This is a genomic window from Puia sp. P3 (assembly GCF_050632245.1).
GTDB lineage: Bacteria > Bacteroidota > Bacteroidia > Chitinophagales > Chitinophagaceae > Puia.
On sequence record NZ_CP192583.1, the window covers coordinates 1,952,503 to 2,066,186 of the forward strand.

The 113,684-nt window shown below is 55.0% G+C and carries 114 protein-coding genes and 13 pseudogenes (1 of these 127 running past the window's edge); 85 read left to right on the forward strand and 42 right to left on the reverse strand.

Annotated features, from left to right (window positions below; genetic code table 11):
- The first annotated feature begins 12 nt into the window (after window positions 1-12).
- Together ACQ86N_RS11830 and ACQ86N_RS11835 are read left to right on the forward strand one after the other, a co-directional pair.
- On the forward strand, window positions 13-168 hold the full coding sequence (locus tag ACQ86N_RS11830; protein ID WP_431215327.1) for a hypothetical protein: 156 nt from the start codon (window positions 13-15) through the stop codon (window positions 166-168).
- Window positions 169-175: 7 nt separating this feature from the next.
- Complete coding sequence (locus ACQ86N_RS11835; protein ID WP_431215328.1) at window positions 176-3,088, forward strand: redoxin domain-containing protein; 2,913 nt, start codon at window positions 176-178, stop codon at window positions 3,086-3,088.
- Here the strand turns inward: ACQ86N_RS11835 and ACQ86N_RS11840 are convergent.
- From ACQ86N_RS11840 to ACQ86N_RS11850, 3 genes and pseudogenes are all read right to left on the reverse strand, one after another.
- On the reverse strand, window positions 3,085-3,375 hold the full coding sequence (locus ACQ86N_RS11840) for a response regulator (protein ID WP_431217371.1): 291 nt from the start codon (window positions 3,373-3,375) through the stop codon (window positions 3,085-3,087). The two genes, ACQ86N_RS11835 and ACQ86N_RS11840, sit on opposite strands and share 4 nt — an antisense overlap.
- On the reverse strand, window positions 3,369-4,010 hold the full coding sequence (locus ACQ86N_RS11845) for a response regulator (RefSeq protein WP_431217372.1): 642 nt from the start codon (window positions 4,008-4,010) through the stop codon (window positions 3,369-3,371). The genes ACQ86N_RS11840 and ACQ86N_RS11845 overlap by 7 nt, the downstream gene beginning before the upstream one ends.
- A gap of 31 nt (window positions 4,011-4,041) precedes the next feature.
- A pseudogene (locus ACQ86N_RS11850) lies at window positions 4,042-5,340 on the reverse strand (histidine kinase dimerization/phospho-acceptor domain-containing protein); the annotation flags it as partial.
- Window positions 5,341-5,669: 329 nt separating this feature from the next.
- Here ACQ86N_RS11850 and ACQ86N_RS11855 point away from each other — a divergent pair.
- The 9 genes from ACQ86N_RS11855 to ACQ86N_RS11895 all read left to right on the forward strand — a co-directional run bounded on the left by ACQ86N_RS11855 (window position 5,670) and on the right by ACQ86N_RS11895 (window position 13,892).
- Window positions 5,670-6,155, forward strand: a complete 486-nt coding sequence (locus tag ACQ86N_RS11855; protein WP_431215329.1) for a TetR/AcrR family transcriptional regulator — start codon at window positions 5,670-5,672, stop codon at window positions 6,153-6,155.
- Between the two features lie 286 nt (window positions 6,156-6,441).
- Window positions 6,442-8,562 carry an efflux RND transporter permease subunit gene (locus tag ACQ86N_RS11860; protein WP_431217373.1) on the forward strand — a complete coding sequence of 707 codons (2,121 nt, stop codon included), beginning with the start codon at window positions 6,442-6,444 and terminating at the stop codon, window positions 8,560-8,562.
- Between the two features lie 10 nt (window positions 8,563-8,572).
- Window positions 8,573-9,535 (forward strand): efflux RND transporter permease subunit, encoded by a 963-nt coding sequence (locus ACQ86N_RS11865; RefSeq protein ID WP_431215330.1) that lies wholly within the window; start codon window positions 8,573-8,575, stop codon window positions 9,533-9,535.
- A 59-nt stretch (window positions 9,536-9,594) separates the two neighbouring features.
- Window positions 9,595-10,392, forward strand: coding sequence for an alpha/beta hydrolase (locus tag ACQ86N_RS11870; protein WP_431215331.1), 798 nt, complete (start codon window positions 9,595-9,597; stop codon window positions 10,390-10,392).
- On the forward strand, window positions 10,392-11,300 hold the full coding sequence (locus tag ACQ86N_RS11875) for an SMP-30/gluconolactonase/LRE family protein (protein WP_431215332.1): 909 nt from the start codon (window positions 10,392-10,394) through the stop codon (window positions 11,298-11,300). The genes ACQ86N_RS11870 and ACQ86N_RS11875 overlap by 1 nt, the downstream gene beginning before the upstream one ends.
- A gap of 398 nt (window positions 11,301-11,698) precedes the next feature.
- Window positions 11,699-12,112 carry a hypothetical protein gene (locus ACQ86N_RS11880; RefSeq protein WP_431215333.1) on the forward strand — a complete coding sequence of 138 codons (414 nt, stop codon included), beginning with the start codon at window positions 11,699-11,701 and terminating at the stop codon, window positions 12,110-12,112.
- Between the two features lie 9 nt (window positions 12,113-12,121).
- The gene (locus ACQ86N_RS11885) at window positions 12,122-13,195 is read left to right on the forward strand and encodes a sensor histidine kinase (RefSeq protein WP_431215334.1); all 1,074 of its coding nucleotides are present in this window, start codon (window positions 12,122-12,124) and stop codon (window positions 13,193-13,195) included.
- Window positions 13,192-13,392 (forward strand): LytR/AlgR family response regulator transcription factor, encoded by a 201-nt coding sequence (locus ACQ86N_RS11890; protein ID WP_431215335.1) that lies wholly within the window; start codon window positions 13,192-13,194, stop codon window positions 13,390-13,392. The genes ACQ86N_RS11885 and ACQ86N_RS11890 overlap by 4 nt, the downstream gene beginning before the upstream one ends.
- A complete protein-coding gene (locus tag ACQ86N_RS11895) occupies window positions 13,389-13,892 on the forward strand; it encodes a LytR/AlgR family response regulator transcription factor (RefSeq protein WP_431215336.1) in 504 nt (167 codons plus the stop codon). Before ACQ86N_RS11890 ends, ACQ86N_RS11895 begins: the two co-directional genes overlap by 4 nt.
- Here ACQ86N_RS11895 and ACQ86N_RS11900 read toward each other — a convergent pair.
- Genes ACQ86N_RS11900 through ACQ86N_RS11915 form a run of 4 tightly spaced genes read right to left on the reverse strand, consistent with a single transcriptional unit; the run spans window position 13,889 to window position 18,101 of the window.
- Complete coding sequence (locus tag ACQ86N_RS11900) at window positions 13,889-15,844, reverse strand: bifunctional YncE family protein/alkaline phosphatase family protein (RefSeq protein ID WP_431217374.1); 1,956 nt, start codon at window positions 15,842-15,844, stop codon at window positions 13,889-13,891. The two genes, ACQ86N_RS11895 and ACQ86N_RS11900, sit on opposite strands and share 4 nt — an antisense overlap.
- Window positions 15,790-16,074: a hypothetical protein gene (locus ACQ86N_RS11905; RefSeq protein WP_431215337.1), complete on the reverse strand. Its 285-nt coding sequence runs from the start codon at window positions 16,072-16,074 to the stop codon at window positions 15,790-15,792. The genes ACQ86N_RS11900 and ACQ86N_RS11905 overlap by 55 nt, the downstream gene beginning before the upstream one ends.
- Window positions 16,071-17,579 (reverse strand): vanadium-dependent haloperoxidase, encoded by a 1,509-nt coding sequence (locus ACQ86N_RS11910; RefSeq protein WP_431215338.1) that lies wholly within the window; start codon window positions 17,577-17,579, stop codon window positions 16,071-16,073. Before ACQ86N_RS11910 ends, ACQ86N_RS11905 begins: the two co-directional genes overlap by 4 nt.
- Before the next feature lie 51 nt (window positions 17,580-17,630).
- Entirely contained in the window at window positions 17,631-18,101 is a 471-nt protein-coding gene (locus tag ACQ86N_RS11915; protein ID WP_431215339.1) for a hypothetical protein, read from the reverse strand.
- Between the two features lie 136 nt (window positions 18,102-18,237).
- On the opposite strand from ACQ86N_RS11915, the pseudogene ACQ86N_RS11920 reads away from it, so the two are divergent.
- The 5 genes and pseudogenes from ACQ86N_RS11920 (at window position 18,238) to ACQ86N_RS11940 (ending at window position 24,369) form a co-directional block, all read left to right on the forward strand.
- Window positions 18,238-19,427 (forward strand): annotated as a pseudogene (locus ACQ86N_RS11920) (acetate/propionate family kinase).
- A 37-nt stretch (window positions 19,428-19,464) separates the two neighbouring features.
- Window positions 19,465-21,212, forward strand: a pseudogene (locus ACQ86N_RS11925) (phosphoketolase family protein); the annotation flags it as partial.
- A gap of 70 nt (window positions 21,213-21,282) precedes the next feature.
- Window positions 21,283-21,780, forward strand: coding sequence for a hypothetical protein (locus tag ACQ86N_RS11930; RefSeq protein WP_431215340.1), 498 nt, complete (start codon window positions 21,283-21,285; stop codon window positions 21,778-21,780).
- 68 nt (window positions 21,781-21,848) lie between these two features.
- Window positions 21,849-23,612: a hypothetical protein gene (locus tag ACQ86N_RS11935; RefSeq protein ID WP_431215341.1), complete on the forward strand. Its 1,764-nt coding sequence runs from the start codon at window positions 21,849-21,851 to the stop codon at window positions 23,610-23,612.
- The gene (locus ACQ86N_RS11940; RefSeq protein ID WP_431215342.1) at window positions 23,605-24,369 is read left to right on the forward strand and encodes a bacterial transcriptional activator domain-containing protein; all 765 of its coding nucleotides are present in this window, start codon (window positions 23,605-23,607) and stop codon (window positions 24,367-24,369) included. The genes ACQ86N_RS11935 and ACQ86N_RS11940 overlap by 8 nt, the downstream gene beginning before the upstream one ends.
- A 59-nt stretch (window positions 24,370-24,428) precedes the next feature.
- Here the strand turns inward: ACQ86N_RS11940 and ACQ86N_RS11945 are convergent, their stop codons facing one another.
- The 4 genes from ACQ86N_RS11945 to ACQ86N_RS11960 form a co-directional block, all read right to left on the reverse strand.
- Window positions 24,429-24,575 carry a hypothetical protein gene (locus tag ACQ86N_RS11945; protein WP_431215343.1) on the reverse strand — a complete coding sequence of 49 codons (147 nt, stop codon included), beginning with the start codon at window positions 24,573-24,575 and terminating at the stop codon, window positions 24,429-24,431.
- 5 nt (window positions 24,576-24,580) lie between these two features.
- Window positions 24,581-26,920, reverse strand: a complete 2,340-nt coding sequence (locus ACQ86N_RS11950) for an IPT/TIG domain-containing protein (RefSeq protein WP_431215344.1) — start codon at window positions 26,918-26,920, stop codon at window positions 24,581-24,583.
- A complete protein-coding gene (locus ACQ86N_RS11955) occupies window positions 26,884-27,510 on the reverse strand; it encodes an IPT/TIG domain-containing protein (RefSeq protein WP_431215345.1) in 627 nt (208 codons plus the stop codon). The genes ACQ86N_RS11950 and ACQ86N_RS11955 overlap by 37 nt, the downstream gene beginning before the upstream one ends.
- A 180-nt stretch (window positions 27,511-27,690) precedes the next feature.
- Window positions 27,691-28,404, reverse strand: coding sequence for a hypothetical protein (locus tag ACQ86N_RS11960; protein WP_431215346.1), 714 nt, complete (start codon window positions 28,402-28,404; stop codon window positions 27,691-27,693).
- Window positions 28,405-28,862: 458 nt separating this feature from the next.
- Between ACQ86N_RS11960 and ACQ86N_RS11965 the strand changes: the two genes are divergently transcribed.
- The 11 genes and pseudogenes from ACQ86N_RS11965 to ACQ86N_RS12015 all read left to right on the forward strand — a co-directional run.
- On the forward strand, window positions 28,863-29,960 hold the full coding sequence (locus ACQ86N_RS11965; RefSeq protein WP_431215347.1) for a glycosyl hydrolase family 8: 1,098 nt from the start codon (window positions 28,863-28,865) through the stop codon (window positions 29,958-29,960).
- On the forward strand, window positions 29,873-30,853 hold the full coding sequence (locus tag ACQ86N_RS11970; RefSeq protein WP_431215348.1) for a polysaccharide deacetylase family protein: 981 nt from the start codon (window positions 29,873-29,875) through the stop codon (window positions 30,851-30,853). Before ACQ86N_RS11965 ends, ACQ86N_RS11970 begins: the two co-directional genes overlap by 88 nt.
- A 100-nt stretch (window positions 30,854-30,953) precedes the next feature.
- On the forward strand, window positions 30,954-31,307 hold the full coding sequence (locus ACQ86N_RS11975) for an ABC transporter permease (RefSeq protein ID WP_431215349.1): 354 nt from the start codon (window positions 30,954-30,956) through the stop codon (window positions 31,305-31,307).
- Window positions 31,198-32,988 carry an ABC transporter permease gene (locus ACQ86N_RS11980; protein ID WP_431215350.1) on the forward strand — a complete coding sequence of 597 codons (1,791 nt, stop codon included), beginning with the start codon at window positions 31,198-31,200 and terminating at the stop codon, window positions 32,986-32,988. The genes ACQ86N_RS11975 and ACQ86N_RS11980 overlap by 110 nt, the downstream gene beginning before the upstream one ends.
- Complete coding sequence (locus ACQ86N_RS11985; RefSeq protein ID WP_431215351.1) at window positions 32,967-33,215, forward strand: ABC transporter permease; 249 nt, start codon at window positions 32,967-32,969, stop codon at window positions 33,213-33,215. The genes ACQ86N_RS11980 and ACQ86N_RS11985 overlap by 22 nt, the downstream gene beginning before the upstream one ends.
- 246 nt (window positions 33,216-33,461) lie before the next feature.
- Window positions 33,462-34,271: a VWA domain-containing protein gene (locus ACQ86N_RS11990; protein ID WP_431215352.1), complete on the forward strand. Its 810-nt coding sequence runs from the start codon at window positions 33,462-33,464 to the stop codon at window positions 34,269-34,271.
- A complete protein-coding gene (locus ACQ86N_RS11995) occupies window positions 34,247-34,495 on the forward strand; it encodes a hypothetical protein (RefSeq protein WP_431215353.1) in 249 nt (82 codons plus the stop codon). Before ACQ86N_RS11990 ends, ACQ86N_RS11995 begins: the two co-directional genes overlap by 25 nt.
- 17 nt (window positions 34,496-34,512) lie before the next feature.
- Window positions 34,513-35,082 (forward strand): YfbK domain-containing protein, encoded by a 570-nt coding sequence (locus ACQ86N_RS12000; protein WP_431215354.1) that lies wholly within the window; start codon window positions 34,513-34,515, stop codon window positions 35,080-35,082.
- Window positions 35,083-35,102: 20 nt separating this feature from the next.
- Window positions 35,103-35,270, forward strand: a pseudogene (locus tag ACQ86N_RS12005) (isocitrate lyase/phosphoenolpyruvate mutase family protein); the annotation flags it as partial.
- Between the two features lie 11 nt (window positions 35,271-35,281).
- Entirely contained in the window at window positions 35,282-35,935 is a 654-nt protein-coding gene (locus ACQ86N_RS12010; protein ID WP_431217375.1) for an isocitrate lyase/PEP mutase family protein, read from the forward strand.
- Window positions 35,936-36,017: 82 nt separating this feature from the next.
- Window positions 36,018-38,306 (forward strand): annotated as a pseudogene (locus ACQ86N_RS12015) (ligand-binding sensor domain-containing protein); the annotation flags it as partial.
- Window positions 38,307-39,010: 704 nt separating this feature from the next.
- On the opposite strand, the gene ACQ86N_RS12020 reads toward ACQ86N_RS12015, so the two are convergent.
- The 14 genes and pseudogenes from ACQ86N_RS12020 to ACQ86N_RS12085 form a co-directional block, all read right to left on the reverse strand.
- Complete coding sequence (locus ACQ86N_RS12020) at window positions 39,011-39,745, reverse strand: LytR/AlgR family response regulator transcription factor (protein ID WP_431215355.1); 735 nt, start codon at window positions 39,743-39,745, stop codon at window positions 39,011-39,013.
- Between the two features lie 95 nt (window positions 39,746-39,840).
- The gene (locus ACQ86N_RS12025; protein WP_431215356.1) at window positions 39,841-40,260 is read right to left on the reverse strand and encodes a hypothetical protein; all 420 of its coding nucleotides are present in this window, start codon (window positions 40,258-40,260) and stop codon (window positions 39,841-39,843) included.
- Between the two features lie 19 nt (window positions 40,261-40,279).
- A complete protein-coding gene (locus ACQ86N_RS12030) occupies window positions 40,280-40,414 on the reverse strand; it encodes a histidine kinase (RefSeq protein ID WP_431215357.1) in 135 nt (44 codons plus the stop codon).
- Window positions 40,411-41,775 (reverse strand): sensor histidine kinase, encoded by a 1,365-nt coding sequence (locus tag ACQ86N_RS12035; RefSeq protein WP_431215358.1) that lies wholly within the window; start codon window positions 41,773-41,775, stop codon window positions 40,411-40,413. Before ACQ86N_RS12035 ends, ACQ86N_RS12030 begins: the two co-directional genes overlap by 4 nt.
- Window positions 41,772-41,900, reverse strand: a complete 129-nt coding sequence (locus ACQ86N_RS12040; RefSeq protein ID WP_431215359.1) for a hypothetical protein — start codon at window positions 41,898-41,900, stop codon at window positions 41,772-41,774. The genes ACQ86N_RS12035 and ACQ86N_RS12040 overlap by 4 nt, the downstream gene beginning before the upstream one ends.
- A gap of 72 nt (window positions 41,901-41,972) precedes the next feature.
- Complete coding sequence (locus ACQ86N_RS12045; protein ID WP_431215360.1) at window positions 41,973-42,569, reverse strand: diheme cytochrome c-553; 597 nt, start codon at window positions 42,567-42,569, stop codon at window positions 41,973-41,975.
- Window positions 42,562-42,810, reverse strand: coding sequence for a hypothetical protein (locus ACQ86N_RS12050; protein WP_431215361.1), 249 nt, complete (start codon window positions 42,808-42,810; stop codon window positions 42,562-42,564). The genes ACQ86N_RS12045 and ACQ86N_RS12050 overlap by 8 nt, the downstream gene beginning before the upstream one ends.
- Window positions 42,811-42,834: 24 nt before the next feature.
- A pseudogene (locus tag ACQ86N_RS12055) lies at window positions 42,835-43,035 on the reverse strand (NmrA/HSCARG family protein); the annotation flags it as partial.
- Window positions 43,036-43,054: 19 nt separating this feature from the next.
- Window positions 43,055-43,501: pseudogene (locus ACQ86N_RS12060) on the reverse strand (NmrA family NAD(P)-binding protein); the annotation flags it as partial.
- 21 nt (window positions 43,502-43,522) lie between these two features.
- The gene (locus ACQ86N_RS12065) at window positions 43,523-44,053 is read right to left on the reverse strand and encodes a hypothetical protein (protein ID WP_431215362.1); all 531 of its coding nucleotides are present in this window, start codon (window positions 44,051-44,053) and stop codon (window positions 43,523-43,525) included.
- Between the two features lie 104 nt (window positions 44,054-44,157).
- Window positions 44,158-44,343, reverse strand: coding sequence for a hypothetical protein (locus ACQ86N_RS12070; RefSeq protein WP_431215363.1), 186 nt, complete (start codon window positions 44,341-44,343; stop codon window positions 44,158-44,160).
- A gap of 12 nt (window positions 44,344-44,355) precedes the next feature.
- Window positions 44,356-44,739: an OmpA family protein gene (locus ACQ86N_RS12075; RefSeq protein WP_431217376.1), complete on the reverse strand. Its 384-nt coding sequence runs from the start codon at window positions 44,737-44,739 to the stop codon at window positions 44,356-44,358.
- Window positions 44,703-45,614 (reverse strand): hypothetical protein, encoded by a 912-nt coding sequence (locus ACQ86N_RS12080; protein ID WP_431215364.1) that lies wholly within the window; start codon window positions 45,612-45,614, stop codon window positions 44,703-44,705. Before ACQ86N_RS12080 ends, ACQ86N_RS12075 begins: the two co-directional genes overlap by 37 nt.
- 81 nt (window positions 45,615-45,695) lie before the next feature.
- A complete protein-coding gene (locus ACQ86N_RS12085; protein WP_431217377.1) occupies window positions 45,696-46,142 on the reverse strand; it encodes a c-type cytochrome in 447 nt (148 codons plus the stop codon).
- A 655-nt stretch (window positions 46,143-46,797) separates the two neighbouring features.
- On the opposite strand from ACQ86N_RS12085, the gene ACQ86N_RS12090 reads away from it, so the two are divergent.
- From ACQ86N_RS12090 to ACQ86N_RS12145, 12 genes and pseudogenes are all read left to right on the forward strand, one after another.
- A complete protein-coding gene (locus tag ACQ86N_RS12090) occupies window positions 46,798-47,493 on the forward strand; it encodes a hypothetical protein (protein WP_431215365.1) in 696 nt (231 codons plus the stop codon).
- Between the two features lie 340 nt (window positions 47,494-47,833).
- Window positions 47,834-47,989, forward strand: coding sequence for a hypothetical protein (locus tag ACQ86N_RS12095; RefSeq protein WP_431215366.1), 156 nt, complete (start codon window positions 47,834-47,836; stop codon window positions 47,987-47,989).
- A gap of 7 nt (window positions 47,990-47,996) precedes the next feature.
- Window positions 47,997-48,224 (forward strand): annotated as a pseudogene (locus tag ACQ86N_RS12100) (hypothetical protein); the annotation flags it as partial.
- 151 nt (window positions 48,225-48,375) lie between these two features.
- Window positions 48,376-48,984 carry a M24 family metallopeptidase gene (locus tag ACQ86N_RS12105; RefSeq protein WP_431215367.1) on the forward strand — a complete coding sequence of 203 codons (609 nt, stop codon included), beginning with the start codon at window positions 48,376-48,378 and terminating at the stop codon, window positions 48,982-48,984.
- A 272-nt stretch (window positions 48,985-49,256) separates the two neighbouring features.
- The gene (locus ACQ86N_RS12110; protein ID WP_431215368.1) at window positions 49,257-49,487 is read left to right on the forward strand and encodes an SWIB/MDM2 domain-containing protein; all 231 of its coding nucleotides are present in this window, start codon (window positions 49,257-49,259) and stop codon (window positions 49,485-49,487) included.
- A gap of 133 nt (window positions 49,488-49,620) precedes the next feature.
- On the forward strand, window positions 49,621-50,184 hold the full coding sequence (locus ACQ86N_RS12115) for an RNA polymerase sigma-70 factor (protein WP_431215369.1): 564 nt from the start codon (window positions 49,621-49,623) through the stop codon (window positions 50,182-50,184).
- 73 nt (window positions 50,185-50,257) lie between these two features.
- Complete coding sequence (locus ACQ86N_RS12120; protein WP_431215370.1) at window positions 50,258-50,860, forward strand: FecR domain-containing protein; 603 nt, start codon at window positions 50,258-50,260, stop codon at window positions 50,858-50,860.
- Entirely contained in the window at window positions 50,812-51,234 is a 423-nt protein-coding gene (locus ACQ86N_RS12125) for a FecR family protein (protein ID WP_431215371.1), read from the forward strand. Before ACQ86N_RS12120 ends, ACQ86N_RS12125 begins: the two co-directional genes overlap by 49 nt.
- Window positions 51,231-51,827 (forward strand): carboxypeptidase regulatory-like domain-containing protein, encoded by a 597-nt coding sequence (locus ACQ86N_RS12130; protein ID WP_431215372.1) that lies wholly within the window; start codon window positions 51,231-51,233, stop codon window positions 51,825-51,827. Before ACQ86N_RS12125 ends, ACQ86N_RS12130 begins: the two co-directional genes overlap by 4 nt.
- Window positions 51,733-53,940 carry a SusC/RagA family TonB-linked outer membrane protein gene (locus ACQ86N_RS12135; RefSeq protein ID WP_431215373.1) on the forward strand — a complete coding sequence of 736 codons (2,208 nt, stop codon included), beginning with the start codon at window positions 51,733-51,735 and terminating at the stop codon, window positions 53,938-53,940. Before ACQ86N_RS12130 ends, ACQ86N_RS12135 begins: the two co-directional genes overlap by 95 nt.
- On the forward strand, window positions 53,912-54,457 hold the full coding sequence (locus tag ACQ86N_RS12140) for a hypothetical protein (protein WP_431215374.1): 546 nt from the start codon (window positions 53,912-53,914) through the stop codon (window positions 54,455-54,457). Before ACQ86N_RS12135 ends, ACQ86N_RS12140 begins: the two co-directional genes overlap by 29 nt.
- Window positions 54,458-54,637: 180 nt before the next feature.
- Window positions 54,638-56,041, forward strand: coding sequence for a RagB/SusD family nutrient uptake outer membrane protein (locus ACQ86N_RS12145; RefSeq protein ID WP_431215375.1), 1,404 nt, complete (start codon window positions 54,638-54,640; stop codon window positions 56,039-56,041).
- Between the two features lie 124 nt (window positions 56,042-56,165).
- Here the strand turns inward: ACQ86N_RS12145 and ACQ86N_RS12150 are convergent, their stop codons facing one another.
- On the reverse strand, window positions 56,166-57,425 hold the full coding sequence (locus tag ACQ86N_RS12150) for a Gfo/Idh/MocA family protein (RefSeq protein ID WP_431215376.1): 1,260 nt from the start codon (window positions 57,423-57,425) through the stop codon (window positions 56,166-56,168).
- A 69-nt stretch (window positions 57,426-57,494) separates the two neighbouring features.
- Between ACQ86N_RS12150 and ACQ86N_RS12155 the strand changes: the two genes are divergently transcribed.
- Entirely contained in the window at window positions 57,495-57,761 is a 267-nt protein-coding gene (locus ACQ86N_RS12155) for a hypothetical protein (protein WP_431215377.1), read from the forward strand.
- The gene (locus ACQ86N_RS12160; protein ID WP_431215378.1) at window positions 57,716-58,186 is read left to right on the forward strand and encodes a hypothetical protein; all 471 of its coding nucleotides are present in this window, start codon (window positions 57,716-57,718) and stop codon (window positions 58,184-58,186) included. The genes ACQ86N_RS12155 and ACQ86N_RS12160 overlap by 46 nt, the downstream gene beginning before the upstream one ends.
- Before the next feature lie 4 nt (window positions 58,187-58,190).
- Here the strand turns inward: ACQ86N_RS12160 and ACQ86N_RS12165 are convergent, their stop codons facing one another.
- Both ACQ86N_RS12165 and ACQ86N_RS12170 read right to left on the reverse strand, forming a co-directional pair.
- Window positions 58,191-59,714: a gluconokinase gene (locus ACQ86N_RS12165; protein WP_431215379.1), complete on the reverse strand. Its 1,524-nt coding sequence runs from the start codon at window positions 59,712-59,714 to the stop codon at window positions 58,191-58,193.
- Complete coding sequence (locus ACQ86N_RS12170) at window positions 59,711-60,589, reverse strand: helix-turn-helix domain-containing protein (RefSeq protein WP_431215380.1); 879 nt, start codon at window positions 60,587-60,589, stop codon at window positions 59,711-59,713. Before ACQ86N_RS12170 ends, ACQ86N_RS12165 begins: the two co-directional genes overlap by 4 nt.
- 145 nt (window positions 60,590-60,734) lie before the next feature.
- Here ACQ86N_RS12170 and ACQ86N_RS12175 point away from each other — a divergent pair, with 145 nt between their 5' ends.
- The 9 genes and pseudogenes from ACQ86N_RS12175 to ACQ86N_RS12215 all read left to right on the forward strand — a co-directional run bounded on the left by ACQ86N_RS12175 (window position 60,735) and on the right by ACQ86N_RS12215 (window position 70,483).
- The gene (locus ACQ86N_RS12175) at window positions 60,735-62,249 is read left to right on the forward strand and encodes a TonB-dependent receptor plug domain-containing protein (RefSeq protein ID WP_431215381.1); all 1,515 of its coding nucleotides are present in this window, start codon (window positions 60,735-60,737) and stop codon (window positions 62,247-62,249) included.
- Window positions 62,161-63,855 carry a TonB-dependent receptor domain-containing protein gene (locus ACQ86N_RS12180; RefSeq protein ID WP_431215382.1) on the forward strand — a complete coding sequence of 565 codons (1,695 nt, stop codon included), beginning with the start codon at window positions 62,161-62,163 and terminating at the stop codon, window positions 63,853-63,855. Before ACQ86N_RS12175 ends, ACQ86N_RS12180 begins: the two co-directional genes overlap by 89 nt.
- Before the next feature lie 201 nt (window positions 63,856-64,056).
- Window positions 64,057-65,390: pseudogene (locus tag ACQ86N_RS12185) on the forward strand (SusD/RagB family nutrient-binding outer membrane lipoprotein).
- 87 nt (window positions 65,391-65,477) lie between these two features.
- Window positions 65,478-66,919 (forward strand): annotated as a pseudogene (locus ACQ86N_RS12190) (gluconokinase).
- A gap of 18 nt (window positions 66,920-66,937) precedes the next feature.
- Window positions 66,938-67,870, forward strand: a complete 933-nt coding sequence (locus ACQ86N_RS12195; protein WP_431215383.1) for an RraA family protein — start codon at window positions 66,938-66,940, stop codon at window positions 67,868-67,870.
- Between the two features lie 488 nt (window positions 67,871-68,358).
- Entirely contained in the window at window positions 68,359-69,096 is a 738-nt protein-coding gene (locus ACQ86N_RS12200; protein ID WP_431215384.1) for a mandelate racemase/muconate lactonizing enzyme family protein, read from the forward strand.
- A complete protein-coding gene (locus ACQ86N_RS12205; protein WP_431215385.1) occupies window positions 69,089-69,361 on the forward strand; it encodes an enolase C-terminal domain-like protein in 273 nt (90 codons plus the stop codon). Before ACQ86N_RS12200 ends, ACQ86N_RS12205 begins: the two co-directional genes overlap by 8 nt.
- The gene (locus ACQ86N_RS12210) at window positions 69,352-70,086 is read left to right on the forward strand and encodes a bile acid:sodium symporter family protein (protein ID WP_431215386.1); all 735 of its coding nucleotides are present in this window, start codon (window positions 69,352-69,354) and stop codon (window positions 70,084-70,086) included. Before ACQ86N_RS12205 ends, ACQ86N_RS12210 begins: the two co-directional genes overlap by 10 nt.
- A complete protein-coding gene (locus ACQ86N_RS12215) occupies window positions 70,013-70,483 on the forward strand; it encodes a bile acid:sodium symporter family protein (RefSeq protein ID WP_431217378.1) in 471 nt (156 codons plus the stop codon). Before ACQ86N_RS12210 ends, ACQ86N_RS12215 begins: the two co-directional genes overlap by 74 nt.
- An 11-nt stretch (window positions 70,484-70,494) precedes the next feature.
- On the opposite strand, the gene ACQ86N_RS12220 is transcribed toward ACQ86N_RS12215, so the two are convergent.
- Together ACQ86N_RS12220 and ACQ86N_RS12225 are read right to left on the reverse strand one after the other, a co-directional pair.
- Window positions 70,495-71,217: a hypothetical protein gene (locus ACQ86N_RS12220; RefSeq protein WP_431215387.1), complete on the reverse strand. Its 723-nt coding sequence runs from the start codon at window positions 71,215-71,217 to the stop codon at window positions 70,495-70,497.
- 90 nt (window positions 71,218-71,307) lie between these two features.
- Window positions 71,308-71,943 (reverse strand): HAD family hydrolase, encoded by a 636-nt coding sequence (locus ACQ86N_RS12225; protein ID WP_431215388.1) that lies wholly within the window; start codon window positions 71,941-71,943, stop codon window positions 71,308-71,310.
- 171 nt (window positions 71,944-72,114) lie between these two features.
- Here ACQ86N_RS12225 and ACQ86N_RS12230 point away from each other — a divergent pair, with 171 nt between their 5' ends.
- Window positions 72,115-72,396: a hypothetical protein gene (locus ACQ86N_RS12230; protein ID WP_431215389.1), complete on the forward strand. Its 282-nt coding sequence runs from the start codon at window positions 72,115-72,117 to the stop codon at window positions 72,394-72,396.
- Between the two features lie 214 nt (window positions 72,397-72,610).
- On the opposite strand, the gene ACQ86N_RS12235 is transcribed toward ACQ86N_RS12230, so the two are convergent.
- The 4 genes and pseudogenes from ACQ86N_RS12235 to ACQ86N_RS12250 form a co-directional block, all read right to left on the reverse strand.
- Window positions 72,611-73,108 carry a murein L,D-transpeptidase catalytic domain family protein gene (locus ACQ86N_RS12235; RefSeq protein ID WP_431215390.1) on the reverse strand — a complete coding sequence of 166 codons (498 nt, stop codon included), beginning with the start codon at window positions 73,106-73,108 and terminating at the stop codon, window positions 72,611-72,613.
- Between the two features lie 420 nt (window positions 73,109-73,528).
- Window positions 73,529-73,993 carry a helix-turn-helix domain-containing protein gene (locus tag ACQ86N_RS12240; protein WP_431215391.1) on the reverse strand — a complete coding sequence of 155 codons (465 nt, stop codon included), beginning with the start codon at window positions 73,991-73,993 and terminating at the stop codon, window positions 73,529-73,531.
- A gap of 45 nt (window positions 73,994-74,038) precedes the next feature.
- A pseudogene (locus tag ACQ86N_RS12245) lies at window positions 74,039-74,194 on the reverse strand (AraC family ligand binding domain-containing protein); the annotation flags it as partial.
- On the reverse strand, window positions 74,148-74,444 hold the full coding sequence (locus tag ACQ86N_RS12250; protein ID WP_431215392.1) for a hypothetical protein: 297 nt from the start codon (window positions 74,442-74,444) through the stop codon (window positions 74,148-74,150). The gene ACQ86N_RS12250 and the pseudogene ACQ86N_RS12245, both read right to left, overlap by 47 nt.
- A gap of 144 nt (window positions 74,445-74,588) precedes the next feature.
- Between ACQ86N_RS12250 and ACQ86N_RS12255 the strand changes: the two are divergent.
- The 19 genes and pseudogenes from ACQ86N_RS12255 to ACQ86N_RS12345 all read left to right on the forward strand — a co-directional run.
- Window positions 74,589-74,933: pseudogene (locus ACQ86N_RS12255) on the forward strand (carboxypeptidase-like regulatory domain-containing protein); the annotation flags it as partial.
- A gap of 109 nt (window positions 74,934-75,042) precedes the next feature.
- A complete protein-coding gene (locus tag ACQ86N_RS12260) occupies window positions 75,043-76,545 on the forward strand; it encodes a TonB-dependent receptor plug domain-containing protein (protein ID WP_431215393.1) in 1,503 nt (500 codons plus the stop codon).
- A gap of 315 nt (window positions 76,546-76,860) precedes the next feature.
- Window positions 76,861-77,733 carry a hypothetical protein gene (locus tag ACQ86N_RS12265; RefSeq protein ID WP_431215394.1) on the forward strand — a complete coding sequence of 291 codons (873 nt, stop codon included), beginning with the start codon at window positions 76,861-76,863 and terminating at the stop codon, window positions 77,731-77,733.
- Window positions 77,734-77,759: 26 nt separating this feature from the next.
- Complete coding sequence (locus tag ACQ86N_RS12270; RefSeq protein ID WP_431215395.1) at window positions 77,760-79,340, forward strand: RagB/SusD family nutrient uptake outer membrane protein; 1,581 nt, start codon at window positions 77,760-77,762, stop codon at window positions 79,338-79,340.
- 1 nt (window position 79,341) lies between these two features.
- On the forward strand, window positions 79,342-79,776 hold the full coding sequence (locus ACQ86N_RS12275; protein WP_431215396.1) for a glycoside hydrolase: 435 nt from the start codon (window positions 79,342-79,344) through the stop codon (window positions 79,774-79,776).
- Entirely contained in the window at window positions 79,686-80,999 is a 1,314-nt protein-coding gene (locus ACQ86N_RS12280; RefSeq protein WP_431215397.1) for a glycoside hydrolase, read from the forward strand. Before ACQ86N_RS12275 ends, ACQ86N_RS12280 begins: the two co-directional genes overlap by 91 nt.
- Window positions 80,999-81,727 (forward strand): SGNH/GDSL hydrolase family protein, encoded by a 729-nt coding sequence (locus ACQ86N_RS12285; protein WP_431215398.1) that lies wholly within the window; start codon window positions 80,999-81,001, stop codon window positions 81,725-81,727. The genes ACQ86N_RS12280 and ACQ86N_RS12285 overlap by 1 nt, the downstream gene beginning before the upstream one ends.
- A gap of 11 nt (window positions 81,728-81,738) precedes the next feature.
- On the forward strand, window positions 81,739-83,052 hold the full coding sequence (locus ACQ86N_RS12290; protein ID WP_431215399.1) for a DUF5107 domain-containing protein: 1,314 nt from the start codon (window positions 81,739-81,741) through the stop codon (window positions 83,050-83,052).
- Window positions 83,053-83,256: 204 nt separating this feature from the next.
- Entirely contained in the window at window positions 83,257-85,047 is a 1,791-nt protein-coding gene (locus ACQ86N_RS12295) for a tetratricopeptide repeat protein (RefSeq protein WP_431215400.1), read from the forward strand.
- Window positions 85,048-85,059: 12 nt separating this feature from the next.
- A complete protein-coding gene (locus ACQ86N_RS12300) occupies window positions 85,060-85,329 on the forward strand; it encodes a hypothetical protein (RefSeq protein ID WP_431215401.1) in 270 nt (89 codons plus the stop codon).
- A 43-nt stretch (window positions 85,330-85,372) separates the two neighbouring features.
- A complete protein-coding gene (locus ACQ86N_RS12305; protein WP_431215402.1) occupies window positions 85,373-87,073 on the forward strand; it encodes a glycoside hydrolase family 2 TIM barrel-domain containing protein in 1,701 nt (566 codons plus the stop codon).
- Entirely contained in the window at window positions 87,054-90,674 is a 3,621-nt protein-coding gene (locus tag ACQ86N_RS12310; protein ID WP_431215403.1) for a polysaccharide lyase family 8 super-sandwich domain-containing protein, read from the forward strand. Before ACQ86N_RS12305 ends, ACQ86N_RS12310 begins: the two co-directional genes overlap by 20 nt.
- A complete protein-coding gene (locus ACQ86N_RS12315) occupies window positions 90,604-90,840 on the forward strand; it encodes a polysaccharide lyase beta-sandwich domain-containing protein (RefSeq protein WP_431215404.1) in 237 nt (78 codons plus the stop codon). Before ACQ86N_RS12310 ends, ACQ86N_RS12315 begins: the two co-directional genes overlap by 71 nt.
- Before the next feature lie 3 nt (window positions 90,841-90,843).
- A complete protein-coding gene (locus ACQ86N_RS12320) occupies window positions 90,844-91,266 on the forward strand; it encodes a hypothetical protein (RefSeq protein WP_431215405.1) in 423 nt (140 codons plus the stop codon).
- Window positions 91,267-91,358: 92 nt separating this feature from the next.
- Window positions 91,359-92,186 carry a hypothetical protein gene (locus tag ACQ86N_RS12325; RefSeq protein WP_431215406.1) on the forward strand — a complete coding sequence of 276 codons (828 nt, stop codon included), beginning with the start codon at window positions 91,359-91,361 and terminating at the stop codon, window positions 92,184-92,186.
- A 530-nt stretch (window positions 92,187-92,716) separates the two neighbouring features.
- A complete protein-coding gene (locus ACQ86N_RS12330; protein ID WP_431215407.1) occupies window positions 92,717-93,673 on the forward strand; it encodes a D-2-hydroxyacid dehydrogenase in 957 nt (318 codons plus the stop codon).
- Window positions 93,674-93,730: 57 nt separating this feature from the next.
- Window positions 93,731-93,925, forward strand: a complete 195-nt coding sequence (locus tag ACQ86N_RS12335) for a hypothetical protein (RefSeq protein ID WP_431215408.1) — start codon at window positions 93,731-93,733, stop codon at window positions 93,923-93,925.
- Between the two features lie 102 nt (window positions 93,926-94,027).
- Window positions 94,028-94,849 (forward strand): tetratricopeptide repeat protein, encoded by an 822-nt coding sequence (locus tag ACQ86N_RS12340; protein ID WP_431215409.1) that lies wholly within the window; start codon window positions 94,028-94,030, stop codon window positions 94,847-94,849.
- Between the two features lie 94 nt (window positions 94,850-94,943).
- Entirely contained in the window at window positions 94,944-95,537 is a 594-nt protein-coding gene (locus ACQ86N_RS12345; protein WP_431215410.1) for an OmpA family protein, read from the forward strand.
- On the opposite strand, the gene ACQ86N_RS12350 is transcribed toward ACQ86N_RS12345, so the two are convergent.
- Window positions 95,534-96,613, reverse strand: coding sequence for a hypothetical protein (locus tag ACQ86N_RS12350; RefSeq protein WP_431215411.1), 1,080 nt, complete (start codon window positions 96,611-96,613; stop codon window positions 95,534-95,536). The two genes, ACQ86N_RS12345 and ACQ86N_RS12350, sit on opposite strands and share 4 nt — an antisense overlap.
- A gap of 205 nt (window positions 96,614-96,818) precedes the next feature.
- Here ACQ86N_RS12350 and ACQ86N_RS12355 point away from each other — a divergent pair, with 205 nt between their 5' ends.
- Window positions 96,819-97,802 carry an NAD-dependent epimerase/dehydratase family protein gene (locus ACQ86N_RS12355; RefSeq protein WP_431215412.1) on the forward strand — a complete coding sequence of 328 codons (984 nt, stop codon included), beginning with the start codon at window positions 96,819-96,821 and terminating at the stop codon, window positions 97,800-97,802.
- A 33-nt stretch (window positions 97,803-97,835) separates the two neighbouring features.
- Here the strand turns inward: ACQ86N_RS12355 and ACQ86N_RS12360 are convergent, their stop codons facing one another.
- Together ACQ86N_RS12360 and ACQ86N_RS12365 are read right to left on the reverse strand one after the other, a co-directional pair.
- Window positions 97,836-98,300 (reverse strand): hypothetical protein, encoded by a 465-nt coding sequence (locus ACQ86N_RS12360; RefSeq protein WP_431215413.1) that lies wholly within the window; start codon window positions 98,298-98,300, stop codon window positions 97,836-97,838.
- 3 nt (window positions 98,301-98,303) lie between these two features.
- The gene (locus ACQ86N_RS12365; protein ID WP_431215414.1) at window positions 98,304-99,020 is read right to left on the reverse strand and encodes a 3-keto-disaccharide hydrolase; all 717 of its coding nucleotides are present in this window, start codon (window positions 99,018-99,020) and stop codon (window positions 98,304-98,306) included.
- A gap of 401 nt (window positions 99,021-99,421) precedes the next feature.
- On the opposite strand from ACQ86N_RS12365, the gene ACQ86N_RS12370 reads away from it, so the two are divergent.
- The 5 genes from ACQ86N_RS12370 to ACQ86N_RS12390 all read left to right on the forward strand — a co-directional run bounded on the left by ACQ86N_RS12370 (window position 99,422) and on the right by ACQ86N_RS12390 (window position 101,698).
- Window positions 99,422-99,673: a hypothetical protein gene (locus ACQ86N_RS12370; RefSeq protein ID WP_431215415.1), complete on the forward strand. Its 252-nt coding sequence runs from the start codon at window positions 99,422-99,424 to the stop codon at window positions 99,671-99,673.
- Window positions 99,661-100,029, forward strand: a complete 369-nt coding sequence (locus ACQ86N_RS12375) for an RNA polymerase sigma factor (RefSeq protein WP_431215416.1) — start codon at window positions 99,661-99,663, stop codon at window positions 100,027-100,029. The genes ACQ86N_RS12370 and ACQ86N_RS12375 overlap by 13 nt, the downstream gene beginning before the upstream one ends.
- A 70-nt stretch (window positions 100,030-100,099) precedes the next feature.
- Entirely contained in the window at window positions 100,100-100,237 is a 138-nt protein-coding gene (locus ACQ86N_RS12380) for a hypothetical protein (protein ID WP_431215417.1), read from the forward strand.
- Window positions 100,238-100,301: 64 nt separating this feature from the next.
- Complete coding sequence (locus tag ACQ86N_RS12385; RefSeq protein WP_431215418.1) at window positions 100,302-100,766, forward strand: tetratricopeptide repeat protein; 465 nt, start codon at window positions 100,302-100,304, stop codon at window positions 100,764-100,766.
- A 59-nt stretch (window positions 100,767-100,825) separates the two neighbouring features.
- Window positions 100,826-101,698 carry a DUF4382 domain-containing protein gene (locus ACQ86N_RS12390; protein ID WP_431215419.1) on the forward strand — a complete coding sequence of 291 codons (873 nt, stop codon included), beginning with the start codon at window positions 100,826-100,828 and terminating at the stop codon, window positions 101,696-101,698.
- A gap of 6 nt (window positions 101,699-101,704) precedes the next feature.
- Here the strand turns inward: ACQ86N_RS12390 and ACQ86N_RS12395 are convergent, their stop codons facing one another.
- Genes ACQ86N_RS12395 through ACQ86N_RS12405 form a run of 3 tightly spaced genes read right to left on the reverse strand, consistent with a single transcriptional unit; the run spans window position 101,705 to window position 105,037 of the window.
- Complete coding sequence (locus ACQ86N_RS12395) at window positions 101,705-104,230, reverse strand: CHAT domain-containing protein (RefSeq protein ID WP_431215420.1); 2,526 nt, start codon at window positions 104,228-104,230, stop codon at window positions 101,705-101,707.
- Between the two features lie 43 nt (window positions 104,231-104,273).
- Window positions 104,274-104,486, reverse strand: coding sequence for a hypothetical protein (locus tag ACQ86N_RS12400; RefSeq protein WP_431215421.1), 213 nt, complete (start codon window positions 104,484-104,486; stop codon window positions 104,274-104,276).
- 20 nt (window positions 104,487-104,506) lie between these two features.
- Entirely contained in the window at window positions 104,507-105,037 is a 531-nt protein-coding gene (locus tag ACQ86N_RS12405) for a hypothetical protein (RefSeq protein WP_431215422.1), read from the reverse strand.
- Window positions 105,038-105,630: 593 nt separating this feature from the next.
- On the opposite strand from ACQ86N_RS12405, the gene ACQ86N_RS12410 reads away from it, so the two are divergent.
- The 6 genes from ACQ86N_RS12410 to ACQ86N_RS12435 all read left to right on the forward strand — a co-directional run bounded on the left by ACQ86N_RS12410 (window position 105,631) and on the right by ACQ86N_RS12435 (window position 109,750).
- On the forward strand, window positions 105,631-106,107 hold the full coding sequence (locus ACQ86N_RS12410; protein ID WP_431215423.1) for a ligand-binding sensor domain-containing protein: 477 nt from the start codon (window positions 105,631-105,633) through the stop codon (window positions 106,105-106,107).
- Window positions 106,088-106,528: a ligand-binding sensor domain-containing protein gene (locus ACQ86N_RS12415; protein WP_431215424.1), complete on the forward strand. Its 441-nt coding sequence runs from the start codon at window positions 106,088-106,090 to the stop codon at window positions 106,526-106,528. Before ACQ86N_RS12410 ends, ACQ86N_RS12415 begins: the two co-directional genes overlap by 20 nt.
- Window positions 106,529-106,562: 34 nt before the next feature.
- Entirely contained in the window at window positions 106,563-106,889 is a 327-nt protein-coding gene (locus ACQ86N_RS12420; RefSeq protein ID WP_431217379.1) for a two-component regulator propeller domain-containing protein, read from the forward strand.
- A 189-nt stretch (window positions 106,890-107,078) separates the two neighbouring features.
- Window positions 107,079-107,765, forward strand: coding sequence for a ligand-binding sensor domain-containing protein (locus tag ACQ86N_RS12425; protein ID WP_431215425.1), 687 nt, complete (start codon window positions 107,079-107,081; stop codon window positions 107,763-107,765).
- Between the two features lies 1 nt (window position 107,766).
- Window positions 107,767-109,509 carry an ATP-binding protein gene (locus tag ACQ86N_RS12430; RefSeq protein ID WP_431215426.1) on the forward strand — a complete coding sequence of 581 codons (1,743 nt, stop codon included), beginning with the start codon at window positions 107,767-107,769 and terminating at the stop codon, window positions 109,507-109,509.
- On the forward strand, window positions 109,415-109,750 hold the full coding sequence (locus ACQ86N_RS12435; RefSeq protein WP_431217380.1) for a response regulator: 336 nt from the start codon (window positions 109,415-109,417) through the stop codon (window positions 109,748-109,750). Before ACQ86N_RS12430 ends, ACQ86N_RS12435 begins: the two co-directional genes overlap by 95 nt.
- 108 nt (window positions 109,751-109,858) lie before the next feature.
- Here the strand turns inward: ACQ86N_RS12435 and ACQ86N_RS12440 are convergent.
- Both ACQ86N_RS12440 and ACQ86N_RS12445 read right to left on the reverse strand, forming a co-directional pair.
- Window positions 109,859-110,092 (reverse strand): annotated as a pseudogene (locus ACQ86N_RS12440) (DUF4142 domain-containing protein); the annotation flags it as partial.
- 14 nt (window positions 110,093-110,106) lie between these two features.
- Complete coding sequence (locus ACQ86N_RS12445; protein ID WP_431215427.1) at window positions 110,107-110,364, reverse strand: hypothetical protein; 258 nt, start codon at window positions 110,362-110,364, stop codon at window positions 110,107-110,109.
- 137 nt (window positions 110,365-110,501) lie between these two features.
- On the opposite strand from ACQ86N_RS12445, the gene ACQ86N_RS12450 reads away from it, so the two are divergent.
- The 3 genes from ACQ86N_RS12450 to ACQ86N_RS12460 all read left to right on the forward strand — a co-directional run.
- On the forward strand, window positions 110,502-110,906 hold the full coding sequence (locus ACQ86N_RS12450; protein ID WP_431215428.1) for a hypothetical protein: 405 nt from the start codon (window positions 110,502-110,504) through the stop codon (window positions 110,904-110,906).
- Window positions 110,907-111,140: 234 nt separating this feature from the next.
- Window positions 111,141-113,402, forward strand: coding sequence for a T9SS type A sorting domain-containing protein (locus tag ACQ86N_RS12455; RefSeq protein ID WP_431215429.1), 2,262 nt, complete (start codon window positions 111,141-111,143; stop codon window positions 113,400-113,402).
- Between the two features lie 119 nt (window positions 113,403-113,521).
- Window positions 113,522-113,684: the beginning of a hypothetical protein gene (locus ACQ86N_RS12460; protein WP_431215430.1), read on the forward strand. 905 nt of this gene lie beyond the right edge of the window; only the first 163 of its 1,068 coding nucleotides appear in the window; it begins with the start codon at window positions 113,522-113,524; its stop codon lies off the right edge, out of view.

The following is a 113,684-nucleotide window of genomic DNA, read 5'->3' on the forward strand; positions in this document are numbered from 1 at the left end:
AAACCGATCACCATGCTGAAGGCCTCTGCAGACGGAAACACGCTGACCGCCGGTGTGGATGGTTCGGTCCTTTTCCTGGACGTAAGTACGGGGAAATATGGAGACGTAATCCGCCGTATCGACAATATTCCCGGATCACCGATGGACGTATATGTTCGCGAAAATTAAATTATTTATGACGAAACAACTATTCCTGTTAGTGTCCTGTATGCTGTTGCTGGCGAAGATGCCGGCAATGGCTCAGGCTAAACCGCTGTCCCACTCCTTTACCCTCAATGGCCGGATCGGGCATTTCGGTGCGCCGGCCATTGTTTACTTCGATCATATGGAAGGGGATATTCCGCATTCCGACTCGGCCGTTCTGGTGGACGGAAAATTTTCCTTTACCGGAAAGGTCGATGGGCCCGGGGCGGTGAGGATGGCCTTTGCCCCGAAGGGGGACGGGAAAGAGAAGGCGATCTACGCCGGGGATGCGATCTATTTTTATATCGGAGCCGAGAAGATCGGGCTCAGTTCAAAGGATTCGCTGGCTACGGCGGTTATTTCGGGTTCTGCAGTGAACGATGCGTACAATGCTTTCAATCGCTACATCGGCGGCAGTATCATGGCACTGACGAAGCAGGCTAATTATGATTTCAATAAAGGAACGGAGGAGCAGAAGAAAGACACGGCCTGGTTTCATGCCGTGGACCGGCAGTTCCATCAGCGGGTACAGGCGCGGTCGGATAGGGAGCTGGAATTTGCACAGACTCATCCGCACGACTATTTCAGCGTGATCGCGCTGGGCGAGCTGACGCGGGATGGGGCGAGCGCCGCGCGTGTGAAGCCCGTACTGGCGACTCTGGACGAGGAGTTGCGGCAGACGCTCGTGGGGAAGAAGCTGGAGGAGAAGATCGGCGCGCTGACGGCCGTGGTGCCGGGAGCGATGGCTCCGGATTTTGTCCAGGCGGACACTTCGGGGAGGCCGCTGCGGCTGTCCTCTCTCAGAGGTAAATATGTGCTGGTCGATTTCTGGGCCAGCTGGTGCAGTCCCTGCCGGGCGGAAAACCCGAACCTCAAGCGCCAGTATGAGATATATAAGGGCAAGAATTTTGAGGTCATCTCCGTGTCGCTGGACGACAACAAGAAGAAGTGGGAGGACGCGATCGTCAAGGACGGGCTGCCCTGGCTGCAGGTCTCCGATCTGAAGGGATGGAACAACGAGGCGGGTAAGCTTTATGGCGTCTCCGGCGTGCCGGCGACCTTTCTGGTGGACCCACAGGGAAAAATAGTGGCGACAGATATAAGAGGGGAGGTCTTAAACAAGAAACTGGCGGAGATATTCGGCGGCGTGTCTTCGTCGGTGATCCCTATGAAGGTATTGTATGTGGGATATAGTCCGACCGAACCTATGCCGGAGAAGCTGGTTTATTATATGACCACAGATTCCCTTTATCCGAAAATATACAAGACCCGGATGGACGACTGGATGCGGTTTCTCGGGAAGAATTTTATGGCGGTGACGGGAGTCGACGTCAGGAATTATAACGTCGGAATGTCCGATAGGGCAGACGTGACAATTATCGATGCCGGACCTGTCAAGCTGCCGGCCAATTTTGACCGCCCGGTTATCCTCATGCACGCGATGGCGCCGAATGTCGGACTTCCTATCGGGCTCAAGTTCGACTGGTATTGCCAGTGCCTGGAGTCGGACGCGCTGCATATCAGAACTTCACACCCCATATTTCATGAGCCCAACGAAGTCAAACTGTCCCTTGTCGAGCGGCCAACGCCGGGGTCTTTCTTCAATGGCTGGCAGGGGCAGCACATGCCTGCCACAATGCCTATGTGGAGGGTGAACACCCCGGGGAATACTATCGGAGAAGAGCCATACCTGATCGGAATGGTCTCGCACGGAGAGGGTTTTGAGGACTCTCCCGATGCGGAAGCGATCTCTGGTGGCGTCTGTCTCAAGAACGCGGAAGCTGTGGCGCTGGGACGCCAGGGCAACTATTTTATGTGGGGATTCTCCGGATCGCCGGATTACATGACCGAAGAAGCACGCAGGGTGTTTGTCAATACGGTTTGCTATATAAAAAAGTTCGACCACCAGCGGCCGTTGATGAAGAAGGTGCAGATCGAAACGCGGCAGGGCATCGACGAAAAGATCTACCGGATCGACGAGGCGGTGTATCAGAAGGCGATCGCTTCACGCAGGGAAGGTAACGCGAGGCTGAAAAAGATGCAGGATTCTTTGCGCGCCCGGAAGGCGGCAGGGCAGGATATCGGCCGTAACAACGAGATGTTTTTGAAGATGCCGATGACCGATGCTGTAGAGAGTTTTGAAGACTATGTCAAGGGGTTTGCGGGGACTGAACTGTATGCGAAGTTCGGGACCAATACAGCGAAATACCATAAGTACTACAGGGATAATTATGAATACTATTATCCTTTGGATGGCTATTCGCTGCAGCTGGATCCCGATGCGCAGCGCCTGGGTATCTCCAACAGGAAGGTGGAAATTCTGGAGAAATGCATCGGCCTACTGGAGAAGGGGAAAGACACGGCAATGGCCATGCGGGTGCTGCGGAGGTATACGATGGAGGGATTTGCGACGGCTTCGGAGTGGAGGAACTGGCTGACGCAGAATAAGGACAAGCTGTTCTATACCGAGTCGGGCGGTTTTAAGTTCATGGTGAATACGGCTGCCGGTCCGGTGCCTGTAGCCGCATCGCAGGCGACACCTGCTGATCCTGTGTCGGTATCGGCGCGACTGGAGAACGGCCGGCTGGTATTGGACGCGGATATTCTGAAGGGCTGGCATATCTACGCCTATGTCTCAAAAGACAACCCGTTCATTCAGACGGAAATGCTGCTCGACCTGCCGGAGGGAGCGGAATCCGATAAACAATGGCAGAATTCTGCGGGCCTGCCTTTGGAAGGCACAGAAGGCGTCTTTGTCTATGAAGGGAAGACGCGGTTTTCCGTAGCAGTTGATTGCTCAAAGGTAAAGCCTGGGGCTGTGCTGCGGTGTGGTATCTACTATCAGGTATGCGACAACACCAAATGTTTTCCGCCAAGGAAGAAAATGGTTGATATAAAGATCTAGGACCTCCGGCGATGCAGGGCCCATTTCCGGAGCTTGGCCAGGAGTTCTTCCAGCTTGACAGGCTTTCCGATATAGTCGTTCATCCCTGCGCGCAGACATTCTTCTTCATCTCCCTGCATGGTGTTGGCGGTAAGGGCGACGATGACGGGTTGTTCCGGAAGCTTGAGACGGCGGATATGGCGCGTGGCTTCGAGGCCGTCCATTTCCGGCATCTGGAGGTCCATCAGGACGATATCGTATGCTGTGCGGATCACCGCTTCCACGGTCTGTCTGCCGTCGGCTACGATCGCGGGGCATAGCCCAGACGGTTGAGGATATGGAGGATGACCTGCTGGTTGATCTCGTTGTCTTCGGCGATCAGGATATTCAGGGGGAAGGTCGCGGCCATTTCTTCGCTTAATAGTTGTTGAGCTACGCCGCCTTCCTGACCGGCGAGTCGTCTGTTCTGCAGGCCGGAGAGAATATGTTTGTACATCGCCTGTTGCTTGATGGGCTTGGTCATGACGGCGCTGAACAGGTCCGTATGATTCTTTTTGTATTCGTCGCCTACGGAGCTCAGCAGGATGATGGGCAGCTGCGGGTGACGGTCGCGGATAGACCGGGAGAGACGGATCCCGTCCATAAAAGGCATTTGCATGTCCGTGACGACAAGGTCGTAGCGGCTGTCTTCGGCGAGAAGGTTCAGGGCTTCGACGCCTGAAGCTGCGAGCACCGGTGTCAGGCGCCACGATTCCAGCTGTGTTTTCAGAATGGTCCGGTTGGTAAGGTTGTCGTCGACGATCAATATTCTCTTCCCTGCGTGTTCGGTCAGACCGGTTGTACTTAGCTGCGGGTGTTTGTCGGCGCCTGGAACCGTGCGGATACTGAACGTAAACGTGCTGCCGGCGCCGGGCTGGCTTGCGACGCTGATCGTTCCTCCCATCAACTTCACCAAGCTGTTCGGATATTGCGAGACCCAGACCGGTGCCGCCGTATTTGCGGGTGGTGGAAGAGTCTACCTGAGAAAAGGCCTTGAAGAGCCGTTCCAGTTTTTCAGACGGTATGCCGATCCCCGTATCGCGTACTTCGAAGCTCAGGGTCAGCCAGCCGGCCGGAGATGTTTCCACCAGCCGGACGCCGATGAAGATCTCGCCCTGCTGCGTAAATTTCATGGCATTGCCTACCAGGTTGGTCAGGACCTGCCGCAGGCGGTGGTCGTCTCCCCTGATATACTGTGGCACATCCTGCTGTACCTGATAGAGGAGCTCGATATTGTTCTTGGCGGCGCGGGGGCCGAAGATGTCGAGTATATTTTCGATCGTGCTCTGCAGGTTGAAGTCTTCCTCTTCCAGCTCCATGCTATCCGACTCGATCTTCGAGAAATCCAGAATATCGTTGATGACATTCAGGAGGGTCTCGCCGCAGGTGGTGATCGTCTCGGCGTAAGATCGCTGCTGTTCGTTCAGTGTTGTTTCGGCCAGAAGGGAGGACATTCCGATAACCCCGTTCATCGGTGTTCTGATCTCGTGACTCATCGTGGCCAGAAAAATACTTTTGGCGCGGTTGGCTTTTTCTGCTTCCTGTCTGGCGGATTCCGCCCTGAGATAGGCGGCTTCGAGTTCGTCCTCGCTGCGTTTGCGTTCGAGGAGGATAATGGTCTCGCGCTGGAGGGCGGCCATGCGCACGCCCTGGGCGATCTGTACGGCGCCGGACTTAGTCAGTTGATAGGCCCATAGACCGCAGACAAAAACGACGGCGCCTGCCAGGACAATGTGAATGATCATCGTATTCAGACTCAGGTAGTCGAACTGGGTAAAAAAGATAGGATAGCCACTTATCTGAAGCTGGTTAAAGACGGTATGGTGTACCACGACAAGGATCAGCAGTGGGATCTGCAGTTTCCATTTCTGGTAAGTGATGAGGATGGTGCTGCCGATAAAGGCGAAAAAATGCATTTCAAAAAGACCGTGCATCTGATAGATGTACTGGGCCATGAATATTGCCAGCACGGCGCTGAGCACGTATTGATAGAGGTCTGAACTGGGCAGCAGATATTTTGCCGAATAATAGGCGAGAAGGGAAAGGCTGCCTATTTCAAGAGCTATGTTCCAGGTATTGTAATAAGGCGCCAGCATGAACCCGATGACGAAAAGTCCTCCCAGGAAATAATTCATAAGCCGGTCACTCCGGTCCTTGACCTCGGCCAGGTACTGTTCTGTCTGTGTCTGCAGCTCGCTGGGGATATTGGTTATGAGGTTGGGTGCTTGTCTCATTTGTTAGGAATGGCGCCACAGCCCACGGAAACGCGTGTGGAAAAACTTTTTTCAATTGGTCATACCGGAAAATAGCGACGATGCTGGCGAAAAGGAAGGCCAGCCAGGCTACTACAAGTCCTTTTCTCATACGTTAATGGATAATGTCACAGGATTAAGGTTTTGCTCATAGAGGATAAAGGTCAATCTCAATAACGTATAAAGACATGATTTATTTAAGTGGATATACTTATTTTTTGAGGGGTCGGGCTGCCGTGTTCAGGCTCAGAATTTTATAATTGAGTAGATAGACTTGTCTATTCTCGTTAAAATACTATATTTGTATACGTATGAGGGAGTCGGGTGTAAAAGAACGGATTCTTGACACGGCCTCGAGGTTATTCTACGACCAGGGGTATCATGTAACCGGGATCAATCAGATCATCGAAGAGGCGGATATTGCCCGGGCTTCTCTTTATAATCATTTTCCTTCCAAGACGGATCTTCTGCTGGCTTATCTGGACAACACCCATGCTTCGTGGTTCGAAGAGCTGGATGCTTTTTTACGACCTGTTACCGGCCCCCGCGAAAGGCTGCTGGCGCTATTCGATTTCCGGATACAGCGTCAGCGGAGACTAAAGTACAAGGGCTGTCACTTCAACAAGATCGCGGTCGAGGCCAGTGACGACCAGGACGTGCTGAGCAGGGTGAGGAGGCACAAACAGCGATTCAGAGATCTTATCTATCAACTGGTTTCCCAGCTAACAGAGCGCCGCAGCATCCTGGACAATGAGCAGCTCGCCGATACACTCTTTCTGTTGCTCGAAGGGGGATAGCTGTGGGGATGATGTACAGGAGTTCGGATGCGGCAGAGAAGTCCAGACAAATTGCGGAAACTATCCTATAAATACGCGAGGCTGCCATATATTTTTTCCTTTTTACAGATAGACTTGTCTATCTGTTTTTGTAAACCCAAGCACAGCGTATGAAATTGATCTTATTTGCTTTACGTAAGCCAATTACTATTTTGGTGTTGGTGGCAGCCCTTTTCTTTTTTGGTGTCGGCGCCCTTCGCAGCATCCGGGTGGATATTTTCCCCGGCTGGATCTTCCGGTCCTCTATATCGCGCATCCTTTTGGAGGGTACACGCCTGTACAAATGGAGACGCTTTTCGCCAAGCAATATATTAATGTTTTACTTTATGTAAATGGTATTAAGAGCATAGAAACCAAAAATATCCAGGGGTTGACCCTGATGAAATTGAATTTCTATCCCGGTACCAATATGGCACAGGCTGCGGCGGAGGTCAGCGCGGTCAGCAACAGGGCGCAGGTGCTTTTCCCGCCGGGGTCCAATCCCCCGTTCATTCTCCGTTTTGACGCTTCGACCCTTCCGGTCGGGGAGTTGGTTTTGAGCAGTGAAAAGCGGAGCAACAACGAGTTGTTGGACCTGGCGAATTTATATGTCCGCTCGTCCTTCACTTCCATTCCAGGTTTGCTGTCCGCCCCGCCATTTGGAGGGAATATTCGTACGGTGGTCATCAAGGCCGACCCTGAGCTGCTGCGAATACACAATATTACGCCCGACCAGCTGGTGCAGGCGGTGGACCTTAACAACCAGATGGCGCCTTCCGGTAATGTCCGAATCGGCGACAAGAACTATATTACACCCGTCAATACGACCATCAGGGATGTTAAGGATTTTGGGAATATCCCCATCTTTAAGGGCAACGGGGTCGCCAATCTCTATATCCGGGATGTAGCGACGGTCGAGGATGGCGCTGACGTGACGGTTGGATATGGGCTGGTGAATGGCAAGAGAAGTGTATACCTGAGTATCGCAAAGAATTCAGACGCCTCCACCTGGGAAGTGGTGCAAAAGCTGAAGGCTGCGATCCCCAAAATGCAGGCCCAACTGCCGGAGGACGTGCACCTGACCTATGTGTTCGACCAGTCCGTCTATGTGATCAATTCCGTCAAAAGCCTTATCTCCGAGGGGACTATCGGGGCAATACTCACGGGGTTGATGGTATTGCTTTTTCTTGGCGACCTGCGGGGCGCGCTCATCGTGATCATGACCATCCCGACTTCTATAATTTCAGGGGTATTGTTTCTGAGTCTTTTTGGTCAGACCATTAATATCATGACCCTTAGCGGCCTTGCGCTGGCGATCGGAATATTGGTAGATGAAAGTACCGTGACGATCGAGAATATCCACCAGCATCTGGACATGGGCAAGCCCAAGCGGCTGGCGATATGGGACGCGTGTAAGGAGATCGCTTTCCCCAAGCTGCTGATCCTGTTCTGCATCCTAGCCGTTTTTGCCCCTGCCTTTACGATGGGCGGCATTCCCGGCTCGCTGTTCCTGCCGCTGTCTCTGGCCATCGGCTTCAGTATGGTCGTTTCTTATTTTCTGGCGCAGACCTTTGTACCGGTGATGGCCAACTGGATCATGAAGGTGCATAGGCCGTTTGTCCATGCTGCGGTTGCACCCGACGGGGAGAAAGAGAGGCTGCTGCATGAGCCGCACGGGAAGGGCGGTAAGCCGTCGAAATTCGACAGGATACGAATTAGGTTCCTGCGGTTCATAGACCGTATCATGCCCTATAGGAAGTTTATCGTGGGGGGATATCTGTTGTTTACGACTTCCGCGGCTGTTCTTCTGCTGTCTCGTATCGGCAAGGACGTGCTGCCCAAGGTCAACGGCAGCCAGTTTCAGGTGAGGTTGCGCGCACCCGAAGGGACGCGTATCGAAAGGACGGAAGAGCGGACGCTCAGCGCTATCAGCATCATCAAAGATATTGTCGGCCCGCAGAACGTGGACATTACCTCTGCTTATGTCGGACAGCATCCATCGCTGTTCTCCACTAACCCCATCTATCTTTGGATGGCTGGTCCGCAGGAAGCTGTCCTGCAGGTGGCTTTGAACGAACACTATAAGACTAACTTAGATGCGCTGAAGGAAAAGATCAGAGACCGGGTGAGTGCAGAGACACCGGATGTCCGGCTTTCCTTCGAGCCCATCGAGCTGACGGACAAGATACTCAGCCAGGGGTCGCCGACGCCGGTGGAAGTCCGGTTCTCCGGAAGGAATAAGAAGAACAACGAAGTCTATGCGCAGCGGCTGATCGCCGAACTCCAAAAGATACCCTACTTGAGGGATGTCCAGTTGGGACAGTCGACGCGGTATCCCGCTATTGCTATCAATGTCGACCGGGTGAGGGCGGCGCAGGCTCGGTATTGATATCAATGACGTGTCGCGTTCGCTGACGGCCTCTACCTCTTCTTCGCGGTATACAGATAAGAATATCTGGATCGACGAGAAGATCGGCAACAGCTATAACGTACAGGTGGAGGTGCCGGAGAACAAGATGAAGAGCACGGGTGATATCAGCGAAATACCCCTGCTGCGGAATGCTTCGAGGCCCGTGCTGGGCGACGTGGCTACCATAAAAGAGGACACCACTTATGGAGAGAGCGATAATTTAGGCGCCCTTCCCGTCCTTTCTGTCACTGCCAACCTTAACAATAAAGACCTTGGGACGGCTGTTTCCGACGTATCTGCGGCTATTAAAGCGCTTGGGCCTTTGCCGCGGGGCCTTTCGGTCGAACCCATCGGTCTCAGTCAGACACTGACCGATACGCTCGGCAGTCTGCAGAATGGGCTGCTGGTGGCGATCGTCGTCATTTTTCTTATGCTAGCCGCCAATTTCCAATCCTTTAAAGTTTCCGCTATCGTGCTTGCAACCGTCCCCGCTGTGATATTGGGTTCCCTGCTACTGCTGCTGGCTACGGGCTCTACGCTGAACCTGCAGAGCTATATGGGCATCATCATGTCGGTAGGTGTGTCGATATCCAATGCCGTGCTGCTGATCACCAACGCCGAGCAGTTGCGCAAGCACAACGGGGACGCGCTGCTTTCTGCGCGGGAAGCGGCTGCCCTGCGTCTACGTCCCATTCTGATGACCGCGCTGGCAATGGTGGTCGGGATGATCCCTATGGCCAGCGGGCTTGGTGAAGCAGGCGACCAGACTTCGCCCCTGGGCCGGGCGGTCATCGGCGGGCTGGTGGCCTCGACTTTTGCGGCTCTGTTCATCCTGCCGCTGGGGTTTGGCTGGGGGATGAAGACGACTTCCACAGAGTCCGTCAGTCTCGAGCCCGAGGACGAGGCCAGCCAGGAATATCTTGCTGCCGCGGGACTGCCACACTGGAAATAGACGGCTTGCTCAGTTAAGACTGAGTTAAGCTTCGTCCGGGGAATTTGGTATATTCCGGTATGAAAAGATTGCTTACTATCGCGGGGCTCCTGTTGTATGCAGGAGCCTTTGCGCAAACGGGTGTGCCGAAAGGCGAAGTTCTTCACTTCAGCCTCGGCCATTCTTCCATTTTTCCAGGCACCCAGCGGGAATATTGGATCTATATCCCCGCTGAATACAAGCCGGACAAGCCGGCGTGCGTATATGTCAACCAGGACGGGATTCAGTGGAACGCACCGACAGTTTTCGATACGCTGATCTATCGTGGGGAGATGCCGGTGGTCATCGGCGTTTTTGTCCAGCCGGGGAAGGTGGTGGCAGGGGATACGAGTGTGGCTATGGATCGCTATAACCGCAGCTATGAATATGACGGGCTGGGGGATGGCTATGTGAGATTCGTGCTCGATGAGTTGCTGCCCGATGTGGAGAAGCACCAGGCATCGGATGGGAGGCCAGTGCGGCTTTCGCATAACGGAAACGACAGGGCGATCGGCGGCTCGAGCAGCGGGGCCATCTGTGCCTTTACGGCGGCGTGGGAAAGACCGGACGCATTTACAAGGGTGTTTAGCGCGATCGGCACCTATGTCGGGCTCAGGGGTGGCGAACGGTATCCGACCCTTATCCGAAAGTACGAGCCGAAGCCTATCCGGATATTTTTACAGGATGGGTCGAATGACCTGAATATATACGGCGGGGACTGGTGGATGGCCAATCAGACGATGGAGCGGGCGCTTGTTTTTTCGGGCTATGACGTTCGGCATGTGTGGGGCGAAGGCGCGCATAGCGGCGCGCACGGGACAGCGCTTTTCCCGATGTGATGCGCTGGCTCTGGAAAGACTGGCCTCAGCCGGTGGCAAAGGGCTGGAGCTCGAATCAGGTGCTTGGGGAGATCCTGATCCCGGGACAGGACTGGGAATTGGTGGGTGAAGGGTACGGGTTTACCGAAGGGACGGCCGCAGATGCCGCGGGCAATGTATACTATCAGGATATACCGGCATCGAAGACTTACAGGGTAGCAGCGGATGGGAAGGCTGTGCTGGTGAATGCGGATGCGAAGAAGGCTAGTGGGACTTGTTTTGGGGTGGATGGGGATAGATATGAGGTGGCTGGAGAGGTGAAGCAGGTGATCCGGTATGGTGGTGGCTCCGGCCGGCCGGTCACCTCTGATATTTCAGGCAATGACCTGCTGGTAATGCGCAATGGGAATGTGTATGTGACCTCGCCGGATGGATCGGAGCGGCCGTCGCGGTTGTATTTGATACGTGCGGGGTCGGGTGAAAAGGTGGCGGTCGACTCCGGGCTTCATTTTATCAACGGACTTTGTCTTTCGCCGGATCAGACGCTTTTATATGTTGCCGAGTCGGCTTCTCACTGGATATGGGTCTATTCCATCCGGCCGGATGGAACATTGTATAACAAGCAACGATATGGCTGGCTGCACGTGCCGGACAATCAGGAGAACGCCTGGCCGGACGGTCTGAAGTGCGACCGGGAAGGCAGGGTTTATGTAGCCACCCGACTCGGGATACAGGTGATGGATCAGCTGGGGAGGGTCAATGCGATATTGCCATTGCCTTCGGGACAGGCGTCCAATCTATGCTTTGGAGGAGCAAATTTTGACGTTATGTATGTTTCGTGCGGGACTAAGGTTTATCGCCGCCGGCTGCACGTGAGGGGTGTGAATCCTTTTGAGGCACCGGTGAAGCCGCCGAAGCCGCATCTTTAGGGCCGGGTGTCCGGTCGGTTGAATTTATGGCCCGGGTGTTGCGCCCGGCGGATTCGTTCATATGGTATCGGTGACGTAGGCTTTTTCGGGGGTTCATCGGCGTGAGCCGAGTATATATAGTATTCGGTGGTGATCTGCGCGATGGTTCACGGGAGGACGTCTGTGCGGTGGATAAGAAGTGGAGGCAGCGGCCGTACGTCAAGGAATCCGAACAGGTGGTCAAGGCCCGCGTTTTCGCGTCGGGATATTCGGTCCCTTTGTGGTATCCAATCACCAAAAAATTATGTTATGAAACAGCTACTTCAAAATTTTTTTCTTATGGCGCTGACGAGTCTGTTCGTGCTGGCGCAGCCTGTGTTTGCAGGTATGGGTGGTAACGGGGGAATAGTGGGAATGGCGTGAGCGGCAACGGTGGTCCCAATGGCAGCGGCGTTCGCGGGACGGACAGCTACCGGATCTACCTGAACGGCAAACTGCTCCTGCAGCAGTATGTGGGGCATCCCCTTCAACTGGAGAGTCTGGCCCTCAGCCCTGCCAACAGCAATGACAACCTGGTCGTGTATTACAATCACTGCGGGGCCACGGGCAGGAGCAGGAGTATCGCGGTAAAAGACGAGAACGGGCATGTGCTGAAAGAATGGAAGTTCAGGGACGCCGCCGTAAAGAATGATATGAATATTCCGGCCGAAGACGATGGGATGACCATTCCGGTGATAGAGATACTTGAGCTGCAGGCGAAACATTCCGGGATGACCCTGAATTATTCCGCGCGGCAGTTGCCGGCGGGAAGGATGCTGACGAAGATCGGGTAAGGCCGGGAAATGCCGGGTAAGACCGGAAAAGATCGGGTAAGATTTGGTAAATTTATAGTTGATGATTTCGGCTCCGAAAAATACCATACTTCGCTGGAAGTTGCACCATGTTTTGTTCTGGGTGGCTTTGGCAGGGGTATGGTATTTTTTCGCTATGAGGACTATTCCAGCAAACAGCTTGCGCTGAAGGTGACCCTGCTGAAAGTAGCCGATCTGGCCTTTATGGTATATGTCACCAACTATCTGCTGATCCCACGGTTGTTGTACCGAAAGAGATACTTCGTTTTCGGTGTATCTTTTCTACTGTTCATCTTCGCCGGCAGCTGGCTGAAGATATGGCTCGAGGGCCGGCTGGTCCATCATCCCGAGTTGTTCGATATCCTCCGGCGGTTCAGGGTCCTCTTTTACGACAACACGATCCCGCATATCCTGCTGGTGAGCACCGGCGCCGCCTTCCGGCTGATACTGGACTATGCCGCCGCCCAGCGCCGAATGGCGGAGATGGTCAGGGAGAATGCGGCGGCCGAACTCAATTTCCTCAAATCGCAGATCAATCCGCATTTTGTATTCAATTCGCTGAACTCTGTCTATTTTCTTATCGACAAACAGAACACGGCCGCGAGGGACAGTCTGGAGAAATTCTCCGATATGCTACGCTATCAGCTGTATGAATGCAGCGCCCAGGAGGTAAGCATCGAGAAGGAGGTCGGCTATCTGAAAGACTATATCTCCCTTCAGCGGCTCAGAAGAGGTGACGATTGCGTCATCGACCTGCAGCTGTCCCCCGAACTGAAAGGCTTCCGGATAGCCCCGCTGCTGCTAATCCCTTTTGTGGAGAATGCGTTCAAACACCTGTCGCACTATAGGAATGGAAAGAACACGGTAAGGGTTCGTCTTGAAAAAGAAAATGGTTCTCTGCAGTTCCACGTCAACAATACAAGAGAGGAGAAGACAGAACGGGAAGGGGGCATCGGGCTGCGCAATGTGCAGCGGAGGCTGGAACTGCTGTATCCGGGCAGGCATTCGCTGGTCATCGGGAAATTGCCGGACCAGTTCGATATATTTCTTAAATTGGAGATATGATCCTGAACTGTATCATCATTGACGACGAGCCTCTGGCCAGGAAGGGTGTCAGGGAATACATCGGGGATATCGATTTTCTGTACCTGCTGGGTGAATATGATACGCCGCTGAAGCTGATCGATCAGGGTGACTTGTCTGCGGTTCAGCTGATCTTTCTGGATATTCAGATGCCCAAACTAACGGGGCTCGATTTTTGAAGAGCCTTCGCAATCCGCCGCAGGTCATCCTTACTACCGCCTATCCGCAGTACGCGCTGGATGGTTTTGAGCTGGACGTGCTGGATTATCTGGTGAAGCCGATATCTTTCCAGCGTTTTTTGAAGGCGGCGGAAAAGGCCCGGGCCTGGTATGCCGCGCGCCAGCCCGAAGGCGTGGACCATATCTTTGTCAAAACGGGTTCGGTTCTCAAAAAGATCGTCTATGACGATATCCTTTTTGCCGAAGCGCTGGAGAACTATGTTGCCATTCATACGAAGGACAGGAAGCATATCGCCTATCTTACGTTCAGGAGCTTCGAAGACAATCTGCCTGCCGGCCGGTTCCTGAAGGTGCATAAATCCTATATCATCCAGGTCAGCAAGGTGGACGGGATCCAGGGCAATGATATCCTGATTGGTGAGAATGTCATCCCCGTCAGCCGGACGCACCGGGAGGAGATCATGCGGCGGATCCTGCAGGGCAGGTTCCTGAAACGCTAGTCGTCTTCATCTATTTTCGTCACCTTTACAAAGGCTCCTCTTTTCGGCGCGGGCATGGCGCTGTTCTCTCCTTTTACAGATTTCCAGACGATATCGCCGAGCTGCAGGTCCGGGGCCGCGTCGGGTTTCGAGAAATTGAATTTTTCGGATAGTCTTGCCGACGCATTATTGGCGCTGTTCCTGGCGTTCAGGTCGGTCTCCGGCGTGAGGGCGGAATAAGGGCGGAGGTCGGGTGTCGCCTGAAAGCAGCCCCACATCGGCGTCGCGGCGGCGTCATACTGGCTCATCGGCGGCAGGCCAAGGATGAGCTCCATGGTGCGCAGCATGGAAGAGGTGGAATAAGGAGTATGGTTGACCGAATGCATTTTAATGTGGGGGCTGGCGATATAGGCCACGGAGCGATGCATGTCGACGTGGTCTGCGCATCCGCCAGTGGTCGTCCTCGAGGACGAAGATGGCGCTTTGCGACCAGATCGGGCTGTGCGAGATATGTTCGACAAGCCGGCCGAGGGCGAGATCGTTGTCCGCCACCGGGCGGTCGGGGTATAGGCTCCCCTGCTGCGGCCGCTGGTGTGGTCGTTTGGCAGATAGATGATGCTCAGCTGGCGGACGGCGTCGATCGCGACAAGGGAATCAAAATCGTGCTCGAAGATCTTTTCCCTGTAAATATCCTGTATGGCCAGGTTCCATCCGGGATAGTTGTGACAGAAGTTGCCGGAGTCCTTGAGCAGAGGGACGGTGGGGAAGCCGTTGTCCATGAACTCGCCGTAGTTGCGGAACGATACTCCTGCGCGATGGCAGTAGTCCCATAGAAAGCCTTTGGTAGGATTGGCTATCGGCCGGCTGCCGTCAAAATCATAGTTGCCGCCGCGTCCGGCGTAGTTATAGGGCCAGTTCTTCTCCGTAAAATCCGTGGCATACGCCGCCATCGACCAGTTGTGTCCGTCGGCGCTGACCTCGCCGTCCACGTAAAAATTATCAAAAAGGACGAACTGGTCGGATATCGCGTGCGCGTTGGGAGTGATCTTTTTGCCGAAGATGCAGAGGCTGGTATCGCCGTTGCCCTGCGGCATATCGCCCAGTATATAGTCATAGCTCTTGTTCTCCTTGAGCACATAGAACACGTATTTAATTGGCACGGGGGCCGCCGCGGGGGCCTCTCTTTCTTTGGAATACGGCGTATTCAGGTACACCTGTCTGGCGTATCTGTTCAATAAGGATTCGTCCGGCTCGTTGATAAGAGACAGCGTTCCGGTGAACATATTGCTGTAGGATTTCGTGCGTGGTTCGGGATCACTTTTCTTGTAGCCTGTCCTTTCGGGATCGGCGGGAATCCTATTGGACGTGGAGGTCAGTCCTTTTCCGTTCGCCACCAAAATTTTCTGTCCCAGGGTCTTTACCGAAGTTGGGTACCATCCGGTCGGGATGAATCCTTTTGATCTGCTGTTGCCGGGAGTGGAAACATCAAAGACGGCAAGGCAGTTGTTGTCGGCGTTGGCTACATACAGCGTTTTGTCGTCTCCCGACAGCGCCACCGAATTGGTCGTGGAGCCCGTGGGTGCGTCAGGGAACAGCGCCGCGTTCAGCGTCTCGGCCTGCCGCCTGTCGCCCGTACCGATGACCGTCACAGAATTTGAATTGGCATTGGCGACGTACAGCCATTTGCCGTCTTTGCTGAGGGCGAGGTCGTTCGGATGGTCTTCCGTAGCGACGGAGTCTGTGAGCAGGCCTTTTTTAGTATCATAGATCCAGAGTTTTTTCCTCCCCAGGCAGAGATATACAGCTCTTTTCTTCCTGGGTTGAGGATACAGCTGTAGGCTTCGGCGGACAATTGCTGACGCGCCAGGACCTTCCTCGGTCTTCGTGTCGCAGACGTAGAGTGAGTTGTTCTCTTTGGTTACGACATAGAGACGGCTTTTCTTCTCGTCGAGGGCCAGTCCGGCCGGGCTGATCTTTTCTTTAGGCCGGGGGCGCCGAGCCGGATCGTGTCTTTGGCGACGAGCCGCTGGTCCTTCATCTGCATATGGACGATGATATCGTCATTGCCGCCGGAGACGTAGAGACCGGAGTTGCCGAATGCCAGTCCCAGCCAGGCCCTGCCGAGAGGAAGGGTTTGTATCAACCGGCCCGTCCTAAGGCTGATGAGGTCGATACCCTCCCGCCCGTTGCCATTGTCTGTCACGGCGACAAATCTGTTGTCGGGCGAAAATGGCCATATTCAGGGGCAGGTCGCTGCTGAGCGGGATGGAGGTACCGGCGGGTGTCAGTGTCCAGCCGTTGGGCAGCCGCGCCTGCTGCGCGGCTGCTGTACCTGTAAAAAGAAAGAACAGGAAGGCGGGGATCAGGAGAAATGCGTTCAATTTTTTTCAGTTTCAGGCGGTCGGCCACCAGTTCGCCGATCTGCGAGCCCATCTTGTGGCTGACTACCGTGGAATATTCGTAGTGTATACCGCCGTAGTAACGGGAGCGTTCCGTTTCCGAAGCCGCGGCGCGGAAGGAGGTAAAGCTGCGGCTTTTGATGCCGAACTCCAGCTCGGTCGTGTCGGTATAGGAGAAATTGTCACCGAAGTCTTTGGTCAGGGCCTCGGCGGCAGAGGCGGAAATGGTACAGTGACCGCAGGTATATTCCGGGAACGGAGGGGTCTGCAGATGGGGGCGCCAGTTGGGGTCGAAATATTTGTTGATGGCGGTTTCGGGGCGCAGGGTATTATAAGTGAATTTTATATTCCAGCACTCGATGAACGCGTCGAAGAGGGCGATGGACGTCCTGGCATAGGCGGCGACGGTGGTGGCGAAATCAGATCCGGACTTTTGTGCCGCGATTCCCACAATGCCCATCCAGTGGCCGGCCGGTGAGAATTTTTTCGTACCGAACATCAGGTGGCCGCTGACGTTGAGCTTGAAAGGGTTGTCATCCCAGAAATCGGCGATCCACGTCTCTTCCGGGGTAAGGCTGTCGCCCTTGTTCTGGATCTTTTTTACTTCCTGATAGTAGGGAGCGTTCTTGTCCGTTACGTTGAACGGATAAGGCGGGTGGGGGATAAATTCCCTGACGCTGTCCACGACGACAAAACGGATCTCGCGCCAGTGGGGTTCCATGGCGGGAGAGTAGGCGGGCGGTGTGGGCACCCAGCGGCCGGGAGAGTCGTTGACCATGTATTCAGTGGCCCCTCTGGTCTGCGAGTAGTTGTCGGTTTTGCTCCAGGCCATGACGGCGGCGCCGATCGAATCTGCATAGGAGGCGGAGGCGGCCAGCATATCTGAAGGCATGCCGTGGTCTTTTGCCAGCTGTTTGAGGCTGTCCACGAATTTGCGCATGCTTCCTTCGGGGAAGGTGACGGCTTCACCCAGTTTGCAAAAGGCCAGGACGGAAGCGAGCTCGTAGTTGATCTTTGCACCGGCGGGAGGTTTTGGCATGGACTTCAGGCCGTGCAACTGTCCCGAAAGGGAGTTGAACTTGTCGGGGTATCCGCCTGCGATCACTTCATAGCCGGCGATAGCGGCATAGAGATAGTTGCGGGAGGCGACGATGGGGCCGAAGTTATTTCCCATGACGACAGTATTCAATTCGTGAACGGTGTTGCAGTAGAGGTTGGGGTCCTTAAATACCTGCTCATAGTCATTTTTGAAATGACAGGATGTAAACAGTGCAGTCGTCGCCAGTGCGACGAGTAGAGAATTCTTCATGTATGATTTATTGTCTGAAAATTATTCAATGATCGAAGGAAAGCAAGTGTATTATAGCCTCTCTTCGGGACGGGGAGGCAGTTTGCGGATATGCGAGTATCCCGGCGAAAGGGTAGGGCCGGAAAGGAGGGCCACCGGGCTTGTATGACCGATGGGCAGGCCGGCGACCGTCAGGCCCTGCGGGGCCGGGTAGCAAACCTTCAGACTGTTCGAAGCCATTTTTCCGGGAGAGCCCGGAGATTTGGAATGGCCTGTATTTTGCAGGTCATTCACGAGGCTGAAAAAATTATTTTTTGCGTTCTGGAACCGGTTGGCTTCCCTGTCGGGCAGGCATAAGAATTCTACCGAATCGTTGTACAACCTTTTTCCAATATATCTGTAGTGAAGGTTGCCGATGTCGACCTTGCCTCCTTCCAGATCAAAAGCCGTCGATGCGTTGCCATAGGGCAGGTGACTTGCGGATATTTTGACCAGGATCAGCTGCGAGCGGTCGTATCTGCCGTCCGCGAGCCTACTCTCCAAACGGGTTTCTTCGCGGCTTTCGAACCAGGAGATGAAAAGCCAGTAACCTACCCAATTGAAAAACAAAAAAGATAATAATAATATGGTGGCAATCTTTCTAAACAATATTACAAGGTAGCTAACTTTAGCTAAAGTTATGCATCCGGAAAATAAAAATATTCTGGCTGTCAACGGCGGTTCGTCGAGCATCAAGTTCGCTTTGTATGCTACGGAGCCGGGGACGATGCCTTCCCGGCTATTGTCGGGTAAGATCGACAGGATCGGACTGGCCGATGCGAAACTAACGTACACGGATACCCGAAACAATAAAAAAGACGAACTCCAGGCGAAGGCTTCTTCTCCCGGCGAAGCGGCCGGCTTTTTGCTGGATTGGCTGGAGCAGCAGGGGGCTGGGGCGCCCGCCGCTGTTGGTCACCGGGTGGTCCACGGCCTGCGGCACCGTCGGGCATCCGTTATCGACGAGGCGCTGTTGAACGAGCTGCGCGGGATCGTAGCCTATGACCCTGATCATCTTCCCGGCGAGATCCGGCTGATCGAATTATTCCGGAAGGAACTGCCGGATATTGTCCAGATAGCCTGTTTCGATACCGCCTTTCATGCCGCCCTGCCGCGGCAGGCGCGTCTGCTGCCACTGCCGCGACGATATGATAAAAAGGGCCTGCAGAAGTATGGCTTTCACGGCCTGTCCTATGCCTATGTGCTGGAGGAACTGGTGCGGGTAGATCCGGCCGGGGCCCGCGGCGGCGTCATACTTGCGCATCTGGGCAGCGGCGCCAGTCTCGCGGCGGTAAAAGACGGCCTCAGCGTCGACACCACGATGGGATTTACGCCAACGGGAGGTATCGTCATGGGGACTAGAACCGGCGACCTGGACCCTGGGGTGGTATGGTATCTTTTGGAGAAGGAGGGGATGGACGCAAAAGGATTCAGCCAGCTGGTGAATCACGAGTCCGGGCTGCTGGGTGTCTCGGGTATCAGTTCGGATATGCAGGACCTGCTGGCGCGGGAGAGCAAAGACGAAGGCGCGGCGGAGGCGGTGAATCTTTTTGTTATCAGGTGAAGAAGGCCATCGGGGCCTTCTCTGCCGTACTTGGAGGGCTGGACGCCCTTGTATTTACCGGCGGCATCGGAGAGCGCTCGTCCATCATACGCTCGCGCATATGTGCGGGTCTGGGTTATCTGGGCGTCCATCTGGACCAGAAGGCCAACGAACAAAATGCCCTGGCCATATCCGCCGCGGGGAGTCCCGCGGCAGTATACGCTATCCCTACCGATGAAGAATGGATGATCGCCCGTACCGTGGACCAGCTATTAAAAGAACGGTAATCTTATGATAAATAATAGCAACGGGCTGCTGCAAAAGATGCATGCCTACTGGCGCGCCGCCAACTATCTGTCCGCAGGACAGATGTACCTGAAGGCCAATCCCCTTCTGAAGGAGCGACTGGCTCCCGAACATATCAAGCACCTCCTGCTGGGGCACTGGGGCACGTCGCCCGGACAGAACTTCGTCTATGTACATCTGAACAGGATCATCAGGGAATACGACCTGAATATGATCTATGTTTCCGGTCCCGGACATGGCGGTCCTGCGCTGGTGGCCAACACTTATCTGGAGGGGACCTACAGCGAGATCTATCACGATATCAGCCGCGACGAGGAAGGGATGTGCAAACTGTTCAAACAGTTCTCCTTCCCGGGCGGGATACCGAGCCACGTCTCTCCGGAATGTCCGGGTTCGATACATGAGGGCGGAGAGCTCGGCTACTCGCTGAGTCATTCATTCGGCGCTGCCTTCGACAACCCTTCGCTGATAGTGGCCTGCGTCGTCGGCGACGGGGAGGCAGAGACGGGGCCTCTCGCCACGGCCTGGCATTCCAATAAATTCCTCAATCCGGTGACCGACGGGACCGTGCTACCGATTCTTCATCTCAATGGCTTTAAGATCGCCAATCCGACGATTCTTGCCCGGATCAGCCGCGGCGAGCTCGAGCAGCTGTTCAACGGCTATGGATGGGACGTGCATTTTGTAGAAGGAGATGACCCTGAGAAGATGCACGCCCTGATGGCTGCGACTCTCGACGAGATCGTGGAAAAGATCAGGGCCATCCGTTCGTCGGCGAAAGAGAAGGCGGAGCGTCCGCGCTGGCCGATGCTGGTGCTGAGGACGCCCAAGGGATGGACGGGGCCAAAGGTCGTCAACGGGTTTCCCATCGAAGGCAGCTGGCGTGCGCACCGGTGCCGATACCGGACCCCGCCGGCAACAAGGACCAGCTGCGGCTGCTGGAAGAATGGCTGAGGAGCTATAAGCCGGAAGAGCTTTTCGACGAAAAAGGAGCGTTGCTGCCCGAGCTGGCAGAGCTGGCTCCGGCAGGCGAAAGGCGGATGGGCGCCAATCCAAACGCGAACGGCGGGCTGCTGCTGAAAGACCTGAAGATGCCCGAGTTCAGGGATTTTGCCCTGAAGATACCCGGTCCCGGCAAGGTAAAGGCGTCGGATACGACGGTATTGGGTGAGTTTCTTGCCGCCGTCGTCCGTCTCAACCAGGAACAGCGGAACTTCCGTCTTTTTGGTCCGGACGAGACGCTGTCCAACAAGCTGGACGCCGTTTTCAAAGAGACCAACCGCCAGTGGGAAGCGGAAATAACGCCGCAGGACCAGTATCTGGCCGGCGACGGACGGGTCATTGAAGTGCTCAGCGAGCACCAGTGCGAGGGCTTTCTGGAAGGCTACCTGCTGACGGGCCGGCACGGTCTGTTCAACAGCTATGAGGCCTTTATTCACATCGTCGACTCGATGTTCAACCAGCATGCCAAATGGCTAAAGGTGACCCTGCATATCCCCTGGCGCCGTAAGATCGCTTCGCTGAACTATCTGCTGGCTTCGCATGTCTGGCGCCAGGACCATAACGGCTTCACGCATCAGGATCCGGGCTTCATCGACCACGTCGTCAATAAGAAGGCCGAGGTAGTAAGAGTCTATCTTCCTCCCGACGCCAACTGTCTGCTTTCGACGATGGATCACTGTCTCCGGAGCCGGCACTACGTAAATGTCGTCGTGGCGGGCAAGCATCCTGCTCCGCAGTGGCTCGGTATGGAAGAAGCGGTCCTGCACTGTACGAAGGGAGTGGGCATCTGGACCTGGGCCAGCAATGACCGAGGACAGCAGTCCGGACGTGGTGATGGCTGCGGCGGGGGACGTGCCTTCGCTGGAGATACTCGCGGCGATCTCTATTCTCCGGAAGAAGCTGCCGGATTTAAAGATCCGGATGGTCAATGTGGTCGATCTGATGAAACTGCAGCCACAGACGGAGCACCCGCATGGGTTAAGCGACAGGGATTTCGATATGCTGTTCACCAAAGACAGGCCCATTATCTTCGCCTATCACGGGTATCCCTGGCTGATCCACAGGCTGACGTACCGGCGGACGAATCACGGTAACCTGCACGTCAGGGGGTACAAGGAAGAAGGGACGATCACGACGCCTTTCGACATGACCGTGCTCAACGATATGGACAGATTCCATCTCGTGATGGACGTAATCGACCGGCTGCCGGAGCTGGGTGAAAAATGCGCCTACATCAAGCAGGAAATGCAGGATCTGCTGATCCGGCACCGGGAGTATATCAACAGGGAGGGGATGGATATGCCGGAAGTGCTCAACTGGAAGTGGGAGTAGCGGGGTTTCAGCGGATGGGGTGGCCGAATAGGGAAAAAAGTGTATTTTTAGCCCTTTCCAGTGTGAACATGAAAATAGCTGTCTGCTTCGTCATATTAGTAGCGTTCTTTACTTATGCAGGACATTCACAATCTTATGGATTACAATTCGCCAGCCATGAGGTCGTACAGGAGAAGAGGACAGGCCTGAACCTAAGCCCCGTGGAACCTTTGTGTTTGACGGAAGACGGCGAGCTGTCTTTTGATCTTCAGTTTGCCCCGCGTATGGAGACCTATTTTGGATATGTCTTCCGGATCATCACCACCGACCATCAGAATATCGACCTGGTCTATAATCAAAAGCTGGGAAATTTCAATTTTATCATCGGAGAGACGGTAGCCGGTACGTTCAGGATCGACTCTCCCCGCCTGTATACGCAGTGGAGCCAGGTAGCGCTGCATTTTGCTACAAAAGACAAGTCACTCGGGTTCTATGTCAACCAGCGTCTGGTCGGGAAAAGCAAGGCGCCTTTCAAGGGCGATCCATGTTTTCGGCTGGTGTTCGGAACGAGCGGCGTGGACGAGTTTCAGACAGCGGATATCCCCCCCATGAGTATCCGAAATATCCGGGTGGCGGAGAACCGCCGGCTTCGGTACTATTGGCCGTTGTCGGAGGCTTCGGGAGAAGAATCCCGTGACAGCGTCGGGAACAGGCCTGCGCGTGTGACCAATGCGATCTGGATCCGCAGCCGCCATCAGGACTGGGCGCTGGTGAATGCCTGTCAGATCAACGGCATACCCGCCATCGCCTTCGACCCGGGCAAAGAACTGCTCTACCTGGTGACTCCCGACTCGCTGTATAGCTTCTCGCTTTCGCGGTCGACCCTTTCGGGCGTGCGACTGGCCGACCCCGATGATCCGACCCGTCTGCCGGCGGGACATCAGGCCATTTTCGACCCTGCCCATGACCGGCTGTACGATGCGTATATCGACCAAAAAACAGTCAGGACCTGGCTGGGCAACAACAACCGCTGGGACGGTCATTTCCTGCCGGGCCCGCTTACCGAGTTCTGGCATGCCAATAAATTTCTTTCCCCGAAGGACTCGGCCGTCTATATGATCGGCGGATACGGGCAGCTTCACTATAAGAATCTGGTACAGCGCTATGATATCCCGCAGAAAAAATGGGAGGTCGTGACGCCCAGGGGCGACCACCTGCCCCCGCACTATCTGGGAGCGCTGGGCACCAACAGCACAGGCGACACGGCGTGGTTGCTCGGCGGCTACGGCAGCAATACGGGCGACCAGATGGTCAATCCCAAATACTATTACGATCTGTATGCTTACAGCATCGGGGACCAGCGGATCAGGACGGTCTATCACCTGAAGGAGCCGGAGAAACAATTCTGTTTCGCCAATAGCACTGGTCATCGACGACAAGTCGAGAGAATATTACGGGCTGATCTTCCCCAACGACCGGTTCAATTCCACCCTGCAGCTGATCCGGGGTTCGCTGAGTTCGCCGGAATACGAGCTGCTGGGAGATACCATCCCTTACTCTTTCTACGACGTGCGGTCTTTTGCAGACCTGTATTATTCGCCCAACGGGAAGAAACTGGTCGCCGTGACCTTTTATACCACCAAGGAGAACAAGACGGACGTCAGGATCTATTCGATCGCCTTTCCGCCGTATGCGGTCTCACCGGTAGTGGTAGCCGCCGGTCCTTCGACTCCCTGGTGGGGGTATGCGCTGGCGATTGCCGGCCTGGGCGGACTGACCTGGGTGATGTTTGGAAGAAAGAAAAAGAAAGTCGCCCCGGTCACGCCCGCTGCGCCTGTGCCAGTCGTGAATGAAACTGTTCTGCAGCAAGCGCCTCCCGCGGCGCCGGTCGAACCGGTCGCCAATATTTATTTCTTCGGGCCTTTCGAGGTGGTGGATAAGTCGGGCAACGACCTGACTAAGCTGTTTACGCCGCTGCTGAAAGAACTATTCCTGCTGATAGCCCTTTACTCCATCCGTTCGGGCAAGGGGATCTCCTCGGAGAAGCTGTATGCGACACTCTGGAGGGACAAGTCCAGCAAGGACGCGCAGAATAATCGCAGCGTCAATATGGTCAAGCTGAAGGCTATTCTCGACAGGCTGGGTACCTGCGGCATTATAAAAGAGGGCGACAAGTGGGTGTTCCAGTACAAGCCGGAGGAAATCTGCATCGACCTTGCGCGTTTCTATACGTTTTTGAATGCGCCGCATGCACCGGACAAGGCGCATATCCGGCAGCTGCTGCAGATCGTCCACCGGGGAAGCCTTTTGCCGGACACCTCCTATGACTGGCTGGACGATATTCAGTCGGAGATATCGGGGAAGGTGCTGGACGCGCTGTCCGCGGCACTGACGCCGTCGGCTGCCGATCCGGAGCTGCAGCTCGAGGTGGCGGGCGGTATATTCCTGTTCGACCCTATCAACGAAGAGGCCTTGCGGGTGAAGTGCAGAAGCCTGAGTACGCTGGGGCGGCATTCGATGGCGAAGGCCGCATTTGAAAAATTTGCCCGGGAATACCATCAGATGTATGGAGAGGAATTCCAGCAAAGCTTTCAGGAGATCATAGCTTAATACTATCGCGCGACAAAACCATAGTGAAAAGACCCGGCAATAAGCCGGGTCTTTTGTTTTTACAGTACAAGGATTGTCTGGTATGATGTCTTTGTTCCGTTGGTCCATCGCAGCTGATAGGTTCCTCTGGGGTATCCCGGTATATTGATCCTTACCTGGGACTGGCCTGGGGGCACGACGTCTTTCTTCATGACCCGACCGTTCATGTCTGTCAGTAAGAATGTCGACGTGCTGTTGGCGTCGGGCAGGTCGACCAGGAAAAGCCATATTTTACGGGGTTGGGATAAATGACCAGCAGCGGCGAAGAGTTGGCCAGCTGCAGTGATATCGTGGGTCCATAACTGTAGTGTGCCGTCGTGTCCTGCATCTTGAGGCGGTAGTAATTGATGCCGTCCCTTGGCGACTGGTCCGTGAATGTATAGCTGTGGCCGGTGCCGGTCTTGTTGGTGACGGGGATGGTGCCGACGACGGTGAACTGGCTGCCGTCGACGCTTCTCTCTATGGCATAGAAGGAAATGCCGCCATCGTTGCGGGTCTGCCAGTTGATGTGCGGCAGGTTACCCGATAGCGCGCCGCTGAACTGCACCAGTTGGAAGGCACCACCGCCCGGGCTGGTCCGGGTGGTATCGTAGACATAGATGAATCCCGCGAGCGAATCCGCGCCGACCGGACCTGCGACTTTTACCAGACCGGTAGCGCCGGTGCCTACAATAGCTACGATCGTATTGTCCGACTGGCTGTTGATAATGGCAGGGCTGCCGCCAAAGCTGACGCTGACGACGTCTTTCAGGTATAGACCCGTTATGGTGACGGTCCCGCCGGTGGCTGCGCTCTGGGGCGTGAACGAAGTGATGCGGGGCGGATTTTGCGGCGGCGGCGCAGTCATGAACGTGAAGCCCGGATAAGAGGCATTGCCGTTGGTTCCGGTGACTGCGACGCTGCCGGTGGCTCCCGCGGCGACGAAGGCGTGTATGGAATTATCCGAATAGATCTGGAATGACTGTGCGGGTGTTCCGCCGAACGTCACGGCTGTCACATTCGACAGATTGGTTCCCGTGATGACGATCTCCGCGCCCTGCATCGCACTCATCGGAGAGAACGAAGAGATGGTCGGAGGTCCGGCGCTGGCGCTGGTAAATATGAATCCGGCGGCCGTGGCCGTATCCGCAAGGGACATCACTTTTACGGACCCTGTCGAGCCAGTGCCGACAATAGCCGATATGGTCGTATCGGAAATGATATTGATGGATGTTGCAGGGGTGCCGCCAAAGCTGACTGCGTTGACCTGGTTGGATATAAATCCGGTGCCCTTTATCAGGATGGCGGTGCCGGTGTTGGCACTGGTCGGAGAGAAACTGGTGATCGTCGGCGGATTCAGCTGAAACTTAAAGCCCGGCATTGTGGCAAAGGCGTTGGCTGTCGTCACTTTTACGAGGCCCGAGGAGCCCGCGCCCACTGTCGCGATAATGGATGTGGGCGACGCTACGGTATACTGCGCGGGCGCGCCGCCGAAAGAGACGCCCGTGATGTTGGTGAAGTCGATCCCGGTGATCGTCACCACCGTGCCGGAAGTACCGGTGGCAGGCGAAAACGAAGTGATGGCCAGGTCGGTCGACTTTTTATTGATCAGGATGGATATCGAGGAAACCCCGTTGTTGACGACCGGCAGATCGGGCAAACCGTCTCCGTCCATATCCGCCGGCGCTACCCAGTATGCCTGTGAATTGGCCAGGTAGCCGGCAGCCGGCGCAAATGATGCATGCCCGCTGGTGCTGGTATTGCGATAAATGGATACCGAATCGCTGATCGGACTGCCAGCGCCCTGCGTGACGAGGCTCAGGTCGGGAAGGCCGTCACCGTCGAGGTCGCTTAGCGCGATCTGGGCGGGATACATGGGCGTCGGAGTAGTTTTGGATTCCGTACTGAATGAAATATTTCCGGGTGTACTGGTGTTCCTGAATATTCCCAGCGTAAATGCAAAGAAGTTGGAGGCTACCAGATCGGTCTTGCCGTCCCCATCCAGATCCCCGGCAGCCAGCCCGATAGGGTTCGCCGGGTCCCCCCATTCATCCGGATCGCCGGTGATCATGGGCTGTGGGGTAGTTATGGGATTTAGGGTAATGGTAGCACTTCCGCGGGTGGAGGCGTTCTGAAATATGTCGATCTGGTCGTTGTTCTCGTCTGTATAGGCCAGTTCGGGCATGCCGTCTCCGTCGAGGTCGGCCGCAGCGAGCGCTCCCGGGTAACTGCCGGATACGAGGGTCAGCGACTGGATTGCTCCGAAAGAAAAACCACCGGGCGTGCTGTTGTTGGCAAGGACGTTGATATTGCTGTTGCCGATGTGGTCGAGGGTGGCTATATCGGTTCTGCCATCCCCGTTGAAGTCGGCAAGGGTTATATACACAATATTGGCGGAGGCGGGAATAGGTACCGGAGTCGCGTTGAATGAGATGTTTCCCGGCGTGCTCGTATTCTCATAGACATAGACAAAGGCGTCGGTCGACAGGGTCACCATCAACTCCGGCTTGCCGTCACCGTCGAGGTCTCCCACCGCCAGCGCCTGCGGAGCGGCCGCTGAGGGGCAGGATAGAATGTTGCGGGTGTGCTCAGCTTCGGATAGCCAATGGTGCTGGTATTATTAAAGACGAGCAATCCCTGAGTATTGATAACGGCCAGGTCGATCTTACCGTCGCCGTCGAGGTCTTTTGCGCAGACCATGGTTGGGCTGGTTCCTCCCATGGATACGGGTGTTCCCGTACTAAAGGCCTGCGGAGTGAACTGACCGGGGTCGGAGAAGATGACGTCAAAGGGGAGTGCCGAGGCGGCAGTCAGACCGCCGGTCGTCACGGTTATCGGCTCGTATGTCGTGCCTGTCGGAACGGCGACCGTCAGCGTCGTCGTGCTGGCCGAACTGATGCTTGCTTTTACCGCACCGAAATAGACGGTATTGTCTGCGGGCGTGGCGCTGAAATTACTACCGGTGATGGTAACCGTAGTACCGATTGGACCTGACAGCGGTGCGAAGGAATTTATTATAGGCTGCGCCTGCAGCAGGAAGGGGAGTAATACCGAAGTCAGAAAGAAGACGACACGTCTTCCTCTACCAAATAATGGTTTTCTGCCAGGGTTTAGTTTCGGCATGGGGTATTGAATTTGGTAACAATATAATAGAAAGACCTGGTAATCAAAAATGTATTTGAATAAATAATATATGTATACGTTTATTTGTCCTTTTGCGACGTATTACGTATAAAATTAAAACAGGGTTATTGCTTTTGGCAATAACCCTGATCTAAGGAACCGCCACAAGCGGTTCGTCTATTATTGTTTTGGCGCCGGAGTAATGTTTTCGTTGGCGTAGGGCCAGGTGATGGGTTTGTTGACGTTGGGGATGCTGATGCCCTTGTTGCTGCCGCGTTTGGCGGCGTCAGGACCAAAGAAATACAGGGGGCGTCCCTTGTAGGTCAGCTGGGTACGGCCTACGACGGTGACATTGGCAAAATCGGTCTTGTTCAGCGTAGAGGGCACGCTGCCGATGGAAGACAGGGTGTCGACCGGCCAGGAAGGGTTGTTGCTGTAGTCGGCTTTCGTGAATTTATTGATGTTGAACGAATCGTTCTTGAAATTGTACAGCGTGTGTCCGTGGTCGTCAGTGATGTAGCGCGTGAGACCCGTTCCCGGATTATACAGCGAATCGTAGAGATTGCCGTCATTGCCTTTCAGTTGTCCATTGGCGATCATTACGGTGTAGTCGGGTTTTGCGACGTACCAGACCTTGCCGACCGGATCGCCTTTCACGTCGCCGGCCTTGCTGTCCTGAGCAAAGTAGTACAGTGGCCAGCCTTTATAAGTAGTCTGTTTGCTGCCGTCGTTGCGGGTGATCGTGGCGAAGTCGCTGCTTTTGAGTCCGTCCGACAGTGTGGGATTGTTGACGTAAAAGATGGGCCAGGCCGTTGCACAGCCGCCATAGCAGGTAGAGGTATCGCCTGCGTCATCCGAGAAGAAGTAGAGCGACCGGCCGTTGCTGTCGGTCATGATCTTGCCGAAGCTCGGCGTTGTCCGCTAGCTGTACCTGTATTTTAGGCACGGGGGGAGGAGCGGGAGGGTTGTCATTGCTTTTTTTGGAGCAGGATGCGGCGCTGAAGAGAATGCCAATGGCAAGGCCTGCCATTGCGAAATGGTGGTTGTTAAGTTTCATGGTTGTTTAAATAAAAAATGAAAACTGGTCCCCTGGAATGTACAGGTTACTAAAAAATTGGTTGTTCGAAATAGTTTCTGGGTATGGAAAACGCCCGAGGGAATGCAGGGGTTGCCTGAAGATAAAAATAGCAGGCACCTGGTTTTTGCAGACAATAATCGTCCGTTGGCAGCGATAAATATATACAGCTGCAAAAGATCAGGACGGCACATCCCGAATATATTCACACGCTCGGGCTACCGGGGTGGTTCACGAAAAATGTAATCGGTTGCAATTTTTTGACTTATATTGGGGTATGAAATGCTTGTTTGCCCTTTTCCTTTCTGTCATTACCCTCTGTTCGGAAGGTCAGTCCCTCTCCGACGGACGCGGCGCCTACGCCACGGGCGTCTACCGCAATCTTTTCCGCGAGAATGGTCATAGCGAGGCGGCGCTTTCCGTAAAAATCGATTCGGCCTTTCAGCAGCTGTTTCACGGAGACAGCAGCCAGGCCGTCTATTTCCCGGCGGGCAGCAATGCCAATGGTCCGCTGGCGTATGTCAGCGACGTCCCCCACTATGATATCCGCAGCGAGGGTATGTCCTACGGGATGATGATCGCCGTCCAGCCGGACAGAAAGGCGGAGTTCGATGCAATATGGAACTATGCGATGAGCTATATGTATATCAGCGATGAGGCGCATCCTTCGGCCGGGTATTTTTCCTGGTCCCTGAAAAGGGATGGTACTCCCAACGAGGAGACGCCGGCGCCGGACGGAGAGGAATATTTTGTCATGTCGCTCTATTTTGCCGCGGGCCGCTGGGGCAATGGCTCGGGCATCTACAATTACCAGGCCTGGGCCGATAAAATTCTGTCGGCGATGCGGCATCATCCACTGAAGTCCGGTCCGACAAAATTCGGAATGCGCACCATCGCCACGATGGTCAATGAGGATGCCAGGATCATCCGTTTTGTACCGGGCGTGGATCGCGGGGGCTTCTCCGATCCGTCCTATCACCTGCCGGCTTTTTATGAGTTGTGGGCGCGCTGGGGCCCGAAGGAGGACCGCGCTTTCTGGGCGGCGGCAGCGGATACCAGCCGGGCGTATTTCAGAAAAGCCAGCAATCCCCGGACCGGGCTGGCGCCGGACTACGCCAATTTTGACGGAACTCCCTTCGTCTCGCCGCGCAACCACCGGTCGGCCAATTTTTCATTCGATTCCTGGCGAACGGCGAGCAACTGGTCGGTGGACTACAACTGGTGGGGTAAGGACGAGGGCGAACGGGTGCTGAGCGATCGTATCGAGTCCTTTTTGCCTCGCAGGGTATGGATACTTACGGCTGCCAGTATACGCTGGACGGACAAAAACTGGACAACAGGCACGCCAGCGGGCTTGTCGCCACGAATGCGGTGACGGGTCTTTCAGCCACGCGGCCGGGCAGCAGGGCGTTCGTCGAGGCGTTGTGGAATTCGCCAGTCCCGCAGCAGTGGGTAGAAAGATATTATGACGGTCTGTTGCATATCATGAGCCTTCTTCACTGCGGCGGCCGGTACAGGATCTATCCTCCCAAAGAGACAGGGACATGGGATCACAAACGCTGCGCGGTCGTCCTGACCTATGACGATGCCATCGACAATCACCTCGATAAGGTGATGCCCGAACTGGATAGCGCCGGGCTGACCGCCACCTTTTATCTGATCGGTTCTTCACCCGCGGTAAGCCGACGCATCGGGGATTGGCGGAAGGTGGCGGCAAAAGGGAACGAACTGGGGAATCACTCCCTGTTCCATCCCTGCGATGGGAGTCTGCCGGGCCGCAACTGGATAACATCGGAAAACGACCTGTCGAAGTATACGGTCAGGCGCGCCGTCAACGAGATAAGGGCCAACAACGAGCTGCTTTCGGCTATCGACGGCAGGTCGGCACGGACCTTTGCCTTTCCCTGCGGCGACCTGCGCATCAGGGATACGCTGTTCTACGATTCGCTGAAGAACGATTTTGTCGCCGCCCGCGGAACGAACTCCGGCCTGGAAACGGTTGACCGCACCGATCTTTCGAATATCCGCTGTTATGGCATCAACGGCCAGAACGCCGACTATATGATCGGGCTGGTGAAACAGGCCATGGAGTCCCGCAGTCTGATCGTCTTTCTTTTTCATGGCGTGGGCGGAGGGCACAATATCAACGTGGCACTCGAAGACCACCGGCGGCTGATCGGTTATCTCAAAGAGCATGAAAAGGAGATCTGGGTGGCGCCTATGGTGGATGTCGCCGAATATATCCGCGGACAACGGGTGTATCGATAGCGAACAGTTGTTCGCGTCGCATTTTGCGTAATTTTTTGGTTCTCAGAAATTTGGGAAAAGGGCATCTTCTTCGCGGTGAAATGGTCTTAATTCATTTCCATTGTTAAAGAACTATATCAGGATCGCCTGGCGGAATATCCTGCGGCATAAAGTGTATGCCGGCATCAACGTTTTCGGTCTTGCCCTGGGCATGACCTGCTGCCTTTTTATCTTTCTCTGGGTGCAGGATGAAAGGAGTGTGGACAGCAATTACCCGAAGGAAAAGAATCTGTATACCGTCTACATGACCTCTGCCGCCGATGGCCACGTGGAGGGCGGGTATAACACGCCGATCTCGTTCAATCGTGAAAAAAACACGGGAATTCGCGCTGGAGGAGACGGCGGGGTCGGTGCCGGATGTGCGAAATACCGTTTATTATGCGACGGGCTACGAGCTTCCCTGGGGACATCCTGAGACGCTACAGGTCGGCGACAAGGTCATCAAGTTCGACGGGGCCCGGGCCAGCGGAGGATTTTTAGCCTCTTCGGCTTCCCTTTGCTGGAGGGGAGGCCTTCTACGGCTCCTGGCGGGCATTTACAGTGTAGCGATCTCCCGAAAGACGGCGGAGTCGCTATTTGGAAGCGCCCATGCGGCCATGGGCAGGACCGTGCGGTATGAGAACAAAATGGATCTGGCCGTGTCGGCCGTTTTCGAAGACCTTCCGGAGCGCTGCTCTTTCCACTGCGATTTCCTGCTGTCCTGGGAGGCGCAGAAGAGTCGTCATCTGGAATGGGCGAGCAATGGTTTTCGTACCTATATGGAACTGACGCCCGGCGCGGACCCGCGGAAGACGGAAACAGCGATCAATGCCTGGCTGGCCACGCGGCTGGCCCCTGCTGACAGAGCCGCGCTGCATGCGGGGCTGCAGCGTATGGAAGACCAGTACCTTTACAACGTTTTTGTAAATGGCCGCCCGGAGGCGGGGCGTATCGAATACGTCCGCATCTTCAGCAGCGTTGCCCTTTTTATTCTCCTGATCGCCTGCGTCAATTTTATGAACCTTGCCACGGCGAGGTCGGTCCGGAGGGCGAAAGAGATAGGCCTGCGGAAGGTGGTAGGTTCGACGAGGGGGCATCTCATCGGTCAGTTCATCGGCGAGTCGCTCGTCTTCTCCTTTTTAGCGATGTTGTTGTCGCTGCTTTTGCTGGCAGTACTGTTACCCGCCTTTAACGGATTCACGGACAAGCATATCCGCTACCCGCTGACGCAGCCCGGATTCTGGGTTACGCTGCCCGCGGTCATGCTGGTAACGGGACTGGTGGCGGGCAGCTATCCGGCGCTGTACCTATCTTCTCTCCGGCCGGTAAAGGTATTGAAGGGAGTGGTCAGGTATACGCAAAGCTCGATCCTTTTCCGGAAGGGACTAACCGTTTTTCAATTCGTGCTTTCGCTGTTCCTGTTGATCGCCACGATCGTCATCACCAGGCAAACGAATTATGTAGAGACGACCAATCTGGGATACAACCGGGAAAATATCATATATGTGCGCATCGAAGGCGAGCTGTCAAACCCAAAAGGATATGCGCTATTCAAGCAGGAGCTGCTGGCTTCGCCGGGTATTGCGGTGGTCGACCGCAGCAGCGAGGAGCCGCATTCCATGAATTTCCTGGTGACGGACGACCAGATCGTATGGCAGGGGAAGGGCAAAAATTCGAAAGTCGGGGTCAATCCTTCTTCCGTCGGATTCGATTTTGTCCGGCTGCTCGGTCTGAAGATCGCGGAAGGGCGCAATTTTTCGCCGCAAAATCCGACGGATTCCTCGGATGCATTTCTTATCAATGAGACGGGCGCCAGGGAAATGGGGATGAAGAACCCCATCGGGAAATGGGTCCAGGCCTGGAAGAAGAAGGGACATATCATCGGCGTGATAAAGGATTTTCATTCCAATTCGCTTCGTGACCCCATCGTCCCGATATTGCTGGATATAAAAGAGTACGAATATTTTGGCGTGGTTATGATCAAAACCCTGCCGGGGCAGACGCGGCAGGCGCTTGCCGGTATCGAAAAGGTCTACAGGGAGATCAATCCGAAATTTGCGTTCGCCTATCAGTTCGTGGACGAGGAGTACCAAAAATGTATGAGACCGAGTTGCTGATGACCCGGTTGTCACTGTTGTTCGCGTCCCTGGCCATCCTGATTTCCTGTTTGGGTCTGTTGGGTCTGGTGATGTTTGCCGCGGAACAGCGGACAAAAGAGATCGGTATCCGCAAGGTGCTGGGCGCCTCGCTGGGGCAGATCGTCACACTTTTTTCATCGGACTTCTTGTGGTTGATCGCTATTGCCTTTCTGATAGCGGGTCCCACTGGCACTGGTATACGATGAATATCTGGCTGAGCGATTTTGCCTACCGGATCGATCTCTCGTGGTGGATATTTGTCCTGGCAGGGCTGCTGGTCACGGGCGTGGCGCTCGCAACCATCGGATATCAGGCGGTCAGGGCGGGCACTGGCCAATCCGGTGAAGAGCCTGCGGGCGGAGTAAGCTGCTGGCTGGCACTGCATTTGCATATTGTGGATTTGCAAATGTGTCGTATCTTAATAAGGATATTGCCGGTCAAAAATAACTTTATTGAAGCTACATCTACTTTTATTCGCCTCTATATTCACTTGCTCCGTCCCAGCGTATTCCCAGTACTTCTTTACAGGAGAGGTGAGGGACGTACATGGCGACAGGCTGCAGAACGTCGCAGTCCTCGTCCGGTCCACCGGCTCACTCTATAAGACAGGTCTCGAGGGTAATTTTGAGATCAGCTCGCGGAACAGTGAGGACTCCCTGCTTTTTGCAATGCCGGGGTATGAGCCCTACCGTATGGCCATCCGGTCGGCGGATTTTGTGCAGATCACCCTTAAGATGCGGGTCCCTGCGCCGGCAAAAAGGGGCAGGCTTTTATCGGCGACCTCCGGTGCAAAGGTCTCTTTCCCCGCGGATATCGACGGGATGTCCTATCCCATGATCCGCCGTTTCCTGGACATGGGGATGCCGGTCCCGGTGGAAGCGGTCAAGGTCGAAGAACTGCTCAACTATTTCAATCTGTATTATGAAGAGCCGGCCGACGGAGCCTTATTTCATTGTGCGTCCAGGCTGATGTCCTGTCCCTGGAATTTATCGCATCGGCTGTTGTATGTAAATACCTGTGCGCGTATCAGTGACCGTCAGGGAACGCCGCCGGCCAACCTGGTCTATCTGATCGATGCGTCCGGGTCGATGGATATGCCGCGCAAACTTCCCCTGATAAGGTCGGGTTTTCCTCTGCTGATAAAGAATCTCCGGGACAACGACAACGTGTCCGTCGTCGTTTTCGGCGGCAGGGTAGAGTCGCGGTGCAAGGCGTACCCGGTTCGAAAAAGGGACAATTGCTCTCGGTCATCGAAGGGTTGAGGCCGGATGGTCCCTCCCCGGGTATCGAAGGTCTCAAACTCGCCTATCAGGTGGCGAAGCAGCAGATGGTGCCCGGCGGTAATAACAAGGTCATTCTGATCACAGACGGAGATATCAGCAATGGAGGCTCCGGCCGCCAGGAGTTGGGGAGACCTGATCGACGAACAGGCGCAGGCCGGTATACGCCTGTCCTGTATGGGGGTAGGAATGGACAGCATCCGTAATTCCGAACTACCACTGGATGGCCAAGACGGGGCATGGCAATTTCGCGGCCGTGGAGGAGACGGAGGATGCGGAAAGGGTACTGCTGAACGAGCTCGGGCCGAATGTCTGTACCGTCGCGGACAGTGTCTGTATCACCGCCGGATTTGACACCAGCCTGGTGAAGGAATACAGGCTGATCGGATTCGACAGGAGCGCGTCCATGGACAGCGCCCGCGGATTGGAAGGCGGGAAGGTCGCTTCCGGTCATTCGGTGGTGGCGCTTTTCGAACTGGTTCCGAAAAAAGATTCGGCCGATATAGAGAACATCGCCGATATCACCATCGGCTATTGCCTTCCAGGCAAAAAGGGCGCGTTAAAAATTGGATTCAATTGTCCCAACCAGTTGATTAACTTTGACAGGGCTTCGGTTGAACAACGGAAGGCCGCCTGTATTGCGCTGTTTGGCATGAAGCTGAAAGATCCCGGCTATGCGTCGGGGATATCCTGGGCCGATATCGAAAAAATGGCCGAGGAAAAATTTCTCGGCGAACAACGTGCTGGACAGGAATTACCTCGGCCTGGTGACACAGGCCCGAAGAGTTTATGAACACAACAAATAGAGCTGCTATGCCAATTTCTCGCGCCGACAAGGCTGCTGCCTTTAAATCTCTCCACGAGCGTCCGGGCATTTTTGTTATCCCCAATCCGTGGGATGCCGGCTCTGCCAAAATGCTGGCGAGCCTTGGCTTTGAAGCGCTGGCTACGACCAGCGGAGGGCTGGCCTTCTCGCTCGGAAAGCCGGACAGCTGGCGAAGGTCACCAGGGACGAGACCCTGGCGAATGTGGCATCGATCGTCGAAGCGACGGCTCTTCCGGTGTCCGCAGACCTTGAGAACGGTTTTTCCGACTCTCCGGAGACTGCGGCGGAGACTGTATTGCTGGCAGCAAAGACCGGTCTTTGCGGCGGGTCGATCGAAGACGCGACGGGCCATCCGGAAGACCCGATCTATCCCTTCGACCTGGCCGTAAGGCGTGTCCGGGCCGCGGTGAAGGCTGCACGCAGCCTTCCGATACCTTTTATGCTCACGGCACGCGCGGAAAATTTCCTCAAGGGCCGGCCGGATATGGATGATACGATCCGCCGTCTGGTGGCCTTTGCCGAAGCAGGCGCCGACGTGCTTTTTGCTCCGGGTATTCGGACCGCCGAAGAGATCTCCGCGGTCGTAAAGGCGGTAGCCCCCAGGCCGGTGAACGTCATCATGGGCCTTGCGGGAAGCCAGCTAACGCTGAAGGACCTCGGGGCGCTCGGTGTCAGGAGGGTGAGTCTCGGGTCTTCGCTGGCGCGTGCCGCCTATGGGGCATTCCTGCATGCGGCGGAAGAGGTGCAGCAAAAGGGGACCTTTACGTTTGCGGATGACGCGGTGCCTTACAGCACCTTCAATTCGATACTGGGCAAATAGTGCATGAACTGTCAAAAAAAGGGTATGAACTGGCCGGGTTCCCGCCCATTCCGGCTTATCTTGTCCGACAAATCCGTCGTAATTGCGCATTCTCCTATACAGCCTGCTTTTCCTCTGCCTTAGTGCCGGCCGGCTTGCCGCCCAGCACCAGTATCTTTTTACCCGGCTGGGCATCCCGGATGGGCTGGCATCGAATTCGGTGATGTCTTTGCAGCAGGATAAAAAAGGCTATATCTGGATAGGAACGAGCAATGGGCTACAGCGCTATGACGGATACCGTATGCTGCTGTTTCAGCACCGGCTGAACGATTCGCGCTCGCTTCCCAATAACGTCGTGCAGCAGCTGCTGCTGGATAAGAACAACCGGCTTTGGATCCGCTCGGCTTTTAACAGAGTGGGCTATATGGATCTTTCGGACCTGAAGTATCACGAAGTTCCTACGATCATCTCCGAAGACGACCGGAATAAGGGCAAGGGGCGTCTTTTTACCGACAATTCGGGGCATATCATGCTGTTCCTGTTCAACCGGGCCGTCCTGACCTATGACGAAAAGATCAAAGCCTTTCATCCGGGAGGAAGGCCCTTCCCGATGCCGCCGGGCTGGATGGCCATCGCCTTTTTTCAGGACAGCACCGGCAATTGCTGGATGGGGTCCGATTCTGGGCTTGTCAAATACAACCCTGTCGCACAAACCCTGTCATACAGAGGGCACAACCCCGACAACGACGTTGTCATCTCTCATTTTGGCAAGTATACGAATATTGGTTTTCCGTATCTGGACCGAACCGGCCGATTCTGGGTGATGTACTGGCCGTTCGGCGGCTGGGGAGCCAACTATTTCAGTGTGGACGTCAGAACGGGAAAGGAACATAACTGGAACCCATCCATCGGGCACGAATTGCAGGGACGGTATAATGAAATGAACCAGATCTCGGAGTCCAGTGATGGAACGGTGGTGCTGGCCGGGGTCAATATGCTGCTGGTTCTGCGGCCGGGCAGCGAGGCGTTCGAACTGGTGCGTCCGAATGCCAGCGGCGAATTCAGCCTGTACTATGACGTAGTGCAGCAGTGGATCGAAGACAGGGAGCAAAATATATGGCTGGCCACGGACAGAGGACTTTACTGGTTCAACCCCGGCCTCCAGCATTGTCACGCCGTAGCCAACCGAATGCCGGGGAGGGACAGCGTTTATACTTCCGAGGTGACCGGGACCAGGCAGTTACTCAATGGCGATATCGTCGTCAGTACCTGGGGAGATGGTCTGTTCGCCTATGACAGCCTGTTCAGACCGGTGAAACGGTGGTACATCGAAAACCTGTTTCCGCACAACGAGCGGCAGAACCAGGCCTGGTGTGTCATCCAACGGCCCAACGGAGACATCTGGAGCGGGCACCAGCACGGCTGGCTTTTTGTCTCGCACTGGGCAACGCATAAGACGGAAGAACTGGTTTTGCCGATCTTCAAACACAGTACGATCCGCCAGATGATTCAGGACAAGGCCGGCAATATCTGGATGGGGACGCATCGCGGCGACCTTATCCGCTGGGACGCGCGGACGGCCGGCTATCAGTTGATGAGTTCGCTGAATGGCGCGGTGCAGCGTCTGTATCTCGACCATTGCGGGGACATCTGGGCCTGTACGGAAACGGAGGGCGTATACCATATACGGCCGGCGGACGGCGCCATCCTCCACCACTATACGACCACCGATGAGGAGGGCAGCAGGCTCAGCGGCGTCGGAGCCGCTGATATCGTCCAGTATTCCGACAGCCTGTATATCATTGCCACGCACAACCTCGATATCCTGAACGTCCGTACCGGACGGATCCACAGCGACACGAGTATTCATGGGGCGCTGTTCAGCGGCGCGACCAACGTGCTTCTCGACAGGAAGGGCTATGTCTGGATAACGAACTCCGAGGGGCTTCACAAGCTGAATTTTCCCAAGCAATCGGCAACGACCTTTTATGAGATGGACGGCGTCGGCAGCAACGGGTTCAATATGGGTTCCTCGGCAGAGCTGAAGGACGGCCGGGTCGCGATCGGCACGACGCACGACGTGCTCGTGTTCCAGCCGTCGCAGTTCAGAAATTCAGAGTCGGCGCCGAACGACGTGGAGATCACCAGCATCTCCGTGCACAACCAGCCCCTGTCTGTCGACTCCATCGAAAAGCTGCAGCAGCTGGAGCTGCCATTTGGCGAGAATTCATTGCGGATCTCGCTGTCGACGCTTGCCTACCAGGACATCGGCGAGATCATGTACAGGCTGGAAGGCCTCGATAAGGACTGGCTCGAGAACCGGTCGGGTGAAGCTGTATACAACTATCTTCCGCCCGGCCGCTATGTCTTTAAAGCGCACGGCACCAATGCTGAGAAACTCTTTAGTCCGCATATGCGCGAGCTGTCGGTATACGTTCAGGGGCCTTTCTGGCGTAGCTGGTGGTTCTTCTGTCTGGTGCTGCTGGCGGGTGCGGCCCTGCTGTATATACTTGACCGGCAGCGGATGCAGCGAAAGGCCGCGCTGGAGAATATGCGGAGCGATATCTCCAACAACCTGCACGAAGAGGTCAACCAGGCGCTGCAGAATATCAACGTGCTCAGCGAGATCGCAAGGATCAAGGCGGAGAAGGACCCGGAGCAGGCCATCAACTATATCAACGAGATCCATCACAAAAGCCATAATATGATCATTGCGATGGACGATATGCTGTGGGCAATCGATCCGGTCAACGATAATATGGCGAAGGCGATCGACCGGATGCGGGAATTCGCGGAGGCGCTGAACCACCGGCACGGCGTTCGGATCAGGCTGCATGCTGCGGCCGGGGTAGAGCATCTGCACCCGGATATGAATATACGGCACGAGCTGCTGCTGATCTACAAGCTGGTGCTTCGTGTAGTGGTGGAAGAGGCCAATGGACAGGACACGCTGGTTCAGCTGGATCAGGATCACGGCATGCTGAACCTGAGCATTTATTCTAAGGGGATACGCATCGACCATCGCAGCGGCCGTTCGGTGCGACTGATGGAAGAGGCGCGTAGCCGGGCCGCGGCCATCCGCGGCGCCCTCGACCTTCATACCGATGAAAAGGGGACGACCGTTCTCTTTATTTGCCCATCCAGCTTTTTGAAATCGGTCACTTTTTCCCGGCTGACCAGCGCCTCTTTTTCCAGTGCGGGGCGAAGACTCAGGATGAGGCGATTGCCGAAGTATTCCTCGATCCTCTCGATACAGCCGGGACTAACGTAAAAGGCCCGGCTGATGCGGAAGAACATCCGCGGATCGATCATTTCTTCCAGCTCGTCCATCGTATAGTCGACGACGAACTTCCGGCTGTCGGCAGTCCGGAAGAAGTTGAGCCTGCCGTCGCTGAAGAAATAGGCGATCTCGCCGATCCCGATGCTGACCAGCTTCTGCCCGTGCTTGACGAGAAAGCGCTGCCGGTATTCCTTTGGTTCCAGCTGCCGCCGCAGCTCTTTCAGCAGGACGTCGAGGCGGGCTTCTCCTTCGGGTGTTTCTTTTGTCGCATAGCGGAGATTCATCTGGCGGTACTTGTCGAGAGCGAGCTGCAGCTCTTCTTTCTGCACAGGCTTGAGCAGGTAGTCGATGCTGTTGACCTTAAAGGCTTTCAGCGCGTATTCGTCGTAGGAGGTCGTGAAAATGACGGGGCTGGTGACGTCGATCAGCTTGAAGATCTCGAAGCTCTGCCCGTCGGCCAGTTCGATGTCCATCAGGATCAGGTCGGGCGCGGGGTTCTGCTGGAGCCATTCCACCGTGCTTTTTATGCTGTCGGTGACGCCGGCGACCACGGCCTCGTCCTGTATCGATAGCAGGGTCTTTTGTATCTTCTTTACGGCCAGCTTCCTCGTCTTCTACTATCAGAATGTTCATAGCGTTTAGAGTTTTAATTGTTATTCCAGATAAGCGGCAGTACCACCATAAAATTCTGTTCCCCTTCCACGATTTGAAAACCCTCTTCCTTCAGCAGCCGGTATTTTGCCTCGATGTTGCGGAGCCCTATGCGGGTGGACGTAACAGCCAGCGTCTTGCGCTGCAGGTTGTTATTGACGACCAGCCGGTTGCCGGCCGTCGTGAATATATCCATGATCAGGGGTTGCTGTCGCGAGACGATATTGTGCTTGACGGCATTCTCCACCAGCAGCTGGAGGCTCAGGGAGGGCAACTGATAGGGAAAATAGCGCCGGTCGATGTCCATGTTCAGCTGGAGGCCTTCCCCGTATCTTGTCCTGAGCAGCTGAAAATAGGACTGGATGAACCGGATCTCTTTTTCTACCGTGCTGACACCGCTGTCGTTGTTTCGCAACAGGTAGCGGTAGACCTTGCTAAGTTCGTCCGAGGAACCGTTCGGCCTCCGTGCTGTCTTCCTCGATCAGGGACGAGAGCGTATTGAAACAATTGAAGAGGAAGTGCGGGTTGATCTGCCCCTTCAGGTTCTCGAACTCGTGCTCCATACTCATTTTTCCAGAAGGGTCTTTTCCTGCAGGCTCTCCCGGTACTTTTCCAGCAGAAACAACACTTCCCACAGGGTGTCGAAGAGCAGGTTGATCGCAAGTCCGATGAGGTAGCCCCATTTCAGGTCGCGGACGTGCATCTGATAGCCGAGAATATGCCAGCGGTCATAGATCCAGAAGATCAACAGGACGGATGGCGTCATGATAAGGGGATTGGTCAGGGCCTTATACAGGATGCGCTTGCGGGTCTCCTTCAGCGTCGGAAACTGCCGGCGGATCGCGTGGTCGTACTGTATATGCGCATACCAGGATACGATGCCGATGCCGTAGATCAGAGGCCAGCTGAACGTCCATACACGCCAGTCCGTGAGGAACCGCCCCGGATAGAGGATGGCGTTATAGGCGAGCACGATGAAAGGCATCGATAGCCAGAAGCCCAGGATCTGTACTTTCAGAGGTCGTGAGAATTTCATGATGACGGCTCGCTTTTTTCGATGAGGGGTATGCGGACGGACCGGCTTGCCGGCGTCTCGTGGATGACTATTCCCTGACTGCCCAGCAGCCTGTATTTGCCGACCAGGTCGTCCAGCCCTTCCTCCTCGGTCGGGGCCGTCGCCCGTGACGGGCTTTGGCTGAACGGTATTGGTGACCATCAGCGAGCCGTCCTGGAGCGTCCGGATATCGATGCCCAGCGGTTCGGACTTGCTGAATGCATTCCTGTAGATGATATTCTCGAGGACGACCAGCAGGCTCATCGGCGCAATCTTTTTGGTCTCGTCGGCCGAGTCTATACGGATGTCAAAATCGAGGGCGGGGCCAAACCTCGTCTTGACCAGATAGAGATAGGCGTCGATGAACTTCATCTCTTCGCCGAGGTCGACCAGCTGCTCTTCCGCGCCTTTCAGAAGATAGCGATATACCCGGGTCAGCTCGTCGAGGAATTTCTCCGCCTCCTGTTCATTCTCCTGGATCAGGCTGGACAGGGTATTGAAACAGTTGAACAGGAAGTGCGGATGCAACTGGCGTCGCAGGCTCATCAGCCGGCTTTTCTGGTAGGCGCTCTGCAGGCGGTCGGTCTCCATCATCGCGGCCTTCCATTTCTCCCAGCCCAGGCCGGCCTCGTTGACAAAGGTCAGGATAGCGCTGGCAAGGCAGGCGAAGCCCGTCACCCACCACTGCATGCTGCGCTGGACGGAGCAGTCGCCCATGGGCACCGCCTCGTACAGCAGGTAGACGCCCTGAACGGTCAGCAGGTTCATGACGCTGAACAGGGGCAGCATGATGCCGGCCCGCCTGTACAGCTCGTGATCGCCGGGAAAACGTTTCTTCACCAGCATGGCGGCCATTCCGAATATCGAATAGATCACCGCGAAATAGAGCGCCGAGATACCCAGGCGGGAGAAAAACTGCCGATGGATGACAAGGTACAGTAGCCGAAGAGCAGGAGGTTGATCAGGACAGTATAGGGCAGCATAAACCAGACGAAGATCATCGGCTCAATTCTGCTATACCGTCGTATCTGCATAGGTTAGTTAGGGTGGTCAAATTACTATAAAAAATTCATTTATTTCACTGCGGGCGGCATTCCTCCCGGGGGAATGGGCTGCGGCACTGTATTGTTCACCGGCTTTGTCGTCTTCAGGAAGGCGTAGATGCAGCGCAGGTCCTCGTAGCTGAGCTTGCGAAAGTTCTCCCATGGCATGGGTGGCAGCAGGGGCCGGCCCTGTTCCAGCCCCTTCCATTTGCCTTCGCGGATGCAACGGATGAACTGGGCTTCCGTCCAGTTGCCGATGCCGGTGGGGTCCGAGCTGATATTGGCTGCGAAGGATATACCCCGGGGACCTACCGAGGACGTAAGGTCGCCCCCAAAAAGGATCCAGTTCTTCGCGGTGGTTGCGTCGAAGCCCGGCAACGGCCTGCCGGCGGGGTAGCCGGAGAACCGGCGCGAACTGTCGACCTCGGGGCCGTGCGGTCCCATTTTCTTTGGAGAATGACAGTCGTCGCAGCCGATGGCGTTGACGAGGTACCGCCCGCGTTTGACGAGCTGGATAGGGTCGGCGATGGGAGGGGTGAATCCTTCGGAACTGACCTCGTTGCAGGCAATGCAGATGACGAAGGTTATAATAGTGAGGGTTCCAGTGGTCGAGTACTTCTTACGCATATTCGGTATCGTTTAAAAGTTGGAGAAATCGGCGTTTGTTCTTTACGAGCCAGGATTCGAAACTCTGCATTCCAGGGTTCATGCAGTAGCTTTCCATGAGATGCTGGCTGCGTCTGGGGATATAGAGCCGCTGTACCTCGAACATATTGGCCAGCTCTTCGGCGCCGGGAAAACCAAAACCGGAGTATACGTCGCGCTGGATATGGTTATAGCGGACGGTCAGCCCCAGTACCCGGCTCATGATCGCTGCGTATTCTTTACAGCTGCGGTCCTCGCCTACGACTCCGACGGTACGGTGCAGATAGATCTCCGGACAGGCAAATACCTGGGCTACGATCGGGCCGATGTCTTCGACGCTGGCCATAGCCAGGCGCGTGTCCCCTTGGGGAAAGCCGAAATAGTAACAGCCGTCCTCTCTTTTCTGCGGCGGAAAAAAGGAAAAGAAGTTCTCGTAGTAGAAGGCGATATGTACGAAAGCTGGCGGGCAGGGCCAGCGAGCGGGTGTAGTTCTCCAGCGCGGCCTTTATATCGCAGTGCGGGACGGGTAATTGCCCGCTGCTCAGCTCGAGGTAGGGCGGCAGGCTGCTGTAGACGAAATGGGAGATGCCGGAGTCTTTGACGGCGTCTATAAGATTCCTGCCCTGCTGGAATTCCCTTTCATAGTGTTCCCAGAAATTGGTGAGGCCGAAGACGCCATGGCAGCCCTTCATGGCGGCGACCAGGCTGGTTTTGTCGCTCAGGTCGCCTTCCGCGAGCTCTGCTCCGGCGTTCCGGAGTTCTGCGGCCTTGTCTGATTTTGCGTCGCGGGTAAGGCAACGTACGGTATAGCGTTTGGTGTTGAGCAGGGCGCGGGCTACGCTGCCCCCCTGTGCGCCCGTGGCGCCGGTTACGAGGATGGTGGGGTGTCCTCCGGGGAAATGGTGTTGGTACATGGTCTTTAGAGTTTGAGGTTGTTATTGTAGTTCCTTGATCCAGTTGTCGGTAAAAGGTTTTGCGATTTCATAGACGTCCTTTCCTGCGCGATAGATCATCTTCCAGTCGTTGCTCTTGTATTGGAATTCGGACTTGTCGAAAATTTGTTTGCCGTTCTTTTCGTGGGTGGTGGCTGAGAAGTCGACAGTGGCGGCGAGGGTGAGATATTTTTGGATGCGCCGTTTGACGAATGTACGGCTGTCTTCCGGATATTCTTCCTGCCATTGCGCGGTATATTTTTTATAGTCCTCCAGTTCTTTTTTCCGCCGGTCCAGCTGGCTCTGGTAGAGCATCTCTATCGTCTGGCTGTTAGGGCTTTGGTAGTCCGACAGGTTCTTTTTGTGCATCTCCAGTATCGGCTGCATGACCTTTTTCATGTCGGCGTTACCGGTGTTGATGGCGTTCTCCGTACTGGCGAGTAACTTCTTCGTCTCGGCGATCTTGTCCTGGCGGATCTGTTCTTTTGGTCTTGTGTAGTCGACGGGCTCGGAGGGTTTGGAATCCTTGCGCATCCTGTCATAGGCGGACTTGAAGACCGGGCCGGAAAGATACTGTTTTGTATAGGCCAGCAGGTCGGCGGTAGCTTTCCCGCGATTGGCGATGTTCTTTGCGGTTTTCAGGCCTTCATAGTGGAAATAGCCGTCGAGAAAACTTTTTTGATCTTGTCGGCGCCGTCCTGCTGGGTGATGCCCGGCTGCTGCCAGATGCCTTCCGCGAGGCGGGGAGCGACGACGAAGGAGAAAAGATTGCAGCTCAGCAAGACCAGGACTGCGGCTGCGCTAAGGCGAATGGTCTGTTTCATTGTTTTGTCAGATTAGAGTTTGATAAATTCGACGCGTCTGTTCTGGGCGCGGCCTTCTTTTGTCTTGTTGTCGGCGACGGGTTCGGTCTCGCCTTTGCCGTCGGTGTCGATGCGGGCGCCGTCGATCTTCCATTCGCTGCCGAAGAAGTCTTTTACGGCGGCGGCGCGTCTTTTCGAAAGTTCCAGATTGGCGGCATCGTCTCCGTCGCTGCTGGTATGGCCGACGATCTTTATCCGGACCGACGGATTCTCTTTGAGTGCGGCGGCGAGTTCTTTCAGTACGCCGTAGGATTCGGGACGGATTGCGGCGCTATTGGGATCGAAGCAAATACCGGTAGTGGAGAATTTTCCCTCTTCGATCAGGCGGTGGCGGGTATCGGGAAGACCGGTGGCGATGCGGACGTTGCCGACGTAGCTACGCCGTAGCCTTCTTCGGGATAGTTGGTGCTGCCGACCTCGAGGCGCAACTGGTTCATGGTATCGGCGGTGGGAACGCCCTTTGGCACGTCGAAAACCTTCAGCTCGTTGACCCAGCACCGATACCGTTGTTTTTGCACCTGGATGGCGACGTGCATCGGTTGTCCGTACCAGTTTTGAAGTTGACCTATATTGATGAGGTCGCCTTTGAAGGTGGAGGATTTTTCTTTGAAGGCTTCGAATATCGCTCTGGAGCCGTTGTTCTCAAAGGGGGCGATCGTTGCCGTGGCGGAGGCGTATTGCCGGTAGTCCTTCAACAGACTGTTGTCGTCGGGCGACAGGTCGCGGCTGGCGAGCAGGGAGACGATGAACTGCGGATACATCCACCCGTTATTCTTCAGCTGCAGGAGAAGGTCGAATTCGACGGTATAGTCCTGTCCGAAGCTGTTGTTGCTGCCGGTCAGATAGGACACGGATTTGTGAAGACGGAGCCAGCGACCGGCGAATTTGTCGAGGGTAACGACCTCGCCGGTTCCGGTGCTGTTCCAGCCGGTGGGTAGTTCGCCGATGGACTGCTCTGCGAAGTCTTCGGCGTAGAGAACTTTTTCGCCGGCGACAAAATCGTATTTGGAAAAGCTGGCGAGGGAGGGCTCGGTGGCGGAGGGTGCAGGCGCGGTCGCGGGCGCGCCTTTGCCTTCTGCCTCGTCGAGGGACTTGTCCATGGTTTGGTCGACCCTGCGGTCGATGCGCTGGTTGATCTTGTTCTTTGCCTTGTTGATCAGGCTGCCGAACTGGCCGTAACTGTGGCCAGCCAGCAGCAGGGTGAAGAGGAGTATAGGAGTAGCTTTTGACATGATGGTGTTTTTATGACGGTGCAAATTTGGGTCGAAGCGGGGCGCTGGGCAATGCCGGGGCGTATGAGCTGAGCTTTTTGGTTAATGAACTGCGGGCATTTTGGCAGGCTTCAAAGTCCTGAGGTATTGATATACGGCTTTCAGTTCGTCGTCCGACATGCGGCCGAAACTATACCAGGGCATGGGGCTGCCGGGGACCAGTTTGCCTTTGCGGAAACGATTGATGAAATCCTGCTGCGACCAGTTGAAGATGCGGCCGGAGGAGTCGGGGGTCAGGTTGGGTGTGACGAAGCCTTCGACATTTCCGCCGCCGGCAAAGGGCGCCCCGGTAAAGGCCCCGGAGATATCGCGCTGGGTGTGGCAGCCGTTGCATTCCGCGATGCTGTGGGTGATGTATTTTCCGTATGCGGCGGTAGTGTCGGCCTTTACAGCCCTCGGGTACGGGTCCGGAAGGTCCGACGGGTTTGACGAGAAAAGCCCTGACGATATAACCCAGCGTATTGGGCCGGTCGGCGGGTACCTTGTGATATACCGGCTTCTGTGCCCTCAGCCAGGAAATGACGGCCCTGAGGTCTTCGTCGCTGAGATTGTGGAAGGGCATGAAATCGTATACGGGAGTACCGTCGGGGTGTACGCCGTAGCGGAGTGCGCGGGCAATCTCTCCATCGCTGAAATTTCCGATGCCGGTCGCTTTGTCGGGCGTGATATTCTTTGAATAGATCGTGCCTACGGGGAGGTTGAAGGCGACGGCCCCGGTGAGGGGCGGGTCCTGTCCGAGTGCGACGAGGGAGTCGGGGTTATTCGGATTGTGACAATTGATACAGTGAGCCGGGCCGAATACGAGGTGGCGGCCGCGGGCGACGGTGGCGCTGTCAGCCGATGCCGTTATGTTGGGATAAGGGGCCGTGTAGTGAAGATTCTGGCGGCAGAGGACCGTGATCGTCAGGATGGTGATGAAGGCGCCGAGCACGATACCGGTCCATTTAAGGATTCTTATAAAACGTCGCATGGTTAAAATTTTGCGCCAAGCTATAGCACGGAGGGTTGCCCGAAAATGGCGCAGAGTATGAGTTGAGGCATTCGATGGATGGAATGGGGGTTGGAGATAGCGTTTTCAATTCGTCCGGTAGTAATGACAATTCATACAGGGGAAGGTTTTCAACGGCCCAGGAGGATGACATCTTTGCGGAACAAAATCAAAAACACCAACAATGAAAAAGATTGTCATCTTCTTTTTTCGCTGATCGTGCTGGCTTCGTGCAAGAAGCACAATGACGGTGATAACGTTTTTAAGGGCCCGGATCAGCAATTCCAGGGCGGGAAGGCCTGGACCTGGCTGCAGACTAATAAAGATGGTCACCCGGAAATGATGGCCATAGCCATCGATCAGGCGGCGCTGTCAACCCTCGATCCAGGCAATGATGAGTCGCATTCAGCGTCGGATGAGCTGTCGCTGAAGTTCCATCCGAAGGCGGCTGTCACGCCATTTACACACGCGCTGCTGGAATGGAACCCCCACGGACACGAGCCGGCCGGGATATACGACAAGCCGCATTTCGATTTCCATTTCTATATTCAGTCTGAATCGGAACGGCTGGCTATTCCGCCATATATGCAGGATTCTTCCAAATTCCTCCTTTTCCCTGCGCAGGGATACCTCGCCCCAAACCTACGTCCCTTCCCCGGCGGGGTGCCGGAGATGGGTACGCACTGGGTCGACGTCACGACGCCCGAGCTGAACGGTCAGCCTTTTACCCAGACCTTCCTATATGGAACCTATGACGGTAAGGTGACGTTCTACGAGCCGATGATCACCAGTGGCTTTTCTGGACGCGAATTCCGCCTTCGAGCGGGTAATTCCCCAGCCGGCAAAATATAGGACGAACGGATATTATCCCACGACGATGCAGGTGAAGAAGGAAAATGGGGTATTGAATGTGATCTTAAAAGGATTTGTTTACAGGACGGCATCGTAAAAAATGCAAATAATGCAGAGTTAATAGTTACGGGGGCCTTTTCCAGGGCCCCCTTTCTTATTTGGGAGGAAAAGGCTAAAATATGGGAAGCTTGTGTCGGTAGAAGTTAGTTGATTTGTTACATGAGTATTAAAAGAAGAGATTTTATCCGTCTTTCCGGGCTGGCAGCGGCCGGATTTAATTCTTTGCCTTTCCACGCGGGGCCCCGGGGGCAGGAAGCCGGCACTGGACGACCTGAAGCCGATGACCGGCGACGTGGTGCCTATTACAGTAGAAGAACGGCAGGCCCGGATACAGAAGGCACAGCGGCTGATGGTGGAGAATAAGATCGAGGCACTGGTCCTGGATTCCGGGGACCTCGATGGTGTATTTCACGGGGATTGGCTGGGGGCAGAGTGAGCGGCCGATGGTGGCTGTTATCCCGGCAAAGGGGGACGTAAAATATGTAAGTCCCGCTTTTGAGGCGGAGCGGCTGCGCGAGCTGATAAAGATAGGCACCGAGGTTCGCGTCTGGGAAGAGCACGAGAGTCCCTATAAAGTGATCGCGGGGATCCTGAAGGACTATGGCATCCGGGCGGGGACGATCGGGATGGAAGAGAGGGTACGTTTCTTCATCTTCGACGGGGTCCGGAAAGAGGCGCCGCAGCTGAATTATGTCAGCGGCGATCCGGTGACGATGAACTGCCGGATGATCAAGTCACCCGCGGAGCTGGCCCTGATGCAAAAAGCCAACGATATTACGGTGGCGGCTTTACAAGGCGTCCATCGCCCTTCTGCACGAGGGGATGACACCGGCGGATTTTTCGTCGATAGCGGCGGACGCTTTTTCCCGTCTGGGCGTCCGGGGCGACCTGAGCGCCAATTTCGGGCCGGCCTCCGCCTATCCCCACGGAAGTATCCAGACCCAGTACCTGAAAAAAGGGGATGTGGTGATCATGGACGACGGCTGTAAGGTGCAGGGCTATTGTTCGGATATCAGCCGGACGGTGGTCTATGGCGCCGAGCCGACCAGGCGCCAGCGGGAGATCTGGGACCTGGAGAAGAGGGCCCAGGCGGCGGGTTTTGCGGCCGCCAGGATTGGCGTCCCCTGCGAACAGGTGGATATTGCTGCCCGGAAAGTCATAACGGACGCGGGTTTTGGCCCTGGCTACAAGATCCCCGGCCTGCCCCACCGGACGGGTCATGGCATCGGCATGGATATCCACGAATGGGGGAATATGGTCCTGGGGAATAAGCAGCCGCTCCAGCCCGGGATGTGTTTCAGCGTCGAGCCGATGGTCGCCATCTATGGGGAGTTTGGGGTTCGCCTGGAGGATTGCGCCTATATGACGGAGGACGGACCCCGGTGGTTTTCCCAGCCCAGCCCGGCGATCGACCGGCCTTTCGTCGCGTGAGAACAGTGTGACAGGAGGGGGGGCTTCGAGGAGAATGGGGATTACCGTGTGAGCAAATACTACTTGTTATATTGGAAAAAGTAGTAATTTAGGTTCACTAACCAATTAAATTTTAGTTAACATGGCAAAGACCGCGAAGAAAGCCGCAAAAAAGCTGCTCCTAAAAAGGCAGCAAAAAAGGCTGCTCCTAAAAAAGCAGCGAAGAAAGCTGCTCCGAAAAAAGCAGCGAAGAAAGCCGCTCCCAAGAAAAAAGAACGCCTAATGCAGCCTTTATGGCAGCTCTCAATCCGAGCCCTGCATTGGCCGACGTTATCGGAAGTAAGCCTCTCCCGAGAACGGAGATCATCAAGAAGATCTGGGACTACATCAAGAAGAACAATCTCCAGGACAAGACGAACAAGCGTATGATCAACGCCGATGCCAAACTGAAAACTTTATTCGGTGGCAAGAGCCAGGTGTCGATGTTTGACCTTGCCAAGATCGTTGGACAGAACGTAAAGTAATCTGCGATCGCAGTAATTGTAATGGCCGGGGCCGGGGATCAGTTATGATCGATTTCCGCTCCGGTTTTTTGTATCCGCTAACCCAGGTAATATTCAGTTCATATTTGCTTGTTTACTTTGCTTGCTAACTAATATGGAGAATGCTATACAATATCAGGTGAGGTCCTGGCTGAGGAATGACGAGGACGCTTTCAAAGGAATATTTACCTACTACTATCCGCTGTTATACCGCTACGCTTTCCGCTATCTGAAGAACGACGTGCTTTCGGAAGACCTTGCGATGGAAGTACTTACGAAGATCTGGGAGAAAAAGGCGCTGATCAGAGAAGCGGCTACATTTGAGAATTATCTGTTTACGGCAGCCCGCAACCGACTGATCAACCACTGGCAGCGTCGCGTGGACAATCTGTTGTCGCTGGATAGCCTCGGTAATGAAGGGGCGAGGACCGGAGAACCGATGGTCATTCCCAACGAGATACTGTCGAAAGAACTGGAGTCCGTCTACTACAAAAGTATTTCCCTTCTGCCCGAAAAGCGCCGGCTTATTTATCAGATGCACCGCAACGAACAACTGAGCTATAAAGAGATCGCCGGCCAGCTGAATATTTCTCCAAGGACGGTCGAAAATCAGATCGCAGCGGCCCTCAAGCAACTCCGCGTGGCTATGCTACAATATCTCACCAGTATAATCCTCTAGTCTTTTATTAAGAAATTGTTACCAATAGGGGTAGTGAAACGAATCGGTGTATGCCGGTATAGAAATTAGTTTGATGACAAAAAGAGAGATCGACAAAAAAATAGTGCTTTCGTGGCTGAAGGGCAATCATTCCATCGGCGACCTGCGCATTCTGCAGGAATATCTTCACGACCCCGCCTATCGCGAAAGTCTGGATAATTTCCTTCGGGATGAATGGATGGCGCTGCGGAAAGAGGAGCAGCCGCAGTCGCCCGACCTTGAACAAAAGTACGATCGTTTTCGCGCCCAGCTGGCGCCTGTACGTCCGTTGCCAGCCAGTAGATGGAGACAGGCAGCCGCCGCCGCCGCCGTAGTTTTTGTCCTGGCCGGCATCGGCTGGCTGGTCAGCCGGTCGGGTGACTCCGGGAGCGAACCGGAGTGGGAAGTAGTTCAGACGGCCGTAGGGGAAAGAAAGACGCTGTATCTGCCGGACAGTTCTCTTGTCTATCTGGGCGCGGCCAGCACCCTAAAATATGATGCGGGATATAATAGCAACAACCGGAATATCCTTCTGGACGGAGAAGGCTATTTCGCAGTGCGGCATGGCGGCAGTCGCCCTTTTACCGTTGTCACGGGGAGCTGTCCACCGTGGATATCGGAACCGAGTTCAATATCCGTCACTTTGGTGGGGAAGTAGCAGTGGCCGTCGCCCGGGGGAAGGTAGAAGTACGTGTTGGAAAGGAAGGCCGGGTCACTCCGCTGGAGAAGGGGCAGCAGCTCCACTATGATTCCGTTTCCCACAGGATTGTCGCGGACAGCCTGCCCGATGCTTCGTTCGTGGGGGCCTGGCGGAGGGGCGTACTCAGCTGGCGCAGGCGTCCGCTGAAAGAAGTCACCGACGAGCTGGAGCGCTACTATGGTGTTGTCATCCGATATACCCACCCTGCCGATCAGTCCATTCTGATCACTACGGTGCTTGACAGGAGGAGCCTGGAGGAAGCCCTCGATATCGTTGCAGTCACGGCTGGTGTTCGCTATACCCGGAAGGGAAATACAATCACTTTCCAATGATAAAAAAGGCGTTTCTGCTGTTGTCGCTGGTCTGGGGATATTCCTTCCTGCATGCGCAGGATAGTTCGCGGCGGGTGGATGTACATTTCAGGCATGCTACCCTGCAGCAGGCCTTTGCCGGGCTGGAAAAGCAATTTGGCTTCAATTTCTCCTACAACGAGAACAATATCCGCCTTTACAACCGGGATATCAATTTTGCGTTAAAGGGGGCCACGGCCAGGCAGGTACTGGACAAAATATTTTCGGGAAGCCCGCTGGTCTGGTCGCTGAGGGGCGGTCTGGTGGTGCTTTCTGCCAACCCCAACTACAAAAGGCCGGGCTCTGCGCGTGGCTCCGCCGAGGCCCTCACCGGGACGCTTGCGGATGCGGAAACGGCAGAGCCGGTGGCCGGCGCTACCGTCAGTGCCGGCGATCGCAGCGTTCTGACGGACGAGGATGGCCGTTACCGGCTGGCGCTACCCGCCGGTACCTATACGGTAACCATTAGCCATATGACCTATGGGGGAGAAGGAGGTTCGCGACCTGGAGGTATCCGCCTCTTCGCCGACCGTACTGAACCTTTCACTTCACAAGAATGGCTCTTCACTGAATGAAGTAGTCGTCGTCGGCTACGGCAAGCAGTCGCGAAGGCTGCTGAGCAGCAGTATCAGCACGGTGCCGGGCGGAGAATTCAACCACGGCAATTTCACCAGCCCGGCCCAACTGCTGCAGGGCAAGGTCGCGGGTCTGACCATTAGCCGCAGCGGAGATCCGAATGGGGCGCCGACGATCATCCTCCGTGGTCCGTCGACCCTGCGTACCGGCGCGGCGCAGGAGCCCTTCTATGTCATCGACGGAGTGGCGGGCGCCGACGTGCGGCTGGTCTCGCCGGATGATATCGCCGCCATCGACGTCCTGAAGGATGCTTCGGCTACGGCTATATACGGAACACGCGCCTCGAATGGCGTGATCATGATCACCACGAAGAAGGGCAGGCAGGCGGAGACGCTGGTCAGCTACGACGGTTATGTGTCGGCGGAAACCGTTGCGCGCCGGATAAAGATGATGGACGCCGGTCAGCTAAAAGACTACCTGAAGCGGAACAGCCTTGCGCTGGACCCTTCCGATGACCGGGGCGCCAATACCGACTGGCAAAAGGAAGTTACACAGACGGCGGTCTCCCAGAATCATCACGTCTCTCTCAGCGGGGGCGCCAGCAATACGTCCTACAACGCTGCGGTCAATTATACCGACAGCAGGGGGATCTTAAAAAATACAGCGATGAACCGCCTCATCGGCCGCATCAATGTCGGGCAGCGGGCTTTTAACAATCATCTTAAGTTAGGCGTCTCGGTCGGATCATCCGCCACCAATTCGGACCTGTTGCCCGATCAGAGCATTATCCTTTACAATATGCTGCGGTATCTCCCCACCGTGCCCGTAAAAATGGCCGACGGCAGCTATACGGAAAACCTGCAGCGGGTCCAGTACTATAACCCCGTATCGCTGCAGAACAATGCGTGGCAGCAGGTGAAGAACAGGATAACCACCCTCAACGGGACCGTGCAGGTGATCCTGCCATTGGGCTTTAAATACGACCTTAGCCTCACCTCCCAAACGGAGCAGGACGACAGCAGCACCTATTATACCAGCAAGTATACACTCAAAACAGGCCTAAATGGCCAGGCTTATCGTTCGTCGTTCCGGAGTACCCGGAAGATGGTGGAGACCTTTTTCACCTATGATCACAGCGCCGGCGACCACACGATCAATGCGCTGGGAGGATACAGCTGGCAGGAGGATGTTGTCGGCGACGGTTTTCAGGCCAGCAATCAGAATTTTCCCACGGATGACCTGGGGTTCACGAATATCGGACTGGGCAGCCCCACCGGCAACTACCGGGTGGACTGGGGAACGGATAAATATCAACGACTGAGGCTGATATCTTTCTACGCCCGCGCCAAATACGATTTCAGGCACCGGTATCTCCTGCAGGCCTCCCTGCGCCGGGACGCTTCTTCGGCGTTTGGCGTGAACAATCGCTGGGCTACATTCCCCTCCGCCTCCTTTGCCTGGCGCGCTATCGACGAGCCTTTTCTGAAACACCAGACGCTGTTCGACGACCTCAAATGGCGGATCAGCTATGGTATAACCGGCAACTCGCTTGGATTCGACCCGCTGATCTCCAAAGTGAGGTACGGTTCCTTCGGTGCATTCTATTACAACGGCAATTTTGTCAACGGCATCGGCCCTGCGCAAAACCCGAACCCCAACCTCAAATGGGAGATGACGGCCATGTTCAATACGGGTATCGACTTCTCGCTGTTCGGCGGGCGGCTGACCGGCAGTATGGAATACTACGACAAAATGACCAGAGACCTTATCTGGTACTACCCGGTATCGACTATCCAGTATTTCGTGAGTACGTTCACGGCCAATGTGGGGTCTATTTCCAACAAGGGCTTCGAGCTGACGCTGGAGGCCACGCCGGTGCGGACGGCCAGTTTCAAATGGGTGAGCTCTTTCAATATTTACCACAATGCAAACAGGCTGGTGTCCCTCTCCGATAATGTGTTCAAGCTGGATTCGATATTCGAGGCTTCGCCTGGTGGACAGGGTCAGACGGGGTCTTTTGTGCAGATCCTGAAATCGGGATATCCGGTGGGACAGTTCTTTACGTTCAAATATGCTGGCAAGAATGCCCAGGGGAATCACACAGTTCTATGACAAGAGCGGGAAGACAACGACGGCGCCGAAGAATTTTGCTGATTACTACTATGCCGGAAACGCCCAGCCCAAAGTGCAGATCGGGTGGGGAAATACATTTACCTATAAGCGTTTCGACCTGAATATTTTTGTCCGTGGTTCGCTTGGCGCCAAAATCATGAATGCAACCCTTGCCGACCTGAACCGCCCGGTCGAGGTGACCAACTATAATCTCCCGGTCTTTTCCTCGCAGGAGTCTTCCAAAGACATCAGCGCCTATATCTATTCCGACCGTTATGTAGAAAGCGCTTCCTATCTGCGGCTGGACAATGTCACTATCGGATACAGCTTCCCTTCCTTTTTCAAAGGGATGCGGTCGATGAGGGTGTACGCGTCAGGGAATAACCTTGCTATCATCACGGGCTACAGGGGCATCGATCCCGAAGTTGCGCTGGGTGGACTTACGCCGGGAGTCGACAACAAAGACTACTATCCCCGTACCCGCGCTTTTATGCTGGGGCTGAATGTTGGCTTTTAAAACGAAAGAAATGAAAAAGAGCATCATATACCTTATTCCCGGCCTGTTGGCGCTGTTGGGTTCCTGCACCAAAACGGACGTTCCGGTGGAAAGCGAGCTGACGCCGCAGAATTTCCCAAAGACCGACCAGCAATATATTCTCGCGGCCGGTCCGGCCTATATCAATTTTCGGGGCAGCTTTTGTCAGTCTTACTGGCAGGCACAGACGCTGAGTACGGACGAAGCGATCCTTCCGAGCCGTGCGGGTGGCTGGTACGACGGGGGCGGTATCAGCAAATGCACTATCATAACTGGACGGCGGATAATCCTATCGTGTCGGATACCTGGGCCTGGGGTTTTGGGACGATCAGCAGCTGCAACCAGATCCTGTCCCTGTTCGACGCGTCGGCCCCCAGTCCGTCCAAGGCCCGGATCGTTGCGGAGATAAAGACCCTTAGGGCTGCGATGTTCTTCTTTATGACGGACCTTTACGGAAATATCCCCGTGGCGACGAGTTTTGGAGACACGGCGAAGCCCGGACAGCAAACGAGGCAGCAGGTGTTCGCTTTTATCGAGAGCGAGGTAAAGGCGGCTCTGCCTTCGCTGAGCCGCGCTACTGACGCCAGCGTGTACGGACGGCCTAACGTATATACGGCGTATGCGCTGCTCGCCAAATTGTATTTGAATGCGGAGGTATACACGGGCAAGCCTAGATACGACGACGCTGTCGTGGCCTGCGACAGTATAATCCGGTCGGGCAGATATGCCCTGGCCGACGACTATGCAAAGATGTTCTATCCCGACAACGGCCCGCAGACCAAAGAGTTCATCTTCGCCATCCCCTATGACCATGCCAGTGCGCAGGGGGAGCAGTTCTCCTGGTATTCCCTTCACCCGGCCCTGCAGGCAAAATACGGCCTTTCATACCGGCTGAGCAATCCGGTGAGTACGATCCCATCCTATTATGCGCAGTTCGATGACCCCAATGACGTACGGACGGCGCTGTGGCTGACCGGCAAACAGTACGACTTCGGGGGTAACCCTATCATCATACATACGACCAGGCTGGGGCTTGACAATAGCTACGCCGGCGCCGACGGCGCCGCACCGGTAGACTACCAGCTGGAGTTCACCCCGCAGGTGACCCTGAGGGATGTGGACAAGTTCGAAGTTGGCGGAGACGAGCTGGGCAAGGCGAAGGGTATCCGGAATATCAAGTACTATCCGGACGTGACGGCCACCGACCGCAATCAGAGCAATGATGTGCCGGTCTTCCGGTACGCCGATGTGCTGCTGATGAAGGCCGAGTCTCTGCTCAGGGGAGCCGCCGGCAGCTATGGCGAATCGGCGTTGTCGCTGGTCAATATGCTGAGGAGTAAGAGGAACGCGGCTACGCTTAACGCTATAGACCTGCCTGCGATGCTGAAAGAAAGGGCGCTGGAAATGAACTGGGAGACCTGGCGGCGGAACGACCTCATCCGTTACGGCAGGTTCGAGGACAGCTGGGGATACAAGACGGACGCAGACGTGAACAAACGCATATTCCCGATACCTTCCGGGGAAAGAATTCTAAACCCCGCGTTGGTTCAGAATCCCGGATACTAGCCCGTAGCTGCGGGCATACCGCAGTGTGTATACTAGTATTCGTCCGAGAGCCCAAATGACGGCTTGCGGTACATCCACTGACCTCCGGTGAAGTCCGGGAATTCCACCGTCTGGTTACCCAGTTCTATCGACTTTTCGCTGAGGGGGTGATGGCGCTCCAGGCCGCGGCGTCGTATACGTCCATGGGTGTCGGGGCCTGGCGTTTGATCGACTCGACAAAGGCGTGCAGCACGAAGAAGTCCATGCCTCCGTGACCCGCGCCTTCGGCAGAAGCATTCCAGCGTCGCCACAGCGGGTGGTCGTACTTATCCAGCCACATCTTTGCGTCGTCCCAGGCTTCGTCCTTCGACTGTCCTTCCACGTAAATCCCTTTTGCGACGTCCATCCAGAGTCCGCCGGTGCCCTGCACGCGGAAGCCGAGCGAATAAGGACGGGGCAGACTGGTGTCGTGCTGCAGCAGGATAGTCTCGCCATTCGCGCAGTTGAGGGATGTCGTGACGACGTCGCCGAGCTTGAACTGAACTTTGGCGCTGGGGTGCTCCGGTCCGCATTTTTTAACCACGTAGTCGTGAAGACCGCGGGCCTTGGAGGAAAACGAGCAAAGGTTGACAAAGCGATTGCCCCTGTTGATATGTATATAGTTGGCGAGCGGACCGACGCCGTGCGTCGGATAGAGGTCGCCATTGCGGTGAACGGAGTGGTCGGTGCGCCAGCGGGCTTCGGAAAAGGCCTTCTCGCCGAACTCGCAGCCGCCGCCATAGGCCTGTTTGCCGTCGTTGAACTTGACGCCCCTCAGGTTGTGCTGATACCCGCCCTGCAGGTGGACGAGTTCGCCGAAAAGTCCCTGGTGCACCATATTCAGGACGGCCATTACGTCGCGGCGGTAGCAGACATTCTCCAGCATCATGACATGGGCATTTTTTGCTCTGCCGTCCGGACGACTTCCCGAGTGGTCTTCGAGGGTGATGCCCAGAATGACTTCCGTTCCGACATATTTTATGCCCGCTTCGAGGGCGCCGACGATCATGGGCTTGTGCCATTCCCACGGGGTAGCGATGACGACGCCGTCCAGCTGTTCGTTGTGCAGCAGGTCTTTCCAGGCATAGGGGTTGCCGGTATAGACCTTCGGCATTTTCTTTCCGCTCTTGCCGATGAGATTCTTTGCGCCGTCGAGCATGCGGTCGTCGACGTCGCAGATGGCCTGGAGGCTGACGTCGTCTCTTTTGAGCAGCAGGCTCAGGTGGCTCTGGCCGCGAAGACCGGTGCCGATGACGGCCAGGCGGACCTTTTCCTGTTGTTTGCGGGCAAATAGTTGAGCAGAGGGGGCAGCGGCGAGGGCCAGGGCGGCGAGGCCGCTATTGCGAAGAAACTCTTTTCTGTTCATGAAAATAAAGATAATGGAGATGGGGGTCAAAAACTAACGCAATCGAATGCGCAAAATCTCCCTAATTTTATGAAAAATTTGAAAATGCGCAGCCTTAGCCTTTCTTTTCTTGCCCTTTTTTTCTTTGCCGGCAGCGGCGTTGCCCAGACGCTAAAAGACAGCGCTTCGATCATGCAGGTCCGCAGGGAGCCGAGACACCACGACGTGGTGGACAATCAGTGGGTGCGGATCCTGGATGTGCGGTTACCCCCCGGAGATACCACTTTTTTCATAAACATTCGACGCCATCGGTGTTTCTCGTGTTGGGGAATACGAAGACGGGCAGCCAGACACTGATCGAACCGCGGCACAGGACCTTTGACAAGGAAGATATCTGGTTCGAGGATTTTTCGGATACGCCGCGCATACACCGGGTATGGAATGCGGATAAGGTCCCATTCCATACGATAGACATCGAGCTGCCGCACCAACCCAACGCCCATTTTCAGGGGGTGGACATTACGGGTGCGGAACTCCTGTTTGACGCAAAGTCTGTTCTGGCTTTTCGGATGAAGACAGCCGCGCACATAGCTTTTTCATTAAAGACAGCGCCATGTCCATTCGTAGTGGTCCTGCTTTCCGGAAATGGCGCAGAAGCCAGCGTTAGCAACAAGCAGCTGAAGGCAAAGGGCGATTTTGCTTTTATTGCTCCCGGCCAGCCGTTGACTATCAACAATAAGGGGGCGACCGAGGCCCAGTTCGCCGTCTTTGAAATAAAATAGATCATCAGCTCTGCAGTCCCGCGATCTCCTCAAAATCATCCGCCAGCTTGCTGCTCAGCCGCTCGAAGATGGAGAATAGCCGCATGTAGACCTCGTGGTTATTCCTGTCCGGCCGGTACATGCCCGGCAGGTCGATGCCACGGGTAGCCTCTTCCAGACTTTTGTACATACCCATTTCGGTGGTGGCGACGAGGAAGGCTCCCAGGCCGATGCTGTCAGAATTGTTCTTTACATGCACCGGCTTGTTGAACATATCGGCGATCAGCTGAGCCCAGAAGGGATAGGCGGCAAAGCTGCCGTTGATGGACAGTGTATGGATGGGCCGGTGTTCTTCGAGTGTCTTGCCGATGCTGTAGATCTCGAAGAGGATGCCTTCGATGGTGGCTCGGATAAAGTGTTGCTGCCTGTGCTGCATATTCAGTCCAAAATATACGCCTCTCGCGTTGGCGTTCCAGATGGGTGCCCTTTCGCCCAGCAGATAGGGCAGGAACAGCAGCCCGTCGCTGCCCGCCGGGATCCTGGCGGCCTCCTGTATCAGCCCCTCCATCGCTTCTTCCAGATCGAAGGCCTTTCTGAACGACCCGAACTCGCGCGTAAACCATTCGAAGATGACCCCACCATTGTTGGTGGGGCCGCCGGAGACGTAATAGTCCCTGGTGAGGACATAGTTGAACAGGCGTTGCTTCTCGTCGATCAGGACGTCCTTCCCCACTACGCGTACGGCCCCGCTCTGTTCCACCGTGATCGTCGCTTTCCCTTCTCCCCATACCCCCGCACCGAGGGTTGCAAGGCAGCCGTCGCTGGCGCCTGCAATGATCCGGGTGCTTTCGTCAAGACCCAGCGAAGCCTGATATTCCGGCCGCAGCCGCGGCGAGGAATAGAATACGGGCACCAGTTCGGGCAACTGATCCGCGGTTATACCCGCATAGTCGAGCGCCGCGTCTTCCCACTGAAAAGAATGGATATTGAACAGTCCGGTCGCGGAGGCGAGGCTGTAGTCGATAATCGTCTCGCCCGTCAGCTGCTGGATGATATAGCTTTTCAGAGAAAGGAAGCGGGCCGTCAGGTGAAACCGGTGTTTGTCCTCTTTCTTCATCCAGGTGATCTTTATCAGCGGGGACATAGGGTGTATCGGGGTGCCCGTTGCGTCATAGATGGTCTTGCCCGATGGCGAGCCCTTGAGCTGCACTGGCCTCCTGTTTGCCCCGGTTGTCCGACCACGTGATGGCGTTGCCCAGGGGATTACCTTTTTGTCGACCGGCAGCACGCTGTGCATAGCGGCGCTAAAACAGATGGCGCTTACCCGGTAGCCGGAGGGCTGGATCCTTTCATTCAGCAGATTTTTCAGCACGTACAGGACGGTGATAAAGATCTGTTCGGGGTCCTGTTCGCTCTGGTCGGGCTCCCGGTGAAAAGTAGGGTAGGAGCCCTTCATCGAACCGATGAAGACGCCTTCGAGGTCGAAGGCGAAGATCCGCACGGCGCCCGTACCCAGGTCGATGGTCAGTATACAGTCCTGCTTGCTCATGGTAAGTCGGTATTGTCCTTTCGAAACTGGCTCGGCGTATAGCCGGTGAGCTTCTTGAAGGTGGTGGAGAAATGTTGTGAGGAATAAAATCCGGTATTCAGTGCGATATCGGTCAGGTTGGTCTCCGTCTGTTTGAGAAGCTTGATGGCTTCCGAGATGCGGATATTGATCAGATAGTTCAGCGGCGAGAAGCCGGTATAAGTTTTTACCTTTTCCGTAAACGCGGTCGTGCCGAGGCCTACCAGGGCCGCCATTTCTTCCACGGCCCACTGGTGGGAGAGGTTTTTGCGGAGCTCCTGTTCGAGCTTCATAAAGGAGCCGGAGAAGTCCCGTTGTGAATGGCTTTGGTGGATCAACTGCCGCGCGGTGAGGATCAGCAGCGCGTCTATCAGCTGGTTGATCCTGGTCTGAAAGCCTATTTCCTGCAGGTGCAGTTCCTGCGCCAGTTGCTGAAACAGCTTGCCGGTCTCTTTGAGACTGGTGGCAACGGGGACGTTGTTCATCATAAGTATCTTCCGGATCGACCGGCTTTCGGTCGGCGAAAGGCCGCTGAATCCGCCCAGGCTGCTTTCCGTCGTGCCGATGTCGAGGGAGATCCAGGCAAAGCTGCCGATGTCGAGCGTGCCGCGGGGACTGCCGAACCTCTGGCCCGGCAGCACCAGGGCGAGGTCGTTCGGATAGAGGATGCAGGGGCGTTCATCGATGATCCAGTCGTAGCGGCCATCCCATATATAATAGATGCTGAACGAGTTGCTTTTTTCGACCGGGAAGGAAGTAAGACGGATGGTCTGGATCTTTTTTATTCCGAACTCGAGGATGTGCGGAAAAAGATCCAGCTCTTTCGATAATCCTTTTTGTAAGAGAAATGGGTTCAAGCAATCTTCCCCTTTGGTGTTTAAATGTAAGGTAGATATTTCTTTGTTTATAAAATTCACCGGTGAATTTTATTGGAAGTTTTTTGTTCGGAATTTATCTTCTTTGTGTAATCTGACGATTTGCTAACTCCAAACAATTGCTATTATGAAAAGAATTGCACTGGCTTTTCTGCCAGCCCTCCTTTTTATTACCCTCAACAGTGTGGCGCAAACAAGGACCGGCACCGTGACCGACGCGGCCGGTAAGCCTATTGTTTCCGCTACTGTGCAGGTGAAAGGAGGAAGAACGGCGGCTACAACGACCGATTCCCTCGGCCATTTTCGCATCAACGCGGCGCCGGGCGCGACGCTGGTTGTCAGCTCGATCGGCTACACCCTGCAGGAGGTCGCCGTGAATGACAGGGCCTCCATCGACGTCGTCCTCGTGGCAGACGCACACAGTCTCAATGAAGTGCTGGTCACAGCGCTTGGCATCCGGAAAGAGTCCCGGCGGCTCGGCTATGCGGCCACCAGCGTCAACACCGAACAGCTGACGAGCAACCGCACCACGAACTTCGGCAACAGTCTCGAAGGAAAGGTGGCGGGTCTGAACGTATCTCCGCCCGCGGGCGGACCGGGTGGTTCTACCAAGATCCGGATCCGGGGACAGTCCTCTTTCAAAGGAGACAACTCTCCTCTGATCGTCGTCAACGGCATCCCGATCAACAACACCAGCATCTCTGCCGGATTCTCGAATGGCAACGGCACGGGTAACCCTACGGGCGGTTCCTCCGACCAGGGCGATGGCCTGCAGAGTATCAATCAGGACGATATCGAGTCGATGACGATACTGAAAGGCGCGGCTGCGGCGGCGCTCTACGGCTTCCGCGCAAAGGACGGGGCGATAATCATTACTACCCGTACCGGAACGCGCAGCAGCAATATCGGCGTGGAGGTCAGCTCGCATTTTCAGGCCGACCGGGCGCTGGACTATACCGATTTTCAGTACGAGTACGGGCAGGGCGAAAATAATATCCGGCCGCAGACCGTCAGCGACGCCCAGAGCTCGGGTGTGTTCTCGTTCGGCGAGAAATTCGACGGCAAGCCTACCCCGCAGTTCGACGGCAGTACAAAACCTTATACGGCATACCGCAACCGGATAAAGGATTTTTATCGTACCGGGGCCAATTTCACCAACACGGTCGCTCTTTCCGGCGGCAATGACAAGGGTTATTTCCGGCTGTCCTTCTCCAACACGGACGCGAATGCCATCATGCCCAATTCCGACTATCATAAAAAGATCGTCAATCTGGGTCTGAACTACAAGTTCACGCCAAGGTTCAGCCTCCAGCTGAATGCCAACTACTCCAACGAATACAACCACAATCCCCCACAGATCGGTATCCAGGATATGGACGCCAACACGACGATATATACGCTGGCCAACAGCATCGACGTCGCCTGGCTGAAAGCGACCTATAAGGACGCCAACGGGAACGAGCAGCCACTGGCCAGGTTCACCAACCGGAACAATCCCTATTGGGTGACGCTGCAGCGGTTCGAGCACGTCCGCCGCGACCGTATCATCGGCAATGCGGCGCTGCGCTATCGGCTCGACCGACTGGCTCTATGTCCAGGGAAGGTTTGGGCAGGATTATTATACCCGGCCCTACGACTATGACCGGCCCACCGGCACACGCAGCATCGGCGCCGCGGCCACCGGGTTTAACGGGTACTACTACCAGGACGAGACGACCTTCAGGGAAAGAAATATGGACTTCCTCGTTGGGGGCAAGCACAATTTCGGGAAGTTCGGTATCGACATTACTTTGGGCGGCAACCAGATGGAGCAGGTCTACACGAATATCGGTACGTCCGTCACCAATTTCTATGTGCGCGACCTATATACGATCGGCAACGGGCAGACTAAGAATCCTTTTTACAACTACTCGAAGAAGGAGGTCAACTCGTTATACGGCGCTGCCGAATTATCCTTCAGCAACTATCTGTTCCTGAATATTACCGGACGAAACGACTGGTTCTCGACGCTGAACCCAAAATCCAACAACTATCTCTATCCTTCGGCGAGTCTGAGCTTTGTCTGGAGCGAGCTGCTGGGGAACCACCTGCCTTCGTGGCTGAACTATGGCAAGCTGCGCGCCGCCTATGCTGAGGTCGGCGGGGATACGGACCCGTATACGAATGTCCTGTATTATGCTGTCAATGCCAATCAGTTCACCACCCCGACAGGGAGTTTCGCGCTGGGGAATATACCCAGCAATGTCAGCCCAAATCCCGACCTGAAGCCGCTCAAGGTAAAGGAGGCCGAGCTGGGACTCGAGTTCAGGCTTTTCAACAACCGCCTGAGTTTTGACGGGGCGGTATACAATAAGAACACCTATGACGAGATCCTCAATGTCAGCACCTCCAATGCTAGCGGATTCAGCGGCACCAAGGTGAATCTGGGCCATCTTCGCAACCAGGGTGTCGAGCTGCTGCTGACGGGCACGCCCGTCAGGCTGAATAATTTCAGCTGGGAGACGGGGATCAACGCCAGCTACAATCAGAGCAAGGTGCTAACCCTTGCGGGAGGACAGCAGCGATTCGACGTAGGCTCGGGAGAATACTTCGGCACCGTCTCGCACGAGGTCGGGATGCCGCTGGCTTCGCTCCGCGGTTATGACTACAAGCGGGACGTGAAAGGAAATATCATCACCAGCGGAGGCCTGTTCCTGCAGGGCAATCTCAAGACCTTCGGCAGCGCCATTCCCAAATGGATCGGCGGCTGGCAGAATACTTTCACTTTGGGCCGATGGAAGTTGTTCGCGCAGATAGACTTCAAGGCGGGCGCAAAAATGATGTCCAACTCCAACCTGAACTTCCTGCGGGAGGGATTGTCAAAGCCTTCGCTGGTGGGCAGAGACAATGGCGTCGTTTTCCAGGGCGTCAACCAGGACGGTTCGGCCAATTCGACGAGTGTGAACGCAGAGACCTTCTATACACAATACCGGTCGACGGCTATCGCAACGCCGTTCGTTTATAACGCGAGCTTTATCCGCTGGCGGTCGTTGTCACTCGCGTATGATCTTTCCTCCGTAGTCAAAAAGAGCTTTATCCGCCAGGCCACGGTCAGCGCCAATATTTACAACGTGCTGATGATAAAGAAATACGTGGACAATCTCGACCCCGAAGCGCAGGTATCGGCCTCGGACAACGTACCGGGCATCGAGGCGCATACGCTGCCTACGACCCGCAGCTATGGGCTCAACCTGAATTTCAAATTTTAAACATCGCCTAAAAAATTATTTATGAGACGAATGTTTTCGATCCGATACTTTTTTGCGCTGTTGCTGGTGGTTTGCGCCGGCGCCTGCGACAAGAACTTCGTGGATGTAAATACCAATCCGACGCAGCCCAGCTCGCTGGACCCGGGCTACCTTTTCGCGACGTCCGAAGTGAACTCGGCGATACCTGTCTTTTACTATCAGATGCCGCTCGCCCAGCAAGTCATTCATCCTTTCACCGGAGTCGCGGAGGGGGGCAATCACAACGTAGAGTACGACAACAATGCGAGCACTACTTTCGATCTTCTCTTCCAGGGGACCGGGAATGGGGCAACGGTTACGGGCAGTACCACTGGGGTCAACGGTCCGGTGGCTTTGCTGGCCGACGTGATCAACCAGACAAAGGCGAATGCCGCCAGGAGCAATCTCTACAATATGGCGCGAATCATCAGAGCCTATGTGTTCATGATCCTGGTAGACACTTATGGAGACGTGCCCTACTCTCAGGCGGGACAGGGCTACCTTCAAAAGCTGGGCCTTCCCAAATATGACAACCAGCAGGATATATACACCGATATCGTCAACGAGCTGACCCTGGCCGTCGGAGCGCTGGATGCCGGGAAGACCATTGAAGCGAACGACGTGATTTACAAGGGAAATATCGCGCAATGGAAAAGGTTCGGGAATTCGCTGCTGGTACGCATAGGGATGCGCTATAGCAAATTGGACGCGACGAAGGCGCAGCAGATCGTCGCGGCAGCTTATACGGCGGGAACGATGCAGTCGAACGCAGATAACGCGGTGGTATTCTTCAGCAGCACTTTTAACAGTCCTACGGGCGGCTGGTTCCAGGGGACGGAGAAAGCCAATATATACCTGGCCAAGCCTTTTGTCGATTCGCTGCAGCGGACGCATGACCCGCGGCTTGGCGTTATCGCCGTGAAGTATAACAACCCCGGCGGAGCGCTGGGGCCAAACGGCACCGGATCGGAGGATACGGCTTTCGCGGACCAGATCGGGATGCCCATGGGATACAACGAAGCGTCGATCAGCACCGCACCAAATTTCCCGGGCAAAGCGGTCACGGGCTGGAAGTATTCTCAGTTGAACCGTCGCACGGTGGCGCGTATAGATATCCCCGAGTTCTTCGTGACCTACGGGCAGACGCAGCTGCTGCTGGCGGAGGCGGCGCAGAGGGGTGGATCTCCGCCAGTCCGGCGACGCTGTACAACGCAGGGGTACGGGCGCATATGGACCAAATGGCGAAATACGACGCGTCGGCTACTATCCCAGTCGCTTCTCAGGACGCTTATATGACAGCGAATCCTTTCGACCCGAACAATGCTCTGGCCCAGATCAATACGCAGTACTGGATCGCGTCCTTCCTCAACGGCACGGAGGCCTGGGCTAATTTCCGGCGCAGCGGTTATCCGTTGCTGACGGCCAATCCCTATCCCGGCGCCGATCCGGCTGTCAAGGAGTGCTTTTGTCCACCGGCTGCAGTATCCTTTGCGGGAAGCTTCGGTGAATACGAATAATTATAACGCCGCCGTGAGCCATATGGGCGGAGACAATATGGCGATACACGTTTTCTGGGATAAATAATCCGACGAATGGACTACTACATGGGCATCGATATTGGCACCACGTCGGCGAAGGCGGTTGCATTCAGCAGGGAAGGGATCCCGATCCTGAAGCGATCGGTATCCTATCCGATGTCGCATACCCATCCCGACAGGAGCGAGCTGGACCCCGACGAGATACTCCGCGCCGTATGCAGCAGCATCAATGAGGTGGTGGCGGATCTTTCGCCGGCGAAGCCGGAGATGGTTGCCTTTAGCTCGGCTATGCACAGCCTGCTGGCGGTCGACGACGGATTTCTACCGCTGACTCCCTGTATCATCTATGCGGATAACCGGGCGGCGGGCATTGCCGATGAGCTGGCCGGCAACGGGCACGGCCGCGTTTTCTATGCCGCAACAGGCGTACCCGTCCACGCGATGACGCCGCTGTGCAAGCTGATCTGGATGCGGAGGGAGGAGCCCGAACTGTTCGGGAACGCCGCGGCCTTTGTCGGCATAAAGGAGTACGTATTCGGCCGGCTCTTCGGCGAGTGGCCCGTCGACAGCAGCATTGCGTCGGCGACGGGACTGCTCAACAGCCAAACGCTGGACTGGGATGACGATATCCTGCAATATATTTCCGTTGACCGTTCAAAACTGGCCAGGGTGGTCTCACCCCGGCATACTATTGTCTATGATCCCGAAGGGGGAGACGAGGCTCATCCCTTGTCTCTTCCTGCCGGGACGGCTATCGTCGTTGGCTGCAGCGACGGGGCCGCCGCCAATCTGGCTACCGGCGCATGCGGAGGGGAGGTCATGGCCGTGACCATCGGCACCAGCGGGGCGGCGAGGATGATCCTGTCCGGGAATGGCGTGGACAAGGATATGCGCACCTTCCGCTACCACGTAAAGGACAACGACTATATCAGCGGCGGCGCCTCCAACAACGGGGCGGTGGTGCTGCAGTGGCTGAAGGAGACCCTTCTGCAGACGGAAGAAAATTATAGCCGGCTATTCCAACTGGCGGGCACAGTCCCTGCCGGTTCTGACGATCTGGTCTTTATTCCGTATATTTTAGGCGAAAGAGCGCCCGTCTGGAACTCGAGGGCCAGGGGCTGTACTTTGGGCTGGATATCCGGCATACGAAGGCGCATCTGGTCCGGGCCGCGATGGAGGGTGTCGTTTATGCCGTATACAGTATCGGACGGATACTGGCGGAGAAGAACGCCGTCACCGAGCTGCACGCCACGGGTGGCTTTGCCCGGAGCCCGTTGTGGGTCCAGATGCTGGCGGATGTTTTCAACGTTCGGGTGCTGACCTTTGGCGAAGAGGAAATCGCGGCGCTCGGCGCCGTCGTCATCGGGATGGAGGCGATGGGGCTTGCTCCTTCCTTCCGAAGGGAGGCGCTGGCCGTCTATCATCCGGATGCGGAAAATCATCTCATCTACAGGGAAAGAGTGGGGAAGTTTGACCGGCTGTATGAGAGTGTCAAAAAAGAGTTTTGAACCAACTAAATAGCAATCATGATCCAAAAACTGTTTCTTCCCCTTCTGCTTTTCGTTAGTGTCTATTGCCAGGCCCAGCGAGTGGGCTCGTCTCCCGAAATCATAAAGGCCCTTACCCCGGGCTGGAAGGGCGAGCGTTCGCCGGACGGTCGTCCGAAGGTGTCGGACAATCTGCTGGAACGTCTGAAGAAGCTGTCGCTGGAAGACGTCTGGGGAGTATTGCGTAACCACGGCTATCAAAACCAGTATGAAGGTGAATGGCACGTCATCCATCCCGATAGCGGAAGCATGACCGGCCGGGTCGTTACTGCCCAATATATGCCCCTACGTCCCGATCTTGCCGCGGTCATCAGGGACCAGGGTAAGGCCGAAGGCCGCAATCAGCAGGGGGGCACCAATTCGTGGCCGATCGACGTCCTCACGGAAGGAGACGTCTATGTCGCCGACAGCTATCTGAAAATGGCGGACGGGACGCTGATCGGGGACAACCTCGGGAATGCCATCTACTCGCGGTCGCACCGCGGCGTGATCTTTTACGGCAGCGTTCGCGACGAGGCGGGGCTTAGCGAGATCAGCGGCTTCAACGGCTGGGTGAAAGGTGTGGACCCTTCTTATATCCAGCAGATGATGCTGACGGCCATCAATACACCCATCCGTATGGGCAGGGCGATCGTGGTCCCGGGAGACGCGGTGCTTGCCAACCGTTATGGCGTCGTCTTTATTCCGGCGCAGCTGCTGGATACGGTGGTCATCACTTCGGAGTTTATCGAGCTGCGGGATGAGTTCGGTCATCAGCGTCTGCGCGAGAAGAAATATCTGGCGGGACAGATCGACTCGCAGTGGTCGGACGAGATAAAAAAAGACTTTCTCCACTGGCTGGACGAGCATCCCGAGAAATTGCCCATGAGCCGGAAAGAGCTGGACGAGTATATGAAGAGCAGGACCTGGTAAATCTTTTCCTATTATTATTTAAATACTAAAACATATGAATCCATCTAAAAAATTCCTGGAGAAATTCGGGGTGAAAGATACTGTCCCTGTCCCGGAAGAAAAGGAGGACGGCCGGCGCAGTTTTCTAAAAAAATCTATTCTCGGCGGACTATCGCTGAGCGGGCTTATGTTCGCGGGCATCGAAGACAGTTTTGCTCACAGCGCTTCGAAAGTCAACCGGTATTCGGGTCCTTCGGACCTTAAGATCACCGACATGCGCTATGCCACCGTGATGAACACGACGGGGCGCTGCACCATCATCCGTCTCGATACCAATCAGGGGATCTACGGGCTGGGGGAAGTGCGGGATGGAGCGGACTGGCGATATGCGCTGTTCCTGAAGAGCAGGATCATGGGCATGAATCCGTGCAGCGTGGAGCAGCTGTTCAAAAGGATCAAACAGTTCGGTTTTCACGGCCGCCAGTGGCGGGGGCGTGTGCGCCGTCGAAATGGCACTGTGGGATCTCGCGGGCAAAGCGTACAATGTTCCGGCCTATCAGCTGCTCGGTGGGAAATACCGCGACAAGGTCAGGCTCTATGCCGACACGCCCGAGGAAGAGGACCCGCAAGTATTTACGGCCAAGCTGAAAGACAGGCTCGAGGGAAAAGGATTCACCTTTCTGAAAATGGACCTCGGCATCGAAATGGTCCGGAAGATACCCGGCACCATCGTCAACTCCAACTACTGGGACGTACAGCGCCAGTGGAATATGGCGCCGATGACCTACGGCGCGACGAAACATCCCTTCACACAGATACAGGTGACCGAAAAGGGCATCGAAGAGATGGCCAAATATGTGGCGCAGGTGCGGGATGTGATCGGCTTTGACGTGCCGCTGGCCTCGGACCACTATGGGCATTTCGATATGAACAATGCTATCCGTCTCGGGCGCGGTCTGGAGAAATACCGGCTGGCCTGGCTGGAAGACCTGATCCCCTGGCAGTATACGGACGAATGGAAAGAGATCACCAGGGCCATCGAGACGCCTACCAATACGGGGGAGGATATCTATCTCAAGGAAGAGTTCATCAAGCTCATCGACAATCATGCGACCGACCTTGTCCATCCCGACCTGGCGACGTCCGGCGGTCTGCTGGAGACCAAGAAGATCGGAGACTATGCCGAAGAAAAAGGGGTGGCGATGGCGATGCATTTTGCGGGTCTTCCCGTCAGCTTTCATGGCTAATGTACACTGTGCGGCCGCGACGCAGAACTTTGTGGCGCTGGAACACCATTCTCTGGACCTGCCGTACTGGAGCGATTTTGTCCGGACAAAGGACGGTAAGCCGCTGTTCGAGAAGGGTTTTGCCAACGTGCCGGATACGCCCGGACTGGGGGTGGAACTGAACGACGAAATGCTGAAAAAGCATCTCGATCCGGAAAATAAGAACTATTTTGGACCTACGCCAGAATGGGACAATGTTCGGTCCTGGGACCGGCTGTGGAGCTAAAATTGATTGCCTATGCAAAGGAGCGCGCTGTTCTATATTTTTTCCTGATCTTTCTGGTCCTGTATATCGTCGTTGCATTGATGGGAATGTCATGGGCGGGGTGGTGTCTGATGGGCGTGTTTGCGAGTCTCGCTATCGCATTCCGGGGACATCATTTCCTGAAGGGTTTTACGTTCACCGTGACGATTCTCGCCGTTGTTAGCCTGGCGATGTACTATCCGCAGTATTTTGTGACCGTAGGTGGGTTCCGGCTATCGGGGCTGATCGTACCTTTGCTGCAGGTGATCATGTTCGGGATGGGGACCGAGCTGAGTCTGAAAGATTTTGCGCAGGTGCTGCGTATGCCCCGGGGCGTTATCATCGGAGTCATCTGTCACTATACCATTATGCCGCTTGTCGGCTTCGGCCTGGCGCGCATGTTTGGCTTCCCGCCGGAGATCGCCGCGGGAATCATCCTGGTGGGCTGCTGTCCGAGCGGGCTTGCCTCCAATGTGATGTCTTTTCTTGCCAGGGCGAATCTGGCCCTTTCAGTGAGTGTGACGACTGTTTCGACGCTGCTGGCGCCTTTTCTGACACCGCTGATGATGCGGCTGCTGGCGGGCAGTTTTATCGAGGGTGCACTGGCAGGCGATGGTCTGGGATATAATGAAGATGGTTATTTTTCCCATTATCGCCGGGTTGGCGTTCCACTATTTTGTTCGCGGCCGGTTCAAGGGACTCGATAAGGCGATGCCCGTGATCTCGATGGCGGGTATTGCGCTCATCATCGTGGTGATCACGGCGGCGGGTCGGGACAGCCTCATCAAGGTGGGCGGTCTGCTGGTGCTGGCGACTCTGCTGCACAATACGGCAGGCTATTTTCTTGGCTACTGGGCGGGGAGGCTGTTCTCATTTCCCGAGCGGGACTGCCGGACGATCGCCCTGGAGGTGGGGATGCAGAATGCGGGTATGGCTTCCGGTCTGGCGCTGACGATGGGGAAGCTGGCGACCGTGGGTCTGGCGCCGGCAGTTTTTGGACCGTTGATGAATACGACAGGGTCGTCGCTGGCGAGCTGGTGGCATAATCGGTTGCCGGAAGAGCCGGTTCCCGCGGCGGAGGCGGCGGTGGCACCTGGCCGGTGATGATCCCGCGGCTAACCCTTCCCGTGATATTCCTTCAGCTTCTCGTTGATATAGAACAGTATATCCTCGTTGGAGGCCCTGCGGCAGAATTTATACGAGGGACGATAGCGGTACATGAAGGTTTGCAGCGAGTCGTCGCTGAGACCCGTGACCCTGGCCACGTAGGCGCGGGGAAAACGGAAGTCGATATAGTAGTCGATCTCCTCCTGTTTCAGTCTTTTACGAAGTCTTCTTCTTTGCGTCTCTCTGGCGGAGAAATAGTCGACGGGGCTGACGATCACGCCAAACCCGTATTCGGGTGTTTCGCTGCCGACGAGCCTCCGGCGGTGTGTCGGGTATACCCAGGCGTATTCTTCCCTTCTCTTTAAAGAATCTTTGCTGTAGTTGTCGGCGTCTTCGACGCGGACGGTGGGCAGCTCGACGAGGTTGGGCGTCATCGCTACCAGATAGCCGTCTTTTTCCTGGAACATCCAGACGGCGACATAGGCGGTATCGGGCTGGTAGCCCGCGGACGTAAATATGACGGTGTCGCCGGGTTTGGCGGGGATGCGATAGTTGCCGCCCTGATCGGAGATATTGGTCCTTTTTTGGGTATGGTTGATGACGGTTACGGAGGGGAGGATCTCGTTTGTGGATCGACGTTTGATCTTGCCGGTGAGGGACTGTTGGGCCGCTGCGGGGAGGGAGAGCAGCAGTAGCAGGGACAGGCTGTATACCGGCGTGGAGACAGACATAAAACCAAGATAAAGTTATTGGTTGACAACAGCTTTATCCTGGTCTGCAAATCTTTGTTAAAGAACCTGACGCTCGCGCGTAGTTGACCCTTAGAGGACCAACCCCCATTTGGCCAGTGCCTGTTTTGTCTGTTCGACGTTCTTATAGTTGTGGGTGATGCCTCTCAGTTTCAGGCTTTCAGCCACCTGCACGAACATATTACGGTCGTCGATATAGACCACGTTCTCGCGGGGGACCTGGGCGATATCAAGGGCGACCTTCCAGATGTCTGCATCCGGCTTGCGGAAATGGACGAAGCAGGAGGAGATGAAAAAGTCCACGAATTCGTATAGCTTAAAGGCTTTGATGCGGTGTTCATTGAGTTCGCGGCCTTCATTGTTGACCACGGCTATCCGCAGGCCGTATTTTGCTTTGAGTCCCCTGACCAGTTCGATCATCTCGGGATAGGCCTGTGACTGGTCATACATAAAAGCGCGAAAGTCTTCGATCGTGTATGGGCGGGGCTCGTAGAAGACGGCCCTTTTCAGGTATTCGTCGAGGTTGAGCTTGCCCGCCTCATAGGTATCGAAGGTCATGCGGTGTCTGTCGTTGAGTTCGTCCAGATCGAGGTTGAATTTCTTTGCCGCTGCCTCCCGGGCCTTCCTGTCCCATCCATTGGTGAGCATTACTCCTCCGATGTCCAGAAAGAGAGCCGTGACGGGCGCAGATGTGGTATTCGCTGCCATTGCTGTTGATTTTTAAATTTAGTGCAATGTAGGGAGAAAATCGGTTTTTCCGCTGTCGGGAAGATGACAGGATCATTAACGATGATCGGGACACAACAATCGATAATAACGACAATCCCCGGGGTTGCTGGACAAAAAGGGAATCCCTATCTTGGGTAAAACTAACTCTCTATGGCAGCACTTTCTACCTTAGGCATCATCCATACGGCCATCTCGCTGGTGGCCGTGGGTTCGGGCATCGTCTCCCTCGTTCGCACCGGCGATATATCTCTGAGGAATGGGGTCGGCAGGACCTACGTCATAACGACCATCCTCACCTGTCTTACGGGTTTTGGCATCTATCACCACGGTGGTTTTGGAAAGCCGCACGAACTGGGGATCATTACGCTGCTTGTGCTGGGGATCGCGTGGCTGGGGGAAGGAAGCGACTGGGCAGGCTCTCGCCATATATAGAAACGGTCTGCTACTCCATGACCTTTTTCTTTCATCTCGTTCCGGGCGTTACCGAGACGACGACCCGTCTTCCCGTCAGCGCGCCGCTGGCATCGGGTCCGGACGACCCGCTGGTGCAAAAGCTGGTGGGTATATGCTTTTTAATTTTTGTTATCGGCGCTACGTTACAGGTATTACGATTGAGAGGGAAGATATCAAAAAGAACCGTTGCAGCTTAAGAAGCCAGCCTGGACTGGTGCAGGTATCTTTTGTCGGGGCTGTAGATGAAAAGGCAGCTGCCGTCGTGGATCGCGTCGATGATGGCGCTGTCCAGTTGCTCCGGTATGGCGGGGCATCCTTCGCTGCGGCCGAGAAATCCCCATTTCTGGATATGGTCTTCGCTCACATAGCCAGCGGGGTGCATGATGATCGCCCTGCTGAAGACGTTGTCGTTCAATCCCTTTTCCATTCCCTCCAGGCGCATCGAATAGCCGTGCTGTCCTATAAAGGCCTGGCCGGTGAGATAAAAGCCGAGACTGCTCATCAGGCTGTTGCGGCGGTTGGAGAACCTGGTCGCCATCAACCCGCCGGAATTTCGCCCGTGGGCGACGAGCGAACTGAAGAGGAGCTTTCCGTTATAGGTGTCCACGATGAACAGTCTTTTCTGCGTCGAAGGCAGCGAGAAGTCGATGATCGACAGGACGCCGGGATTGGGTATGGAACCGGCCTCCACCAGGCTTAAAAACCGGCGATTGCCTTATGGTAGGCCTGGGTACTGAGCCCGAGTCCCGCTAGCTGCAGGCTGTCGTACAGAAGATTGAGCCGGGAAGAATCGGCGAAAGAAAATTCGTGTCTGGCTGATTTGGATATATCGGAATTGGCAACGGCTGCTGTGCTGGGTGCGGAGTTAGGTAAGGTATATTTTTCGGCGGGCAGGAAACTAAAAAACAAGAGGGCGATAGCAAAACAACAGGGTACTGTCAGATATTTACCGGCCCGGCGCATCCTTTTCTTCATCACGGGTAAGTATTGTTGGTTCTTAGAATATATATTGGTCCTGCAAAGGTACCCGGATATTGGCAAAAAATGCCGGGTTGACCCTGTTTGTTAACTAATTTTAACAGAACTACTGCCCGATATCATAGGGTTTTATTTATTTCCGGCCCCCGCGCGGGTGATGGCCGCTGGCGCGATATTCGATCGGCGAAAGCCCCATCAGTTTGCGGAACATCCTCGAAAAATAATAGGGGTCCTCTATCCCCAGCTTGTCTGCGATCTCTTTTATTCGAAGTTCGGTGTACAGGAGGTACTGGCAGGCCTTCTGGACCTTCAGGTGGTTGAAGTATTCTATTGGTGCATAACCCGTCGTTTTGCGGAAGAATGCGGAATAGTGCGACGCGGAGAAATTGACCGATGCGGCGATATCTCCCAGTGTCAGCGTCCGGGAGAGGTTTTGCTGCATAAAGTCGATCGACAGCTCGACCGCATTGTCTTCCGGTTTGTTCTTCGTCAGACCGAACTTATCGGGGTAGATGAAGGAGGAGAAATAGTGATAGAGACATATGTTCGCGTAGCAAAGGTTGTCATTGCCGTATCCTCTTTCCAGGCAGGTATACATTTCCTCGAACAGGTCGAGGCGCCGGGCCTGGAAATCGACGGTCCCGCGATGTGCGTTTGTTTTTTCCAGCAGCGTCCGTATCAGCCTTTCCGATGCGGAACCTTTGAAGTGTACCCAGTAAATAGTCCAGCTATCGTCTTCGCTGGCCGAATAATTATGCTGCTCTCCGGCGGGGATGAGAATGAACGTTCCGGGGCCGATCTCGTACTTTTTTCATTACCTGCGCGCTCCCTTTTCCTTCCACGCAGTAGATGAGTATATGCTGGTCGCTGCCGTGCGCGCGTTGTCTGAAATGATACTGGGCTTTCGGATAATACCCGATATCAGTGATGTATAGCCACTTGATCATGGAGTTGTTCACGCAGGAGTCGGCCAGTATCTTACGCGGCAGGACGATGGATCGTTGTCCTGCAAACCCTTCCTTTTTTCTGAGTACGCTGGATTGTTTCATATGCAAGCTGTTTGTGTTGTCCCGGACAACCTGTGGCAAAAGTAAAAGTTATTGCTATTGCATGTAGAAACAGACCGATAATAAGATTGTCTAGGTTTTTAATAAGAAACTCCATCCGGCCTCTGCCGATATCTGGCTAAAATTGTGCCTTCGAATTCACGATCAACGAAAACTGCCAGATATGAAAAAAAGACTACTGCTTTTCTGCTTTCCCATTTTCTTTATGGCGCTGACTGTGTTCCCCAGCCAAAACCCATCAGGGGTATCATCACCCACACGGGAGGTGAGGCGCCTTTTTCCGGAGTAAGTGTGACTATCAAGGGCTCCTCGAAGGGGACCGTCACGGATAACGAAGGAAGATTTTCCATCAGCGTATCGTCCGACGCTACTCTCGTCCTTTCCTATATCGGGTATGCGACAAAGGAGGTTCCGGTCAACGGACAAAACTTTATTACGGCTTCCATGGAAGCCTCCAACAAAGAACTGGACAATGTCGTGGTCATAGGCTACCAGACCACGTCCAGGAAGAGCATCAGCACTTCCGTCGCCTCGGTATCGGCGAAGGACGTCAACTCTTATGTGACGGGCAATGTGGCCAATGCCCTGCAGGGTAAGGTACCCGGACTGCAGGTCGTGTCAGGCGGCGGCCTGCCGAGGCGCGCAACCGAGGATACTGATCCACGGTCTGAGCAGCATCAACTACAACAACAACCCGCTGGTGATCATCGATGGCGTCGAAGTAGGGTTCAACTCACTGAACCTGCTGAACCCATCGGATATCGAAACCATCGACGTGCTGGAAGACGCCTCGGCGGCGGCCATCTATGGCGCACGCGGTGGACAGGGCGTTATCCTCGTGACGACGAAAAGAGGGAAGGGCAACGCTTCCATCAATGTGTCGGCTTCGACGGGCTTCAACTACCTGCCCAAAGTGAACCTGGCCGGCGCCCCCGAATACGCAAAGACGATGAACCAGATCGCACAGGCCAGCAGCCAGCCGGCGCCTTTCGCCAATCCGGACGGGCTTACCACCAATAATTACTGGGACAAAACGTTCGACGTGGGGCGTACGCAGAACTATATGGTCAGCGCCACGGGCGGAAGGAATGGCCTTTCGCTCTATGCCAGCCTGGGCTACTACCGCGAAGACTCGTACAACGCGACCGCCAAAGGTGGCAACTGGCAAAAATACACCGCCCGTTTCAACGCAGATATGACCTTAAACAACGCCGTGAAGTTTGGCGTCGCCCTGGCGCCCCGCTATGAGACGTGGCTGAGCAGTCCCAACAATATCTATGCGGCCTATTCTATGGACCCGACCGTCGCGCCTTTCAAGACTTCCGACAGCGTATACAGGTCGATTCCCGGCGGATTTATGGATATGACGGCCTTTAACCCCTATTACAGCCTGCCCAACCGGTCTTCGTTCAACAGCGTGACCAATCCCGCGTTCAACTATGTGACGAATTTCAACAAGAACGATTTCTTCGGGACACAATACAGCGCCTACCTGCAGATCACGCCCATCCGTAATCTTGTCATCAAGAGCACGGTGGAGGGGTTTGTGGACGTCAGCCAGTATAACAATTATTCGCCCAAATACTATCTGGCCCCCAACGCTAACAACAAGCAGTCGACCCTCTATTCCACGACCGGGGTCAATACGCGCTGGAAGATCGTCAATACCGCTAACTATAAATTCAGCGTTGGTGATCACAATGTCGATCTGCTCGCCGGCGAGAGCACAGATAAATATATCGTAAAGGCCACCAGCGCTACCCGTCAGGGCATTGCACTCGATGACCCTTCCTTCCAGTATGTGTCCGCGGCCACTACCGTCATCGACGGCAGCGGTTCCTATCAGCCCGGCGCGGCTCCATGGGGAAATATGGTGTCTTATTTTGGCTCGCTGCGGTATAACTATAAAGAGAAGTATTTCGTTTCCGGCACGATGCGCGGCGACGCCTCATCGCTCGTAAACCCCCTGTATCGCTGGGGTTATTTCCCGACGATATCGGGCGCGTGGATCCTATCGGAAGAAGGGTTCTTCAAAAAGGTCAGCCCCGAAACGATGAGCTATCTGAAGCTGCGCGCCAGCTAGGGGAAGTCCGGCGGCAACCTGCCCCCTTCCTCGGGAGCTTATCTCACGACGCTGGGCTCGACCACCTATCCCAACGCCGCCGGCGGCTATACGGTAGGTTATGCCGCGGGCACCATCGCCAACCCCGAGATCAAATGGGAGATACAGAAGGACTATACCGTCGGTCTGGATGCCACCCTGCTGCACGACAAACTGTCTGTTACCGCCGAGCGCTTTGTCCGCAACCCCAGCAACCTGCTGGAGAATATTACGGTCGACTATGTCCTCGGCTATCCGCAGGGATATTATCCGACCCAACTGGCCAATGTCGCCAGGATGACCACGAGAGGCTGGGACTTCTCCATCGGCTACAAGGACAATCTTACAAAGAAATTGAAGCTGGGAGTCAACCTTACCGTCAGCCATTCCAAATCCATAGTCGACGATCTGGGGACGGCCGACCCGATACTCGGGCACGAGGCCAACGACGTGATCTCCACCTATCGCAGCCGTCTTACAAAGGGGCATGAACCCGGCGCCTGGTACGGATTTGTCACAGACGGCGTTTTCCAGACGGACGCAGAGGCCGCCGCCTATGTCAACAAGAACGGCACCCGACTTCAGCCGAATGCCAAAGCAGGAGACCTGAAATTCAAAAATATCAACGGCGATACCGTACTGGACAATACTGATCTTACGGATCTCGGCTCGCCCTGGCCAAAATACACCGGCAACCTGACGATCACCCTCAACTACGGCAATTTCGATTTCCGGACGGAGTTCTATGGTTCGTTTGGTGCCAGATATTTCCAGGGCTACCGCCTGAACATGAATCCCACAGGGCATCTCAACTTCGAGTCGGGTCTGGAGAACCAGTTCTGGCATGGAGCAGGCACCAGCAACAAATTCCCGGTCCTTCGCTATCCCGACCAGAATGGCAATTTCAGCAAGATGTCCGATTTCTTCCTGGCGGAATCGAATTTTGTACGGTGCAGTTTGCTGCAGGTGGGTTATACGATCCCGCAGTGGATAAAGGGCGTGAAGAGCCTGCGCCTGTACGCTTCCGTTCAAAATCTGTTCACCGCCACAAAATACCCCGGTCTGAACCCCGACCTTCCCTGGTATAGCACCGTCGGCTATAACGGAGTGGATAACTACCAGGCAATCCCCTCACGGACATTCCTGGTCGGCGTCAACCTCAACTTATAATTCCCGTTTCCGATAAAAATATCTGTATGCAACGCAATCTTTTCATTTCAACTTCTCTTGTGGCCCTGCTGCTGGTCATGACGGGATGCAAGAAGTCCCTTCTGACCGTAGACAACAACAGCTCAGCCGTTCAGACCTCGCAGTATTTCACCACCGTGGATCAGTGCAATACTTCCACCCAGGTATGCTACCGGTATATCGACTGGGACAGCTGGTGGCAGATATTCAACTGGCGCTACCTTGCCGGCGAAGCCGCCAGTGACAACGCCTGGGTCGGCAATACCTATCAGGCCTCGCACGCCACCTACAACGCTGTAACTGAATATATGCTGGATGCGGGAAATGACCGCAACGAGGCCCAGTGGATACAACTGTATAAAGGCATCGGGATCTTCAACAATACGATCGAAGGGATCCAGTCGGCTCCTATCGATACCGCGAGCAAATCGAAGTTCATTGCCGAGCTGAAATTCCTCAGGGCCTGGTGCTATTTCGATCTTGTCCGCAACTATGGCGGTGTTCCTATCGTATTAAAAACCTATCCCGCCGATACACACCTGCCCCGTAATTCGGTCACAGAGGTTTACAACCAGCTGATCACCGACCTGAGGAGCGCCGCCGCCCTGCTGCCACGCAGGTCTGCCTACGCAGCGGCGGACAAGTTCAGAGCCTCTTCGGGTTCGGCCTGGGCGCTGCTCGCCAAAGTCTATCTCTACAAGGAAGACTGGGCGAATGCGGAAATTGCTGCGCGTCAGGTCATCGATGGGGGAGACTATTCGCTGGAGACCAGCTTCGGAACGCTGTGGAGCTATAGCTACAAGAACGGCCCCGAGTCCATATTCGAGATCCAGTGCGCCTCCTCGCAGAATCCGGCGCTTCCCTCCTCGGCGTTGTATATGGTGAACGCCGTTTCGGACGGGGGCTGGGGCTATTACTCCGTAACCAGCGATCTGGAGAACGCCTATATAGCGGCTGGGGACAGTATTCGCATGGTATGGACGATCAACCGTCAGGGAAAGCCCGTCGCGGGAGACCCGAACAACAATAGTTTTAACGGCGGCGGCTATCCGGCCAACCAGTCCAAGTCGGGTCGTTTTTCGCGGAAATGGTATGTGCCCAAGTCCCAGCGTCCGGCCAATGGTCTGTTTGCCCGCAACGATATTATTCTGCGGTTTGCCGACGTCCTGCTCATTCACGCCGAGGCCTGCGCGATGGAGAACAAGCCTGCCGATGCCCTGGCTTCTTTAAAGATCGTCAGAGACAGGGTTGGTTTGACGACCGATATGAGCCTGACCGGCTGGGACCTGATCAATACTATCAGAAAGGAAAGGAGACTGGAAATGGCTTTCGAAGGAGACCGGCTTTATGACCTCCGGCGGTGGAAGGACCAGTCCGGCGCCCCTGTCATCAACAGCGTTCTCGGGCCGAACGGCAGCTTCGTGAAATACAATACCCAGACCAGCACTGACCTCTATGAGACCAGGAATCTGATCGAGGCACAGAATAAGGGGGCTCATTTTAACCCCGCCATTCACGGACTCTGGCCTATTCCCAACAGTGAGATCGTCGCCTCCGGCGGAGTTATCAAACAAAATCCCGGCTACTAATATGAGAACGACAAGATATTTCCTGCTGGCCGCGCTTGCATTTCCTGTGGCGCTGCTCGCCCTTGAATGCAAGAAGAAGGATCCCGCCCTTCCTCCTCCGGACAACGGGAAGAGCTGTTTCTACAACGGAGTTGACACCTGTAACAATAAGCCTGTCAGGCTGGGCCTGACCGTCGATATGGGCAGCGTACAGCAAACGATACATAGTTTTGGGGCTTCAGACGGCTGGACCTGCAAGTTCATCGGCAAGTGGGCCGACGTCAGCAAGAAGAACAGGATCGCCGACCTCCTGTTCAGCATGGATACGCTGCAGGACGGAACGCCCAAAGGCATCGGCCTCTCGCTGTGGCGCTTCAATATCGGCGCCGGCAGCTGCATGAGCAGGGAGATACCAGCCAGATCGCGACGGACTGGCGCAGGGAGGAGTGTTTTCTGAATGCAGACGGCACCTATGACTGGAGCAAGCAGGCGGGGCAGCAGTGGTTTCTGCAGGCTGCGCGTCAGCGGGGCGTGAAATATAGTCTGGGTTTTGCGTTGTCGCCGCCCGTCTCAATGACAAAGAACCAGCGGGCGCACGGCGTCGCCGGTACGGCCAGCCTGAATATTGCGGATGGACGGCTGAATGACTATGCCGATTTTCTGGCGCAGGTGGCGGGGCACTGGCATTTCGACTATATCAGCCCGGTGAACGAGCCGCAGTGGGACTGGGGAGGCACCAACGGGGTTGCGCAACAGGAGGGCAGCCAGGCCATCAATTCCCAGGTGGCAGACCTTGCGAAGGCCCTTTCGCCCAGGCTCGCTTCGCTGTCTCCCTCTACCAGTACGGTTATCGGGGAGGCCGGCCAGTTGGATTTTCTTTATGGCCGCAATACGGACAGCCGGGGAGATCAGATCAACCAGTTCTTTTCGTCTTCGTCCAGCAATTATATCGGCAATCTTCCCAATACGCTGCACGTGATCTCTGCCCATAGTTATTATACCACCTGCCCGGACGACAATCTGGTCAATATCCGGCAGCAGGTGGCGACTAAGGTTCGGCAGGTCGATCCTACGCTGGGGACCTGGCAGTCGGAGTTCGGGATCCTGTCCAATATCTGTAATCTTTACAATGGCTCTCCGAGGACGACGAATATCGACTATGGTCTCTATGTCGCCAAGACGATCCACAACGACCTGACCGTGGAGGGAGTAAGTTCCTGGCAGTGGTGGCTGGCGGTCAGTCCGTACAATTACAGCGACGGTCTGGTATATATCAACGACCCTTCCGGAAATATCAACGTGGACAACTGCAAGCAGGACGGAACCGTGCTGGATTCCAAACAGCTGTGGTCGCTGGGCAATTTCTCGCGTTTTATCCGACCCGGAATGCAGCGGGTTGCCGCCGTCGTCCAGGGTATGGACAATCCGGTAACGGCTGCCGGTTCGGTCATGGCTTCCGCGTATAAGGATAACAGCAACAAGCAACTGGTCGTCGTTGTGGTGAATTTCTCGGCTTCCTCCGCCACGCTGCAATTGTCCGGCGTCAGCGGGCTGGCCGGCAACCGGCTGAATAGCTATCTGACGGATGCTTCCAACAGTCTGAAAAGGTCGTGGGTCGCCGCGGACAATATCGTCGTACCCGCCCGCGCCATCGTAACACTAACAGGAACTTACCAGTGATGAGAAGATCGATATCGTTGTTTTTTGGATGGACCTTGTTTTCGGGGAGCGTGATAGCGCAGGGCAGTATTTCACCGGCGGCCGCGCAGAACGCCGACTATCTGAGCCCTGTCAAAGTTGAACTGCAAAAGAAATGGCCGGCCAACCACACCATCAACCTGGTATTTCATGGACATTCGGTGCCGACTGGATATTTCCGAACGCCGGAGGTACATACCTTCGATTCTTATCCTTATCTCGTGCTCAGGCAGTTGAAGGAGCTGTATCCCTATGCCGTGATCAACGTCATCACCACTTCTATCGGTGGAGAGAATTCAACGCAGGGCGCTGCGCGGTTCAGAAAGGAGGTGCTGACACACCGGCCCGACGTCCTGTTTATCGACTATGCACTGAACGACCGGAAGATCGGGCTCGCACGGGCGAAGAAGAACGTTGAAAAGATGATCCGGATCGCCCTGCGCCGGAAGATAAAGGTCATTTTGTTGACGCCTTCGGCGGACGAGACGGAGTCACTGACGACAGCGGACGCCCCGCTGGCGCGCCTGTCCGAACAGTTGAAAGGGCTGGCAAAAAAATACGGTATCGGGCTGGCTGACAGCTACGACCGTTTTAAGCAGATCAGGAAAGAAAAGGGAGATATCCATCCGTACATGGCACAGTCGAATCATCCCAACAGACTGGGGCACGAACTGATTGCCGGAGAGATCCTTCGATATTTCCAACCATAAAAAGACAACTTATGAGCGAACCTTTGGTGCGGGTATGGCAGGAAGAGATCGTTATCCCGACCTATCTTACCGGCGATCCCGACAAAAATCCCATGTTCTTTGAGAAGCGCGTTTATCAGGGCAGCAGCGGGGTCGTCTATCCGAATCCTGTCATCGAAAAAGTATATGACGAAAAGACAGACAAGACCTATACCGGACTTTTTCTGGAGAACGCATATCTGAAGATCATGATCCTGCCCGAACTGGGCGGCCGTGTGCAGATGGCGTATGATAAGATAGCCGGGCGCCATTTTATCTATTATAATCAGGTCATCAAGCCGGCGCTGGTGGGGCTTTGCGGTCCCTGGATCTCCGGCGGGATCGAGTTCAACTGGCCGCAGCACCACCGTCCCAGCACGTTCTCTCCGGTGGACTTCTCCTTAGAAGAGAATGCGGATGGTAGCAAGACTGTTTGGATCAACGAGGTGGAGAATATGTTCCATACCAAAGGGATGGCCGGCTTTACCCTGTACCCGGACAAGGCCTATCTGGAGATCAGCGCAAAGTTATTCAACCGGACTCCGCTGCCCCAGACCTTCCTCTGGTGGGCCAATCCCGCTGTGAAAGTGAACGATCACTATCAATCCGTATTCCCGCCGGACGTAAATGCGGTATTCGATCACGGCAAAAAGGATGTGTCCTCTTTTCCGATCGCTACAGGCACCTATTACAAGGTAGACTATTCACCCGGCACCGATATCTCCCGCTATAAGAATATCCCCGTCCCCACCTCCTATATGGCGATCCGGTCGGGGTATGATTTTATGGGCGGATATGAGCACGATGCAAGAGCCGGAGTGCTGCACGTCGCGGACCATCATGTGTCACCCGGGAAAAAGCAGTGGACCTGGGGGAACGGTGATTTCGGGCGCGCATGGGACAGGAATCTTACGGATGAGGACGGTCCTTATATCGAACTGATGGCCGGGGTATTTACGGATAACCAGCCCGATTTTTCGTGGCTGATGCCCTATGAAGAAAAATCATTTGTACAATATTTCCTTCCTTATCGCGAGCTGGGACTTGTGAATAACGCAACGAAGGACATATTGGTGAGCATGCAACAGGCAGGCGACCTGCTGACGGTACGGGTCTTTGTCACTTCTCCGCAAAAAGGGCTTGTGCTCCGGCTGTTCCATGACAACCGGCTTTTGGACCAGACCCGATTCAGCGCTACGCCGGAAGACCTGTTTGTCCGGACGCTGCCGGTGGCGCCCGGTATCCGGGCCCGAGAGTGTCGGCTGGCAGGTCGTCGACGCCGAGGGAAGCGAGCTGCTCAGCGATGATCCGGTCAGGCATCACGGTGGGGATATCCCCGAAGCCGCGAAGGCTGCCCCTGCCCCCGAAGACATTGCAAGCAACGAACAACTTTATCTTACCGGTCTGCATCTCGGGCAATACCGGCACGCGACATACAGCCCGCTGCCCTATTATGAGGAGGCGCTGCGGCGTGACCCCGGCGATATCCGGTGCAATAATGCGCTTGGTCTTTGGTATCTTCGAAAGGGACAACTAAAAAAAGCGAGGCGTTCTTCCGGAAGGCCATAGCAACGCTGACCGGCCGCAATCCCAATCCCTGTGACGGTGAGCCCTATTACCATCTGGGGCTGGCCCTTCAGCTGCAGGGGAAGACGGAAGAAGCTTATGACCAGTATTACAAGGCATGCTGGAATAGCGCCTGGCAGGCCAGCGCCTACTTTGCCCTGGCGCAGCTGGATGCGGCAAAAAGCGACTGGCGGCGTGCGCTGCAACATCTCGGGAATGCGCTGGACCGCAACGGACGCAATAGCAGGGCCTGGACGCTGAAGGCCGTCGTCCTGAGAAAGGCGGGGCAGTCCGCACGGGAGGTCTGCATTCGCGGACTTGAACTGGACGAATTTAATCTTCCGCTATACTTTGAGCTGTTCCTCGCAGAGGGCGGAACACTGGATACGCTCCGGACGCTCGCAAGAAACTCTGTTCAGAACTATATTACGTATGCCCTGGACTACGCGGCGGCCGGGTTGTACAGCGATGCGATCAAATTCCTGTCCCTATATACCGGTGATGAGCATCCCATGGTGGACTATTATATGGCCTGGTGGCACCATCTTTCAGGGAATGACGACGTCTCGATGGAGTGGCTTTGGAAGGCTGCAGCTGTCACGCCCGATGGCTGCTTCCCCAATCGTCTGGAAGATATCGCCGTTCTCCGATATGCCACCGATGTGAACAAGGAAGACGCTATGGCTCCCTATTATCTGGGCAATCTCTGGTATGACCGGAGGCAATACGAAGAAGCTATTCAGCAGTGGGAGCTGTCTGCTGCCCGGAACGCTAATTTTGCCACGGTGGCCCGCAATCTTGGGATCGCTTACTTCAACAAAAAGAAAGAAGCGGGAAAAGCACTCCGACTCTATACTAAAGCATTCTCTCTGGACGAGACGGACGCCGGGGTCCTGATGGAGCTGGACCAGCTGCACCGGCGTCTCAATGCAGACGTGCGGCAGCGGCTGGAATTTCTCGAGAGGCATTTGCCGGTGGTGGAAGAACGAGACGATCTGTATCTGGAGAGGGCCGCTCTGCATAATTTTCTTGGCGGGCACGACACAGCGTACCAGCTGATCATGGACCGGAAATTTCATCCCTGGGAAGGCGGAGAAGGCAAGGTGTCGGGGCAGTACGTTTACAGTCTGGTGGAGCTCGCCAAACAGAATCTTCATGCCGGTCGATATCAGGAGGCGTTAGCTCTCCTGGAGCAGGCCCGGGTGTATCCGCATAACCTCGGTGAGGGCAAGCTGTTCGGTGCGCGGGAGAATGATATCTTCTATTGGCAGGGTATCGCCTGCGAGAGACTGGGCGATAAGGGAAAAGCAACCGCTTTTTTTGGCAGAGCGGCCGAAGGCAACGCTACTCCCGCGGCAGCCCTGTTCTACAATGACCAGCAGCCGGATAAGATCTTCTATCAGGGGCTGGCCTGGAAAAAGCTGGGCGATCCTGCTCTGGCCGAACGTATATTTGACGGCCTGCTCGAATATGGGGTGACCCATCTGGAGGAGGAAGTAAGGACCGACTATTTTGCCGTGTCCCTGCCCGACCTGCTGATCTTCGAAGACGATGGGCAAGCCCGCCACCAGGCGCACTGTTATTATATGATGGGGTTGTCCCATCTTGGCAGCGGCAGAAAGAGCGAGGCGGCCGGCTGTCTGAAGAAGGTGCTCGGGCTGGATGCGATGCATTTCGGCGCGAGGACTCATCTGGCGCTGACAGGACACAAAAAGGAACAGAGTTTAACGATCTAAAAAAGACCATTGATGAACAAAAGAGCAGTCTTTCTTTGCGCGCTTTTGCTGGGATGCAGCATACGGTTATTTGCTCAGGAGACCCTGTCGCTGGCAGGGGGATGGAGTGTCCGAATCGATCCGCAGAAGACGGGCGAGCAACAGGGCTGGTATAAACAGGCTTACGAAAAGAAGATCCAATTGCCCGGCACCCTTGACGATGCGGGCATCGGAGAACCGCCGACGCTCACGGACCAGCGTGTGGAGAAAGACGTGATGGTCCACCTGACCGAGGAAACATAGTTATATCGGTTATGCCTGGTATGCGCGGGAAGTCAACGTTCCTTTGAGTTGGAAAGGAAAGGGGATCCAACTGTCTCTCGAGAGGGTCCTGTGGACCAGCCGGGTTTGGATCGACGGGGTCGAGGTCGGGACCCGGGAAAGTCTTTCTACGCCGCACCGGTACGATCTGGGTGTGCGGCTGTCTCCGGGCAGGCATCTCATCGTCATTCGCATTGACAACAGCAGGAAATACGATATTTCCCATCTGGACATGGCGCATGCCTATACGGAAGGGACGCAGATCATCTGGAACGGGATCATTGGAAAGATGCAGCTGGTCGCAAGAGCCCGGGCTTTTATTCAGTCCGTACTGGTCTATCCTTCCGAAAAAGAGAAGACCATTGCCGTGAAGACGGTTTTCCAAAACGATCTGGGACGGGACGAGAAAGGCATGTTGCTGCTGCAGGTGCTCGACCGGAATAAAAAGATCGTAGCGCAGAAGGTGGAGCAGGTGACTCTTGCTGCCGGTGAGTCGAAGCATGAAAATACGGTTGTGGTATCGGCTTGCAGGGACTGGGATGAGTTCGCTCCAAACTTGTATACGGTGAACGCTGTGCTGGAGGCCGGGTCGACGGATCGTGCTGCCGCGGTATGCGGCATGCGGGACATTGGGAATGCGAACAGTCTGCTTTGGATCAACGGCCGGCGTCTATTCTTGCGCGGCACACTCGAGTGCAATATCTTTCCATTGACGGGTCATCCGCCGATGGACAGACAGGGGTGGCTGAAGGTGTTTGCGACGGCGAAGGCATATGGCCTCAATCACCTGCGCTTTCATTCCTGGTGTCCGCCCGAGGCGGCTTTCCAGGTCGCGGATTCGATGGGGTTCTATCTGCAGGTCGAGCTGCCTTTCTGGAACAAGAACGCCGGAAAGGACGATGCGGTGGACAGATTCCTGGAGGAGGAAGCTTTCCGGATCAGCCGGGAATATGGCAACCATCCTTCGTTCTGTCTCTGGTCGATGGGCAACGAGCTGGATGGGGATTTCGACTGGCTGGCGGATATGGTCAAACGCCTGAGACAGACGGACCCGCGCCACCTGTATACGTCGACAACGTTCACTTTTCAGGCGGGCCACGGGAAATGGCCGGAGGCCGGCGACGACTATTATATCACACAGTATACGAAAAAGGGATGGATTCGGGGGCAGGGCATATTCAACAGCATTCCACCCGATTTTAAGAGCGACTATACAAAGGCGGTAGACGGTCTGCCCGTGCCGGTGCTCATCCACGAAATGGGACAATATTCGGTCTACCCCAATTTGGGAGAGATCGGCAAGTATACAGGTGTGCTGGACCCGCTGAACTTCCGGGCGGTTCGCAATGATCTCGACCGGAAAGGTCTGGCTGGCCTTGCACCTGCCTTTACCAAAGCCAGCGGAGTGTTTTCGGCAGGGCTTTATAAAGAGGAGATCGAACGGGCCATGCGGACGCAGGGGATCAGCGGGTTCGAGCTGCTGGATCTCCACGATTTCCCCGGTCAGGGGACGGCGCTGATCGGCATTCTTGACGCTTTCTGGGATAGCAAGGGGCTGGTGACGCCGGAAGAGCACAGGATGTATTGCTCGGCTGTTGTGCCGCTCCTGCGGTTTGAACGGGCTTCTTATACCGGCGACCAGCGTTTTGTCGCGTCTGCCGAGGTAGCGAATTTCGGCGCAGCCGAACTGAAGAAGCTGCTCGCCTTTGTGGACGGCAAAGGATGACGCGGGCCGGGTGTTTGCTTCGGGAACTCTTGCTACGCGTGATGTGCCCGTGGGCGGCGGTATTCGGTTGGGTGAGGTTTCATTCGATCTGAAAGCTGTTTCGACGGCTAAGATGCTGACCATCGAACTGAGTCTGCGGGGCACGCCGTATAAGAACAGGTGGAAGATCTGGGTCTATCCCCCGCGTGCTGCGGCCGGGGAGCCATCCGATGTCGTCTTCGATACTGTATTGGATCAGGCTTTGGTCCATTTGGCGGAAGGAAAGAAGGTACTGCTGAATCCCGACACCGCCAGCATACATGGGGTCGACGGAAGATTTGCCCCCGTCTTCTGGAGCCCCGTCCATTTTCCCAATCAGCCGGGTACGATGGGGATTCTCTGTGATCCTGCCCATCCGGCGCTGAAAGATTTTCCTACGGAGTTTCATTCCGACTGGCAGTGGTGGGACCTGATCACCAGGTCGAAGACGATGATCCTGGATTCGTTGCCGCCGATGACCCCGATCGTCCGCGTTATCGATAATTTCTTTAGGAACAGGCGCATGGGGGATGTGATAGAGGCGAAGTCAGGCAGTGGCAGGCTGATACTGGTCTCGGCCGATATTACGCATGATCTGGATAAGCGACCCGCCGCGAGACAGCTACGCTATAGCCTGGAACACTATATGAGCGGCGCGGCTTTTACTCCGGCGGTCGAACTGACTCCCGCACAGTTGAGTCGTCTGGTTGGCTCCGGCTTGCTGCACGACCGGGTCGGCGCCTGTCTGAAGCAGGCTGCGCAGTCGGTCCGTCTGCTGATGGAGCATACGCGCCCGGATAGCTTCCCCGAGACCTTCAACCCCCGTACGGATAAGTGGGCGATGGGGAAGTCTTCTTCCTGGATGTCCGGCTTCTATCCCGCGGAACTTCTTCGTCTTTTCGAATATACGCACGACAGCGCTTTGTACCGGGCAGCGGTGGCGAAACTGGGTCAGCTGCAAAAGGAGCAGTTCAACAGAGACACGCACGACCTGGGTTTTATGATGTACTGTCCTTTCGGGGAGGCAAACCGGATAGCGCCTTCCGCCGCGTACAGGGAGATCCTGATGAACAGCGCGAAGTCTCTGGCCTCGCGTTTCAGCCCGTCGGTTGGCTGTACGAAGTCCTGGAACGCATCTCCAACACAGTTCATGGTGATCATAGACAATATGATGAATCTGGAATTGCTGTGCGAGGCTACGCGGCTTTCGGGCGATTCGTCTTTCTACAGGATGGCCGTGACACACGCGAATACCACGATGAAGAATCATTTCCGGGCCGACCACAGCTCGTATCACCTCGTGATCTACGATCCGGCGACGGGCGCGGTCGTGAAGAAACAGACGGTACAGGGCGCTGCCGACGAATCCGCCTGGGCGAGAGGACAGGCCTGGGGACTCTATGGATATACGATGATGTATAGGGAGACCCGTGACCGGAGATATCTGCATCAGGCCGAAGATATAGCCGGTTTTATCCTGCCCCGGCTGCCGGAAGACAAGATACCCTATTGGGATTTCAACGCCCCCGGGATACCCAACACCAGCAGAGACGTATCCGCGGGAGCCATCCTATGTTCAGCGCTGCTCGAACTTTCGGAATATGCGGAAGAGGGAAAGGCGCGGGAGTATAAGAAAATTGCGGAGGATATGCTGCGGTCTCTGCTGTCACCCGCCTATTCCTCCGCGCCCGGAGAGAACGGAGGATATCTGTTAAAACACGGCGTCGGGAATTTCCCAAAGAACTCCGATATCGACGTATCCATTATCTATGCCGATTATTATTTCATAGAGGCCATGCTCCGGTATCAGCATCCGCCGCAGGCGGATACGGTCCTTACGAGGTACCGGCGATCGATAAGCGACGTCAACACCTTGTGGTCGCAGGAGGTCAGCAGCATGGTTGCGGGCTGGGATAGCGTCAGGCAGTGGCCCGATATCAAATACGACGATACTGTGCGCGGCTTCTGGTCACTCCTTGGCCATCTCGGCAGGATCAGGACGCTTGCGCTGGAATGGTCGGACCCGGAGTCCGGCCATTTTCATGACAAAGATATATGGCGGGTCATCAATGGAGCGCTGGACAACTGGCTCGAAAAGCGCTACCACAACAGCAACTGGTGGCATAACGAGATCGGCGTTCCGCAGCTGATGAGGGATATTCTGGTGGTGTTGCGCGATACGCTGAGCCCGGCGCGTCTTCGCGGCGCGCTGGAGGTTCTGGGGCAGTACCGGCTGCAGAAGCCGGGCAATGGAGCCAACCTGGTATGGAGCGCCGATCTCGGCCTGCACTATGGTGCATTGACGGGCAATGATAGCCTGATGCGCGTCTGTGCCGACCGGCTGATCGGTGAGGTCCGTATTACGAAGGGAGACGGCATCCAGTCCGACTATAGTTTTCACCAGCACCTTGCCCGTCTGCAGATGTATCAGTACGGGGCTGCCTTTCTGGAGCAGAACGCCCGTCTTGCCTGGCAGCTTCGGGGTACTCCCTGGGCGTATCCGGATGACAAGTTGGGGCTGCTGTCCAGCTTTGTTCTGGAGGGATGGCAGTGGATGTGCAGAGGGGTGAATACGGTTCCCGGCACGATCGACCGGTCTGTCAGTCGTATCGGTGCCTTGCATGCCGCCGATCTTCGCGGGACCATACCCCGGCTTTGCGAGCTGGACCCTTCGAAGGCGAACTCGTTTAGGGCCCCGGCCGCGAGGCAGGAGGGTGGCGGCGAGCCGCTGCAGGGATTCCGGTACTATCCCCGGTCCGACTTTTCGGTCTATCAGGACCGTCCGTTCGGCTTCTTTTTAAAGACGATGTCGGACAGGACGCTCCCCACCGAGTCGATCAACAGCGAGAACCTGAAGGGGCGATGGATCAACGCGGGCGATGCCTATATGATCGCCGGCGGCAATGAATATTTCGACCTGATGCCTGTCTGGGATTGGGAGCATCTGCCCGGGGTCACGGGTTTTTCGGCCGCAGGCGGCCTGGTCCGTCACGCGTTTGCGGGCAGTGTTTCGGATGGGAACAGCGGGTTGACGGCTATGGACTATGAATTGGATAGCGCGTCCCTTACGGCCCGAAAATTCTGGGCCTGCCACGACGGGGTTGTCGTCTGTCTTATTGGAGATCTGAGGTGTAACGCCCCGGCATATACGACTATCGATCAGTGCCGCTGGGCCGGCGATATTGTCGCCGATGACGGTGTCATAGGGCAGGGGGCCGATACGCTCGGTTCTGTGCGATGGATTCAGCACGCGGGCAAGACCTGCATCTTTTTGCGGCCGTCGAAGGTCGCCGTAATGGCGGGACCGTCTTCGGGCTCATGGCAATCGATCAACGCTTCCGAGCCGCCGACGCCCGTGACCGAAAGACTGTTTATGCCCGTGTTGCTGCATTCTCCTGGCCACGACTCATCCGGGTATGTGCTGACTGCCTGTGCCACGCCGGCCAGTGGCGCGATCGCTGGCCCGGCGGCCTTCCTGGACCGTACTCCGCAACGGCGGCGACTGTCAGGCGGTGCGGTTCAGGGACGGACTGCTGTTCTGTGCCTTTTATGCGGGAGGGTCGTTGGTCGTGGACGGGCATAGGACGGTCGCAGTCGACAAGCCCTGTCTTCTGATGGTAGGAAAAGACTCGCTGTATATAAGCGATCCCTCGCAGAAGGGGATGACAGTAACGGTCAGCCTGAATGGGAAAGGGCATGAGGTGCAGTTGCCGGCTGATGGAACGACGGTGATTTCCCGCTATCTTTAGGGGATGAATCTATTCAGGGTTTTTATAGCGGGCTTTGCTATGGCGAATTCTATCGTTGTTGCCGCTCAGGGTAAGGTTACCGACCCGGTGGTCTGCAAGGCCGATCCCGCGCAGTCTTATGCTCTATATATTCCGGTAAAGGGGAATGCCGCCGCGATGCCGGTCGTCTATTTCTTCGATCCTCATGGCAGCGGTTCGCTTCCACTGAACAAATACCGGCAGCTCGCGGAGACCTATGGATTTATTCTCGTAGGCAGCAACAATTCAAAGAACGGTAATGACTGGTCGGCAACGGAGAAGGTCTGGCAGTCGCTGGCGACCGATACGAAAAGCCGCCTGAAGATCGACGCGGGTCGTGTCTATACCTGTGGTTTTTCCGGCGGGGCCAAGGTGGCAAGTTTTGTGGCGATCCAGCACCCTGGATAAAAGGCGTCATCGCGGGCGGCGCGGGACTGCCCGACGGGGTAGGCGCCGATAATTTCGACTTCAGCCTAACGGCTATTGCCGGCGAAGGCGACATGAATCTGACAGAGCTGGTGGGTATCACCGGCGAACTGGACAAGACGCATACCCGGCACCGTCTGCTGTTGTTTGCGGGGAAGCACGAATGGGCGCCGGAAGGCATCATGGACCAGGCTTTTGCCGGGCTGCAGCTGGACGCCATGGCGCAGGGGCGTTTGCCGAAGGAACAGGCGTTTATCGACCAGTACGTGAAAAAGAGCAGGACGCGTCTAACGGGCTATATAAACGCCGGGTACCTGCTGAAGGCCGAACGCGAGTGTGCAGTGTCCGTGAGCTGTCTGGACGGCGTTGACAAGCAGGCCGACTGGTTCCGTCAACAACGGAAATCCATAGCCGGAAGTCCGAAATTTAGCCAGCAGCAACAGCAGGAACGTAGCGTCCTCGCACAGGAGGAGAGCGCCAAGGCGGGTTATATGCAGCATTTCCAGCAGGTGGATACGCGCTACTGGGACGGCGTCATCGCCGACCTGGCAACCAAAGCTGCCCCAGGCAGGCCCGAAGCCGCCATGTACCAGCGACTGCTGGCCTGGCTGTCACTGGCTTTTTATTCCATGAGCAACCGCTGTATCGGCGCCAATGCCAATGACCAGGGCCGGTACTTTGTCGACCTGTACAAAAAGGCCGACCCTGCGAATAGCGAGGCCTGGTATTTTTCGGCGATACTGAGCGCGCGCGGAGGCCAGCCAAAGGCTGCCCTGGGGGACCTCGAAAAGGCGGCCGAGCTGGGTTTTGACGACGACCGGCGTATGCGCCAGCAGCCGGAGTTCCGACAGATGGATCTTTCCCCGGTAAGGCTGAGACCTTCGTCAAAACGTCGTTCCTAGCTCCCCCGGGAATGGTCGTACCCTTCGCCGAGCGCCCGGGTACTTTCGTCGGGCTATAGCGAACCTTTGTCGAATAAGTTTCCAGACCTGACGTATCTTTTACATCTTTGTATCAGCAAGAGAAAATAACCATCCGGTGTCCGAAAAAACCTCCAATGTCCTTGAAAATCAAGTAGAACCAAAGTCCAATTCCGAAAGCTAGAAAGTCCAGTCCGTCCTTGAAAAACCGAGTCCAGAAATCCTAAAAACCATCCAAGTCCAGGATCCGAAAGACCGTGTGTCCAAAATCCTTGAAAACATTTATCCAACCCATTGAAAATCAGTCAGTTCGTTAAATCCGATCTCCAAATGGAACACTGAATTTGGAAAAGAACCCTAAGAATGATCGATGGCCCTGACAAAAAGTTTGCCGCTGCGAATATCGCAGCGGCTTTTTTCTTTCCAGTATATTGCGCCCTGGCCGGCCCCGGGGATATTGCGGCCTGCCTGACCCGGGCGTGGCACCTGAACCACCCGACAACAACTGAGATATGAAAATTGTAATTCTGGATGGATATACCCTAAACCCCGGAGACCTGTCCTGGGCCTGGCTGGAGGAATTTGGCGAGGTCGTTTACTATGACAGAACAGCGATAGAGGAGGTCCCCCGGCGTTGTAAAGGCGCGGATATGATCCTTACGAATAAGGTTCAGTTGCGGGCGGACGCGCTGCGGCAATTGCCCTCGCTGAAATATATCGGAGTAACGGCGACGGGCTATAATATCATCGACGTGGACGCGGCCAAAGCCCAGGGAATCGTGGTTTCCAACGCACCGGCATACGGGACTGCTTCCGTAGTACAGACGACCTTTGCCCTGCTGCTCGGGCTCTGTCAGCACGTACAGCAGCACAGCGATTCCGTATACGCGGGCGCCTGGAGCCGCTGTCCGGATTTTTCCTACTCCATATCACCGCTGGTGGGGTTGTCGGGGAAGACGATGGGTATCATCGGCTATGGGGATATCGGGAAAGGTGTGGGGAAGGTGGCTGCGGCGTTTGGAATGCGGCTGATGACGATCAGGCGTCCGTCAAATGCCGCCAGCGCCCCCGCGCTCGAACTGGTGTCGCTGGACCAGCTGCTTGCGGCTTCGGACGTGGTAAGCCTTCACTGTCCGCTGACAACCGATACACAGGGGATGATCAACAGGATCACTCTGGAGAAAATGAATCAGTCGGCTTTTCTGATCAATACGTCGAGGGGTGCGCTGGTCGTCGAAGAAGACCTGGCGGCCGCCCTCAATGAAGGGATGATCGCCGGCGCGGGTCTCGACGTGCTCTCGCAGGAACCACCTCCCGTCAGTAACCCGCTCCTGAAAGCAAAGAACTGTATCATCACGCCGCATATCGCGTGGGCTACGAGGGAAGCCAGATTCCGGCTCATGGAGATGACCAGGATGAATCTAATGGCGTTCGTGAAGGGAAGGCCTGAGAATGTGGTCAATAGATAGAGAACTACGGTGGGTGGGCAGGATAATTGCATCCGTACCGGTATAAAACGTTCGATTATGCAAAAATCCAAAAAGCCCAAAGATAAAAAAGTGAATCCAGTCCGGATCACTACAGAATCGCCGACCTCACGCACCGGTGGCGGTCCTATGAAGGAAGAAAATAGGACGAGAGCCGCCGGAGAGAAAAAGCAAAGAGAAAGTGGCGATAAGGAAGACAGTATGGGCAGCGGCAAGCGACAGGACGATCAATAAAACTTCAAACCCCTCGCCTACGCGAGGGGGTTCTTTTTTTGCCTGGCATAAGATTTGAATAAGGAAGGAGTTTTATACCTTTGCAACGCTAATCGAATAAAAATGAAAAATCACCTGACTCTAATCGGCGTGGCAGCCCTTATGTTCGCCTATTCATGCAAAAGCGGGCTTGTCACGATGTCCAATGGTTGTTATAATCTCATCAGCCAGGGACAGACAGAAAACAAATCCGGCAACTACTCCGCCGCACTCGACGATTTCAACAAAGTCCTTCAAAAATGTGACGCCTACGACGCCAAGGAAAAAGCCTACGCGGGTAAGGCTGCCGCGCTCAATGGTCTGGGGCAGTACAGCGACGCACTGGACGCAGCCAACAAAGGGATTGCCATCAACAAGTCCAGCCTCGACAACCTTTTTGAAAGGGCCAATGCCGAGCTGGGCCTCGGCCGGTCTGCGGACGCCAAAGCCGATCTGAATACGATCAATACGTTGACGGGTAAGAACCAGAACATCGCCCAGCGGGCTACCATCTATTCAAAAATGGCTGAGATCGATATGCGGCAGCAGCAATATGATCAGGCCCTGCAGAATATTCAGCAGGCGATCGCCCTGGACAAGAGTAACCTCCATTTTTACATGCAGAGGGGCGATATCAACGTTGCGGCAGGCAACTACAGCACTGCGATCGGCAACTATGACGAGGCCATCGCCAACGGCAAGAATGACCCGGAGGCCTGGAAAGCAAAGACCACCACCGTTGTACGTATGATCCAGAATAAGTACAGGACCGACGACGCGGGTACGCTGGCGAAGAAGATCAGCAGCAGCGACCGGCAGACGTTGTGCAGCAGCATCAGTTCGGCCAAACAGCATGGTGTTCAGGATATGGGTATCGACCTCGTGCAGACCTCTATTTGTAAATAGTCATATATTTTAAAAGCTAACTATGAAGCACAGAATTAGTCAAGTCAGTTTATCGCTGGTCATTATTGCCCTATTGCTGACCAACTGTAAGAGCATGAACAAAACCCAGAAAGGAACCGCCATCGGAGCAGCCGCCGGAGGAGTCGCCGGTGCACTGATCGGTAAGGGTTCGATATGGGGTACACTGGCGGGCGCCGCAGTAGGCGGGACCGCGGGTTACCTGATCGGTCACCATATGGACAAACAGGCCCAGGAGATCAAACAGGCCGTTCCCGACGCCAAGGTGGAAAGGGTAGGGGAAGGGATCGACATGACCTTCAACTCGGGTTTGCTGTTCCAGATCAATTCCAGCGTACTCAGCGAAGCCGCCAAAGTAAATCTTACAAAGGTCGCCAACGTCTTCGTAAAATATCCCGAGACCAATATCCTCATCGAGGGACATACGGATAATACCGGCACGCCCGAATACAATATGGAGCTGTCGAAGAAGCGGGCCTATGCCGTCAGCGATTTCCTGACCGGCAAAGGAGTAAATTCCGCCCGGATGGATATCAAATGGTATGGCGAATCACAGCCGAAATATCCAAACGACAACGAGTCCAACAGGGCGTTGAACCGCCGCGTCGAACTCGCTATCACTGCAAATGACCAAATGAAACAGAAGGCTCAGCAGGGCAGCCTCAACTAGTTCTTCAACATTTTTTTGATAAAGCGCGTGTCCAGCCGTTTTGCGATCTGCTGGCCCAGATCTGTAGAGTGGTCCGTAGGGTCATAGTTGAGAGACAGCACGAAAAAGCGGGGTTTCTCGGGACCTGAGCCCTGCTCTATAAATATGGCTTTTGGTTGTATCAGCTGGACCGCGCCTTCTTCGCCGTCGGCGAATCCTTCAAACTCTGTGGCTTTTGCCGGGACTACGGCAGGCGCGGCAAGCGTGGCGGGCGAAAGCCGGTGCAGCATCCCGTCTATAAAGCTTACGGTGCTGTCGATACCCGCCGTCTGGTTGTCGATGTCTTCCTTCAGAATATCTTCGTCGCTTTTGAACTGTTCGAGATACCTTCTCTTCCGCATTTCCAGCTCGGATCCCGTGTACGTGCTCCTAAGGGCGTTTATCGCTTTCTCTTTTTCGGCGTTCTGGTCGTCCTGTGACCTGACCTGATCCTTTGCCTTGATGCCTTTGATTATAGTTTCCTTGTTCACGCCCAGCGAGGCCTTTACCTGTTCGAGATAATCCCTGCGGCTTAATAGGGTATAGGGCAGATCGTCGGGGCCCGCGGTTATCAGCCAGAGACCGCTGTGGGCGAAACCATCGCCCCTGGTATCTTCGGTAGGGTGGGCAACGGGGCGCGAAGCCAGCTCGAAATAGGGGCAGTCGTTACGGACTCCCTTCGAGGGGATAAGGGAAGTATAGTCCTTGCCGTACACTGAAACCTGTCCGGTCAGGGCGCTCAGGTCATTGGCGATGATGCTCATCGTAGCCGCGGGCCGGGCCATATCGTCCGACGCTGCGCCAGTGGCGGGAAAACGGCAGCGGATGCCGAACCGCAGATGGATGCTGGTTCCGGATTTCTCGGCCTTAAAGTCGCCGCGCCAGGTGGGGCGGAAGGCTTCGCCGGTCAGACAGGAATCGTGCAGATAATTGATCAGACTGGTGTTGATGGTCTTAAAGCCGGTCAGCTGAATTCGGCTGATGCTTCCAGTCAGACGATCGTCTTCTTTTTGCCAGGGGTGGTAGCTAAGAACGAGCTTGCGGTAACGAACAAACATGCGATGGTGAGGCGGTTCATGGTCTTGGGTTTTAAAGGATAGGAAATCGCTTTGACAAGTACAAAGGCGGGACCAAAGAGGTAAATGGCTGATTGTCAAATCGTATAGGCGGTTTGTTTTTGGATTCCGATCCCTTTTTGGGAAAAACTGTCTATTTGGGATAAAGGAAATCGATAGATTTGTCCCTTAACACAACCAGCTAGCCATGAAGATCCTTGTTACCGGAAGCGCCGGCCATTTGGGGGATGCGCTGATGCGCACCCTCCGACAGGAAGATAATGAAGTCGTCGGCGTGGACGTCCTGCCTTCTTCGTCGACTACACATGTCGGTTCGATCACCGACCGGGCCTTCGTCAGGGAGTGTATGAAGGATGTGATGACCGTCTATCATGCCGCTACCCTGCACAAACCGCACGTTGCGACCCACGGGGAACAGCAATTCATCGACACCAATATAACGGGGACGCTCACTCTTTTGCAGGAGGCGGTAAACGCCGGCGTGGAAAGCTTTGTCTTCACCAGCACCACCAGCGTTTTTGGCGATGCACTGGTACCTCCCGCCGGTCAGCCCGCGGCCTGGATCACCGAATCCGTCGTGCCCGAACCGAAAAATATCTATGGCGTCACAAAGGCGGCGGCCGAGGACCTCTGCCAGTTGTATCACAGAAATCACCGGTTGCCCTGTATCGTGCTTCGCACGTCCCGATTTTTTCCGGAAGAGGACGACCTTCCGGCGGCGCGGGACGCCTTTGGCGATGACAATCTGAAAGCTAACGAATACCTGTACCGACGTGTGGACATAGCCGACGCAGTCGACGCGCATCTTTTGGCGGCCCGCAAGGCCCGCGGTATTGGCTGGGGCAAATATATCATCAGCGCCACTACGCCGTTTGTCCCCGGCGATATGCATGCGCTGCGCGGGGATGCGCAGTCGGTGGTCGGACGGTTGTTCCCCGCTTGCGCGCCGCTATACGATCGCCTTGGCTGGAAGCTGCCTTTGGGACTGGACCGCGTCTATGTCAACGAGCACGCGCGTACCGCGCTGGGATGGCGGCCCAAATATGATTTTGGCTACGTGCTGGGTTGTCTGGAAAGGGGTGAAGAATTTCGCAGTCCGCTGGCCACGGCCGTAGGGGCGAAGGGGTATCACGCTTCCGCGCCGCATCGGTCAACGGTACAGCTGTCTTAGCGGATGTCACCCATTACAAAACTACAAAAAGGACTATTCCGGTTCCTGCAAAAGTCCAAACTGTCTGAAGTGGTGGGTAAAATGTTTGCTGTGCCAGATGCACCATTCGGGGCCCGTCAGAGGGCCGAATCCGCCGTGGATGGAGGTGGCTCCCGGCGTCTGAAAATACACATCAAAATCCTTTAGTTCCTGCATCAGCTGGCTGATAGCCGTGGCTATATCGGGGAAGCGGAATCCGACTGGCGGTGGAGAGAGGACGATGTTTTTGGGTATTGGTGAATCGGTATAGATGCCCCGCTGTTTGGATCTTGCGGCGTCTTCGGGAGAGCGGTCGCAGGTGCCGGTCTTCCTGCCGTTGGTATATTCTACCTGTTCCACGAGGTGCTCGACCATGTGCTGAGCCGAAAGTGCACCCCAGCGGGGCGGGGTATCCGGCCGAAGGAGAAGCAACAGGTTGTGCACCTGCTGCCTGTCGGAAATGTCAATTGTAAATGCCATTGTTTATAGTTGACGGATCTTGATATTCCTCCACTCGCTGGAGCCGGGGTGCTGCTGTAGCGCTATCCTTCCTTTGGCGACTTTGGCAAAATCGGAGAAGGCCTTGCCCGCGAATTTGCTGTGTGCGACCATATTGTTCCATTCGTCGCTGCCCATCTGGCCGTCGAAGGTCTGGATCCCGTTGAGCCAGAAAGTGAGGTGCCCCTTGTTCTGGATCAGGCGGACCTGGTTCCATTCGCCAACCGGGTGCGGTTTTGAGACAGTAGAGTCTCCGGACATATCATAGAGACAGCCGGCGAGGTGGTTCTGTTTCTTGTTGTCGCTGGCGTCCTTGTTGTCCAGGACCTGCATTTCGGGGCCGGTCAGGTAGGTTGCGCCGTATTTGGGGTTCTCCTGGACGTCGAAGATGATGCCGCTGTTGCTGCCTTTTGACACCTTCCATTCCAGATTGAGTTCGAAGTTCTCGTATTCTTCGTTGGTAACGATGTCTCCACCGCCGCTTTGGGGCTGCGAGGGGTCGAACACCAGTGCGCCGTCCTTAACCTGCCATTTCGATCCTACCGTGTCTCTCAGGTAGGTGTGCCAGCCTTTTGTGGATTTGCCGTCAAACAATAGTTTCCAGCCTTCTTTCTTTTCCTTTTTGGAGAGCGTATTGGGTTCCTGCGCCATGCTCACAAGAGCAGAGAGGCCGGCGAGGGCAAAAAGCACCGCTGTTTTCATTGATTTAAAAATTTGCGTCTAATTTAGAGGAGATTACACAGCTAAACTTTGCTAATTTATGGGCGGGTGGGCAGGACAGGGAGGAAATAAAAAAACCTCCAAATTTTTTCGGAGGTTTTTCAAAGACAATTGAATTTAGGCTTTCAATGGGTTAGAAAATATAAATCCCGGTTTTTCTGGATACTTAGTTGTTCATTGGTATTGGATATAACAAATGTAGTATCCGCTGCCGTCACCGGCAAGAGCAAAAGCCCTTTTTTCGGCCAGGAAATATACGAAGGGTTTTATCGGGTCAGGCGCTTTTTGTCGCGGCGATCGGTAGCCGGGAATAATCCCGTAAATTTAATTGAATATTTTTAGTTACAGATCCGGAGTTGCCGGTTACCTACAATAGACCTGGAATGAGCAAAACAAGAGGCTTTTCCGATGTCGGGCTACTGGACTGTCTCCGCCAGGCCAGACCGCCGGACGAAGCGGTTCGTTTTATTTATAAGACATATTTCAGGATGTGCAGTTCCGTAGTAATAAAAGGAAGCGGCAACCACCAGGATGCGGAAGATATTTTCCAGGAGGCGGTGGTGTCTTTTATTGAAATGGTCCGCAGCGGACGTTTCCGGGGGAGTCGGCCGTCAGCAGCATTTTGTTTTCTATAACCCGTAACCTTTGGCTCAACGAGATCAGACGGCGAGGACGCGCCGAAAAAAGGGCGATCGGCTTTGAGGCCAGTAAAGAGAGCCCGGAACCAGGACAGGATTTTATTTTTGCTGAAAAAGAGCTGGGCCGGAAGTTACTGGAGCAAGTGGAAGAATTGGGTGATACCTGCAAAGCCATTTTGCTGGCTTTCTATTTTGAAGAGTTGCCGATGCGGGAGATCCTGCCCCGATTTGGATTCCTTAACGAGCAGGTCCTTCGGAACAGGAAGTATAAGTGTATGAGGCAGCTCGAGGAAAAACTGAAAGCAAACCCGGAAATTCTCGATTTTTTCAAAACCGCGCTTTACCATGAATGAGGATTTTTACGATAACGATATTTTATTCAGATACCTTGAAGGTGAATTAACACAGGAAGAGGCTCTACGAATGGAACTATTGCTAAAGTCCGATCCCCAACTAAGAGAAAGGCTCGAAAGGCTGACTGCGGCAAGAAGGGCGGTTGAGCACTATGGTCTTGTGGAACAGGTGCGCGCCATCCACCATGAAGCTGGTTCCCACACTTAGAAAACCAATGGCCGGAGCCCGGTTATACAGAGTTGCCCTGTCTGCAGCCGCTGTATTGATCGTCATGCTGACCCTTGCAACGCTATATATGTACCGGCAGCTCAAACCCTCCAACATATACCGGGAAAATTTTTATCCATATGTGCTGACTTCGGATAGAAGCGAAAAAGAACAGGATACGTTGTCATCTGCTTATAAAAAGGGACATATGACGGAAGTCCGGGCGATTTTTTCGACGCTGAGATCTCCATCCGCCCGCGACTATTTTCTTGCAGCGAATTCATTTCTCGCGCTCGGGAAGCCCGATAGCGCCATCGCAAGTTTCCGGAAATTGCTCCAACTGGACCGGCAGCTTCACCAACACGAATTCGAAGAAGATACAGAATATTACCTCGCAATGAGCTATCTGCGCGCCGGTCTTATTGCTGATGCATTGCCCTTGTTCCGGAAGATCCAGGCGGAACCGCAGCATCCATATCACGACAAGGTTGGATCGTGGCTGATCCGCCGGCTGCGATGGGCGCAATAATTTTTTTCCCCGTATGGGGTTACATCCCGTCTGCCCCTGGTTACCTACCTAAAAAGGTTATGAAAACACTAAAAATTATTCCCAGGCCATTCGCCTGGATGCCCTTTTTCTTCATTATCGCCGTTGCGTGTAACAAATCTGCAAAAGGACCGGGCTCCGGCGCCTCCGGCAGCAATTCGGTCCGTATTTTCCTTATGGATGATCCAGGACTGACATTCGACCATCTTTTTCTGGACATTCAAAAACTGGAGATAAAAGTCGAAGACAGCGATCAGCGCGAGCAGGAGGATCATGACAGACAGGGTAGCGAAGACAGGGACAGGAATGGCGAGACCTCGGGCGGATGGGTAAATGTCCCGATCTCAGCAGGAGTTTACGACATCCTTCACTTTAGAAATGGTCTGGATACTCTGTTCGCCAGCACCAGTTTCGCGGCCTCCAGGTCATTCGAAAAGATTCGGCTTACTCTGGGAAGTAATAACAGCATTATGGTGAACGGAACCTCAGTCCCATTGACCCTGAACGGCAACGATAATATCGTAGTCATCAAGGTGGGCGACGACCTTCTGGACGACCGCCCATCCTCTTTTGATATTTCTATCGACATTGACGCGGGACGATCGGTAGTACAGCACGGAAGCCGTGTAGAACTGAAACCCGTCACAAGAGTATTCCGAAAGGAAAAGGCCGGTGCGATCGAAGGGCGTGTGCTTCCCCAGGACGCCAACCCGATAGTGATGGCCATACATGGTGCTGACACCGCTACGACAAGGCCCGAACGGGAAGGAGAATTTAAGATTACCGGCCTTGCGCCAGGTACCTGGTCTCTGCTGATACGGTCGATGTCCGGTACTTATCAGGACACAGTTATCAACAACATTACGGTGCAAAAGGAAGACGTGCATATTGGGACGGTTACCCTTCATCGGTGATGGACGTCAGGAGGCGGCGGGACCTCCCTCAAATGGTCTCCGTCGCCTCTTTCTTCTGTAGAGGATCAAAAAGATAACACAGAGCGCGTATGCCGGAATCAACAAAACCGCCCAGATTTTGCGGGGCCGTTCGGTCACGGCAGAAGTGTCGCCAAAAATCACCAGATGAGCCCAATAGCGCGGCTCTTTGTATCGCTGTTCTATTTTTGGGTCCTTCAAATAGTCGATCTTTGCCAGTTGAAGACTTCGATCTTTGTCAGCGCCGTTTTTCAGATAGAAATGTATTCGTCTTGCAATATAAGAGGTCGCGGCATCGTCAGCCTTCCAAAGAGACGTGATTACGCTATTGCTGCCTGCGGACATAAAGGCTCTTGACAGGCTAATGATCCCTTCCCCATTGATAAGACGACCTTTGCCGGTTTCGCAGGCACTGAGGATAACCAATGGCGACGAACCCAGACTCAGCTGACTGATCTCCGGTTCAAATAACAGACTGGCGGAGTCGGCTTTACCCGAGCCATAAAACGCGATATAGGAACGCCTGGCATCGGAGTCATCGGCGATGGCGTGAGTCGCCAGATGCAGGATCGGATAGTTACTAATTTTAGCGAGGAATGCATTTTTGTTTGCCTGCCGTCCGGTCAACACTTCCCCGGGAAGGTCTTTTACTTCTTCGGCTGATCGTGGCAACAACTGATCGCCCGATACACCGTCTCCGAATGGTGCAAGTGCGAGTACCCTGTAGTCAGTAAGAGGCTTTTTGTCGGACGTCGTCAGAAAATTGGCGGAATAACAATAGCTGACGGCAAATTTGCTGACCAGTAAATTCCCTCCGGAAACGGGTAGTATTTCAAACGGGATATAGCCGATCTCGTTGTAAGGCGCGATGACCAGGCGGGGGAAATCTTTTATAATTCCGAATACCGGCCCGAGAATTCGTGCGGCAATATCTGTCGCAAGTTCTGCCTGCGTGACTCTGTCATTGTTCTCATTGTGCAAAGCGGCGGCAAGTGTCTTTACCCGGGTGACGAGACTGTCGTCCCACGGTGCGGTAATGCAACCGGCTGACCGACCGGTAACGTAAAAGCAGTAGAGTTTGCCGGCACCGGTAAAATAGGAGAGAAGAGCGCCTTTTTTTGCGGCCATGGCGACTTTGACATCCCGTAGCAGGAGACGTTTGCGCTGAAACAGGCGCGTCCTGTACTCAGGGAAACCTTCCAGTTTTTCCTGCAACCTTGAAATGGCCAGTTCGGTCTCGCGGAGTTGTGAGGCGATGAAGTCCCGATTGTTCTCTTCTGTAGACGCGGAAAGCTGCAGACCAATGCGGGTGGCTTCGGCTTTTTTCTTCCTCAGATCGATGGCCAACGTCCGTGCCTGGGCCGTCAATACATCGATGCCAGGTTCGCCAAGTCTGGTTTGTAATACGGCCGCCTTGCATTCCTCCGCATAGTTAAAAATGCTTTCCAGCCAAAGGGTATCCCCAGTGTCACAATACAACTTATAGCCGAGGTCGATCGCTTCCTGATAGGCGCCGTTGGCTTTTTCAAGGAGGAATAACCTGGCCTCGTCCGAGTAGTAGCCTCTGGCCACCGTGCTTAACAGCGTCAGCGCGGATTCATAGGTACGGTACGCACCAACGGACGCGTTGCCGCCCACACGTCCCGCGGCAAGCATGGCCCGGGCCTTCCCGACAAGCGCTTCGAACAACGGAGCATAACTATGCAAACCGGGAAAAGCCGAAGGGTTGGCCTCCGGCCGGGTATCGTTAAAATCTTTGTCCAGTTGGATTACAGCGTTCTGATAGCATCCGATCGCTTTGCCGGGTAGCCCTCGCGCAACCAAAAGATCGCCGTATAATTTGTTGGCAATACCCAGGTCTTCATTCTTATTTTTTTTATTCGACCGGTCATAATACGAAATTGACCTCTTCAGCCAAACTTCGGCGGAATCATATTGCCCCAACCCCATCCAGGCTCTTGCAAGGCTCATATACATAAAGGGAGTTTGGTATCCCGCTTTCCGAAAATAATCAATCGCCGTGGAAGGCCGCCCTTTTTCAAGAAAGGCGGTGCCGAGGTTGTTGAGCAATTGCTGGCGATAGAGGCGATAGGGCAATAATTGCTGCAACGCATTTATAGCCTCGTCATATTTCCGAAGCCGGAGCCAGGAATTAGCTATATTGTTTCGGTAGTTGACGGCAAGATAAGAATCCCCAGGATTGGACGACAGGACGATGTCCAGGGCCTTACCGAAATAATAAATGCTTCGCAGATAGTCACCGGTCTCATAGTAAAGAACACCTATCTTATTGTACAGGCGTTCGGATTCCTTCAGACCGGGATGCCTCTCAAGAATGGATTCACAAACTTTATAAAAATGCAGGGAGGAATCGAGGTCGTACAGATCATAGTGACAACTGCCGGAGTATAGGTAGGGTTGAAAAAGCAGCGTGTCAGGGAGTGACCCGCGGCGGACGACATCGGCGCAATTGCGGAAACGCCCGAGGGCAGAACGGGGGTCGCCACCGGACATTTCCAGTACCCCAACTTTGGTATAACTGTCTGTAAGCAGGCGGTCATCGCCTCGCGACCTTTTCGAACACGGCGATGGCCTGGAGAAAGTATAACCGGGCCAAACTGTCGCTGTATACGGTGGGGTTGTCTGCGAGAAAATAGTGGATCGCCCGGCGGTAGAGGTCCTTCCCGGCGCCTGAACCCTGCGCGGGTGAAACGTGCCACAGGAAAGAACAACAGAAAAATGGCAACAATAGCGACGGACGCCTGGGCATGCGTTGAGGGTTTTCACTTGTTAGTGGCCGATAATGAATATACAGGGAGGCCTTGGCTTGGGTACTGCCGTAAAACCCGTCACCACGACCGCCCTTGATGAGGTGATCAGCCTGTGTGGCGTAGCAATTATTCCGGCAGGGTCGCCTATCGCCAGGATGCTGCCCTGTCTTGAGTTGATGAGGTCGTAGATATCCTGAGGGACATCGTTGATCGTATCGAAATAATAGATCTTCACGTTAATGGAATTGGCCGCCTTTCTGCTTTTGTCATCTATCCGGTAATTGAGTAGGAATTGCCGTTGACTATTACTGGTCGGCACAGCCCCAAAAATCCCATTCCGTACACTACTGGCCAGGTTGATAGTACCATTGCCGGCATTTACGTCACATCCCTGGCTGTTGCAGCCACCACCCTCATCGAATATACTGCCGGCATTTTGTCCCGGAATGTGTTGGTTTCTTAGCCCGTTGTACAACGGCGTGACCAGCGAATCCCCTGCGGAGAGACGGTAAAAGCCATCCGAGGAAATTGATCCCGGAAATGGTGACAATAGTGGATAAAGTATCTCCTCCCCCGGCTGGAACGAAAAAGATCTTATAACGCAGCCCGGTCTCGCTTTTGGAAACATTGATGGTGCCCGTGTTCTGATCAAGGTCGATCCCTTCAGGCCAACCGAAGTAACGCCCGGTATTGGCAGTTATAGGACTGACTTTGAAGTCGGTTACTGACGGGTCGAGATAAAAGACAGAATCCCCATAATTGATCGCCGGCTGAGGGGGCGGCGACCCGACATTGTCATTGCCGTGCTTGCTGCACGAGAATGATAAAAAGGCAAAAAAGGCCGTAATGACTGGAATAGTGCTCTTCATGGTGGTCAGCTTCTTAATATAGGTACCCGTCAAACCACATTTGTAACCCGGTTCCCATAAATAACGCAAGGACGGTTGCCCGGTTGCTTAAATATACAAAAAAATGTTATGTAGTCGTGGGCAATAAAGCTTTGACAGCGCCCGTTATCTTGCCGATATACCTCCATTTAACCATTCCGAAATTGCGTTCGACCCAAACGCCACTACCTGTCCCATAGATCACTATTGTGTATATTAAGTAATTACAATTGACCTTCATGATAAAATGGTACGAATGCTTGCTGCTTTCGGCGTTGGCCACGCTGTCCTATACTGCGTCGGCTCAGCCCAGGCAGCTCAAGTTCATACGTATCGGATCGGAGGCGGGCTCTCCCAAAGCAATGTGATCACCGTGCTCCAGGACCGCCGGGGGTTTATGTGGTTCGGTACCTGGGATGGACTGAACCGCTATGACGGCTATAAGATGAGCGTCTACCGGAATGACCCCAACGATAGCAGCTCGCTCTCCGACAATCATATCCTTCAGCTATTGGAAGATTCAGCCGGGAATATCTGGGTGGCGACCGCCGACGGCGGGCTGAACAGGTTCGACCGGGAAAGGGACCGGTTTGTTCATTACAGGAGCAATAACCGGGACCCGGGCAGCATTTCCGATAACTCGATCACGAGCCTGTGCCAGTGGCGCCGGCGGTTACCTGTGGGTGGGAACGCGGTTCGGAGGCCTCAACAGAATGAACTTACGTACGGGTAAGTTCACACGGTACCCGTGCCGCCCTGGAGACGACAGCAGTCTCAGCGACAGCACCGTCACCTCGGTCATGGAAGACAGCCGCCGGCGATTGTGGGTCGGTACCGAGCACGGTGGTCTGAACCTGCTCGATCAGCAGACGGGTCATTTTACTCACTGGAAGCATGACGAGAAAAACAGTGCGTCGATAAGTTATGACCATGTCAACTGTCTGTACGAAGATCACCGGCACCGGCTGTGGGTCGGTACACGCGGCGGCGGGCTTGACCTTATGGATTCGGCCGGGCATTGCCGTCATTTTCGGAACGAACCGGGCAACCCGAACAGTCTGCCCAGGAATATGATACTGTCCATGGCTGGAGGGGAAGGCGACGAGCTTCTGGATCGGGACCGAGAACGGAGGACTGAGCATTCTCGATATTAAGGAGGACCGCTTCGTCAACTATAAGCACGACGACATCGACAATACCAGCCTCAGCAACAATTCCATCTATTCCATTTACAAGGACCCGCAGGCCAATATGTGGGTGGGCACCTATAGCGGCGGCGTCAATCTTTATAGCAGGAAAGCCAACCAGTTCACCGCCTTCCGGCACAGTAGTTCGGTCAACAGCCCGGGGGACAACAATATTCTCGGGTTCGTGGAAGATCGTCGTGGAAACATCTGGATAGGAACGGACGGCGGAGGCGTCGATCTGTTCGACCCCGCAAGCAGACGTTCAGTCACTACACGCATCAGCCTGGGAACCCGAACAGCGTCTGCAGCAACTTTATTCCCGCGATGACGATCGATCATAGCGACAAGATCTGGATGGGCAGCGTAGGCGACGGCATTACGGTCTATGATCCCGTGGAGCAAGTGGTTTCAGACATATAAAAAAAGGTTCCCATGGTCTGAGCGCAAACAATATTGCGGTAATGCTGTGCGATAAAGACGATGATGTGTGGATTGGCAGCTGGGACGGTGGGCTCGATTGGTATCAGAAGTCCTCGGGAAAGTTCCTGACGCCCGATCAATCTGGCGCCGGCGCGGCCTGGCCTTTGCTGGTGGTCTTGCACTGCTGCAGGACAACAAGGGGTTTCTGTGGTTCGGGACCTACGACAAGGGACTCTATAGGTATGATAAGAAGGCCGGGGTCCTTATTCATTTTACCCATGACCTTACGGCCGGCAGTCTGAGCAATAACACGATCCACTGTCTGTTCGAAGACAGGAAGGGCGATATATGGATCGGCACCAAGTCGGGGCTGAACCGCTTTGACCCAATCACCAATCGTTTTTCGGTCTTCTCCGGCCGCGACGGCCTTCCCGACGACCATATCCTGGGCATACTCGGGGACGACAAGGGCTATCTGTGGGTCAGCACCAGCAACGGTCTTTGCAAGTTTCATCCGCAGTCGGGAGAGCTGGCTAATTTTACGATAACGGATGGCCTCCAGGCCAACGAATTCAAGTCTCACTCCTGTCTGAGAACCACTACCGGCGTTCTGTATTTTGGAGGCGTCAACGGCTTCAATACCTTTTCTCCCGACAGTATACGCAACGATGGTTTCCTGCCTAACCTTGTCTTTACCAATTTCCTCCTTTTTAACAGGGCCGTACCGACTCTCTACTCCGGAACGCGTCACTCCGCTGAAGACGGCGATCACGGAAGCAAGTGAAATGACGCTGACCTATGATCAGTCGGTGATCTCTTTCGAATTTGCTTCCCTGAACTATGCGTGGCAGCAGAAACAGCAATATTCCTACAGGCTGATCGGGTTTGACAAGTCCTGGAACAATATCGGCGCCAGCCGCCGTGCCACCTATACCAATCTTAGTCCGGGTAACTATGTGCTGATGATCCGCAGCAAGGACAATTCGGGGAAATGGTCCGGCGGGACGACTCAGCTGAAACTGACCATCCTGCCTCCCTACTGGATGACCTGGTGGTTCAGGATACTGGTTGCGGCAGTCGTGGTGGGAGGAATAGTGCTGCTCGTGCGCCTGCGAATACGGACGATCAAGCGTCAAAAGATACTGCTGGAGCAGCAGGTAAGGGAGCGAACGCTTTTGCTGGAAAAGGCGAAGGCGGATGCGGAGAAGGCCAACCAGGCCAAGAGTATATTTCTTGCGACGATGAGCCATGAGATACGAACGCCGATGAACGGAGTGATCGGGATGGCCGATCTTCTGGCAGGCACGCCGCTCCAGGATGACCAGCGGGGTTATGTCGAGATCATCCGCACCAGCGGGGAAAGTCTTCTCAACGTCATCAATGATATTTTAGATTTTTCCAAGATAGAATCCGGCAATCTCCAGCTGGAGATGCGCGAGCTCGACCTGCGTACCTGTGTCGAAGAGGTCCTCGATATATTTGCCGGGAAGGCAGCCAAAGAGGGAGTCGATCTGCTTTATCAGATAGACGCCGGCGTTCCTGCTCAGATCGTGGGGGACAGGCTGAGGCTAAGACAGGTGCTGCTGAATCTCGTAGGCAATGCCGTAAAGTTCACCCATCATGGTGAGATCTTTGTGCTGATAGAGAAAGAAAGAACTTTGGCCGATGGCCGCCACGTCCTGCGATTCACGGTGAGGGATACGGGCATCGGGATCATGCCCGAACAGGTGGACAAGCTGTTCAGGGCCTTCTCGCAGGTGGACGCCTCCACCACGAGGAAATACGGCGGCTCCGGCCTTGGACTGGCCATCTGCAAGAAGCTCGTGGAAGCAATGGGCGGAGATATTGCCGCGTCGAGTCAACCAGGACTGGGGAGCAGTTTTTCGTTCACCATGGCGGTGCAGGCGGGAGTACATCCTACCGTGACCTATATCCACAAGCACCAGGAAGGCGCGGATGGGCAGCAGGTGCTGGTCGTCGACGACAGTCGGACCAACCTGCTAATCCTCAGCAATCTGCTGGAGCAATGGGGACTGAGTGTTTTGACTGCGGCTTCAGGGGAGGAAGGCTTGCAGCTCCTGGCCAGACATCCCGCTGTCGCCCTCCTTATCACAGATATGCAGATGCCGAAAATGGACGGCGTTCAGCTGGCCAGGGCTGTCAGCCAGCGGCATCCAGGGCTGCCGGTGATCCTGCTGAGCTCGATAGGCGACGACCACTACAAACGATATCCCGGATTATTTGCGGCCTCGCTGACGAGGCCGGTCAAGCAGCAGCTGCTCTATGCGCGCGTTTTCGATGCCCTGCGGTCGCCACATCGGCCCGCCGTCAACGGGACGGGTGACGCCGGTGCCGAAAAAGAGAAGCCCGCGTTTGCCGTTAGCTACCCCTGGAAGATATTACTTGCGGAGGACGACCCGATCAACCGAGCTGGTGGCGACGGCGGTCCTGCAACGACTGGGTTATCAGGCGGAACTCGTTACCAATGGTCAGGCGGCGGCGGAGATGTGGAAAAAGAACGGCTATGACCTGATCCTCATGGACGTTCAGATGCCGGAAACGGACGGTATGGAGGCGACGAAGATCATCCGCCGGGCGGGAGGAAGCCAGCCGGTGATCATAGCGCTGACCGCAAATGCGCTTCATGGTGACCGGGAGGAATGTTTGCAGGCGGGTATGGATGACTATATCTGCAAACCGTTCGAGCTGCACGAGCTGCTCGCGCTGCTGCAGAAATGGTCCGTAAAAAAGCATCAGAGCTATCACTGATAGGGTGGCGGCGGCGCCGTTAGTTTCGGCAATGCCCAGCAATTTCCTCAGACGCTGGGCGGAGTCGAGGTGTTTGTGCAGCATGGGCAGGCTGCTATTGGCAAAAGCCGAAACCTCCGGAAGTCCTTTCTTTGCCTGTCGTTCAAATTCGTCGATATCGTTCTTGTGGTCGCTGACCATCCTCGTGATATAGGCTTTGTCAAAATCCTTCCCATTCTTTTTCTGCAGATCGGCGATATTATTTTGCTGCCGGGTCGATATCGTGAGGGGCAGTGTGACGTGGAGGGAGTCGGCGACGGCTTTCAATTGCACGCCGTGGTCGCTGTGGTCCCTGACCATCATGGCGCCGAAAGATTTTACCCCTGGTTTGTCGAATGGGCTTGTGCGAGGGTCCCCAGCTGGACCTCCGCCATGCCTCCGCTGTAGGCGTTTACGAGAAAGTCGGCGCCATCTTTGGAGGCGAGTATTTTTGAAGAGTCGGGCGGGAGTTCGTTCTTTTTTTGGCTGTCGGCCTTTGCCTCGTTGGCGGCTTTGGCGTCTTTTACGCTGTCGCTGGAGCCGCTGCTGCAGGAAGTGACGAGGATGGACAGCGCGAGGTAGTATAGGTTCTTCATGGCTGCGTTTTGGCATGGCCTGCAAAACATGTGCCCCGGCTGGTCAATTATCCTTATTTTTACCGGAATCCCGTCCCTGATGGAGCTTCCAATCTTCTGTGGAGCCGTTAACTCCTAATAACTTTTTTCACCTGTTTATGAACCCTAAGCTGCTTTTCCTCGCTTTTGCGCTATTTCTTTGCTCTTTTCGTTCGGTTTGTCAGAATTTTAATACCCAGGACTCGCTGGCACTGGTAGACCTTTATAATGCTACTAACGGCCCCGGATGGGTCAATCACACGAACTGGCTGACGGCTGCACCCGCCCGTACCTGGTTTGGAGTAATCTCCTACGATAGCGTCCGGGTGAATTTTCTGGCCCTCCCGTTTAACAATCTTACTGGCGTATTGCCGGCCTCGATCGCAAATTTTAACGCATCAACTGGTTTCGATCTCGCTGTTAACCATCTGGTCGGTCCGCTTCCGTCTTCCCTTAGCAATTTATCGGGGGTTGATATGAACCTCTCACAAAATCAGCTCAAGTGGAGCCTTGCCGGACTTTAATAACAGCAGCACGTCATTCACATCGGTGAATATTTCCTACAACAATTTTAGTTTTGCCACCCTTGACCCATATTGCGTACCCTGTCATGCAGTCCGCAATGTCGTTCTGTACGCATCTCCGCAGGCCGACCTGCCCCTCATTGAAAATGGAAATACGTTATCCATTGCCGCAGGGGCTCTCTCCCGCATAACACCTATACCTGGTATAAAAACGGCGTCGTCGTCGCAACAAAGATGGGTGACTCTACATATGCGATGACAGGCGCGGGTGTCTATTCCGTTGCGGTAAGCAACAGCAATGTCCAGGCCGTGACTTTGTACAGCATCCAAAATACCGATACTCAGGATTCGCTGGCGCTGATCGACCTATATAACAGCACCAACGGCAGCAATTGGAGGAACAATAGAAACTGGGCGACTTCTGCTCCGGTCGCGACGTGGTTCGGGATCAGGATCTCGTTCGGCAGAGTCAAGGAAATTAGCCTCAGCGACAATAATCTGACGGGCAGTTTGCCGCCATCGCTTGGTAGTCTTCCATCTCTGACTTCACTGAACATCGGTGATAAACAATTGACGGGTACCATACCAGCATCTCTTGGTAATCTCTCTAATCTTAAGACTTTAATTATTGGAGGCTGTTCGTTCAGCGGGAGCATACCTCCCTCGTTGGGAAATTTGCACGCACTGCAACTACTTTCTTTGACCGATGATCAACTCACGGGGAGTATACCGCCTGAGCTCGGGAATTTAAAAAACGTATTTAACATCATTCTGTCCACGAACCAATTGTCAGACACAATTCCTGCAGCCCTCGGCAATTGTACCAGTCTGCAAGAAATCTTTCTGGACAACAACCGGGTCTCCGGTACAATTCCTGCCAGCCTGGGAAGGTTAACGAACCTGTGGAATCTCCAGTTGCATGACAACCGGCTGACTGGTCCTATCCCTGATTCTATCTGCTATATTCCATTGGCGCATCTGGGACTCAGCAATAACGCCCTGATTGGCTCCCTACCCGATTCGTTGGGAAGGATGGGTACCCTATTCGACATACAGTTGCAAAACAACAACCTGTCAGGAGCCATAAAAGCAGACTTTTCAAATTATGCTATTGATTCCCTTTTTGTTTCCGGCAATCGCTATAATTTCTCGGTCTTACCCATAAAATTCAAATCGGGTCTCCGTGCCCGTTATGCTCCGCAACAGGCAATCCCGCTAACCAGGGTCCAGCGCACGCTGTCTGTATCAGCAGGCGGCAATCCGGCCAACAGCACCTTCACGTTATTCAGGAATGGAACGCTTATTTCGACCCAAACGGGCGACTCTGCATTCAGCATTGCCGGGCTGGGAAATTATAATATTATAGCCACCAATACGGACGCACCGCTGCTGACTTTGTATTCAGATACATTGAAACTGGGGCTGGTTCTGCCGGATTCCTCGATCGGCATGACACAAACGGTAGGCGGCACCGCCACGACCGATCTTACAGACGGCATCTTCAGGGTCGTGTCCCTCACGCCTACGCCAGGCGCCAACGCGCTCAGCGGCGGAGTGACGACGCTGGAATCAGTAGATGATACTGTGACGACGTACAACGGCCAACCCTATGTCCAGCGACACTACGATATCACGCCTGCTGCAAACGCTGCGAGCGCGCAGGCTACGGTGACGTTATATTACAGCCAGTCGGATTTTGACGCCTATAATACTTATGTGACGAGTCATGGACTGGCTATGCCTTTGTTGCCCACGAATGGTACAGACAACGGCAACGTGCGCATTACCCAATATCACGGATCGTTTACAGGCTCCGCCGCTCCGGCCAACTACAGTCAGGGGACTGAATCGATCATTCCTTTTGTTGCGTGGGACGCGACCGACGGATGGTGGACCGTAAGTTTTCCCGTCGCGGGCTTCAGCGGATTCTTCCTGAGTACGATGTCGGGCCCGCTGCCGCTGACCCTGCTGAACTTTACAGCGGTCGCGCAGGGCGGCACAAATCTGCTGAAATGGCAAACCACGGACGAGACAGGCACCAGCCGATTTGTTGTACAGCGCAGCGGGGACGGACATAGCTATACGTCCGTCGGTACAGTTGCCGCGACGGACCTGCCGGGTGTCAATGGTTATTCCTTCACGGACGCAAAACCGCTGACAGGGGACAATTTTTATCGCCTTCAGATGATCGACCTGGACGGGAAGTTTACCTATAGCCCTGTTGTTGCGGTCAAGTCCGGGCCTTTGGCCGCGGGTCTTGCAGCCTGGCCCAATCCGGCCAGGTATTTGGTCAGTCTCCGGTTCGGCTCGGTCAGCGGCGGATATGTCGTTCTGGTCTATGACGGCGTAGGCAGATGCATGGACCGGATCGAAGGGACAGCAGTCAATGGTGTCAATAGACTTGATATTCGCCTGGCCGGGTATGCCGCCGGGATTTATACAGTGGTCATTGAAGACAGGGACGGAAGAAGGACAACCAAAATAAAGAAAGAATAGTTGCCGTAAGGCGTCCGGTCGGCGACGTGAATCTGCCGATGGGTAAGTACCGGTAAAAATCACAGCCGGGGCGCGGAAATTTGTCTATTGCGGTCGAAAAACCTACCGCTAAAACAACAATGAAAAACGCTCTGGTTTGTTTACTGCTGGCCGCGGCGGCCACGGGATGCCACAAGAACACAACGGATACCCCTCCTTCCAACCCCGTTCATAAAGGATGGGTTGTGACTACCATCGCCGGCGACGGCACCGAAGGGTCTTCGGATGGCCCGGTCAAGCTGG

Coding starts and splice junctions, on each gene's coding strand:
- ACQ86N_RS12365 (WP_431215414.1), bottom strand. CDS start 99,020: ATGAAAACAGCGGTGCTTTTTGCCCTCGCCGGCCTCTCTGCTCTTGTG.
- ACQ86N_RS12195 (WP_431215383.1), top strand. CDS start 66,938: ATGATCCAAAAACTGTTTCTTCCCCTTCTGCTTTTCGTTAGTGTCTAT.
- ACQ86N_RS12275 (WP_431215396.1), top strand. CDS start 79,342: ATGAGAACGACAAGATATTTCCTGCTGGCCGCGCTTGCATTTCCTGTG.
- ACQ86N_RS12040 (WP_431215359.1), bottom strand. CDS start 41,900: ATGATCTTCGTCTGGTTTATGCTGCCCTATACTGTCCTGATCAACCTC.
- ACQ86N_RS12115 (WP_431215369.1), top strand. CDS start 49,621: ATGGAGAATGCTATACAATATCAGGTGAGGTCCTGGCTGAGGAATGAC.
- ACQ86N_RS12340 (WP_431215409.1), top strand. CDS start 94,028: ATGAAAAATCACCTGACTCTAATCGGCGTGGCAGCCCTTATGTTCGCC.
- ACQ86N_RS12175 (WP_431215381.1), top strand. CDS start 60,735: ATGAAAAGAATTGCACTGGCTTTTCTGCCAGCCCTCCTTTTTATTACC.
- ACQ86N_RS12070 (WP_431215363.1), bottom strand. CDS start 44,343: ATGAAACAGACCATTCGCCTTAGCGCAGCCGCAGTCCTGGTCTTGCTG.
- ACQ86N_RS11965 (WP_431215347.1), top strand. CDS start 28,863: ATGAAATGCTTGTTTGCCCTTTTCCTTTCTGTCATTACCCTCTGTTCG.
- ACQ86N_RS12350 (WP_431215411.1), bottom strand. CDS start 96,613: ATGTTTGTTCGTTACCGCAAGCTCGTTCTTAGCTACCACCCCTGGCAA.
- ACQ86N_RS12130 (WP_431215372.1), top strand. CDS start 51,231: ATGATAAAAAAGGCGTTTCTGCTGTTGTCGCTGGTCTGGGGATATTCC.
- ACQ86N_RS12120 (WP_431215370.1), top strand. CDS start 50,258: ATGACAAAAAGAGAGATCGACAAAAAAATAGTGCTTTCGTGGCTGAAG.
- ACQ86N_RS12095 (WP_431215366.1), top strand. CDS start 47,834: ATGACCGGCGACGTGGTGCCTATTACAGTAGAAGAACGGCAGGCCCGG.
- ACQ86N_RS11960 (WP_431215346.1), bottom strand. CDS start 28,404: ATGACCGACAGCAACGGCCGGTCGCTCTACTTCTTCTCGGATGACGCA.
- ACQ86N_RS12385 (WP_431215418.1), top strand. CDS start 100,302: ATGCTGACCCTTGCAACGCTATATATGTACCGGCAGCTCAAACCCTCC.
- ACQ86N_RS12270 (WP_431215395.1), top strand. CDS start 77,760: ATGCAACGCAATCTTTTCATTTCAACTTCTCTTGTGGCCCTGCTGCTG.
- ACQ86N_RS12265 (WP_431215394.1), top strand. CDS start 76,861: ATGACCACGAGAGGCTGGGACTTCTCCATCGGCTACAAGGACAATCTT.
- ACQ86N_RS12150 (WP_431215376.1), bottom strand. CDS start 57,425: ATGAACAGAAAAGAGTTTCTTCGCAATAGCGGCCTCGCCGCCCTGGCC.
- ACQ86N_RS12320 (WP_431215405.1), top strand. CDS start 90,844: ATGAATCTATTCAGGGTTTTTATAGCGGGCTTTGCTATGGCGAATTCT.
- ACQ86N_RS12400 (WP_431215421.1), bottom strand. CDS start 104,486: ATGCCCAGGCGTCCGTCGCTATTGTTGCCATTTTTCTGTTGTTCTTTC.
- ACQ86N_RS12285 (WP_431215398.1), top strand. CDS start 80,999: ATGAGAAGATCGATATCGTTGTTTTTTGGATGGACCTTGTTTTCGGGG.
- ACQ86N_RS12370 (WP_431215415.1), top strand. CDS start 99,422: ATGAGCAAAACAAGAGGCTTTTCCGATGTCGGGCTACTGGACTGTCTC.
- ACQ86N_RS11955 (WP_431215345.1), bottom strand. CDS start 27,510: ATGCCGAAACTAAACCCTGGCAGAAAACCATTATTTGGTAGAGGAAGA.
- ACQ86N_RS11875 (WP_431215332.1), top strand. CDS start 10,392: ATGCGCTGGCTCTGGAAAGACTGGCCTCAGCCGGTGGCAAAGGGCTGG.
- ACQ86N_RS12360 (WP_431215413.1), bottom strand. CDS start 98,300: ATGGCATTTACAATTGACATTTCCGACAGGCAGCAGGTGCACAACCTG.
- ACQ86N_RS12205 (WP_431215385.1), top strand. CDS start 69,089: ATGGCTAATGTACACTGTGCGGCCGCGACGCAGAACTTTGTGGCGCTG.
- ACQ86N_RS12345 (WP_431215410.1), top strand. CDS start 94,944: ATGAACAAAACCCAGAAAGGAACCGCCATCGGAGCAGCCGCCGGAGGA.
- ACQ86N_RS12045 (WP_431215360.1), bottom strand. CDS start 42,569: ATGCGTAAGAAGTACTCGACCACTGGAACCCTCACTATTATAACCTTC.
- ACQ86N_RS12430 (WP_431215426.1), top strand. CDS start 107,767: ATGACGCTGACCTATGATCAGTCGGTGATCTCTTTCGAATTTGCTTCC.
- ACQ86N_RS12215 (WP_431217378.1), top strand. CDS start 70,013: ATGGTTATTTTTCCCATTATCGCCGGGTTGGCGTTCCACTATTTTGTT.
- ACQ86N_RS12450 (WP_431215428.1), top strand. CDS start 110,502: ATGAACCCTAAGCTGCTTTTCCTCGCTTTTGCGCTATTTCTTTGCTCT.
- ACQ86N_RS12380 (WP_431215417.1), top strand. CDS start 100,100: ATGGAACTATTGCTAAAGTCCGATCCCCAACTAAGAGAAAGGCTCGAA.
- ACQ86N_RS12050 (WP_431215361.1), bottom strand. CDS start 42,810: ATGAGCCGGGTACTGGGGCTGACCGTCCGCTATAACCATATCCAGCGC.
- ACQ86N_RS12250 (WP_431215392.1), bottom strand. CDS start 74,444: ATGAAACAATCCAGCGTACTCAGAAAAAAGGAAGGGTTTGCAGGACAA.
- ACQ86N_RS12290 (WP_431215399.1), top strand. CDS start 81,739: ATGAGCGAACCTTTGGTGCGGGTATGGCAGGAAGAGATCGTTATCCCG.
- ACQ86N_RS12445 (WP_431215427.1), bottom strand. CDS start 110,364: ATGAAGAACCTATACTACCTCGCGCTGTCCATCCTCGTCACTTCCTGC.
- ACQ86N_RS11890 (WP_431215335.1), top strand. CDS start 13,192: ATGATCCTGAACTGTATCATCATTGACGACGAGCCTCTGGCCAGGAAG.
- ACQ86N_RS11910 (WP_431215338.1), bottom strand. CDS start 17,579: ATGAAGAATTCTCTACTCGTCGCACTGGCGACGACTGCACTGTTTACA.
- ACQ86N_RS11945 (WP_431215343.1), bottom strand. CDS start 24,575: ATGAACGGTCGGGTCATGAAGAAAGACGTCGTGCCCCCAGGCCAGTCC.
- ACQ86N_RS11870 (WP_431215331.1), top strand. CDS start 9,595: ATGAAAAGATTGCTTACTATCGCGGGGCTCCTGTTGTATGCAGGAGCC.
- ACQ86N_RS12200 (WP_431215384.1), top strand. CDS start 68,359: ATGGCACTGTGGGATCTCGCGGGCAAAGCGTACAATGTTCCGGCCTAT.
- ACQ86N_RS12105 (WP_431215367.1), top strand. CDS start 48,376: ATGACACCGGCGGATTTTTCGTCGATAGCGGCGGACGCTTTTTCCCGT.
- ACQ86N_RS11855 (WP_431215329.1), top strand. CDS start 5,670: ATGAGGGAGTCGGGTGTAAAAGAACGGATTCTTGACACGGCCTCGAGG.
- ACQ86N_RS12355 (WP_431215412.1), top strand. CDS start 96,819: ATGAAGATCCTTGTTACCGGAAGCGCCGGCCATTTGGGGGATGCGCTG.
- ACQ86N_RS12230 (WP_431215389.1), top strand. CDS start 72,115: ATGGCAGCACTTTCTACCTTAGGCATCATCCATACGGCCATCTCGCTG.
- ACQ86N_RS11930 (WP_431215340.1), top strand. CDS start 21,283: ATGGCTGCGGCGGGGGACGTGCCTTCGCTGGAGATACTCGCGGCGATC.
- ACQ86N_RS12220 (WP_431215387.1), bottom strand. CDS start 71,217: ATGTCTGTCTCCACGCCGGTATACAGCCTGTCCCTGCTACTGCTGCTC.
- ACQ86N_RS12155 (WP_431215377.1), top strand. CDS start 57,495: ATGAAAAATTTGAAAATGCGCAGCCTTAGCCTTTCTTTTCTTGCCCTT.
- ACQ86N_RS11970 (WP_431215348.1), top strand. CDS start 29,873: ATGGATACTTACGGCTGCCAGTATACGCTGGACGGACAAAAACTGGAC.
- ACQ86N_RS11885 (WP_431215334.1), top strand. CDS start 12,122: ATGCCGGGTAAGACCGGAAAAGATCGGGTAAGATTTGGTAAATTTATA.
- ACQ86N_RS11835 (WP_431215328.1), top strand. CDS start 176: ATGACGAAACAACTATTCCTGTTAGTGTCCTGTATGCTGTTGCTGGCG.
- ACQ86N_RS12225 (WP_431215388.1), bottom strand. CDS start 71,943: ATGGCAGCGAATACCACATCTGCGCCCGTCACGGCTCTCTTTCTGGAC.
- ACQ86N_RS12180 (WP_431215382.1), top strand. CDS start 62,161: ATGCGGCGCTGCGCTATCGGCTCGACCGACTGGCTCTATGTCCAGGGA.
- ACQ86N_RS12300 (WP_431215401.1), top strand. CDS start 85,060: ATGAACAAAAGAGCAGTCTTTCTTTGCGCGCTTTTGCTGGGATGCAGC.
- ACQ86N_RS12335 (WP_431215408.1), top strand. CDS start 93,731: ATGCAAAAATCCAAAAAGCCCAAAGATAAAAAAGTGAATCCAGTCCGG.
- ACQ86N_RS12330 (WP_431215407.1), top strand. CDS start 92,717: ATGAAAATTGTAATTCTGGATGGATATACCCTAAACCCCGGAGACCTG.
- ACQ86N_RS12260 (WP_431215393.1), top strand. CDS start 75,043: ATGCCCTGCAGGGTAAGGTACCCGGACTGCAGGTCGTGTCAGGCGGCG.
- ACQ86N_RS12240 (WP_431215391.1), bottom strand. CDS start 73,993: ATGTATACCTGCCTGGAAAGAGGATACGGCAATGACAACCTTTGCTAC.
- ACQ86N_RS11935 (WP_431215341.1), top strand. CDS start 21,849: ATGAAAATAGCTGTCTGCTTCGTCATATTAGTAGCGTTCTTTACTTAT.
- ACQ86N_RS12165 (WP_431215379.1), bottom strand. CDS start 59,714: ATGAGCAAGCAGGACTGTATACTGACCATCGACCTGGGTACGGGCGCC.
- ACQ86N_RS12065 (WP_431215362.1), bottom strand. CDS start 44,053: ATGCGCAAGGATTCCAAACCCTCCGAGCCCGTCGACTACACAAGACCA.
- ACQ86N_RS12390 (WP_431215419.1), top strand. CDS start 100,826: ATGAAAACACTAAAAATTATTCCCAGGCCATTCGCCTGGATGCCCTTT.
- ACQ86N_RS12415 (WP_431215424.1), top strand. CDS start 106,088: ATGAACTTACGTACGGGTAAGTTCACACGGTACCCGTGCCGCCCTGGA.
- ACQ86N_RS11985 (WP_431215351.1), top strand. CDS start 32,967: ATGTATGAGACCGAGTTGCTGATGACCCGGTTGTCACTGTTGTTCGCG.
- ACQ86N_RS12080 (WP_431215364.1), bottom strand. CDS start 45,614: ATGTCAAAAGCTACTCCTATACTCCTCTTCACCCTGCTGCTGGCTGGC.
- ACQ86N_RS12000 (WP_431215354.1), top strand. CDS start 34,513: ATGGCCAAGACGGGGCATGGCAATTTCGCGGCCGTGGAGGAGACGGAG.
- ACQ86N_RS12455 (WP_431215429.1), top strand. CDS start 111,141: ATGGGTGACTCTACATATGCGATGACAGGCGCGGGTGTCTATTCCGTT.
- ACQ86N_RS11845 (WP_431217372.1), bottom strand. CDS start 4,010: ATGGGAGGAACGATCAGCGTCGCAAGCCAGCCCGGCGCCGGCAGCACG.
- ACQ86N_RS12135 (WP_431215373.1), top strand. CDS start 51,733: ATGGGGGAGAAGGAGGTTCGCGACCTGGAGGTATCCGCCTCTTCGCCG.
- ACQ86N_RS12030 (WP_431215357.1), bottom strand. CDS start 40,414: ATGAGTATGGAGCACGAGTTCGAGAACCTGAAGGGGCAGATCAACCCG.
- ACQ86N_RS11830 (WP_431215327.1), top strand. CDS start 13: ATGCTGAAGGCCTCTGCAGACGGAAACACGCTGACCGCCGGTGTGGAT.
- ACQ86N_RS12395 (WP_431215420.1), bottom strand. CDS start 104,230: ATGTCCGGTGGCGACCCCCGTTCTGCCCTCGGGCGTTTCCGCAATTGC.
- ACQ86N_RS12410 (WP_431215423.1), top strand. CDS start 105,631: ATGCTTGCTGCTTTCGGCGTTGGCCACGCTGTCCTATACTGCGTCGGC.
- ACQ86N_RS12110 (WP_431215368.1), top strand. CDS start 49,257: ATGGCAGCTCTCAATCCGAGCCCTGCATTGGCCGACGTTATCGGAAGT.
- ACQ86N_RS12325 (WP_431215406.1), top strand. CDS start 91,359: ATGAATCTGACAGAGCTGGTGGGTATCACCGGCGAACTGGACAAGACG.
- ACQ86N_RS12140 (WP_431215374.1), top strand. CDS start 53,912: ATGCCCAGGGGAATCACACAGTTCTATGACAAGAGCGGGAAGACAACG.